The 115,343-nt window shown below is 43.2% G+C and carries 95 protein-coding genes and 1 tRNA gene (1 of these 96 only partly in view); 42 read left to right on the forward strand and 54 right to left on the reverse strand.

Annotation, left to right across the window (positions count from 1 at the left end):
• The 4 genes from VER99_RS14850 to VER99_RS14865 all read right to left on the reverse strand — a co-directional run.
• Window positions 1-250: the 5' portion of a PaaI family thioesterase gene (locus tag VER99_RS14850; RefSeq protein ID WP_020334782.1), read on the reverse strand. The gene continues 176 nt to the left of window position 1, outside the view; the window shows 250 of its 426 coding nt (coding positions 1-250); its start codon is at window positions 248-250; the stop codon falls past the left edge of the window.
• A gap of 114 nt (window positions 251-364) precedes the next feature.
• Window positions 365-640, reverse strand: coding sequence for a nitrogenase-stabilizing/protective protein NifW (locus VER99_RS14855; protein ID WP_024372936.1), 276 nt, complete (start codon window positions 638-640; stop codon window positions 365-367).
• A 198-nt stretch (window positions 641-838) separates the two neighbouring features.
• Window positions 839-3,010, reverse strand: coding sequence for a catalase/peroxidase HPI (katG, locus tag VER99_RS14860; RefSeq protein ID WP_020334780.1), 2,172 nt, complete (start codon window positions 3,008-3,010; stop codon window positions 839-841).
• A 187-nt stretch (window positions 3,011-3,197) separates the two neighbouring features.
• Complete coding sequence (locus VER99_RS14865) at window positions 3,198-4,745, reverse strand: glutamate synthase-related protein (RefSeq protein ID WP_020334779.1); 1,548 nt, start codon at window positions 4,743-4,745, stop codon at window positions 3,198-3,200.
• A 152-nt stretch (window positions 4,746-4,897) separates the two neighbouring features.
• Between VER99_RS14865 and VER99_RS14870 the strand changes: the two genes are divergently transcribed.
• A complete protein-coding gene (locus tag VER99_RS14870; protein WP_014234107.1) occupies window positions 4,898-5,377 on the forward strand; it encodes an aminoacyl-tRNA deacylase in 480 nt (159 codons plus the stop codon).
• A gap of 69 nt (window positions 5,378-5,446) precedes the next feature.
• Here the strand turns inward: VER99_RS14870 and VER99_RS14875 are convergent, their stop codons facing one another.
• Window positions 5,447-6,139 (reverse strand): response regulator, encoded by a 693-nt coding sequence (locus VER99_RS14875; RefSeq protein WP_020334777.1) that lies wholly within the window; start codon window positions 6,137-6,139, stop codon window positions 5,447-5,449.
• Window positions 6,136-7,710 carry a GHKL domain-containing protein gene (locus tag VER99_RS14880; protein ID WP_020334776.1) on the reverse strand — a complete coding sequence of 525 codons (1,575 nt, stop codon included), beginning with the start codon at window positions 7,708-7,710 and terminating at the stop codon, window positions 6,136-6,138. Before VER99_RS14880 ends, VER99_RS14875 begins: the two co-directional genes overlap by 4 nt.
• On the opposite strand from VER99_RS14880, the gene VER99_RS14885 reads away from it, so the two are divergent.
• Together VER99_RS14885 and VER99_RS14890 are read left to right on the forward strand one after the other, a co-directional pair.
• Window positions 7,711-7,992 carry a hypothetical protein gene (locus VER99_RS14885; RefSeq protein ID WP_020334775.1) on the forward strand — a complete coding sequence of 94 codons (282 nt, stop codon included), beginning with the start codon at window positions 7,711-7,713 and terminating at the stop codon, window positions 7,990-7,992. It begins immediately after the preceding gene.
• Window positions 7,985-9,388 (forward strand): anion permease, encoded by a 1,404-nt coding sequence (locus VER99_RS14890; RefSeq protein WP_020334774.1) that lies wholly within the window; start codon window positions 7,985-7,987, stop codon window positions 9,386-9,388. Before VER99_RS14885 ends, VER99_RS14890 begins: the two co-directional genes overlap by 8 nt.
• A 64-nt stretch (window positions 9,389-9,452) precedes the next feature.
• On the opposite strand, the gene VER99_RS14895 is transcribed toward VER99_RS14890, so the two are convergent.
• Window positions 9,453-10,001 (reverse strand): GNAT family N-acetyltransferase, encoded by a 549-nt coding sequence (locus VER99_RS14895; RefSeq protein ID WP_020334773.1) that lies wholly within the window; start codon window positions 9,999-10,001, stop codon window positions 9,453-9,455.
• A 9-nt stretch (window positions 10,002-10,010) separates the two neighbouring features.
• Window positions 10,011-10,466 (reverse strand): NUDIX hydrolase, encoded by a 456-nt coding sequence (locus VER99_RS14900; protein ID WP_020334772.1) that lies wholly within the window; start codon window positions 10,464-10,466, stop codon window positions 10,011-10,013.
• Between the two features lie 194 nt (window positions 10,467-10,660).
• Between VER99_RS14900 and VER99_RS14905 the strand changes: the two genes are divergently transcribed.
• Window positions 10,661-11,566 (forward strand): DMT family transporter, encoded by a 906-nt coding sequence (locus VER99_RS14905; protein ID WP_014234100.1) that lies wholly within the window; start codon window positions 10,661-10,663, stop codon window positions 11,564-11,566.
• 52 nt (window positions 11,567-11,618) lie between these two features.
• Here VER99_RS14905 and VER99_RS14910 read toward each other — a convergent pair whose 3' ends face one another.
• A complete protein-coding gene (locus VER99_RS14910; RefSeq protein WP_020334771.1) occupies window positions 11,619-12,005 on the reverse strand; it encodes an MAPEG family protein in 387 nt (128 codons plus the stop codon).
• 63 nt (window positions 12,006-12,068) lie between these two features.
• Window positions 12,069-12,791 carry a sulfite exporter TauE/SafE family protein gene (locus VER99_RS14915; protein ID WP_020334770.1) on the reverse strand — a complete coding sequence of 241 codons (723 nt, stop codon included), beginning with the start codon at window positions 12,789-12,791 and terminating at the stop codon, window positions 12,069-12,071.
• 404 nt (window positions 12,792-13,195) lie between these two features.
• Here VER99_RS14915 and VER99_RS14920 point away from each other — a divergent pair, with 404 nt between their 5' ends.
• Window positions 13,196-13,561 (forward strand): Hpt domain-containing protein, encoded by a 366-nt coding sequence (locus VER99_RS14920; protein ID WP_236614659.1) that lies wholly within the window; start codon window positions 13,196-13,198, stop codon window positions 13,559-13,561.
• A 62-nt stretch (window positions 13,562-13,623) separates the two neighbouring features.
• Window positions 13,624-15,252, forward strand: coding sequence for a response regulator (locus VER99_RS14925; RefSeq protein WP_020334768.1), 1,629 nt, complete (start codon window positions 13,624-13,626; stop codon window positions 15,250-15,252).
• A 54-nt stretch (window positions 15,253-15,306) separates the two neighbouring features.
• On the opposite strand, the gene VER99_RS14930 is transcribed toward VER99_RS14925, so the two are convergent.
• A complete protein-coding gene (locus VER99_RS14930; RefSeq protein ID WP_020334767.1) occupies window positions 15,307-15,687 on the reverse strand; it encodes a hypothetical protein in 381 nt (126 codons plus the stop codon).
• 353 nt (window positions 15,688-16,040) lie between these two features.
• On the opposite strand from VER99_RS14930, the gene VER99_RS14935 reads away from it, so the two are divergent.
• Window positions 16,041-16,649, forward strand: coding sequence for a response regulator transcription factor (locus VER99_RS14935; protein ID WP_014234094.1), 609 nt, complete (start codon window positions 16,041-16,043; stop codon window positions 16,647-16,649).
• On the opposite strand, the gene VER99_RS14940 is transcribed toward VER99_RS14935, so the two are convergent.
• From VER99_RS14940 to VER99_RS14960, 5 genes are all read right to left on the reverse strand, one after another.
• Window positions 16,646-17,533: a LysR family transcriptional regulator gene (locus tag VER99_RS14940; protein WP_020334766.1), complete on the reverse strand. Its 888-nt coding sequence runs from the start codon at window positions 17,531-17,533 to the stop codon at window positions 16,646-16,648. The genes VER99_RS14935 and VER99_RS14940 overlap by 4 nt on opposite strands.
• A 180-nt stretch (window positions 17,534-17,713) precedes the next feature.
• Window positions 17,714-19,081: a GGDEF domain-containing protein gene (locus VER99_RS14945; protein WP_020334765.1), complete on the reverse strand. Its 1,368-nt coding sequence runs from the start codon at window positions 19,079-19,081 to the stop codon at window positions 17,714-17,716.
• Window positions 19,078-19,689 carry a response regulator transcription factor gene (locus VER99_RS14950; RefSeq protein WP_014234091.1) on the reverse strand — a complete coding sequence of 204 codons (612 nt, stop codon included), beginning with the start codon at window positions 19,687-19,689 and terminating at the stop codon, window positions 19,078-19,080. The genes VER99_RS14945 and VER99_RS14950 overlap by 4 nt, the downstream gene beginning before the upstream one ends.
• Window positions 19,690-19,692: 3 nt before the next feature.
• The gene (locus VER99_RS14955; RefSeq protein WP_020334764.1) at window positions 19,693-20,847 is read right to left on the reverse strand and encodes an EAL domain-containing response regulator; all 1,155 of its coding nucleotides are present in this window, start codon (window positions 20,845-20,847) and stop codon (window positions 19,693-19,695) included.
• Window positions 20,831-24,511 carry an ATP-binding protein gene (locus VER99_RS14960; RefSeq protein ID WP_020334762.1) on the reverse strand — a complete coding sequence of 1,227 codons (3,681 nt, stop codon included), beginning with the start codon at window positions 24,509-24,511 and terminating at the stop codon, window positions 20,831-20,833. The genes VER99_RS14955 and VER99_RS14960 overlap by 17 nt, the downstream gene beginning before the upstream one ends.
• A gap of 469 nt (window positions 24,512-24,980) precedes the next feature.
• Between VER99_RS14960 and ylqF the strand changes: the two genes are divergently transcribed.
• Window positions 24,981-25,925, forward strand: a complete 945-nt coding sequence (ylqF, locus tag VER99_RS14965; RefSeq protein WP_020334760.1) for a ribosome biogenesis GTPase YlqF — start codon at window positions 24,981-24,983, stop codon at window positions 25,923-25,925.
• A gap of 214 nt (window positions 25,926-26,139) precedes the next feature.
• Here the strand turns inward: ylqF and VER99_RS14970 are convergent, their stop codons facing one another.
• Entirely contained in the window at window positions 26,140-28,194 is a 2,055-nt protein-coding gene (locus tag VER99_RS14970; RefSeq protein WP_024372938.1) for an ATP-binding response regulator, read from the reverse strand.
• A 209-nt stretch (window positions 28,195-28,403) separates the two neighbouring features.
• Entirely contained in the window at window positions 28,404-28,952 is a 549-nt protein-coding gene (locus VER99_RS14975; RefSeq protein WP_014234086.1) for a GNAT family N-acetyltransferase, read from the reverse strand.
• A 271-nt stretch (window positions 28,953-29,223) separates the two neighbouring features.
• Between VER99_RS14975 and VER99_RS14980 the strand changes: the two genes are divergently transcribed.
• The 4 genes from VER99_RS14980 to VER99_RS14995 all read left to right on the forward strand — a co-directional run bounded on the left by VER99_RS14980 (window position 29,224) and on the right by VER99_RS14995 (window position 34,773).
• Window positions 29,224-30,348 carry an acyl-CoA desaturase gene (locus tag VER99_RS14980; protein WP_020334756.1) on the forward strand — a complete coding sequence of 375 codons (1,125 nt, stop codon included), beginning with the start codon at window positions 29,224-29,226 and terminating at the stop codon, window positions 30,346-30,348.
• A gap of 358 nt (window positions 30,349-30,706) precedes the next feature.
• A complete protein-coding gene (gene dcuC, locus VER99_RS14985) occupies window positions 30,707-32,074 on the forward strand; it encodes an anaerobic C4-dicarboxylate transporter DcuC (RefSeq protein WP_020334755.1) in 1,368 nt (455 codons plus the stop codon).
• A 252-nt stretch (window positions 32,075-32,326) separates the two neighbouring features.
• On the forward strand, window positions 32,327-32,917 hold the full coding sequence (locus VER99_RS14990; RefSeq protein WP_020334754.1) for a LemA family protein: 591 nt from the start codon (window positions 32,327-32,329) through the stop codon (window positions 32,915-32,917).
• On the forward strand, window positions 32,917-34,773 hold the full coding sequence (locus tag VER99_RS14995; RefSeq protein WP_020334753.1) for a M48 family metallopeptidase: 1,857 nt from the start codon (window positions 32,917-32,919) through the stop codon (window positions 34,771-34,773). Before VER99_RS14990 ends, VER99_RS14995 begins: the two co-directional genes overlap by 1 nt.
• Before the next feature lie 83 nt (window positions 34,774-34,856).
• Here the strand turns inward: VER99_RS14995 and VER99_RS15000 are convergent, their stop codons facing one another.
• A complete protein-coding gene (locus VER99_RS15000; protein ID WP_014234081.1) occupies window positions 34,857-35,213 on the reverse strand; it encodes a hypothetical protein in 357 nt (118 codons plus the stop codon).
• A gap of 622 nt (window positions 35,214-35,835) precedes the next feature.
• On the opposite strand from VER99_RS15000, the gene VER99_RS15005 reads away from it, so the two are divergent.
• The gene (locus tag VER99_RS15005; protein WP_014234080.1) at window positions 35,836-37,068 is read left to right on the forward strand and encodes an L-lactate MFS transporter; all 1,233 of its coding nucleotides are present in this window, start codon (window positions 35,836-35,838) and stop codon (window positions 37,066-37,068) included.
• Window positions 37,069-37,149: 81 nt separating this feature from the next.
• Entirely contained in the window at window positions 37,150-38,772 is a 1,623-nt protein-coding gene (locus VER99_RS15010) for a VRR-NUC domain-containing protein (RefSeq protein WP_020334752.1), read from the forward strand.
• Between the two features lie 17 nt (window positions 38,773-38,789).
• On the opposite strand, the gene yegS is transcribed toward VER99_RS15010, so the two are convergent.
• The 10 genes from yegS to VER99_RS15060 form a co-directional block, all read right to left on the reverse strand.
• Window positions 38,790-39,695, reverse strand: a complete 906-nt coding sequence (gene yegS, locus VER99_RS15015; protein WP_031334714.1) for a lipid kinase YegS — start codon at window positions 39,693-39,695, stop codon at window positions 38,790-38,792.
• Window positions 39,696-39,804: 109 nt separating this feature from the next.
• Window positions 39,805-40,230 carry a bifunctional diaminohydroxyphosphoribosylaminopyrimidine deaminase/5-amino-6-(5-phosphoribosylamino)uracil reductase RibD gene (locus tag VER99_RS15020; protein WP_014234077.1) on the reverse strand — a complete coding sequence of 142 codons (426 nt, stop codon included), beginning with the start codon at window positions 40,228-40,230 and terminating at the stop codon, window positions 39,805-39,807.
• Between the two features lie 50 nt (window positions 40,231-40,280).
• Window positions 40,281-41,585, reverse strand: coding sequence for a BatD family protein (locus VER99_RS15025; protein WP_020334750.1), 1,305 nt, complete (start codon window positions 41,583-41,585; stop codon window positions 40,281-40,283).
• The gene (locus VER99_RS15030; protein WP_020334749.1) at window positions 41,582-43,312 is read right to left on the reverse strand and encodes a VWA domain-containing protein; all 1,731 of its coding nucleotides are present in this window, start codon (window positions 43,310-43,312) and stop codon (window positions 41,582-41,584) included. Before VER99_RS15030 ends, VER99_RS15025 begins: the two co-directional genes overlap by 4 nt.
• Window positions 43,305-44,387 carry a vWA domain-containing protein gene (locus tag VER99_RS15035; protein ID WP_020334748.1) on the reverse strand — a complete coding sequence of 361 codons (1,083 nt, stop codon included), beginning with the start codon at window positions 44,385-44,387 and terminating at the stop codon, window positions 43,305-43,307. The genes VER99_RS15030 and VER99_RS15035 overlap by 8 nt, the downstream gene beginning before the upstream one ends.
• On the reverse strand, window positions 44,380-44,922 hold the full coding sequence (locus VER99_RS15040) for a DUF4381 domain-containing protein (RefSeq protein WP_020334747.1): 543 nt from the start codon (window positions 44,920-44,922) through the stop codon (window positions 44,380-44,382). Before VER99_RS15040 ends, VER99_RS15035 begins: the two co-directional genes overlap by 8 nt.
• Entirely contained in the window at window positions 44,923-45,885 is a 963-nt protein-coding gene (locus VER99_RS15045) for a DUF58 domain-containing protein (protein ID WP_020334745.1), read from the reverse strand.
• Between the two features lie 11 nt (window positions 45,886-45,896).
• The gene (locus tag VER99_RS15050; RefSeq protein ID WP_020334744.1) at window positions 45,897-46,880 is read right to left on the reverse strand and encodes an AAA family ATPase; all 984 of its coding nucleotides are present in this window, start codon (window positions 46,878-46,880) and stop codon (window positions 45,897-45,899) included.
• A gap of 9 nt (window positions 46,881-46,889) precedes the next feature.
• Entirely contained in the window at window positions 46,890-48,182 is a 1,293-nt protein-coding gene (locus tag VER99_RS15055; RefSeq protein WP_020334743.1) for an anaerobic sulfatase maturase, read from the reverse strand.
• Between the two features lie 102 nt (window positions 48,183-48,284).
• A complete protein-coding gene (locus VER99_RS15060) occupies window positions 48,285-49,802 on the reverse strand; it encodes an arylsulfatase (RefSeq protein ID WP_014234069.1) in 1,518 nt (505 codons plus the stop codon).
• A gap of 140 nt (window positions 49,803-49,942) precedes the next feature.
• On the opposite strand from VER99_RS15060, the gene VER99_RS15065 reads away from it, so the two are divergent.
• The 3 genes from VER99_RS15065 (at window position 49,943) to VER99_RS15075 (ending at window position 53,693) form a co-directional block, all read left to right on the forward strand.
• On the forward strand, window positions 49,943-50,830 hold the full coding sequence (locus VER99_RS15065) for a LysR family transcriptional regulator (protein WP_020334742.1): 888 nt from the start codon (window positions 49,943-49,945) through the stop codon (window positions 50,828-50,830).
• A 292-nt stretch (window positions 50,831-51,122) separates the two neighbouring features.
• On the forward strand, window positions 51,123-53,483 hold the full coding sequence (locus VER99_RS15070) for a fatty acid cis/trans isomerase (protein WP_020334741.1): 2,361 nt from the start codon (window positions 51,123-51,125) through the stop codon (window positions 53,481-53,483).
• A gap of 18 nt (window positions 53,484-53,501) precedes the next feature.
• Window positions 53,502-53,693 carry a hypothetical protein gene (locus VER99_RS15075; protein ID WP_014234066.1) on the forward strand — a complete coding sequence of 64 codons (192 nt, stop codon included), beginning with the start codon at window positions 53,502-53,504 and terminating at the stop codon, window positions 53,691-53,693.
• Between the two features lie 47 nt (window positions 53,694-53,740).
• Here the strand turns inward: VER99_RS15075 and torS are convergent, their stop codons facing one another.
• A complete protein-coding gene (gene torS / locus VER99_RS15080) occupies window positions 53,741-56,692 on the reverse strand; it encodes a TMAO reductase system sensor histidine kinase/response regulator TorS (RefSeq protein WP_020334740.1) in 2,952 nt (983 codons plus the stop codon).
• A 161-nt stretch (window positions 56,693-56,853) separates the two neighbouring features.
• On the opposite strand from torS, the gene torT reads away from it, so the two are divergent.
• Window positions 56,854-57,858 (forward strand): TMAO reductase system periplasmic protein TorT, encoded by a 1,005-nt coding sequence (gene torT, locus VER99_RS15085; protein WP_020334739.1) that lies wholly within the window; start codon window positions 56,854-56,856, stop codon window positions 57,856-57,858.
• A 71-nt stretch (window positions 57,859-57,929) separates the two neighbouring features.
• Window positions 57,930-58,385: a methylglyoxal synthase gene (locus VER99_RS15090; protein ID WP_014234063.1), complete on the forward strand. Its 456-nt coding sequence runs from the start codon at window positions 57,930-57,932 to the stop codon at window positions 58,383-58,385.
• 77 nt (window positions 58,386-58,462) lie between these two features.
• Here the strand turns inward: VER99_RS15090 and helD are convergent, their stop codons facing one another.
• Window positions 58,463-60,532 carry a DNA helicase IV gene (helD, locus tag VER99_RS15095; protein WP_020334738.1) on the reverse strand — a complete coding sequence of 690 codons (2,070 nt, stop codon included), beginning with the start codon at window positions 60,530-60,532 and terminating at the stop codon, window positions 58,463-58,465.
• A 388-nt stretch (window positions 60,533-60,920) separates the two neighbouring features.
• Between helD and yccS the strand changes: the two genes are divergently transcribed.
• The 4 genes from yccS (at window position 60,921) to cueR (ending at window position 65,375) form a co-directional block, all read left to right on the forward strand.
• Window positions 60,921-63,074: a YccS family putative transporter gene (gene yccS / locus VER99_RS15100; RefSeq protein ID WP_014234061.1), complete on the forward strand. Its 2,154-nt coding sequence runs from the start codon at window positions 60,921-60,923 to the stop codon at window positions 63,072-63,074.
• A 348-nt stretch (window positions 63,075-63,422) separates the two neighbouring features.
• On the forward strand, window positions 63,423-63,584 hold the full coding sequence (locus tag VER99_RS15105) for a hypothetical protein (RefSeq protein ID WP_014234060.1): 162 nt from the start codon (window positions 63,423-63,425) through the stop codon (window positions 63,582-63,584).
• An 840-nt stretch (window positions 63,585-64,424) separates the two neighbouring features.
• Window positions 64,425-64,676 carry a YgjV family protein gene (locus VER99_RS15110; RefSeq protein ID WP_014234059.1) on the forward strand — a complete coding sequence of 84 codons (252 nt, stop codon included), beginning with the start codon at window positions 64,425-64,427 and terminating at the stop codon, window positions 64,674-64,676.
• A 312-nt stretch (window positions 64,677-64,988) separates the two neighbouring features.
• Window positions 64,989-65,375, forward strand: coding sequence for a Cu(I)-responsive transcriptional regulator (gene cueR, locus VER99_RS15115; protein WP_014234058.1), 387 nt, complete (start codon window positions 64,989-64,991; stop codon window positions 65,373-65,375).
• A gap of 513 nt (window positions 65,376-65,888) precedes the next feature.
• Here the strand turns inward: cueR and VER99_RS15120 are convergent.
• The 6 genes from VER99_RS15120 to rbsD all read right to left on the reverse strand — a co-directional run bounded on the left by VER99_RS15120 (window position 65,889) and on the right by rbsD (window position 71,908).
• Window positions 65,889-66,896 (reverse strand): substrate-binding domain-containing protein, encoded by a 1,008-nt coding sequence (locus tag VER99_RS15120; protein WP_020334737.1) that lies wholly within the window; start codon window positions 66,894-66,896, stop codon window positions 65,889-65,891.
• 12 nt (window positions 66,897-66,908) lie between these two features.
• Complete coding sequence (gene rbsK / locus VER99_RS15125; RefSeq protein WP_020334736.1) at window positions 66,909-67,832, reverse strand: ribokinase; 924 nt, start codon at window positions 67,830-67,832, stop codon at window positions 66,909-66,911.
• 189 nt (window positions 67,833-68,021) lie between these two features.
• On the reverse strand, window positions 68,022-68,900 hold the full coding sequence (gene rbsB / locus VER99_RS15130) for a ribose ABC transporter substrate-binding protein RbsB (RefSeq protein ID WP_020334735.1): 879 nt from the start codon (window positions 68,898-68,900) through the stop codon (window positions 68,022-68,024).
• Between the two features lie 79 nt (window positions 68,901-68,979).
• On the reverse strand, window positions 68,980-69,963 hold the full coding sequence (gene rbsC / locus VER99_RS15135) for a ribose ABC transporter permease (protein WP_020334734.1): 984 nt from the start codon (window positions 69,961-69,963) through the stop codon (window positions 68,980-68,982).
• Window positions 69,960-71,465: a ribose ABC transporter ATP-binding protein RbsA gene (rbsA, locus tag VER99_RS15140; RefSeq protein WP_020334733.1), complete on the reverse strand. Its 1,506-nt coding sequence runs from the start codon at window positions 71,463-71,465 to the stop codon at window positions 69,960-69,962. The genes rbsC and rbsA overlap by 4 nt, the downstream gene beginning before the upstream one ends.
• A gap of 23 nt (window positions 71,466-71,488) precedes the next feature.
• Entirely contained in the window at window positions 71,489-71,908 is a 420-nt protein-coding gene (gene rbsD / locus VER99_RS15145; protein WP_020334732.1) for a D-ribose pyranase, read from the reverse strand.
• Window positions 71,909-72,384: 476 nt separating this feature from the next.
• On the opposite strand from rbsD, the gene VER99_RS15150 reads away from it, so the two are divergent.
• A complete protein-coding gene (locus VER99_RS15150) occupies window positions 72,385-74,757 on the forward strand; it encodes an EAL domain-containing protein (RefSeq protein WP_020334731.1) in 2,373 nt (790 codons plus the stop codon).
• 453 nt (window positions 74,758-75,210) lie between these two features.
• On the opposite strand, the gene VER99_RS15155 is transcribed toward VER99_RS15150, so the two are convergent.
• Window positions 75,211-75,612 (reverse strand): NUDIX hydrolase, encoded by a 402-nt coding sequence (locus tag VER99_RS15155; RefSeq protein WP_020334729.1) that lies wholly within the window; start codon window positions 75,610-75,612, stop codon window positions 75,211-75,213.
• A 460-nt stretch (window positions 75,613-76,072) separates the two neighbouring features.
• On the opposite strand from VER99_RS15155, the gene VER99_RS15160 reads away from it, so the two are divergent.
• On the forward strand, window positions 76,073-76,720 hold the full coding sequence (locus VER99_RS15160) for a murein L,D-transpeptidase catalytic domain family protein (protein ID WP_014234049.1): 648 nt from the start codon (window positions 76,073-76,075) through the stop codon (window positions 76,718-76,720).
• A 906-nt stretch (window positions 76,721-77,626) separates the two neighbouring features.
• Entirely contained in the window at window positions 77,627-77,950 is a 324-nt protein-coding gene (locus VER99_RS15165) for a hypothetical protein (protein ID WP_014234047.1), read from the forward strand.
• Between the two features lie 70 nt (window positions 77,951-78,020).
• On the opposite strand, the gene VER99_RS15170 is transcribed toward VER99_RS15165, so the two are convergent.
• On the reverse strand, window positions 78,021-78,539 hold the full coding sequence (locus VER99_RS15170) for a DUF4136 domain-containing protein (protein WP_020334727.1): 519 nt from the start codon (window positions 78,537-78,539) through the stop codon (window positions 78,021-78,023).
• Between the two features lie 403 nt (window positions 78,540-78,942).
• Between VER99_RS15170 and VER99_RS15175 the strand changes: the two genes are divergently transcribed.
• Window positions 78,943-79,017 (forward strand) — tRNA-Gly (locus tag VER99_RS15175).
• Window positions 79,018-79,234: 217 nt separating this feature from the next.
• Here the strand turns inward: VER99_RS15175 and VER99_RS15180 are convergent.
• Window positions 79,235-79,450: a helix-turn-helix domain-containing protein gene (locus tag VER99_RS15180; protein ID WP_020334726.1), complete on the reverse strand. Its 216-nt coding sequence runs from the start codon at window positions 79,448-79,450 to the stop codon at window positions 79,235-79,237.
• 117 nt (window positions 79,451-79,567) lie between these two features.
• Here VER99_RS15180 and VER99_RS15185 point away from each other — a divergent pair, with 117 nt between their 5' ends.
• The 3 genes from VER99_RS15185 (at window position 79,568) to VER99_RS15195 (ending at window position 81,263) form a co-directional block, all read left to right on the forward strand.
• Window positions 79,568-79,780 carry a hypothetical protein gene (locus VER99_RS15185; protein ID WP_020334725.1) on the forward strand — a complete coding sequence of 71 codons (213 nt, stop codon included), beginning with the start codon at window positions 79,568-79,570 and terminating at the stop codon, window positions 79,778-79,780.
• A gap of 13 nt (window positions 79,781-79,793) precedes the next feature.
• Entirely contained in the window at window positions 79,794-80,972 is a 1,179-nt protein-coding gene (locus tag VER99_RS15190) for a site-specific integrase (RefSeq protein ID WP_024372947.1), read from the forward strand.
• A gap of 99 nt (window positions 80,973-81,071) precedes the next feature.
• Entirely contained in the window at window positions 81,072-81,263 is a 192-nt protein-coding gene (locus VER99_RS15195; RefSeq protein ID WP_155521830.1) for a hypothetical protein, read from the forward strand.
• Window positions 81,264-81,716: 453 nt separating this feature from the next.
• Here the strand turns inward: VER99_RS15195 and soxR are convergent, their stop codons facing one another.
• The gene (gene soxR, locus VER99_RS15200; RefSeq protein WP_020334723.1) at window positions 81,717-82,157 is read right to left on the reverse strand and encodes a redox-sensitive transcriptional activator SoxR; all 441 of its coding nucleotides are present in this window, start codon (window positions 82,155-82,157) and stop codon (window positions 81,717-81,719) included.
• A gap of 319 nt (window positions 82,158-82,476) precedes the next feature.
• Between soxR and VER99_RS15205 the strand changes: the two genes are divergently transcribed.
• Window positions 82,477-83,358: a DMT family transporter gene (locus VER99_RS15205; protein ID WP_020334720.1), complete on the forward strand. Its 882-nt coding sequence runs from the start codon at window positions 82,477-82,479 to the stop codon at window positions 83,356-83,358.
• 379 nt (window positions 83,359-83,737) lie between these two features.
• Here the strand turns inward: VER99_RS15205 and VER99_RS15210 are convergent, their stop codons facing one another.
• The 3 genes from VER99_RS15210 to leuA form a co-directional block, all read right to left on the reverse strand.
• A complete protein-coding gene (locus VER99_RS15210) occupies window positions 83,738-84,040 on the reverse strand; it encodes a hypothetical protein (protein ID WP_020334718.1) in 303 nt (100 codons plus the stop codon).
• Window positions 84,041-84,574: 534 nt separating this feature from the next.
• Window positions 84,575-85,339, reverse strand: coding sequence for an NAD(P)-binding domain-containing protein (locus VER99_RS15215; protein WP_020333888.1), 765 nt, complete (start codon window positions 85,337-85,339; stop codon window positions 84,575-84,577).
• 433 nt (window positions 85,340-85,772) lie between these two features.
• Entirely contained in the window at window positions 85,773-87,437 is a 1,665-nt protein-coding gene (leuA, locus tag VER99_RS15220) for a 2-isopropylmalate synthase (protein ID WP_020333887.1), read from the reverse strand.
• Between the two features lie 223 nt (window positions 87,438-87,660).
• On the opposite strand from leuA, the gene VER99_RS15225 reads away from it, so the two are divergent.
• Window positions 87,661-88,143, forward strand: a complete 483-nt coding sequence (locus VER99_RS15225) for an Lrp/AsnC family transcriptional regulator (protein WP_020333886.1) — start codon at window positions 87,661-87,663, stop codon at window positions 88,141-88,143.
• A gap of 42 nt (window positions 88,144-88,185) precedes the next feature.
• Here the strand turns inward: VER99_RS15225 and VER99_RS15230 are convergent, their stop codons facing one another.
• Window positions 88,186-88,914, reverse strand: a complete 729-nt coding sequence (locus tag VER99_RS15230) for an AraC family transcriptional regulator (protein ID WP_236614653.1) — start codon at window positions 88,912-88,914, stop codon at window positions 88,186-88,188.
• Window positions 88,915-89,074: 160 nt separating this feature from the next.
• Between VER99_RS15230 and VER99_RS15235 the strand changes: the two genes are divergently transcribed.
• A complete protein-coding gene (locus VER99_RS15235; RefSeq protein WP_020333884.1) occupies window positions 89,075-90,001 on the forward strand; it encodes a DMT family transporter in 927 nt (308 codons plus the stop codon).
• A 235-nt stretch (window positions 90,002-90,236) separates the two neighbouring features.
• On the forward strand, window positions 90,237-91,439 hold the full coding sequence (locus VER99_RS15240; RefSeq protein WP_024372949.1) for an MFS transporter: 1,203 nt from the start codon (window positions 90,237-90,239) through the stop codon (window positions 91,437-91,439).
• A 211-nt stretch (window positions 91,440-91,650) separates the two neighbouring features.
• On the opposite strand, the gene VER99_RS15245 is transcribed toward VER99_RS15240, so the two are convergent.
• The 4 genes from VER99_RS15245 to VER99_RS15260 form a co-directional block, all read right to left on the reverse strand.
• A complete protein-coding gene (locus tag VER99_RS15245; RefSeq protein ID WP_020333882.1) occupies window positions 91,651-93,147 on the reverse strand; it encodes an aldehyde dehydrogenase in 1,497 nt (498 codons plus the stop codon).
• 10 nt (window positions 93,148-93,157) lie between these two features.
• Window positions 93,158-94,033, reverse strand: a complete 876-nt coding sequence (dapA, locus tag VER99_RS15250) for a 4-hydroxy-tetrahydrodipicolinate synthase (RefSeq protein WP_020333881.1) — start codon at window positions 94,031-94,033, stop codon at window positions 93,158-93,160.
• Between the two features lie 110 nt (window positions 94,034-94,143).
• Window positions 94,144-95,589 (reverse strand): Na+/H+ antiporter NhaC, encoded by a 1,446-nt coding sequence (gene nhaC, locus VER99_RS15255; protein ID WP_020333880.1) that lies wholly within the window; start codon window positions 95,587-95,589, stop codon window positions 94,144-94,146.
• Window positions 95,590-95,750: 161 nt separating this feature from the next.
• Window positions 95,751-97,010 carry an NAD(P)/FAD-dependent oxidoreductase gene (locus tag VER99_RS15260; RefSeq protein ID WP_152490551.1) on the reverse strand — a complete coding sequence of 420 codons (1,260 nt, stop codon included), beginning with the start codon at window positions 97,008-97,010 and terminating at the stop codon, window positions 95,751-95,753.
• Window positions 97,011-97,184: 174 nt separating this feature from the next.
• Here VER99_RS15260 and VER99_RS15265 point away from each other — a divergent pair, with 174 nt between their 5' ends.
• Both VER99_RS15265 and VER99_RS15270 read left to right on the forward strand, forming a co-directional pair.
• Window positions 97,185-98,186, forward strand: a complete 1,002-nt coding sequence (locus VER99_RS15265; RefSeq protein ID WP_020333877.1) for a 4-hydroxyproline epimerase — start codon at window positions 97,185-97,187, stop codon at window positions 98,184-98,186.
• A gap of 56 nt (window positions 98,187-98,242) precedes the next feature.
• Window positions 98,243-98,905, forward strand: coding sequence for a GntR family transcriptional regulator (locus tag VER99_RS15270; RefSeq protein ID WP_024372951.1), 663 nt, complete (start codon window positions 98,243-98,245; stop codon window positions 98,903-98,905).
• A 174-nt stretch (window positions 98,906-99,079) separates the two neighbouring features.
• On the opposite strand, the gene VER99_RS15275 is transcribed toward VER99_RS15270, so the two are convergent.
• The 3 genes from VER99_RS15275 to VER99_RS15285 form a co-directional block, all read right to left on the reverse strand.
• Window positions 99,080-100,375, reverse strand: a complete 1,296-nt coding sequence (locus VER99_RS15275) for a hypothetical protein (protein WP_024372952.1) — start codon at window positions 100,373-100,375, stop codon at window positions 99,080-99,082.
• A 66-nt stretch (window positions 100,376-100,441) separates the two neighbouring features.
• Entirely contained in the window at window positions 100,442-101,959 is a 1,518-nt protein-coding gene (gene nhaC / locus VER99_RS15280; RefSeq protein WP_020333874.1) for a Na+/H+ antiporter NhaC, read from the reverse strand.
• A gap of 34 nt (window positions 101,960-101,993) precedes the next feature.
• Complete coding sequence (locus tag VER99_RS15285; protein ID WP_020333873.1) at window positions 101,994-103,334, reverse strand: NAD(P)/FAD-dependent oxidoreductase; 1,341 nt, start codon at window positions 103,332-103,334, stop codon at window positions 101,994-101,996.
• A 613-nt stretch (window positions 103,335-103,947) separates the two neighbouring features.
• Here VER99_RS15285 and VER99_RS15290 point away from each other — a divergent pair.
• The 3 genes from VER99_RS15290 to VER99_RS15300 are packed head-to-tail and all read left to right on the forward strand — an operon-like array spanning window position 103,948 to window position 107,832.
• Window positions 103,948-104,676, forward strand: a complete 729-nt coding sequence (locus tag VER99_RS15290) for a response regulator (protein ID WP_020333872.1) — start codon at window positions 103,948-103,950, stop codon at window positions 104,674-104,676.
• Between the two features lie 11 nt (window positions 104,677-104,687).
• Window positions 104,688-105,470 carry a substrate-binding periplasmic protein gene (locus VER99_RS15295; RefSeq protein ID WP_020333871.1) on the forward strand — a complete coding sequence of 261 codons (783 nt, stop codon included), beginning with the start codon at window positions 104,688-104,690 and terminating at the stop codon, window positions 105,468-105,470.
• 13 nt (window positions 105,471-105,483) lie between these two features.
• Window positions 105,484-107,832 carry an ATP-binding protein gene (locus VER99_RS15300; protein WP_020333870.1) on the forward strand — a complete coding sequence of 783 codons (2,349 nt, stop codon included), beginning with the start codon at window positions 105,484-105,486 and terminating at the stop codon, window positions 107,830-107,832.
• A 74-nt stretch (window positions 107,833-107,906) separates the two neighbouring features.
• Here the strand turns inward: VER99_RS15300 and VER99_RS15305 are convergent, their stop codons facing one another.
• Window positions 107,907-108,701: a DUF1338 domain-containing protein gene (locus tag VER99_RS15305; protein ID WP_020333869.1), complete on the reverse strand. Its 795-nt coding sequence runs from the start codon at window positions 108,699-108,701 to the stop codon at window positions 107,907-107,909.
• 182 nt (window positions 108,702-108,883) lie between these two features.
• Window positions 108,884-110,428: an L-piperidine-6-carboxylate dehydrogenase gene (amaB, locus tag VER99_RS15310; protein ID WP_020333868.1), complete on the reverse strand. Its 1,545-nt coding sequence runs from the start codon at window positions 110,426-110,428 to the stop codon at window positions 108,884-108,886.
• Window positions 110,429-110,590: 162 nt separating this feature from the next.
• Between amaB and VER99_RS15315 the strand changes: the two genes are divergently transcribed.
• The 3 genes from VER99_RS15315 (at window position 110,591) to VER99_RS15325 (ending at window position 115,073) form a co-directional block, all read left to right on the forward strand.
• Window positions 110,591-111,427, forward strand: a complete 837-nt coding sequence (locus VER99_RS15315) for a LysR family transcriptional regulator (protein ID WP_020333867.1) — start codon at window positions 110,591-110,593, stop codon at window positions 111,425-111,427.
• A 110-nt stretch (window positions 111,428-111,537) separates the two neighbouring features.
• Entirely contained in the window at window positions 111,538-112,878 is a 1,341-nt protein-coding gene (locus VER99_RS15320) for an aminotransferase class I/II-fold pyridoxal phosphate-dependent enzyme (RefSeq protein ID WP_020333866.1), read from the forward strand.
• A 473-nt stretch (window positions 112,879-113,351) separates the two neighbouring features.
• Window positions 113,352-115,073 (forward strand): tyrosine-protein phosphatase, encoded by a 1,722-nt coding sequence (locus VER99_RS15325; RefSeq protein WP_020333865.1) that lies wholly within the window; start codon window positions 113,352-113,354, stop codon window positions 115,071-115,073.
• Window positions 115,074-115,343 lie beyond the last annotated feature (270 nt).

Raw genomic sequence — 115,343 nt, forward strand, 5'->3', positions numbered from 1 at the left:
GTGCTTCAACACCCATCGACAGCAAGCAATTGGTCATCGCGCCATCGAGCAATGAACTGGCGATACCACCATGCAACAGTCCTGTGTAACCTTGATGACGGTTAAGCACATCGAATTCGCCAAAAATGGAATGATCTGATAGCTGTTGGTAATGGACGGATAAAGAGTGGGGATTGTTTTCAATTGGTGCGCACACTGCGCAATGGTCATGGGACTGATGAGGTTTATGATGTTCAGTATCTGTTAGCATAGTGGCACTTTATACGGTCTAAAAATGTGTAATTAGCATATGCCAAATACTCTGAAGGAAGTCGCGAGTAATCTATGTTTGCAGTATGTAGGCATGCAACAGCGTATAACAGACTTAGCGTCTTTGACACGACGTGCAGCCTCGACAGGCTGATCGGGTTGTTTTGTCCAGCAAGCTGCGTTGTACTTTGCAGTACGCGTTTTTGAGTGCGCGACGTGCTGAGAACCAATCATCGGGTTTGGTCAAAATTAAATAGCCGTTAAATCGCTTTACTAATTCGGTGCGATGACTCTCGATAAACCGGCTGTCGAACTCGATCTCGAAATAATTCAACGCGTCTTCTATGCGAGAGAAGCTAGCGATTTTTTCTTGAATAGCGTTTTGAGTCATAACTCTGGCACTTTGGTTGGTCATTCAATGCAGTTTAATTGCTGTTCATTCTACTTTCTTTGATTTCCAGACGCTTAATGTTCAGAACTGGTTTGATTATCAGATGGGATGCCGACAGTACCAATAACAAAACAGGCGAACATTGAGTCCGCCTGAATTTATCGTATGACAGTTAATTAAGAGAACTCGTTTGTTTCCCTATAGGTCAAAGCGATCGGCATCCATCACTTTTACCCACGCTTTGATGAAATCATGAACGAATTTTTCCTGATTATCATCTTGTGCATACACTTCTGAGTAGGAGCGTAAAATAGAGTTAGAACCGAACACAAGATCGACTCTGGTTGCCGTCCATTTCACTGCACCTGACTTGCGATCGACGATTTCGTATTGGTTTTCACCTTTCGGAACCCACTGGTATGCCATATCGGTTAAGTTAACGAAGAAGTCGTTAGACAAGGTGCCGACGCGGTCAGTAAATACGCCATCTGAGCTACCGCCATAGTTCGTGCCCATCACACGCATACCACCTACGAGCACGGTCATTTCTGGTGCAGTCAGACCCATTAACTGAGTACGATCCAACATCAATTCTTCTGGTTTGACGACATAATCTTTCATCAACCAATTTCGGTATCCGTCTGCCAAAGGTTCGAGAACCTCAAATGACTCGACGTCAGTCATATCTTGACTCGCATCACCGCGACCAGGCGAGAATGGAACCGTGACATTGTAACCTGCTGCACGTGCGGCTAGCTCAACACCAACGTTACCAGCAAGAACGATAGCATCTGCTACGCTACATCCTGATTCAGCAGCGATTTTTTCAAGAACCGGTAACACTTTACTCAAACGTTGTGGCTCATTACCTTGCCAGTCTTTTTGTGGCGCGAGACGAATTCGAGCACCGTTAGCACCACCACGGCGATCCGAGCCACGGAATGTACGTGCGCTATCCCAAGCCGTGCTGACCAGTTCACCAATGCTTAAACCACTCGCTTCAATCTTAGTTTTGACTGAATCAACATCGTAACCTGTACTGCCCGCAGGCGTTGGATCTTGCCAAATCAGATCTTCAGCCGGAACATCTGGCCCTAGGTAGCAAGATTTCGGCCCCAGATCACGGTGTGTTAGCTTAAACCAGGCGCGAGCAAACGCATCTTCGAAAGCCGATTGATCGTTTTTGAAACGCTCTGCAATTTTGCGATATTCAGGATCCATTTTCAGAGCCATATCGGCATCGGTCATAATTGGGTTATAGCGTTTCGAGCTGTCTTCAACATCAACGGGTTTATCTTGTTCGTCAATATTGACAGGCTCCCATTGATGAGCGCCAGCCGGGCTCATTTTCTGTTCCCAGTCATACTTAAACAACAAGTGGAAATAACCATTATCCCACTGGGTTGGATGCGTGGTCCATGCGCCTTCCAAACCACTAGTTACAGCGTCACGACCAATTCCACGCGTAGTGTGATTCATCCAGCCAAGGCCTTGCTCTTCAAGGTCCGCAGCCTCTGGATCGGGGCCAACATTTGCGGCATCACCATTACCGTGACATTTACCGACAGTATGGCCACCAGCGGTAAGCGCAACGGTTTCTTCATCGTTCATCGCCATACGTGCAAAGGTCACACGCATATCAGCGGCTGTTTTCAATGGGTCTGGATTGCCATCAACCCCTTCAGGGTTTACGTATATAAGTCCCATCATTACTGCTGCAAGTGGGTTTTCTAGGTCACGCTCGCCTGAGTAACGTGTCCCTTCACCACCACTCGGTGCCAACCACTCTTTTTCGGAACCCCAGTACGTGTCTTTCTCAGGGTGCCAGATATCTTCACGGCCAAATCCGAAACCGAAGGTTTTGAAGCCCATCGATTCATAAGCCATGTTCCCGGCCAGAAGGATCAAATCCGCCCAGCTTAATTTGTTACCGTATTTTCTTTTAATCGGCCAAAGGAGTCGTCTTGCTTTATCCAGGTTAGCGTTATCAGGCCATGAGTTTAGAGGAGCAAAGCGTTGGTTACCCGTTGAACCGCCACCACGACCGTCTGCAATACGGTAGCTACCTGCAGCATGCCAAGCCATTCGAATCATAAGACCACCATAGTGACCCCAGTCTGCTGGCCACCAGTCTTGGCTGTCTGTCATCAAATCTTTCAAATCTTTCTTAAGCGCATCGACGTCTAATTTTTTCAATTCTTCTTTGTAATCGAAGTCGTTTCCATAGGGATTAGTTTTGGAGTCATGCTGATGCAGGATGTCTAAATTTAACGCATTTGGCCACCAATCCATCACTGACTTGTCTGTAGATGTTTGCCCACCATGCATGACCGGACATTTACCTACTGAACCGCCGCTTGTGTCGCTCATAAAAACTCCTTTGTTAGGGGCACAGAAGCCGCTAATAAAAATCGTTACTCGATCAAATGAATAGAAATATTCATTTATAACAGCGTAGTCTATACACCAGATTGCTGATGATTTTTTGGTCAATATTTTGTTATGTCTGAAATACGTAAGTGTCACTAAACGTGTATCTATTTAGCGTTAACATCAATCAACGATAAATATCAGTGACGCCCGAATACTTCACGCCAGATAACTGCGCCATGTTTCTATCCCATGTCGCTAAATCATTTATGTTGAACTGACTCAGCGCGTCGTGCCCGCACGCCCTCGCCATTACTTGCATCAGCTCGACAGACGCGTCGAAAAAGTTTTTCAATTGTTTCGATGATTTGTCAATATCAAGACGCTGCCTTAAATCGGCGTTTTGCGTGGCAATACCTGCGGGACAGTTGTTGGTGTTGCAAATTCGCGCAGCGACGCACCCGATAGATTGCATTGCGCTGTTTGCAATAGCGACGCCATCAGCCCCTAATGCCAAAGCTTTAACAAAGTCCATTGGCACTCTCAATCCACCAGTCACAATTAACGTGACATTGTCACTAACGCCTTTTTGATCCAAATATTTACGAGCACGCGCTAAAGCAGGGATGGTTGGAACACTGATATGATCACGAAACATGGATGGTGCCGACCCCGTACCACCGCCACGACCATCAAGAATGATGTAATCCGCACTGGCATCCAGAGCGAACTGAATATCTTGCTCAATATGATTCGCGCTGAGCTTGAATCCGATGGGTATGCCTCCGGTGATGGCACGTACTCTGTCAGCAAATTTCCTGAAGTCACGTGCAGAGTGGAGGTCTTTAAACGTGGGTGGTGATATCGCGGGCTCGCCCTCAGGAATACCACGTATTTCCGATATTCTACCTACGTTTTTACTGCCCGGCAGGTGTCCTCCGGTTCCCGTTTTCGCACCCTGTCCACCTTTAAAATGAAAAGCTTGTACGCCATGCAATTTAGACTCCTCATAGCCAAATTGTGCGCTGGCAAGCTCATAAAAATACCGAGAGTTTGCGGCTTGCTCTTCAGGCAACATGCCCCCTTCACCGGAACAAATTCCTGTACCGGCTAATTCTGCCCCTTTAGAGAGCGCAATTTTTGCCTCTTCCGATAACGCGCCAAAACTCATGTCCGAGACTAACAAAGGGATCGCCAACTTGAGAGGCTTACGTGCATTCGGCCCCACAATTAACTCGGTTGCGACTGGCACATCTTCCATCAATGGCTGAGTGGCCATCTGAGCGACCATAATTTGTATCGCGTCCCAATGCGGTAACAGGTGTCTTGGTACCCCCATAGCAGCCATGGGGCCATGATGCCCGAGTTTAGATAACCCTTCTCTCGCCAGTTGATGAATAAACTCCAATGTAGGTTCTTCTTGTGTTGACGCTGCCACTGGTTTTCCGCTTTTTTCTTTCTTTGCTTCCGGCGCTTCATGCCCTACCTGCTCTGCCGTAAATTTTTTATGGGTACCATCACAAAATGGAGCGTTAGAAGTCTGTTTGCAGCGACATAAGTAAGCCTCTTCATTCTTTTCGGCGACAAAGCTCATTGGCTTCAGACCGGTCCCTGAATGCGAGCCATCACAATAAGGTTGGCTCTTGGAGCGCCCACAACGACAGAAGTAATATTCTTGCCCTTCCACCAAGTTGACTTTGATTGGCTTGTTATCGGCGATAATTGGTTTACTCATGCTGCCTCCAGTTCTGTTACCACCTGTCGTTATCGCAGGCGTTAACGTAAGCGTAGGACAGGTGCGTATAAGCGTCATTGAACATAGAGAAAATAAGCGTTTGCTTCACATCTCTCCTATACTTTTAGAGGTGTAATACACGTGGAGGCTTTATGACGATTGCAACCCGATTAGATCAATACCTGACTGATCATAATATTCACTTTCAAACAGTGAATCACAGCCACAGTCATAGCTCGCTTCAAAGTGGTGTATCTGCAGGTATACCTTTGATGAATTTGGCGAAAGCCGTGATCCTTGAAGATCATGAAGGTCATCATATGATGGCGGTATTACCAGCCAACAATAAAATCAGCTTGTCGAGACTCAACGATGAGTTCAACGCTTCTTTCCATTTGGTTAAAGAAAGCATGGTTTATCGACTTTTTACCGACTGTGAACATGGTGCCGTTCCGCCAATTGGAAGCCCTTATCACATGGCAACGGTGTGCGATGAAAGATTAGCAAATCTTGATCATGTCTATCTAGAAGCGGGTGACCATGAAACGTTGATCAAACTTGACAGAGAGTCGTTTAAAGAGTTGATGAACGACTGTAAATACCTAAGGTTCAGTAGTGAGGTTCTACATTGATGCTCCCCCAAACCTCGACAAAGGCTCTTTTCGTTCTGCGTTAAGAGCCTTTATTTTTATCTAGAAAACTTAACTTTCTGAGATGTGCTTATTGCGATAAACCCGGGTCGGACGACCTACCTTTCCATGCTCTAGAAATGCCACCAAGTCGCCCTGCTCTACCGCTTTATCTAAGTAGCGGCGAGATGTACTTTTACTGATCGGCAATTGTTCCGATACGCTGGCGGCAGTATGTTCAATATTAATGTGAGTGAACAGTTCGATAACCTGCCGATACATGAAAGGGTCTAGCCCTGCTAACTCGACGTGATTCAGTTCAACCTTATTAGACTTACCTGAATGAAACAGATCATCTAACTGCGACTGACGAAAAGAGCCCTGGCTGCTCATGTGATTTTTCACTTTCGCGAATCGTTGTAAGCTTTCGGTAAGGCGAGAATAATCCATTGGCTTAATCAAATAATCAAATGCGCCAAATCGGTGGGCCTTTTGAACCGTATCGGCATCGTTTGCCGCCGTCACCAAAATGCATTCTGGTCTGTGTTCGCTATTGAGCCACTGATACACCAAATCAACGCCCAAGCCGTCAGGAAGATAATTGTCGACGATGACCAAGTCTGGTTGCACTCTCTCCACCAATTGGCGAGCGATATGGACGCTACCAGCGATACCAACCACCTGATACTGTTCGACCTGTTCTACAAAGTGGTGATGCAGCTCAGCTATGCTGGGATCATCTTCTACAATCACAACTTTTATCATGCCATCTCCTTAGAAAAATACACCGTGAATGCCGTTTCTAACTCATCGCTATCGAGTTCCATATGGCCAAGCCCTTGCTCAACAATAGAACGTACAATGTGCATTCCTACTCCGTGTTCCGACTTGTTCTGCTTGCTAGTAAAACCCAGCTCGCACAAGGTTTCCAGTTCACTTTCAACCATCGGTCCATTGTTGACTATTTGGATAGTGTACTCGCACTCAGATTCTGAGATATGAATATCCACGCGGCCATTCTCTCTTCCTTTGACTGCGTCCAATGAATTTTGTGCCAAATTGCCGATCAGACCACACAACTGCTCTTCGGATAAACGCTTAGAGAGCCGACTCAAATCGCTTTGGCAATCAATACTAAACGCAACGCCGAGTTCATTCGCTTTACTTGCTTTAGCCAGAATCAGCGCAGACAAAGCTGGCCGGTTATGAAGGGCATGCAATGAATCCAACTGTGACTGACTGGCTTTCGCTTGAGACAAACACACTGATAGTGCTTTTTCGTAAGCCCCCATCTGGAGTAAGCCAGAAATGGTCGAGAGTTTATTTTGATATTCGTGTCGAGTGACTCTCATGTTTTCCATATACTGGTTTACCTGACTGATTTTCTCTGAGAGTACGTGCATCTCATTTTGGTCACGTAAGCTAAACACAGCACCATAAGGTTCTCCGCCAGAGGTACGCAGTGTCACTCGGTTTACCACCAAGTTTTTACCGTTCACGCGAATTAAACCATTGATGTAATCTTCCCCTTCCAGAGAAAAACAGGTCGGGTTATCAATACTCTCGATGAATTCGTCACCAGGCTCTTTGTTATAATTCAGCATCGAACGTGCGGAATCATTAATTAGGTATAACTGCCCTTGTGAATTTATCGCGACTAACCCCTCGTAAGTCGCTTGCAAAACCCCTTGATAAGTTTTTAATGCCTGCCTAAGCTGCCAGGGTTCCATCTCCTGCATCTGTTTTCTGACATAGTGTGAAAACTTCCAGGATAACCAAATACAGATGCATACAGCACCAAGTCCGAAAATAAACAAAGGTAACAGGCGTTCGCTGGTCCATAAATCCAAAGTATCAATAAGATAGCCAACTTTAATCATGCCAATCACACTGCCATCGTCAGACAAAATTGGCGAAATATAACGAATGGAAGGCCCCAAAGAACCAATACCGTACGATAGGTAAGATTCCCCACTACTTAGCGCTCTCTCAATATCGCCACCAGTAACATGAAGGCCAATACGTTCCTCAACGGGGTGTGCCAACCTGATACCGTTTTTATCGCTAACGGTAATAAAGTCGGCATCACTTACCGCCTGAACTGCGGTGATGATCTCTGACACCGCTTCGGCTTTTCCAGATGAAACAGCGGTAACGAGACTGGGTAACTGAGATAGCTGCTGAGACTGGACTTGTGCTCGCAGACTGATTTGATTTGTGAGTATTTCATCCAACTGATACGCGCTGTAGCTCCACCAGCTCAACATACCCAATAGCATTACGCCACTAAGTAAAGCGGCCAGTTGTTTAGTGAAGCTGAAAGAGGTTAAAGACACGTGAGAATTCCTAAAGGTTGCCTAGCCCAAGCTTACCGTAAGTCTGTACCGATTATTGAGGAATACGCGATAAAACTTGACCGATATCTCAATGATGAATTTTATGATTTTTATTATTTTAATGAGTTTATTCTCAATGCATTTGCAGCCCGAATCTACCTCAGCACCCAAGTTAAACAAGTGCAAAAACCACTTCCTCATGAAATTGATTTGCCTCAGTTTTCCTCACCATCCAGACCCTATTATGGAGAAAAATTAACTTGGAGATGGATGTATGAATGATTCCAAAATGAAGATGCTCCTGCTGGTGGCGATAGGCTGTATATTGTGGTTTATCCCAACCCCTGAAGGACTGTCTGATCAAGCCTGGCAAATGATGGCAATTTTTGTCACAACGGTGCTGAGTTTGATTCTCGCCCCTTTACCTCTTGGGGCAATGGCCTTAACGGGTTTAACCGTAGCGACTTTACTTGGTGTGTTACCGATTAAAACCGCTCTCACTGGCTTTGCTCACCCGACGATCTGGATGATCGCCGCTGCGTTTTTTATCTCGCGTGGCTTTATCACGACCGGATTTGGGCGACGTGTTGGTTACTGGTTTATTTCAAAATTAGGCCATAACTCGCTCGGTCTTGCTTACGGTCTTGTTTTAACCGATTTACTGTTTGCACCTGCAACACCAAGTACAACGGCACGCTGTGGCGGCATCATCTCTCCTCTATTCCGTTCTGTCGCCAGCGCATACGATTCTGATCCAGAAAAAGGGACAGAAAACCGCATCGGTGCTTTCTTGGTTCAGTGTATCTTCCAATGTAATGCGATCACTTGTGCGATGTTCCTGACTTCAATGGCAGGTAACCCTCTCGCTGCTAACTTTGCAAAAGAACAGGGCGTCGAGATCACATGGGCGGGTTGGGCGACAGCGGCAATTGTACCTGGCTTGCTGTGTTTGTTCCTGATTCCACTTGTTATGTACTTTGTTTTCCCGCCTGAGTTAAAGAAAACGCCAGAGATGCGCGAAATCGCTCGTCAGAAATTGGCAGAAATGGGCAAGATGACTCGTGATGAAGTCATGGTTGGTATCACGTTCGTTGGTATGGTTTCACTTTGGGTTCTTGGCCCAACACTAGGCATTCATGCAACCGTTACTGCACTATTGGGTTTGGTGTTCTTGCTTATGACACGCACCATTACCTGGGATGCGGTGCTGGGTGAAAAAGAAGCCTGGCATACCATTACTTGGTTCGCCGTTCTGGTAATGATGGCAGCACAACTTAACAGCCTTGGCTTTATCGGCTGGTTCAGCCAGTCTATGAGCGATTCGTTGTCTGGGTTTGGCTGGGTTACAACGGTCGTTGTACTGCTGCTGGTTTACTACTACAGCCATTACTTGATGGCGAGTGCAATGGCTCATATTAGCGCCATGTATTCAGCATTCTTGGCGATTGCAATTTCAGCAGGCGCACCACCAATGCTGGCCGCTATCGTACTGGGTATTTTCAGTAACCTTTACATGTCAACGACCCACTACTCTTCTGGCCCAGCCCCAATCTTGTTTGGCGCAGGATTCCACAGCCTGCAAAGCTGGTGGAAAATTGGCTTTATATTCTCACTCATCGTTATCCCAGTATTTATCTTCGTGGGCGGCGCATGGTGGAAATTGCTTGGTCTTTGGTAAGCATTGACGAACCCCCTTACGCAACAACAAAAAAACCGCCGATTAAGGCGGTTTTTTAAATACTTTATCTCAGTGGCAACTCATAAACTCCCAATCGCTGAGAGCGATCCAACATATCGAAATCATGGTCCAGATAGTGTTTCAATTTCGCCCCGGTACGCTCGGCAATTTTGATACTCGCTATATTTTCTTCCAAACAGTGGAATTGGACAGATTTGGCATTGCCTCTCTTTTTAAGATAAAGGATGAGAACAGAAAGAGCCTGATCAATCAATTTGTTACCTCTGCCATGATCCGCAAGCCAATAACCGATTTCGGTCACGCGCGTCTCTGGATCGACCCCTTTTGAGCCAATCACGCCGGAAAATCGGTCGTCAAAGTAAATGGCAAACCAATACGCATCGACTGCGTTGCTATCCACTCTTTGTGAAATGTAATGGCGAGCTTCACGTCTGTTGGTCACAAACTCAGGCCAGGGTAAATAAACCGTTAGCCTTTCACGATTGGCATTGACGGTTTCTAGCAGCTCTAAGGTGTGTTTCGACGCTAACGGCTCCATCGATATTCTGTCAGATATCGCAAAGCGTTGTTCTAAATCATCGGCTTGCAGCATTATCTTCCTTTAGTCTTGTTCTATGAGTGTGAAAGGCGTCAGTTTGGACTTATCAACGTAATGCATCCACACGTGTTCATAAAGTTTGTGTTGATTTGCAAAAGGCGCCAATTGTTTCGCTTCTTCTAATGTACACCAGCGATATTCAGTATGCTCGTGGTTTAGCGTAACACCTTGATTGGGCTGGCAGAACATAACAAAACAAGGGATCACCATGACACGGTTCTTTTTCGCTTCATAAAACTGCTCTAGGAAGTCGGCGGTATGCAGCTCTACATCGGTTATCTGTGTTTCTTCTTCAAGTTCTCTTAAGATGGTTTGCCATCCTAACTCCCCCTCTTCCACGCCGCCTGCAACGTGGCACCAGTAGCCGCCTTTCACGCGTTTTAAGAGCAACATTTTGATCACGCCATCAATCTCAGAAATGACGACACCTGACACGTGGGTTGCTTGTACTGGAATCATGTTATTTCCTTGTGAGTTAGGCAAATTTATACCAACCATAAAACGTAATGTATCGATGAATTGCTATTGATTGGCGAAGCGGATAGATATCAAAGTGCAATCTCATTTTATCGGCAAATTTCATTTTATCTAGTGGCTTATTTTAACCACTTAGTATGTTAAAGTGAGATCTCACGCAACAATCGAGCATTCTCATGTCTAATTCTTTAAGCGCCATGGTTCCCATTGGTGTTCGCTTTATGGTTCTTTCTGCCTTTGGCTTCGCACTGATGTCCGCGACGGTTAAACACGTCAGTTTATACGGTATCCCCGTTTTTGAGATCGTCGCAGCAAGGGCTCTGGTCTCCTTAGTGATCAGTTACTTAGACGTGAAGCGTAAACGAATTTCTATCTGGGGAAACAACAAACCTTTATTGCTCGTACGTGGTGCTGTCGGTACCGTTGCGTTGGTCTGTGTTTATTACTCTGTCACCACCTTACCTTTGGCAGAAGCGACCATATTCCAATATATTCATCCGGCATTTACCGCTTTGCTCGCGGTATTTTTCTTAAAAGAGCGGATTCAACCATCAACATTGGTTTGTATCGCGTTATGTTTGCTGGGTATCTATGTGATGGTCCGCCCCGAAACTGGTGCATCAGCGGAACATGCCCTGCCTCCATTTAGCGTCATGATGGCACTGTTAGGCGCGTTTGGTAGCTCTATCGCGTATGTAATCGTCAGAAAATTGAGCCGGACAGAAGACAGTTCAGTCATTATTTTCTATTTCCCACTTGTCGCCCTGCCAGCGTCGATAGTTTTGATGGGAGACAATTTTGTTGTGCCTGATCTTTATCTGACCATCATGTTGGTTTTAATTGGTGTTTTCACCCAAATTGGTCAACTTGGTATGACGAAAGCGATGCAGACCCAAGAAGCAGGCAAAGCATCCGCCTACTCTTATATTCAGATAGTCTTCTCTGGCCTGATAGGTATTGTCGTCTTTGGTGAGCTACCGTCAGTATGGACGTACATTGGCGCAGGGTTAATCGTCACAGGTGCGATGATTAACGCGTTTGGTCGACATATTCGATTACCCTTCGCACGCAGAAGTGCTTAAAAGCGATTAATCAAAATAACAGGCCCGGCAGAAAACATTCATGCTGGGCTTGTTACCAAATCTTGTCGTAAGGTAGATAAATCAAATTCAAAACAACCAACGCAGCCATGATTAGAAAAGTCAGCTGCATCCCTTTAACCCGACCTTTAAATCTCTCTTGCAAAATACCGCGCGCGTGAATAATACGCCCAATCACGAAGATGATTCCGGTGAGGTGTATCCAAACTGGTTGCGCGCCGTTGTACTCCAATAGCGCCATTAATATCAATGTAATGGGAATGTATTCACTCGCATTGCTTTGCGCACTTCGCGCTATTTGAAGCGCTTCGACCCCACCATCTGCATAAGCGACCTTATTCTTGCGTCTGAGTTTAATAACCTGAATTGCCAGCCAAATCAGTAGTACAGTCAAAATACAAGCGTAGAGAGCGGTAATCATATCCATTCCTTTTGATTTATCGTTCTATCACTATAGTTAATCCACGACGCGGCATCAGACAACCTACAAGTTCACTCCCTGCACAATGGCCGTAAAGCCGCTAACAAAACAGAGTGTCAGCGCACCAACTCGGATTTTTTCTTTTGGTAAAGACTGAGTCGTTTTAATCGCTAGCCAATAGCCAAGCGCCGCTGCAGGCAGCAGAGGAATAGTGATAAGTAAATGATTCCATGTAAAAAATCCAGCGGGTATCTGAACGATCAATGAAATGATAGAGCTGACGACGAAGAAAGCCGATAGGTTACCACGTAACTGATTAGCTTCTTGATGTTGCAGCAAGAGCGCCATTGGTGGTCCCCCTATCGCTGAACTTGTACCAAACAAGCCAGAAAAGAAACCCGCAAATGTCATACGAGTTGGCGTTGGTTCAATTCTAAACGGCAAAACACTCACAATCACGGCGAACAATACTAGAATACCAATCCACAGCGTAAGTGCTTCGGTTGATACAAAGAACAACATGACGCCACCAGCAATAGAGCCCGGAATACGTCCTATCAACGCCATCTTCAAGCCACCAATTTCTACGCTGCTGCGGTGTTTAACTGCATTCATCAAAGAAATAAATAAAGCGACTAAACAGATAGGCGCAGGGACATATTCTGGAGACCAAATAATAAGTAAAGGAGCAGCAACAATTGCTAAGCCAAAGCCAATAGCCGTTTGAACGTAGGATCCAAGAAAGATCAAACCTAACGCAACCAAGTTTATCGAATCGAATTCCATCGAGACCATTCTTATTTTTAATGAGACATCGAAAGCGTCACCAAGTCTCTTACGTACGTGGTTCGCTTAACCTCGTGTAGCATTCATGAAAGTAAATGAAAATACAACGTATTTATCCCAATTTACATCGAGAAACCTTACTCAGCGAAAATATCTCAATAGCTACTTATGGGTAGCCTCAAAGATATATGTCCTACAAATATTCCGCTACGAAAATCATGCCCGTAGTCAATATTGTCCTAAACTGCTGTAGGATTACTCCTACATAAAAATTAAGCAATATATATCAATAACTTATAAATTAAGACCAATACTGATAACCTTGACCTATCTGGTGAATTTGTACACGATCATAGGCGTTTTAAAACTACCGTTGACCACCAGTTACTATGAATTCTCGCGCTATGTTAAACACACAATGGTTACTCAATTTCCCTAAAGATATGAGAATTCATATGGCGGAAACCTACATCGAAACCATGAACCACGACGTCACTCAGTTAGAACAGTTGTTATTAATGGGCGCAACAAGTACTCAGGATGCATTAGCCATCTTGCACAAGATAAAAGGCAGCACGGCGCAATTAGGTTTAAGAACCATAAACCAGTCGGCTATTTATACCGAAAAACTCGGCAAGCTTGCCTCACCTGATTACCCGGTCGCCTTATCATCGCTAATGAAAGAGGTGAAACAGAGCATCGTCGATGTCAAAAATTGGAAGGCCTACAACGCACGAAAAGCCAACTCACCTAAGGTTTACTGTTATTAAAATCTCAAGTAGGACCAAAATGTTCATCTCATTCACTAAGTTTGATGCCTGAGGATAGCGCCATGCTCCCTAACCTTAACAAGCGTAAAGTGCTAATCGCCGACGACTCAAAACTGGTCACCAGCACCATAACGTCAATCCTCAAACAATCAGGAATGGATGACATTAGCTATGCGCACAAACCGGAAGAAATAATCCGTCTATGTGAGCAAACCCAGTTTGATTTGATCCTCTGCGACTATAATTTTCAGGCTTCTCTTAACGGATTCCAGATTTTAGAGGAATTGCAATATTCGAAACTGCTTCCTGCGCATACAACGTTTGTTTTCCTCAGTGGAGAAGATAACCCAAAGATCATCCGTTCCATCCAAGACAGCGACGCTGACGATTACTTTTTCAAACCTTTAAACTTTAAAATCTTTCGCAATCGAATTCTGTCGGCGATGGAAAGACGGGCTGCACTTTTACCTATTTACAAGCAGCTTCAATCGCTGAATTTTAGCGGCGCAACAGAAGCCTGTGACGCATTGCTTCCCCTCTACCCTGAGTATTCTATTGTCATCAAGCAGTATCGTGCGCTGGCGTTGGTCAACAGCAAGCAATTTTTTGCAGCCCAAGAAGAGTATCAAGGACTACTGGACGATTACGGTTTCGACTGGGTTAAGATTGCACTGGCAAACACCTTAATCAAATCCAATCAGCTAGAAAAAGCCCAGCAGGTTCTCAACTCGGTTAACGATCAAGTAGAGAACCCTTATTATCACGACGAGATGTCTAAAATCGCGGTTGAAAAAGACGATTTCACAACAGCAATAAAACACCTTAAACAATCGATCGCACTTGTAGATTCAGGGGCAGAACGTGAACTGGTGATCACTAATCTCTCCTTAGCAAACGAGTCATACGATGATGCCGTGACCTATATTAGACGCTATGAAGAAAAAAACGCTCACACCTTCAGAGACGAGATATACACGAAGCTCAATTTCACGCGGTGTTATCTATATCGTGCGCTAAATAACCCTCTGAGTAACTGTTTTGAAAGTTTGTTGTCTGGTTTAAATCCGATAATCAGTGATATACACAGTCACCCTCAATTTAAAACGCATGCTCTTCTGCTCTCAGCACATATTTCACTCATTCGCGGGGACTTAAAATCTGCAACGTCTGGTATAAAACAAGCTCTAAAAACGAATGAGTTAACACACTTTTACGACTTGTATCACCTTTGTGTCTTACTTGAGCGTTGTTCACTTTTGGAGGAAATGGAATCTGTCCTACCGCTCGCTCATTCGGCCATTTCGGATTTACAGCACCCAAGTATTCGCCGAAGTCAGATGCATATGTTAAAGAAATTGAAGGAGCGATTGCTGGAGGCTCAGTTAAGAGTCGATTCAATAAGAAAACAGCTGTCTGAGAAAAAATCTAACGCAACACTTGGAATGACTTCTCACTTTGACCACTATTTCAAATTGCATGATCTTTTTCCTCATTCAGAAAAAATTTGCTTAGCCATCGTAAAACTAGCGTCACTTCGTCCCTTTGCCTATCACGGTGAATACCGAATTTTTACTAAGCTTAATGAGTGTGATCAAGTGGTCACGACTGCATATAGCCGAGAAGAACTGAGCACCATGAGTTACTCAGCGATGTATCAGTCTGCAAAAGATAACATTAGATTAAACAGTTAGGCTGGAATGGGCAAAAGCACGTTAGGAATTAGCCGCTAACGTGCTTATAAACACTTAAGATTCTTGCTGTTCTGATTTTAACTCGTGTACCTGAGTAACGACTTTATCAAACTCAGAGCGATCGTTACTCAAGCACAGTCCCGACTCAACGACGCCGATCTCATCATTATTGTAAACGGAAACACGAAGCTCATATTTCTTAGTCAGGAGATAGCTTGAGCCAAACACAATCGTAAATACAACTACCGACAGTATTGGATGTGCTAAAGCAGCGACAAAACTAAATACAAACCCTATTAGCGCAGCGCGTTTTACCTTGCTCTTACTGTCGTGCTCTTTAACGTAAATACTTTTTACGTTGGAAATGGCTAATGGTTTTGAGCTGTTTTTACTAACAATAGCCCCACGTTCAATCCAAACTCGCTGTTTCGTCATTCTTACTCCCGCAGCACAATGTATGCTCTACAACTCAAAGACAATTACTCTGACATTTATTATGCAATCTCACCCATAATTCATCTTCATTAAATGTGAGAGTTAACTCGCAGCTTCAAGCAGTCAAATTTGTAATCTAATTACATAAATTATTTTAAAATAGCGTCTTATCGTAAAGCCTCAAATAAGAAAAACCCACCTAACTTCTGATAAATAAAATAATTTTTGTGAATTTCGTTTTTCGAAAATGTCATTTTCCTTCAAATAATCAGGAATTTTCCTACAATCATAATCAATCCGATAAGGTTGTATACGGGCAAACAATTAACTTTAATAATTAAATGAGGTCCACTGTGAAAAACGTTCTTATTATTGATGCACAACCGCTTTACAGTGACGCACTTGCGACACTTGTAAACAATGTAATGAATACTGCAGACGTAAAACAGTCTACAAGCAGCGCAGAAGTGATGGACTTAGTTCGAAATCAACGGATTGATTTAATTATCTTAGACGTGGTCGTTGGCGATAGAGACGGTATGCGTTTAGCAAAAAATATTTTAGCGACCGGGTACCAGGGTAAGATTCTGTTTATCTCTTCCAAAGACTATTCAAGCTTGTCTAAAGCGGCTTACGAGCTTGGCGCAAACGGCTTTTTGAACAAGAACGAGAGTAAACAAACTATTATGGACGCTATTGTCAGTGTTTCTCGTGGTTACTCGATGTTTAAACTGAAACACACACAGTCTTCAAACAGTGTTGCCTTGTCGAAAAGAGAAGCCATGGTGTTCCACTACTTAGCTCAGGGTTACTCAAACAAGCGAATTTCTGAGCAGTTATCACTGAGTGCAAAAACCATCAGTACTTATAAAACAAGAATTTTGAAAAAGTACCATGCGACTTCTCTAATAGAGTTACTGCATACGCTTCCGCAATCAGAAAACGCTCGGGTTTTCGGTTAAATCGCCATATGTTTTGCAATGGCACCAGTTAAAATCTGGTGCATTGCATCGTAGCGATGGCTTTGCTTCATCTGTAACACGACTTTCGGCCAACCATCCACGTAGTAAGATTCAGGAACACGTATAAAACGATAACCATCTATTGGTGATTGAAACTCGTGTAACACGGTTGCTGCGCCCATCTCTTTGACGAGCTTCAGGACCGCACTGACGTTATCCAATGTCGCAACCCTGTCGATGGTGAGACCTTTCTCTTCCATCACTCTTTTCGCTATTTGTTCGCGCTCTTTCCAGCCGACTAGCCCAAGCATGACAAAAGGTAATTCGGCGGCCTCCTCTAAAGTGGTAATACCCGATTCCTCTGACACAACAACAACCGCTGGTGCATAACCGACAAAGTGCTGGTAAATGGATTTTGGCAGTTCATCATTAAAATAATGCAGTTGAACATCCACTTTACCAAGCAATATGTCCTCAACTGTATGATCATTATTAGTTGTGATCGTGATATGAGCTTTCGGAAACACCGCCATCAATTCCATCGCGAGCAAGTGACCAAACGAGTATTGTGCCACTTGAGGCAAAGAGGTGGTGATATCTTTCTCGTAGTTTTCTGGATCAAACTCAGAGCGAAGCAAGCATGTTTCTAATTGATCAAGCGCGTCAGCAATCTGAGGCAATTGGCGTATCAGATAATCTGTGGGTTCAAAGCGATGGGGATGGCGAATAAATAATTCATCATTCAGCTGTTCACGTAAGCGGGCGAGATATTTGCTGATTGATGCTTCACTCTTCCCGAGAGCTTTAGCAACGGGTTTGAGCTGACGATGCTTTTCTAGCAAAACCAGTATTTTTAATAGATTGAGATCGAGGTCTTTATTCAAAACGAGGCACCACTTACGTCGGATGTTCTTTATCAGAAAAAGTAAGGCAGCCGACTTTTAACAAGCGGCTGCCCTAATATAAAAGACTAAAGTTCTCGTTTGGTCAAATTTATCAAATGGTTATGTCATTGCACTGTTTGTCGTTTCATATACGCACAACATTAAACCAGCCCTGCGGTGCTAATCTCGTCGCTTTTTCATCTCATACAGCTCTTCGTCCGCACGAATAATCACATCTTCAAGGACTTCGTGCTCTTCGCTTGTGGCCAAGCCGGTACAAACACTAATTTCAATATCGAGCGCTTTTAGTCGATTGTCCTTTACGACACCCTGTAATTTTTTAGCAAGTACAGACGCCTGACTTTCGCTGCAACTAGGCAAGATAGCCAAAAACTCATCTCCCCCGGTTCTTACAAGATAATCACTGTTTCTGAATACTTTTTTCATCGACTCAGCAATGATAGCGATAGCGTCGTCACCAACATGATGCCCAAAACAATCGTTAATTTTCTTAATTCGGTTGCCGTCTATCGCCATCACCGAGTAAGAGGCTTCAGCTAATCGGTTTTTAAAGGTGTTATCTTTAAATAACCTCCGATTATATAAGCCTGTAAGTTCATCTTTTGTCACATCAGTCAATGCGTTAGCAAGCTGCATTTTGTTCTGATTTGACTCATGAGCCTTGGAGAAGTAAGCGAACGCAACAATAAAAAAGATCACATACAGATAGCTATAATCCACCAGCAGTTTACTGAAAGGATATTGGTAAACGACCAAGTTATTGTTGTCTGCCATATACGACTGGGTATAGGAAAAATGCGTCCATGGATAACCCGGAAAGTAGATGATCAACTGTTTATTACCATTATTGATGATCGACTTTACCGCTTTTCCTTCTTGGTAAAGCGCAGTTAAATGCATCTGAGTCGAGAATTCACCCACCAGTTCACCATGATGATACACAGGGCTCATGACGCTCAATGCGTATTCACCTGTAGAGCTGCTCTTAAACGGCTTTGAGAACAACACACGATCTGTTAATTGACCTTTCCATGCTTCCTTTGCACAAGAAATATTCTCTTTACATACTTCTAAATCGAACGCACTTTTGTTGTTTTCCAGCCCTTCAACCGGACGCTCAACGATCAGTTTATTTCCGGTGTAAGAACGAAAGTACAGTACCGATGCAGTGTCTTTATAAACATTCGATAAATACTGTTCCGCCTCATGGAAAACTTTACGTGCGACTGCTTCAACGTAATTGAGCTTTTTACTGGAATCTAAAGAATATATCGCATCGCGAAAACTTAAGCTCGTTTGCGATTCTATACTTTCAGCGCTGCTATTCTGGTGCTGATCAAGCTGAGATTCTGTCAGCAAGCCTAACAGAATCACTTGCTGCTTTACCTTAGATAAACCCTCGACATAAGAGCGAAACTGCTTGTTCTCGTATGAGAACACTACCGCGCCAATAGTGACGACCGACGTAACAAACAGTAAAGTAGCGATGAAGAATGACAACGAGACATTTCTTAGATTCACGTTCATATCACGTCCTTTAAATCTCCCGCAACCCTTGTCAACTCAACAATATTGTCGACATTAAATTTGTCTAACACGCGGCGCTTATACGTGCTGACGGTTTTATCGCTGATAGATAATACCTCTGCGATATCGCGGTTCGATTTACCTTGTAACAGGTACTTCATTACCGAGCTCTCTCTGCTTGAAAGCTGTGGTGCCGCTCTTACCTCGCTGGCCACCTGTTTAAACTTAAAGAATGAGTACCCTTTCGATACCGCTTCGATGGCATCTTTCAGTATTTCGTGATTTTCTGATTTACATACATAGCCATCTGCGCCCGAGCGAAATGCCATCTGGCTGTACATTTGGCTTGTTTCAGCAGAGAAGAAAATCACTTTCCCAGCATAACCGTGTGATTTGATACGTTTATAGAAGTCGAAGCCGTCACAATCGGATAAATTCACATCTAGTATTAGTAATTCGATGTCGCACTCTTTAATCGCTGTCAGTGCTGCTCTCGAAGAAGTGGCTGTAATCACTTCATTGGCGACGCCTAACTCTTCAAGCAGGTATTTAATCGCAACACAAACAAGTGGATGATCGTCAAAGATTAAGCAGTTTAGTCTATTCATTTTTTAGCTCAGTATGGTTATGGCTTCTAAGGGCATAGGTTTATTGATGTAAAAACCTTGGCAAAGGTCGATTCCGTATTCACGCATCACTTTCATCGTCGCCTCGTTTTCAACACCTTCTGCGACAACGTGAATATTTAAGCTTTTTGCTAACGAGCGAATGGCAACGACAATATTTCGTTTTTTGGGATCGCTTTCGACACCGTGTACAAAAGAACGATCGATTTTGAGTTCGTTAAAAGGCAGTTGCGCTAACTTTTCAAACGTAGACGAGCCAGTGCCAAAGTCATCAATAGACACCGTGACACCGTTCATTCGTAGCTTGAGTAGGTTTTTATAAATTGAGGTACTGGCCTGGAACGTATCACGTTCAGTAATTTCTATCGTGATTTGTTCCGGCTCTATATCATTGTCATGGCACAGGGAAAGAAAACGGCTCGCAAACTGCGGATCTTCTAAGTTGGCGTGATCAACATTGATGGATACTTTTTGTGTAAAGCCACGATGTTTGATGTCGTAAATGACATTGTTAAATACCGCATCAAAAAGCGCTTTCGACAGACCACAGCGTTCAACAATTGGCAAAAAATGGTAAGGTGATAACACGCCATAAATGGGATGATACCAGCGCGCAAGAGCCTCATAACCAAGCACCTCGCCACTTTTCGTACTAACCAATGGCTGATAGTAGTTTTTTACTCGCCCCTCACCCAACGCCCAGATAAACTCATGATCATCGACTTCGATCGGTTGAATAAATGTCGCTTTCTTTTGTGTGTCTTGCTGCATTTTGTCAACAATGTCAGCGACTTCAAGTTGATCGTAAGGCTTTTGTAACTTACCAACCACCTCAAAGCTAAAGTCATTGCACATGGCTTTAACCGCTGAAATGATCGTCAAGTCCATCGCACTCACTATGACGACCTTGCCTTGATAGTTTATATCATCAAGCAACTCCATCATGTCGACCCCATCTCTTCCGGGCATCATGATATCGCAGAAGATGACATCAAATTGCGTGGTTTCCGCACACATAATTGCTTTATCTACGCAGTTAAATGGGGCAACAAAAGCACCATGCTTGCGTAAGGCATGGGTTAGCAAAGTGGTTTGAAGGGGATGATCGTCGATCACCATGGCACTAAATGTTCTGTTCATGTATTTCTGTCCAGTTCTGTACGTTCTCGATCTCCTGCTCGATATGTATAATGAGTTCCGCTGCAAATTTATCCAATTCTGTAGCACTGACCTTCTCTGCCTTGATGCAAAGATCGGTTAACACTGAAATGCCTATTGCGCCTACCGCTCCCTTAATCCCGTGAATCACTCGTTTTTTGTCATTGTCTGTGGTCGCTTTCTTCAACTTAGCCACATCCGTCGCCATCGATTGGCGGAACACTTGAGCAATTTCTCTGGCATCTTGTGAGGTAAACTTATCAATCCAGTTTATTGATGGGCTTTTTTCTTTCTGACCTAAAAAAGGAAGCAATATGGCCTTCAATTTATCCAAGTCATACGGCTTATAAAGCACATTATCCATGCCTAGCTCGTTCGCTTTCTCACTTGCCAGACGGGAATCTTCAGCCGTTACGCCGATAACTGGCAGCGTTTCAAAAACCTGTGAAGATCTCACTCTCTTAACCAACTCGAAGCCATCCATTTCTGGCATATGAAAATCCGTCAGAAGTGCAGAGACTTGTTCGTTCCGCTGCAGATATTCCCATGCTTCACGACCGTTATTGACGATCACGGGTTCAATACCAAGCTCACGCATCTGCATCAAAATAATGCTCTGGTTGATCGGGTTATCTTCCGCGATCAAAACGGTACCCTTAACCCAAGCGATAGATTCTTGGGGTAATTCCGTTGAAATCACATTCTGATGGCTTTGATCGAACAAGCTTAACAGGGTGTCTGGGTACTGAATCTCACGCAATGAAAGACAAATAGGTGCGATTTCATGCTGACTAAACAGAACGCCTTTACAGCGCCCTTGCTGATCTTTTTCAGGGATTAAATTCGCCGTTATGTCAGACGGTTCATTCGGTGTTTTCATATTCCAGATTTCACACCACTGACGAACAGACAGTGGTAATGCTTCACTGTAAGTCAGCTCTGGATAGTACTCGTAGTTGAGTTCACACAAGGTTACTGGTAGCTTCACAACCATCGTCGTTCCCAGACCATATTGAGAGTCAATCGTGAGGTCTCCGCCCATACATTGGATCAAGCGATCGACAATGCTAAGCCCTAGTCCAGTTCCACCATATTTACGCGTAATCGTGTCATCAGCCTGAACAAAAGGGTCTAAAACACCTTTTAACTGGTTTTCTGTCATTCCAATGCCAGTGTCCGCTACTTTTATGGTCAACTGCGATTCATGCAAAATGACGCTAATCGCAATTTCGCCCTCAGAGGTAAATTTGACCGCATTAGACAACAGATTAGTGATGATCTGGATGAGTCTTAATGTGTCAATTTCCACGAGACGGTGTCTGAAAGGCTTCACGGTTACCTTGTAATCCAGCCCTTTATCTAACGCTTTTGGCTCAAAGCTACGTAAAACGTCGCAAAGTGTTGATAACAAATCCGTTTGTACTGGTACGACAGTTAACTGTCCCGCTTCCAATTTGGAATAATCCAGAACTTCATCAACCAGGGTATTTAAATGATTTAGGGCAAGCATCGCCTGAGATATAAGCTCACGGTTCGAAGTATCCTCTACCTGACGCTGAAGCAAATCGAGAATGCCATGCGCCGCTGACAATGGCGTTCTCAACTCATGGCTCATGGTTGCTAAAAAGTTTTCACGAGCCCGCACAGCCGTCTGCGCCTTCTCTTGCGCATCGATAAGTGCCTGTTCACGTTCCTTCTGATGCGTAATGTCTTGTACGACAGTAAGGACGAATTTTTTCTTACCACTCGGAGAAGAGATTGATTTTCGCTCTCGGTAGACATGGTTAATGCCTAACTTACACCCCGCCGACGCAACCTCTTCGGTAATGCGTTCTCCTTCAATAACTCTGCTCAGCTCATCTTCGTTATCGACAAGGCGCAGACCCGTCGCACAACTTTGTAGGCTACAGCCTTGGCATTGACCATGTTTGTGGCGGGCGCAGTTACTCATCTCTAAGTGGTTATTCTCGTCATGGATAAATACCAGGCTGTTGATTTCCTGAATAATTTCCATAAGCCACTGCTTTTCTTTTTCTTCATTATTGGCATTCAGCTCGGCTAAATTTACCTTTAACTTCAAATGAGCTAAGACAAAATACGCCACAACTAACAGCACAATAAACGCCACGACGCCTGACACAACGATTCTTGTCATGTGTTCATCGTCATAGCCATAGACTAAATTGAAGTTTCGGTGTGAACGAAGCAGCTTTTCTATTTCGTTTGAATCAATCGTGTCGATGACACTATCGAGCATGTTTTTCAGCTGCGTATTGTGGTTAGACACCGCAAAAGCGATAGAGAATGTCAGTGCGTCATGCTCGTTAATGACTAAACCATCGACCTGGTCCTGAGCAATCAAACTATGGACAATATCATCAGGGACATACGCAATATCTAACTTACCCGATTTCAGATCCATCAATAGCTGCTTGGGATCATCGTAGCGAGAAAAGCGATCATGCTGCCATGAGTCTAAGTGCACTAACCCTTGCTTTTTCAAACTGATTAAAATGCCAAGCTTCGAGCTTTCGGTCACATCGACATTGCGCTCTTCCGTTCGGATAGACACGAAGTTGTTACGCATAAAGGGCTTTGTCACCAACCAGTCAGAAACCGGTGCATCATCAACATAAGCCACAGGGACAAGATCAGAGTTAAAAGCGGTCAAGCCACTGCTTAAGCTCGTTTTTGGCTTAACAAATTTAAATGATAAGCCAGTTCGGGATTGAATTAACTCGATGAAGTCCGGAAGAAAACCATCCAGATGATCAGAGTGAGCATTCTTAAATAAAAACGGATACGCTTCTTCGCTGCTGCTGTAAGTAATCTTGTGCTCAACACCTAAATGCTTACGATACTCAACTAATAGCTTGTCGTTGATGTGGTAAGGGTTCTGGGAAGCAACAGAGCGAATATTTTTCCCGCTCTTTTCCCAACTTAGAATCTTATTGATCTGATTAATAAGGTCCTGATTTTCAGGCGAAGTAATGAAACTCACGTTTTCATAATTCAGCCATTCTGGTATGTCTACCAAACCTTTAACGATATTGTGCTGATCAAGATATTGGTTGATCGCGACATAAGTAGAAATGAGTGCATTCGCTTGACCAGAACGGACCTTTTCAAAGGCTTCTAATCGCGTTCTGGCATAACTGATGTTGTCGAACCCCTGAGATTTAAGGTTGTGACAATATGAGCTGCCTTCAACACAAACCCAGTGAATTTCCTGATTTGATCGTTGCTTAAGGCTGGCATCTTGATACCAAACTGCAATGGTGCTTGAAAAGAATGGCTGCGAAAACAGGAAGCGACCTTCCCGTGCACTTGTTTTGCTAAACCCAACTGCGCCATCGATGACACCGCTCTCTACGTCAGCTAACAAAGGAGGAATATGTTTGTAAGGACGAAGCTCTAGCTTGAAGTTAAGCGCTTTTGAAATGTTGGTCAGGTAATCTAGGTTGATGTCATAGAAAGGACCAATACTATCAAGCATTGAGTCACCGGCGTTGTGCTGAGTAATCACGCCAACAACCACCGTGTCTTTTCGCTCTTTAATCGTTGAGTCCGCAGGTGCATTAAAAGAAACCACAACGCTAAATAACGTAACGGATAGCAAGAATAGTTTTCTTAAAATGCTGATCATAACGACTTCCTCTGATTGGGAAGTCAGATTAATCTGAGAGGCTCAAAAGTCAAATATCAACACCACAACAAAACATACATATTATATTGATATATAAAGATTATTTTAAAATTAGTAAGTACATTCCTACAGAATCTTCCACCTTTGACTACATTCTTTTTGCGCTCAATATCTCAGCAAATAATATTAACCAGATTGCATCTTACATTTGTAAAGATGAGGATGAATAACTGTAAGCTCAAATATTCGGCACTTAATACTCAGTAAACGGTTTTTCGCCATCATCTTGAGTGCTTAATGGGATTACGTGATAAACTACACGATTAACAGCAGAATGAAGCTCAACTCTGCGGTACATAGGAAAGATACTTACAACTTCCAGTATACTGGCCATATCAAAACGTTCCGCCAAGTATTCAGGTTAGTAACCGTACCCCGTATGAGCACAGAATTTAAGGTAGTAACTCAAATGGTTAATAACTCAATCCAGTGGTTTCCTGGCCACATGCACAAAGCACGTAAAGAGATCGAAGAAGCGATCCCACAAGTGGATGTGATCATCGAAGTACTGGATGCCCGTATTCCTTTTAGTAGCGAAAACCCTTTGATTTCTCAGATTCGTGGTGACAAGCCGGTCGTTAAGGTATTGAACAAACGCGATTTGGCAGACCCAGAAATGACTCAGCTCTGGATTGATCACCTTGAGCAAGAACAGAATGTGAAAGCGATGGCCATCACAACGTCTGAGCCTCAGGAAGTTCATAAAATTATGGAACTTTGCCGTAAGCTTGCACCTCACCGCGAAGAAATCGGCAAAAACATTCGTACCATGATCATGGGCATTCCAAACGTTGGTAAATCAACCATCATCAATACGCTTGCAGGTCGTACGATCGCCGTAACGGGTAACCAACCTGCGGTAACGCGTCGTCAACAACGTATCAACCTTCAAAATGGTATTGTTCTATCTGACACGCCAGGAATTTTATGGCCAAAAGTAGAAAACCCGCACAGTGGTTTTCGTCTTGCTGCAACAGGTGCCGTGAAAGATACCGCGATGGAATATGATGAAGTGGCATTTTACACCATCGAATACTTAGCCGCTCAATACCCTGATAAGCTGAAACAACGTTATCAAATTGAAGAGCTTCCAGAATCTGATATCGAAATCATGGAAGAGATTGGTCGTCGTCGAGGCGCGTTACGTGCAGGCGGCCGTGTTGATCTACACAAAGTATCTGAAATTCTGCTTCATGAGTTACGTCAGGGAACGTTAGGCCAGATCACTTTAGAGCGACCAGAAATGATTACGCAAGAGCTTATCGAAGTGGAAGTCGAAACCGCGCGTAAAGAAGAAGAAAAAGCCAAACGTAAAGAAGAACGACGTAAACGCTACTTGCGTAACAAGCGTTAATTCCACTCTTTAAACCCTATACCGAAAAGCTCAGCCTAATGCTGAGCTTTTTTATACCAATCTGGATAAGTAGATGGTCTTTTAATTGCGCTGGAAAAATCACTTAGAGCAAGGCATAGATTGCAGTAACTAGTTATTCTAATTTCAAAATCTATAACGCAGCTATCAGCGATTTTACCTAGCAAGAATGATTAAATACTTATTTAGATTGGTATTATACCCAACTCGCTATTTTATCGAGTAAGCGGCTTTTATCGGCTGGTTTCACAATGAAATCAGACATACCGGAAGAGTCAATTTTATCCAAAGTAATGCCTGTGCTATCTCCTGTATAAGCAATAATAGGGACCGACGCATAACGCTTGTTAGAGTTTCGAATCACTTTTGAGGCTTCAATCCCATCCATCACTGGCATTTCAATGTCCATGAGAATCACATCGATACTCTCTGTTTCTAACGCTTCGACCGCTTGTTGTCCGTCTTCTTTCTGAATGACATCAAACCCCTGCTTTTCCAACAATATAGCGGTAAATTTTCGTAGTGATTCGTTGTCATCGACCACCATAATTGTGTGTCTGTCCGAGTGCACCGACGGTACGGTTTCACTGTTGTTTGATGAGACCGTGGTATCCTGTGGCTCAAAAAGAATTTGGTCAATGGTATTTGCTGTATTAAGCAACCACGCTTGCGTTTCTACCCATATCGGTTCATTAACTGGCTGATATTCTTTGGGAACTGGATGACGCTCAAATAAGTAAACGATGCGTGCTTCGCTGTAGGCGAACAAGGATTCAAATTGCTGGAGCTGATCAACAGCGCTGTCTAAGCTATGTAAATCAATAAAAATCGCATCGTAATCACAATCATTTTGCTTGTGATCAAGTGCTTCATTTACTTGCATGCACTTCAGCGAAAAACCCATTTGGCTGCTCGTCTCATAACCTCTGGAGAGAAGTATGTCCTGATTCGACACAACAAGAACCCTCTTCAACATAATGAGTTCTTGTTTGATCTTGGTGACAACGTCAGAGTTTAAGCGCGGAAAGCTCAAAGTAAACTGAGACCACTCACCGAGAACGGACTTCGCCTCAATGCTACCGCCAAATGAGGACATCACCTTTTTACAGAATGGCAACCCGAGACCATAGCTTTTTGATTTGCCAGTGGTGTAAAAGTCCTGAAAAATATTGGGAATCACGTCAGACGCGATACCTGCACCATTGTCCGTCACAATGATTTTATTTACCGACTCTTCAGTTTTTAGCTCTACAAGAATATGGAAATCTTCGGAGCTACGGTGATGAAAAGAATTCTTCAAAAGGTTGTACATAATATATTGAAGCAGTGTATCACTACCTAAGAAGCAGAATTCGTCCCGCACATCCAGAGAAATAACGCGTTTGTCTGTCGAACGCTCATAGCTGAAACTGTCTATCGCCTGCTCTACAACATCACGAGAGGAATACTTTTTGAAAGTGGAGCGCGAAATACGATTTTCATCAATAGAAGTAAGCAATAAATCAATCGTCTCATTCGCTGAATGAATAATACTCTTGGCGTCTTGACTGACTTCATTTAGCAGCGCGATATCTTTACCCGTCATAAGATATTGATCGCTATCGGCCATTTGCTTACCTGGCAATATAGAACGAATCAGTTCAATAGACGTCGAAAGACCACTAAGAGGGTTGCGCATTTCATGAGCGATGCCTGCACCAAAATATTTGGCTAATGACACTCTTGATTCGTGTTCAACTTGGTTTCGCACATAGAACATATTGCCAAAAACATAGATAAACAAAAAGATCGGAACATGTGCCCAATCCATTGCAATGTCAATTTGGAAACCTTTTGATACCCAGGCAAAAAACGTCGCTAGCGCAACTCCAGTAAAGGTCTGTGCAAACATGACTCTGGTGACATGTACTAACAAAATGTGCAGGAAGATCGCACACATGAACGACATCACCCAAACTTCGGACCAGTCATTCATCAACAACATATAGAAGAAGAAAAATGGCAAGCAGAGTGTGATGGTAACCTGGTAATAAATGGGAATGTAACGGTGCCAAGCCGAAGGAAATCGATTTCTGAAGATAATGCCTAAGAATAATAGTGAGCAGAACAAACGCAGCGGTAAGTTTTCATAAGTTTGTGGAAACATCATTTCCCAAACCACGTAATATAGAGGGAAACCAATAAAACCTAGCCAGCCAACAAGTGTGAGGTTGGGCTCTGCGTACTGATAGACTTTACGCATCGCATCCATATAACCCAACTTACCTGCTTTACTCTGATGTTCCATATCTGTCACTGATTATCATTGTTATTATCTTTTTGGGCTGGTGATTATATAGGACTCAACCACGATATACAGTATGGAATGGTATAAATATTAAACAATCTTGCTCTTGCCCAACAAAAAGAGCAGCGACCTGCTGCTCTTTATACATATAACATCATAAGCTAACGCGATGGCTACGAATAGACAACATGGTCCTCAATGCCATTTACCAAAGCTTGCGCACTCGGCCAACTAAACACTTTTTCCATCACTTCCGTGCCTCCCGGTGCGCGCCAAATACGCTCCTGGCACTCTCGCCCACCGATATGGCGATAAAATTCAATTGCTGAAGTATTTTGTGAAACGACTTCCAGATATAAGCCACTGTCTTTGAAGAATTGTTGCTGCCATTCAGCGGCGGCAAGTAAGAGTTGTTTTCCGATACCACGGCTACGAAACGCGTCATCGACATGCAATGCATCAATAAAAGTTCCACGCTCAAAATCATGGTTACCAAAGATGCAAACAAAGCCAATTAAAAGACCACCCTCTTCTGCAAGTACGATGTGCTGATTAAACGGAGGATTGGTAAGACGGGTCTGCCAAATCAGCATTTTATCATCCAAAGCATCTTTGTCTAAATAACTGCTACTGAGGATACCTTGATAGTGACGTTTCCAACTCTCCGCATGCAGATGCGCGATGCGCTCGTAGTCCTTATATTCCGCTAGTCGTAAATCCATTACGTATTCCTATATTCTTATAAATCCTGCTCTTCTGCCATAATTTGGTCTTTTTCACTAATTTAGACCTTATTTACTGGTAGATTTTCCATAGCTTAAGCCAAAGCTCATTTTTTAATACTACTCATTATTTAATTAAAAGCAAAATATGCCGACAAGTTTATGGAGAATACACTACAAGAATCATCACATTTGTATAACTTCAATTTGACTTACACGTGTACGCTGATATTCTAGCGCACAGTTGTTAGCTCAAAGTCAGGAAAACACTGTGACTCAAAACAGACCACCTATTATCTGGTTGAATATATTAATATTTTCGGCCAGCTTCGTTCTTACTTTCATTGTTGCACCTTGGTATGCCTACCGCTTTGGGTTGGGCTGGGAACATTTGATTTGGGGCATTATTGCGTTCAGTTTTACCAACTTGTCGATTACTGCGGGATATCATCGCCTTTGGAGCCACAAAACGTATGAGGCTCATCCAATTTTACGTTTCGTATTTGCTATAGGCGGTGCGTTTTCTCTACAAAACAGTGCATTACATTGGTCGTCCGATCACCGTGTCCATCACAAACACGTGGATAACAACGATAAAGATCCCTATTCAGCCAAGCGTGGCTTCTGGTACTCACACATTGGCTGGATGCTACGTGATTACAATAAGTCCAAGCAAAATGAATACACTAACTGTCGTGATCTGAAACGCGACAAGATTGTGATGTGGCAACACGACTACTATGTCCCACTTGCGCTAGTGACAAATATCGGTTTTCCCGTTGCCTTGGGACTTCTTTATGGTGATGTATGGGGAATGCTACTGGTTGTGGGCGCAGTTCGCTTATTTATGAGCCACCACACGACCTTTTTTATCAATTCATTGGCTCATGTTTGGGGTAAACAGACGTTTACTGACAAAAATACAGCGCGTGATAATGGAATCCTGGCCTTTTTTACCTTTGGCGAGGGTTACCATAATTTTCATCACATCTTTGAGAATGACTACCGTAACGGCGTATATTGGTGGCATTACGACCCAACCAAATGGCTGATTAAATCTTGCTCTTGGTTAGGGTTAACCTCGAAATTACGTACAACGCCGACTTTCAGAATAGAAAAAGCGCGGGCTACCCAATTGTTGAAGACAACTAAAGAAAAGCTAGAATCAAGGCCTAATACACAACCGATTCTCGACCAACTTCAGCAAGAGTTTGATTCTCTTGTTCATCATATGCAGGAGTACTATGAAGTTCGAAAAGAGCTGTTCAGTCAAAAGACCGCAGACGTCGTGAAAAAGTATGAATACTCACTCTGCAAATTGAAGTATCAGCAGATCAAAGCCGAGTTTGAAAGACAACAGCAGAGCTGGAATCTAATGATTCGTCAATACGCGTAACCTTATCCCGACCTCCTGTTAAAAAGCTCCGAGTTATCGGGGCTTTTGCTTCTTATATCCCTCTTAATTCACAATCCGCTTTCAACTGCCTTTTTTGAAAATTTTCTGGACACCAAGTCGTTTTAATTGCAAATCAACCTCAGTATTTTGTTTCTTTCCTAACCATACAATTCAGCATATAACACCTATTAATCCATAATTAAACAAAATAATAAATCGTCGTTAGTTATTAAATTATAATTTGTTTTAGATCATGTAAGTCCCAGATTCAACTCGTGCCACAGACAAGAATTCTGTACATTCTCTGTCATAAATTGACACAGTTTCATCCTTTTTTTCATTACATCTGGAGACACTTATGCTAGAGCTCTTAATTGGCTTAATAGTGACCATTGCCGTGGGCTACTTTATTGTCAAAGGCTATAAAGCAGCCGGCGTGCTTTTAACTGCAGGTATTAGTTTACTTCTCATGACTGGCTTTTTAGGCCACCAAGTTCTGCCATCAAGCATCACTTCAACAGGAAACATGGTAACGGACTCATTAGAATACGTTAAATACATGCTTCAATACCGTGGTGGTGGCTTAGGCATGCAGATTATGCTGCTTTGTGGTTTTGCGTCTTACATGACACACATCGGCGCCAACAACGTAGTAGTAAAACAGTTCTCGAAACCACTTTCTGTCATTAAGTCTCCTTATGTTCTTTTAGTTGCAGCGTACATCGTGGCTTGTTTGATGTCTCTAGCAGTAAGCTCAGCGACTGGTTTAGGTGTACTTTTGATGGCAACGCTATTCCCGATGATGGTAGCGATGGGTATCTCGCGCCCAGCAGCCGTTGCAGTCTGTGCGTCACCAGCCGCGATCATTCTTTCTCCGACTTCAGGCGATGTGGTTATCGCTGCAGAGAAATCAGGACTGGCTCTTGATGTATTTGCTGTGCAAACCGTTCTACCTGTATCGATTTGCGCCATCATCGTCATGGCTGCGGCTGCTTTCTTTTGGAACAAGTATCTGGATAAGAAAGAAAATACGCCAATGGAAAAAATTGACGTATCAGAAATCAAAGCTGATGCACCGGCGTTTTACGCAGCACTGCCGTTTTTGCCAATCTTCGGTGTCTTTCTCTTCAATGGCCGTACCATCCCAGGCTTAAGTCTGGATATCTATACCATCGTGGTTGGCTCTATTTTCTTGGGTGCGATTATTCATTACGTTGTAAATAAGTTTGACGGCAAAAAGTCTCTGGAAGATCTGGATTCTTGTTACGAAGGTATGGCCGACGCGTTTAAAGGCGTAGTAATGCTGTTGGTTGCTGCTGGTGTATTTGCACAAGGTCTGATGTCTATTGGCGCAATTGATAACCTACTTCACCTAGCGGATCAGGCTGGTGCTGGCGGCATTGCTCTTATGCTGATTTTGACAGCCCTAACTGTTGCGGCAGCAATCGCTACAGGCTCTGGTAACGCACCATTCTATGCTTTCGTTGAGCTTGCTCCTTCACTGGCAGCGAAAATGGGCCTGAACCCTGCGTTCTTAATCATCCCAATGCTGCAAGCATCGAATCTAGGTCGCACGATTTCTCCGGTATCAGGCGTCATCGTAGCCACATCTGGCATGGCGAAAATAAGCCCATTCGAAGTGGTTAAACGTACCTCTGTACCTGTACTGGCAGGCTTGGTAACAGTAATCATAGGCACAATGGTACTGGTACCAATGAGTGCTTAGTAGGTCTGGTGACAACATCTAGTTTCAAAAATCACAAAGGCCCGATGCAACGTCGGGCCTTTTCATTTATAGCAGTGCTACTCCAGTCTTCTATTACCTCTTCCCTGTCTTTCCAATCACTCTCACAACCTATTAACATTATTCAACACGTGACATATTTCGCGTATGTGCAACGGTATTCGCGTTAGAGTTTGCTTACTGTGTCAGCAGCTTATATAAAAAACCTAACTTACTCGAAACCTGGAACTGATTATGACTGCACTGATCGTCTTTATTGTTATTGTTCTCCTTATCGCGGCATACGCCATTAGCATCTACAACAAACTGGTGACTCTGCGAAACCGATTCAAAAACAGCTTTGCTCAAATCGAAGTTCAACTCAAACGCCGCTACGACCTAATTCCAAATTTAGTCAACACCGCAAAAGGCTATATGGAGCATGAGAAAGAGACATTCGAACGTGTAATTCAAGCACGAAACCAAGCATTATCTGGTCTTAAGGCAGCGAGTGAAGCGCCAGACAGCGATGCTGCGATAAGCCAACTTAGCCAAGCGGAAGGCATGTTACAAAGCGCTCTAGGTAAACTTAATGTTGTAGTTGAAGCTTACCCAGAGCTAAAAGCCAATGAGACAATGAGCCAATTGCAAGAAGAGTTGACCAGTACAGAAAATAAAGTCGCGTTTGCGCGTCAGGCATTTAATGATTCAGTAACCAGCTATAACATCTACAAACAAACTTTCCCTCCCGTCATTTTTGCCAACATGTTTGGATTTCAGGACGGTAAATTGCTCGAGTTTGCTGATAGCGAAGCCATCCAAGAAGCGCCGAAGGTTGAGTTTTAATGGATTTTTTTCACCATCAAGATACTGCACGTCAGCGAACCGGGCTTTTAGTCATGCTGTTTGTGTTGGCAATATTAGCCATCACCAGTCTGGTTAGTATTGCATCGATTGGTATCTATTTTGGCACCACTGGTAAGCCATTTGATACCCAAAACGTCATAACTTATGGTTTGTTAAGCTTTGCCGGAGTAACGTTAGTTGTCTTCGTTAGTTCATTCATTCGGCTTAGCGAGCTAAGTTCAAATGGTGGACGCGGAGTGGCAGAAAGTATTGGAGGCAAACTTATTTCGCCAGATACGTTAGATTCGAAGCACAGGCAACTGCTTAATGTCGTTGAAGAGATGGCAATTGCTTCGGGCATTCCTGTTCCTTCTGTCTACTTGATGGCAGAAGAACAAGGAATTAACGCTTTTGCCGCAGGTATGAGTATCGACGACGCTGTCATTGGCGTAACCCAGGGAGCCCTTGATAGCTTTAATCGTGATGAACTTCAGGGCGTCATCGCGCATGAATTTAGCCATATCCTGAATGGCGACATGCGCCTCAACACTCGACTGATTGGTGTCTTATTCGGCATTACGTGTATCGCTCATTTTGGCCACTTAGTACTGGATAATTCTCACCGTACATCTCGGGGACTTTCACGTAGCTCTTCAGATTCCAGCAAAGGTTATGCCGCCATTCTACTGATCGCTATCGTCTGTCTGATACTGGGTTGGTTAGGCACACTGTTTGGTTCTATGATAAAAGCCGCGATCTCTCGTCAGCGTGAATTTTTAGCCGACGCGAGTGCCGTTCAGTTTACGCGTAACGATCAGGGAATAGCAGGCGCACTCAAAAAAATTGGCAGCAATTCTCACGGCTCGACACTTGATACCAAAGCAAGTGACGAAATGAGTCATATGATGTTTGGACAAAGTAAGCTCTCCGGATTTTCTGGTTTGTTTGCAACTCACCCACCGCTTGATGAAAGAATTCGCCGTATTGAGCCTAACTGGGATGGAAACTATTCGCACCTGACTGACAATAGCAGTGCCTCTTTTACTGGTGATCAAATAAGCGGATTTGCGGAAAACGCACCACTAACTCCCAACAAGCCAGATACAGCGCCTGTTCAGTTCAATGACGCAGGCCAGCGGTTAATTGAACAACTACCTTCAGAACTTGTGGACCTTGCGCGTGAGCCCTACAGTGCGCGCTTCATTACTTTCCTAATCATCTTCGATGGCAGTGATATTCAACGAGAGATGATAAAATGTCACATACCACCTTCCTCTCAAACGAAGCTACTCCTTTGGCTCGATTACGAAATACCGCTTCATCTCCGCTTTCCTTTGCTTGAATTAGCAATACCCGCTCTTAAATCCCTTAGCGAAGGTCAGCGGAATAGACTTTGTGAAGTGCTGCGTGATCTTTCTCAAACTGATAATGATTACTCGCTGGCAGAATGGTGCGTGATCAACTTGCTGGAAAAACAGTTACTTGTTTCTTTTGGGAATACGAAGCAGAAAAAAACATTAAAACAGCTAAAAGAAAGTGTGTTTTGGTTGCTCAGGGAACTGGCTTGGGTTAGCCACTCCCAACAGGATCATGCACAACGCGCGTACCACTCTGCGCTCGCTTGTTTGGGGTTTCCTAAACATGATTTAGAAAAAGCAAATGACAACTGGAGTTTGAGCCGTGCTGCGCTGGAACTGCTACTGCAGTTAAAACCAAAAGAACGAGAAAGGTTTGTTAAGGCATGCCGACTCGCAATCGAGTCTGATGGTGAAGTTACGGTCGCAGAAGGAGAGCTTTATCGCGTTGTGGCTTGCTTCCTTGAAGTACCAGAACCGCCACTAACAATATCTGGTTAGAAACGTATCTTTGTTTTTCGCCTTTAATACAAAAAGCAAAACGCCAGCGAATTATCGCTGGCGTTTTTCTAACATTATCTTTTTTACGCGGCTTTAAAGCGCTCTGGAACTCGTGTAACGCTTTGGCGGTAACTAAACCACAGATACGTTACTGCCAGAGAGAAGAAGAAGTAAGACAACGCAAACACTATAGGCGAAGTAATCAGTTCCGCAGACATACCCCACATTACACCAGTAACGGTAATTGCCAATTTAGACAGCATGCCACAGATTAACAAGAACAGCGCAAGTTGCGGGAAGCGAGAGCTACGAAAAGCGAAAAAGTAGCAGCTACCAACAGCCAAGGAAGCGATAGAAAGACCTAACATAAATGAATGGAAATGCTCTGCCGATGCCACACCTGCAGAAACAGAAGCGAAAAGCACTAGGAACAGTTTCATAAGTTACCTCACAATAAATCGAAAAAAGCATCCCTTCATAAATGAAAACTCATTTTTCGCTATATTCTGCTCATTTTGCATGCTATTACAAGCACATTTTTTGCTCGCTTTATGTACAACCCACCCAACCAAATAACCTTATTACAAAAGGTTAACAACTTAATCCTTATAAATCCTTTGTATCCAATACTTAGCTTTAGAAGCTCTCATTTTAGGCAATCTTGTCACAAAGTGTTAACACAGAAATATTTCGTAACTTTTCTCTAAAAATGTGAACTAAATATCTAAGTTCAACATGTTCACCTAATTTCTTTACAGCATCAAACAAGACAACGACACCACCCAACCCCATTAACGAGTTATTTACATCTATCGCCGTATAGGTGCACATGGTTTTATAGATTCAAATAAATTTTAAAACTAACCTCAAAAAGAGATTCCAATCACATATTTATTGGTTATAATCCGCGCCAATTGCGTCAAATGTTGAAAAACGCAAACTTATTTTTATAAAAAACACCTTTAAACCCACCACTCTTTAATGCTGGAGAGAAGGAATTCCAAATGCTGATTGTCAGCGATTGGTTCCATACTCCCGACAAAGAGTTAACCGAGAGAAAAAATGAGTAAGATTGATAAAGCGATGCGTATCCTGCTAGCAGGTTTCTGCATCAACCTTTGTCTTGGCATCCTGTATGCTTGGAGTGTATTCAATAAGGCACTGGTAACTGAATCCGGTTGGACAGCTGCAGAAGCTTCTGCACCGTACGCGACTGCAACCATCACTTTCTCTATCTGTCTTCTTGTTGCAGGCATCCTACAAGACCGCATGGGTCCACGTTTGATCCTTATTCTTGGTACGGTTCTAACAGGTTTGGGCATGATCGCATCTGGCTTTGTTGACTCACCATTGATGCTGAACATCACTTTCGGTGTGATCACTGGTGCTGGTATCGGCTTTGGTTACGCATGTTTGTCACCTTCTGCAATGAAATGGTTCCACGCCTCTAAGAAAGGTATGGTTAACGGAATCATCGCAGCAGGTTTTGGTCTGGCAGCTATTTACCTAGCGCCTGTAACGTCTGCATTGATCGAAAGCCTGGGCATCCAAACCAGCTTTATGATTCTTGGTGTTGGTGTCCTGGCGATTGCCGTTCCACTTGCAGCAACCATTAACAACCCACCAGCCGATTACACGCCAGCAGAGCCTAAAGTAAAAGAAGGCCAAGCACCTAAAGCGCTTAAAAAGTCTGACGATTTAACCTGGAAAGCGATGCTGAAAACGCCACAGTTCTACTCACTATGGATCATGTATGCGTTTGCAGCTTCTGTTGGTCTTATGATCATCGGTAACATCACGACAATTGCAAGTGTTCAAGCTAACCTGCCTAACGCGGTTTACCTGGCGTCTATTCTTGCAGTATTCAACTCAGGTGGTCGTGTTGTTGCTGGTATGCTTGCAGACAAAATTGGCGGCGTTCGCACGCTTCTGCTTGCTTTCATCCTGCAAGGCGTCAACATGGCGTTGTTCGCAACGTTCGATTCAGAGTTTACCCTAATCATTGGTACCGCTATCGCAGCAGTTGGTTACGGCACACTTCTGGCTGTATTCCCTACTCTTACAGCAGAATTCTACGGTCTGAAAAACTACGGAACTAACTATGGTGTGCTATACACAGCATGGGGTATTGGTGGCGCTATTGGTGCAGCTGTAGTTGGTTACTCAATGACGAATGGCGAAGGTTACACTCTGGCTTACACCGTTTCTGCAGCAATGATGGCAGTATGTATCGTATTAGCATTCATCACTAAGCCACTAACTGAAGCAAAAGTTGCGAAGCTTAAAATCGCATAATTGTGGATTGATTTGATGTTGAAAAGGCTTAACCTATTGGTTAAGCCTTTTTTGTTATCGGTATAAAAATCCTGTCGAATTATGCAAAAACCTGTCGAACTTGCACCAGATTACTATTTAGATAATTTCCTCAAACTAACCCAACATGCTGCGCATTGGTACAGTGACTTATTACTAGAGGAAGAGCACCATTGGCTCACAACATTCGAGCAACTGGACAAACCATCACAATGCCTGTTAGTGCGACTGTATAGCCGTAAAGGGTGTTGGTTTCGCAGTGATAAACTCAATTATCAGGAAATTCCCTCTCTTCACCAAGCCCTGTCAGAGCTCGAACAATCGGGACTTATTGAGCTATCCCCTGCGCTTTCCCACCAAGAGTTAGCGACTCACTTACTGACCAAGTCAGAAATCTCTGCGCTTTACCCTGAGCTACCTAAATCACTGAAAAAAGACAATCTCGTTGAGTGTTTGAGCAATACTGAGTTCGACCAGTTTGATTTACTAGAATTTTCTGTGATCCGGCTGAATGCCGCTCATATGATTGATGTCTTGCTCACGTTATTCTTCGCCAATACTCATCAGGATTTAAGCCAGTTCGTACTCGATGATCTTGGCTTGCATCAGTTCGAACACTATCAGTTAAGCAAAGAGCGCCGATTTTTTGATTCGCGAGAGCAAATTGATAGATTGATTGAACTCAGTCAACTCTCAAACCTGTACTGGCAATTTGATCGTAAAGATAAGACCAACCTTGATCTGCTCATTGAAGCCATGCCAGACGCAGTCAAGCACGACTACGTGGATAGAAAGCGTGAACACATGCTTAACGACATAGCAAGAGACTACGAGCGTATCAATGAACTTGAAATCGCACTGGCGCTTTTTGAGCAAACCCAACTCCCACCGAGTAGAGAACGCCGCGCACGCATTTATGATAAATTGGAGCAAAACACGCGATTGAGTGACATTGTCACAAGTATGTTAGAAGCACCTATCAATGCCTCCGAGTTTGAAGTGGCACAAAAGCTAGAACAACGCGTAAAGCGAAAACTTGGACAAAAGGTACCAAGAACACCCAAGCCACAGTGCGATGAACATCGTCTTGAACTGGATTTATCACAACAACGAGTCGAACTTGTCACCAAGGAACACTTTGAAAAATTGGGCTGGCAAGTATTTTATGCAGAGAATACGTTGCTCAATGCATTATTTGGTTTAACCTTCTGGGACGCCATTTTTGCTCCCGTAGAAGGCGCTTTTATAAACGCCTACCAACATCGCCCACTCGATTTGTATCACAGTGACTTTGCTTCTAAACGCGAAAAGTTAATCACATCCGCGTTCAATAGCCTCGAAACTGGAAATACAAAACAGTTAATAGAAAGATACGATGCCAAGATTGGGATAAGCAATCCGTTCGTTCATTGGGGCGCGGTAAGTAAAGCGCTTATCGAACATGCACTCACAACCATTCCGACGTCAATGCTAGTCGATCTATTCAGCGTCCAACTCCGTGATCTCAAGCTCTACCGTAATGGTATGCCGGACCTAATTGCATTTAAGGGAGATCAATTTGAATGGATAGAAGTGAAAGGCCCTGGTGATAAACTGCAAGACAATCAATGGCGCTGGAATAAAGAGTTTAACCGACTTAAGGTACCGTTTTCAGTCTGTTACGTGACTGCCAAAACAACCACATAATGAGGATAACAAGGGGATTATCCAGATGTACCAACACACGGACAGTCACTCGGTAGAATTAACTGAATGCTTTGAGGTAACACTTCGAAACGTATTTTACGCGAGCGATATGGCTCCCCATCTAAATTCAGAGGTAATGGATTTGGGAAGTCAATTTCCAACCAGCTTGTCCGTGTGTGCTTAACGAACTCGCCTGTAATCCTTGGGTTATTGATCTCTTCGATCACTTTAGGCAAGTCATGAGGTAAGAATGGACAAACCAGCGTTAAATCCATTAAACCATCATCGATCATCGCGTTTGGAGCCAACGACTGGCCACCGCCCGCCAAACGGCCATTGCAGAATGCACCGAGTAATATCCCACCTTCGTAGCTTCCGTCATCGACTGTGATGGTTCCATCGTACGGTTTAAAGCCCAAAGCTTTTACCACACCTGTCAGAGTATAAGCTCCGCCACCTAAAAAATTCTTCAATTCGACTGGTGTTTCAGTGGTAATTTCGGCACCAAACCCTGCCGTAGCGACATTGATAAAGTAACGATCATTCGCTTTTACACAATCAACAGAAACGGATTGTCCATTCACAGCCAAAGACAAGGCGTCAGAAATAGAAACAGGAATACGATTGGCAGTAGCAAAGTCATTGGCGGTGCCAAGTGGAATTATCGCCAGTTCAGGCCGCTGGTCGTCTTCAATTTGAGCAATCGCCGAAACTGCTTCATTGATCGTCCCATCGCCGCCTGCAACAACAATACGCGTAATCCCTTCATTTACGGCTTCCTTAACTAAACGTGGCATGTCTAGGGATTCCCAAGTCACACGAACTTGCACGTCGACGCCTTGCTCACGCGTCTCCATAATCGCGTTTCTTAGCTCGGGTATGCCAGCCTTTTTGCCGTTTAGTATCGCTCGTATTGTTTTCATTGAAATCCGTCTCTGTGGCTTAGTAGCGTTTCTTACTGCTCGGTACTTTCGAGAGTGTAGACAAAAACTCCCTACTTAAAACGGTTAAAGTGGTCTGTTTGATAAATAACTAAGATTTACCCAAATACGGCGTCAAAAACGCACTCACTTCCTCACCGCAAACTCCGACTTCTACTTCAACACCAGCTTGCTCTAAGATAGCGATACCACGGCCGCTGTTGCGAGGATCGGGATCGAGCATGGCAACGACAACCTTTTTGATGCCAGTATTTACCAATGTCACCGCACAGGCAGGCGTTCTTCCAACAAACGAACAAGGCTCAAGTGTCACATAAGCGGTGACCTGCTCTAACGTTCCCTTGTATCCATTCAACGCTTCCACTTCGGCATGATTTCCACCGATAGCCTGAGTGTAGCCCTCGGAGACGATCTGACCGTCTTTAACTAAAACACAGCCTACTGGTGGATTAGGTTGACACGCTGGTAGTGCATTTCGAGAAATCTCCAACGCACGGCGCATAAATTCTTGGCTCATGTAACATCTATTCTTTAATGAAAAACAAAGGACTATAGTAGCGCTCAGCTTTATTCAATACCATCTCTTTGCTTTAACTTATCCAATTGAGGTAAAGCTTTTGGTATGCGAAGTTTAAGATGACTTTGTTTCGTCTGAATTTTACGCCACATCGACTTGATCAGGCTAGAACTGCGTTCTCCACTTTGCATTCGAGATGCGCTTTTCTGCCATGAGTCACTGGAATCTGCATGGCGCATCTCCAATTCATAAGTGTTCACTCGTAACTGCCTGTAAAGGGCGGCTCTCGCCTCTCCCCAGCGATTTTCTTTGAGTAATCGATGCAAGTTCAGCCATGGTGGAATTGGCCTTGAACGGTAATAACGCTTGATGGCTAGAAGGAAAACAAACCCCAAAACCAAAGTGCTCACCAGACCGATAATCCAGACGAAATAGGCTTTAACAAACGACTTTAACGTATGTTTTGCTTGAAATGATTGTCCTTCAATCACGATGCTTTCGAGCTGCTGCGTTTCGCTGTTCCACCATTGGAATTCATAAGCAGGTAACGAGAACTCTCCTCCCTGCTGAATCACATACACACTTTCTTCAGTTCGGGTAGATTGATAGTCTCCACGCGTTTGTGTATCGGTAAGCTGATGAGGCTGTAAGTAAGTTTGATAACTATCGTTAGACTCACCTTTTAGCAGGTCAGGTAGTAACACCGACAAGCTGTCCTGTGCGGTTATCGTTACTTTTCGCGTGATCGCATCGCCAACTTTTAGCGGTTCAGAAGACGTTTCCCACTCTTGATTTACGTCGACATGTGTCGCAGTAAACCACTGGGTATTGTCGCTCAATAAGCCAGACGGTAACGATGCTGAAAACCGAATTGGCTGCGTGTAAAGAGTTCCTGAGACGTTTTTTCCATCAGGCGCTGAAACTTGAACCCACACTGCAATGGGAGGAACGACAAAATCACCCGATACTTGAGGATACAACGTCACTTCCCAACGTTGGCGCGACCAGGTTTGCCCACCTTTTCTCTCAGTGAAATTGGTTGCCAGTTGGTTACGTTGTTTGGCAATCACATCCGGAATTTCCACAGAGCCCACTCGCGTTCCGCCAGTAAACCAGCGCGGCGTCGCCACCTCTATAGTCAGAATGACTTGCTCGTTGACACTGAAGTTGGGTGAGTTACGATTTTCCTCGTTACTTGTCGCTTTTCCAACCCACGCTTTTATCTCCACATCATGATTGCGCTGTAACTGATTGATATCTTGTGCACTCACCAAACCACTTGTACAGAAACTGGTCAATACTATGAAAAAGCAAGGCAGGTAGCGGCTCATAACGCGTCGAAATAGCTCTATCATTGCGTTATCTCCTCGTTATCATTACCACGTTCATCAGTAGTACCACTCGCTGCCGGCGAGTTGAGTTGAATTTGAAATTTTGCACGTAGAAAGTCCCTTGGATCTGACTCGACACGTTTTAGCCACTTATCTGCCACCTCTTGATTGCCTAATATTTCTGCGGCACTCAGTGTCTCTTTGATCATCATTTCTTGCGACGTTTGCTCTTCCGCCCCTTCTGCTGTTTGCGGATTATCACCAAGCTCAGTCGACATCTCTTGTTCCGTTCCGGCCTGACTTTCACTCATCTGATTGATGTCCTCAACAATGCCGCCGATGACTTTCAAATTATGCTCAACATCAGGGCGTAACGCTTGGCTTAGTGTTGGTTTGTTAGCCAATGATTGAAGCAAGTCTCTCGCTGCCAAGTATTCACGTTGACGTGCCAATGCGCTGGCCGCATTGTATAAACCAAAGTCTCTAACTTCTTCCGAAGGATCATTCTGCATTTCTAAAAACGCGCTATGGGCTAGCTCAAATTCACTGGCATAGTAATAAGCGGTTCCTTTTCGTAACGGATCTGAGAAATGCTTTGCCGCATCCAAATACGCTTGTTTGTTGAACAACCGCTGTCCTTGTTGATCAGGTGTCAACCACAAGTCCCACCACCACTGGGCGGCTTTGTCGAACGTCGTCACTTTTTGTACAACTTGAGGCTCTTCAGCTTTTAGCGATACATTTTCAGCCATTACCTCGCCGGGCATCATCACGCTTCCAGATACCATTGCGATCAAGCACCATTGAACTAACCAACCTTTTCGGAACCAGATCAGCATAATCAACGCAATAGGAAACAAAAGCACATAGCCCATGTCTTTCCATGGCATAGAAGACTCACCATTTAGCTGCATATTACGCTCTACATACCGGCTCAATTGCTGAATGTCTGTGTTATCAACACTTACTTCAATAAGTCTTCCATCAGTTTTACTTGCAAGTGTTTGCAACGAATCGAGATCGATCGGGTTATTACTGACAATATCAGGGTTGCCAGCGGCCAATATCAACAGCTGATAGGGTTTATCGGCAAAATAATCTTCATACTTACTGATGGTGGCAGGGTTAACACCATCTGTCACTAAGAGCACCGTTGAGCCGGCTAATCCTTGTAATTGCTGGTCAATAAGAGGTAATGCCTGCTCCGCGAGTTTACCTTTAACCGGCATAATTTCGGGATCAATTGCCGCGAGGAATGGGTCAAAAACAGCGCTGTCTTGTGTGATCGGCATAGCGACGTGTGCCGTTCCCGCAAACACCACCAACCCCGTTTTACCACCTTTTCTTGCAGCGAGTAGATCACGGATTTTTTGTTTAGAACGTTCTAAGCGACTTGGCGGCAGATCTTTTTGCAACATAGAGTCGCTATTATCCAAAACCACCAGCATTGACGCTTTGTCCTCACCAAATGGTGACGCCTCTCGCTGCCAACTTGGGCCCGCACAAATCAAAATAGCGATGAATACATTGACCATCAGGAGTTTTAGTGGCAATTGTTTCCGCCAGCCATGCTCACCTATTGTCAGTACCTCACGTAAATGATCGGGCAGGATGTCTTTCCAGCTTGGTTTGCTCTCCTCATGCCAGCGTAGCCAAATCAGGAAAACCATCGGGATCAGCGCCAATAGCCACAAAGGACGAATGAAATGAAACTGAGTAAAAAATTGCGTTAAGCTGAGAGAATCAAACATCGTGCTCTCCTACCGATACTTTCCCCGTCGAAAAGCGCGCTTTGGTTCTTCGTCTGAGTGTCGCCACACTGAACGCGAGCAAATGCATCAATACCACCAAGACCATCAGGTAATGGTGCAAACTTTGTTTAGGCCGATAGGTCGTACTTTCATACAACTCTGGCTCAAGCAGGCTGATTTCTTCATAGGCCTTTGCCAACTCGTCCCGGTTGAGCGCTTCAAATGCCTCGCCTCCTGATTCAGCCGCGATTCGTGTAATCGTGTCCATATCAAGCGCCGTTTCACCAATGGTTTGGGGATCGCCCATCGCGATAACGTGCACGCGAACCCCCTTCGCTTTTGCCACTTTTGCCGCGTCTATTGGTTCAACAAAACTGCCAGTGTCGTTGCCATCAGTTAATACAATCGCAACTTTTTCACGCTCTGTCGCTTGCGTTAACTCACTACGAGTCTTATCGCTCTGCTCAAACACTTTTATCGCTAACCCAATCGCATCTCCAAGGTGCGTACTCTGCCCAGCCATCGCAACGTCAGTTTGATTAAGCAGTTCTAACCACACGCTTTGATCAGCAGTAAACGGGGTTTGCACAAATGCAGCGTCACCAAACAGCACCAAACCAAGCCGATCGCCTTTACGTGACTGCACGAAATCTGCCAATACTTCTTTGGCGGCTTCTAAGCGAGAGATTTTTTCACCCGTACGCGAGGTAAAATCAGCCTCAGCCATTGAGCCCGAAAGATCAACCACAACCATGACATCTCGACCAAGGCTTTCTCGAACTTGCGGCTCACCCAGAATCGTGGGCTTAGCCATCGCACAAACAACCAATATCCAAGAGAGAATTAACGTCGCGCGCTGCCACCAACTTGGCGTTAGCTGGCTTGCACCCTCTGACGGAGTTTCACCAATGGCTTCAACCAGTTGGGAAAAAAACGGTACTTTAATCGCTGTCTGTTTAGTTCGGTAAGCAGGAACCAGATAATAAACCACGAGTGGCAGGGGTAAAATAATCAGCCATAAAGGGTGCGCAAGCTCAAAGCCAGACAGCCCCATGAAAGAGAGGAGATCAATCATTCTGACCACCTTGCTTCGGCTCTGTTCCTTGCGTTGATATATTTGAGACAGACGTATGCGAATGCTCTTTGACCCAAAAGTTTGCTTTCTCGATCAAAAGCACTCGCTGTTGATACGTAAGATCGATCTTGGGGTTAACGATACTCTTGAGCCACAATGTGGAAACTTCATCATTGAAAGCCTGTTTTTTCGGTTCCAGCTCGTCAAGTTTAGAAAGAAAAGCACCATCAAACAGTCTGGCATTGCGGCTGTTTATATGAATCAAAACAATTTTTAGAATCGAGAATAGCGTTTTCGGCATGTCACTATCGCTTGGATTAATCTGACTGATCATATCCAATGCTTCCTTGCGATAGCGGTTTATCCACCATTTACTCAGAATGCGATAAGCCATGTACACTAAAGCCAGCACGAATATCACAGCTAGAATTTTCCAGCCGACAGTTTGCGGATACCAGCTGACACTGGGCGGTACGGGTACGTCATGTAGCTCACTCAGAATGTAAGAGCCAGGGGGTTGCGGAAGATCACTCATCTAGCGCCCTCCTACCAATTTTTGAAACTCTTTGACATGCTGGCCAGTGGTATCAAGCTCAATGTAAGGCAGATGCTTAATTGCCATCAGTTGCGCTAAAGATTGACGCTGCACATCTGTTTTCGCTTCCAGTTTTGCGCTTGCAGCTTCCACTTTTGCTTTACTATCCAAATTGAGCTGATATTGACCATCACCAACCACCCATTTTGATGTTGCTAAGTCATCTGGCAGTGTTTGTTCAAGTGGATCGCTGACCATCACGGCGAGAATGTCGTTGTGCTGTTGAAGCTGTTTCAGGTGGTCGAGGTGCTGCTCGTCACAGTCACTCCAGTCGCTAATAAAAATCAGCGTGGATTGTTTGAGCTTCATTCGCTTTATCAGTTCAACCCAGCGACTAAACGTTACTTTTTCGGAATCGACCGAATCAACGCTAAGGGATTGGTTCGCCCGTGATAAGTGTTTTAGCTGTGTTAAAAGATCGTTTTGCGAACTCTGTGGCTTTGAATGACACAGGGCTTGATGGGAAGCAATAACAAATCCTACTCGGTCACCATCTTTTAATACTCGCCACCCACACATTGCTGCAACTTCTGCAGCAACCACCGACTTCATCACCTCTGTGGAAGCAAAAAACATCGCACTGCGTTGATCAACACAGACGATGACATTGCGATCTTTTTCTTCGGTATAACTACGCACATGAGGCTTGCCCGTGCGCATCGTCACTTTCCAATCGAGATTACGAATATCATCCCCTAACTGGTAATGACGCAACTCTTCAAAATTCAGTCCGCGACCGCGAAAAAGAGAGTTGTGTCGGCCAGATAACACACTGCCAGCTTTCAGGTGAGGGAGTAAACTAAACGACTCAGCTTGCGCTTGTAATCGCACCAGCCTTGCGTAATCACAATATAAACGGTGATCTATCTCTTCAGGTTTAGGAGCAAGTGTCGGCTTTGCCATATTGCCACCACTTATCCGATTTCAACGTAATCGAGTAATTCCTCAACGACTCGTTGATGATCCACACCGTCAGCTAGCGCGTCATAGGTGAGTGAGAATCGGTGTCCTAATACTGATGGGACCATAGCACGGACATCATCAGGTGTGACATGGTCACGTCCTTGAAGCCAAGCATAGGCGCGAGCACACTTATCCAACGAAATTGAAGCGCGAGGACTGGAGCCAATTTCAATCCATTTAGATAATTGCGACTCTGCATAACGCTCTGGCTTACGAGTCGCCATCACCAACGCGACAATATAGTCTTCAACTAATTCAGAAACCGCGACATCGGGCAATTGACGGCGTGCTTCTAAAACCAAATCGGGCTCAATATGCTGCGGCGTAACCAACTCGGAACTGGTTTCCGCCCCGAGCTCTTCGCTACGAACCAAACGAATAATCTCGCGCTCAGCAGCATCTTCCGGGTAGTCCACCGTAACCTTCATAATAAAGCGGTCCATTTGCGCTTCAGGCAGAGGGTACGTCCCTTCTTGCTCGATCGGGTTTTGCGTCGCTAGAACCATAAATAGATCGGGTAACACATGCGTTTTATCGCCAACAGTTATTGTGCCTTCAGCCATGGCTTCTAGCAGCGCGGCCTGCACTTTGGCAGGAGCACGGTTAACCTCATCGGCAAGGACAATGCTGTTAAAAATGGGACCCGGCTGAAAATGTAGCTGCGGTTTGCCATCTAACTCCTGATAAACCTCGGTACCCGTGACGTCCGAAGGTAGAAGATCAGGCGTGAACTGAATACGACCGAAACTAGTGTTCAGAAGATTGGCTAATGATTTTACTGAACGCGTTTTTGCGGTACCCGGTAAACCTTCCAACAGAATATGTCCATTAGTCAATAAACCAATCACCAACGCTTGCACCACGTGGCTTTGACCAATGACGCTTCTCTCTGTCTCTTCAATCAGCTTATTAATTGCTTGCTGCGCGTTGTTCATTCGTCTTCCTTACTTAGAATTCTGTTGTTGTAAAATCTGAGATAGACCCACCAGCATAGGTAAGGTGTCATCGAAGAAACGGCGAATACCAGAACAAAGGTAATTCAGCCCTTCTTCACCATCCGGCGTCTTAATAAGGCGATTTTTAGGACATTCGCCCCAACAGTATTTAAGGTAAGGACATTTCTTACAGTAGTCCGGCAATGAATCTCGCTTTGCCATACCAAAGCTAAACTGACGCGTAGAGAATGCCATCTCGTTCAACGAATGTTCGTGAATATTGGAAAGTTTGTATTCAGGATAAACGTAGTGGTCACAACTGTACACATCACCGTTGTGCTCTATCGCTAAGCCCTTTCCGCAGAACTCTGAGGTAATGCAGAGTTGCGCTGGTTTACCCATCACCTGAGCAACCGCCGTTTCAAACAGGTTGACCAACACACGGCCGAGATCATTGTTCACCCACTCAACAAACATTTCACTAAGGAACTTGCCCCAATCATCAGGGTCCACCGACCAATCCGTCACCACTGACATTGGATGTCCAGGCTTGGCTAACTCGCTCCCCATGACAGGGATCATCTGTTCGTTCCAGAACTGAGGCGCGGTAGTGTGAAAGTCATTCGCTTCAACCACGGGCGCAAGCTGAATATAAGTCACGCCCAACTCGCGAGTGAGGAATCGATAAATTTCCACAGGGTACTTAACGTTGTGGCGGTTAACCGTCACCAGCGCATTAAACCGTACCCCGTGACGCTGAAGTTTTTCTACCGCCTTCATAACTAGATGAAAAGTCGGTTTACCACTTCGCGTTTTACGGTATTTGTCGTGCAGCTCTTCTGGACCATCAATAGATAAGCCGACCAGGAAGTTATTCGCTAATAAAAATTCACACCACTCATCATTGAGTAAGATACCATTCGTTTGTAAATCGTTTTCAATACGAATTCCGCTAGGTTTGTATTTCTTTTGCAGTTCAACCACTTTACGAAAGTAATCTAACCCAAGCAGTGTCGGTTCACCGCCCTGCCACGAAAATACGATTTGTTCGCCATCTTGACTCTCAATATAACTCTTAACAAACGCCTCTAAGGTTTCATCATCCATCTTGGGTTGTTTTGGTTGATGAAGCAGGTTTTCTTTGTGTAAGTAAAAGCAATATTGGCAGTCAATGTTGCACTTTGCGCCGCCGGGTTTCGCCATCACATGAAAGCGGCGTTCATTTCCATGCTCGGATTTAAATGCAGTTTTCATCGGAACAATTGGCATAGCCGTAGAATGACGTGGTGAAGTTTTGCTCATGCAGCCTCTCTTTTGAATGTTGGCTTTTCTACTTTCTTTTTTAAGTATGGCGCTCCTGAGAGCGCCATTCATTTTTATTCTAGTCTTAGCTTAAGTGCAAGGTTACTTAGGAACAAATGAACCTGCTTCCATACGTGGTGGGAACTCTTTAAAGGTATCCATCACTTGTTTTACTTCTTCCATCGCTGGTGCCATTAAGTATGAACGCTCATACATCCAAGTGTTGTAGCCCATGCCCGTATCACCACGTTCAAATGGGTCAATGCTCAAGTCAAAGATCTTCGGTACACGAAGTTTAGTAAATGGTTTCTGCCAAATTTCTAGTCCCGTTTCATTTTCTTGGATCATAAAGTGGAACTTGAACTTACCTTGACGCAGTGCCAGCAGGTCACCATCATCACTCCAGTAAACAAACTCATTTCGAGCTGATTCCTCTGATTTGCCAGTAATGTATGGTAATTGGTTGTAGCCATCTAAATGAACTTTGTAGTTCATATCGCCAACTTTCTTACCTTTGAGCAATTCGTCCGTTACTTTATCGTTACCTGCCGCGGCAACCAATGTCGGGAAGAAGTCTTCCAGTGACATCATACCGTTAAACGTCTTACCGGCTTCGATTTGCCCTGGCCATTTAATCAGCATAGGAACGCGGAATGCACCTTCCCAGCCCGTATTTTTCTCAGAACGGAATGGAGTCATACCAGCGTCTGGCCACAAGTTGATCATTGGTCCGTTATCTGTTGTGTAGACGATGATAGTGTTGTCATCAATGCCTAGCTCTTTAATCTTATTAAGCAGGTGACCGATTTGATCGTCATGCTGTTTCACACCGTCAGCGTAGAATCCAGCGCCTGTTTTGCCCTGATATTCTTCTGGAACATGAGTGAAGTTGTGCATACGAGTGGTGTTGAACCAAGTAAAGAATGGTTTGTCCGCTTTTACTTGTTTCTCGATGAAACTTTCTGCCGCATCAAGGAATTCACCATCGACGGTTTCCATGCGTTTACGGGTCAGAGGACCGGTATCTTCAATCTTACCGTCTGCATACGAGTGAATCACGCCTCGAGGGCCGAACTTTTTCTTGAATTCTGGATCTTTAGGGTAATCAACATTCTCTGGTTCTTCTTCCGCATTTAAGTGGTAAAGGTTACCGAAGAACTCATCGAAGCCATGGTTTGTTGGCAAGTGCTCGTCTCGGTCACCCAAATGGTTTTTACCAAACTGACCCGTTGCGTAACCAAGCTCTTTAAGCATGGTTGCAATCGTTGGGTCCTCTTTGGAAATACCTTCAGGTGCGCCAGGCAAGCCTACTTTAGACAAGCCTGTACGTTTAGGCATCTGACCGGTAATAAATGCTGAACGGCCTGCTGTGGAACTTTGCTGGGCGTAAAAATTAGTAAACTTCGCACCTTCTTGAGCAATCGTGTCAATATTCGGTGTGTTGTAAGCCATCATCCCTTGGTTATAGGTACTGAGGTTCCAGTAACCAACGTCATCACCAAAGATAACAAGGATGTTCGGTTTGTCAGCTGCGTATGCGGTTGCAGAAGCAGCACCTAGCGCTAAAGTACATGCGTTAAGTACGAGTTTTTTACTGCTCGTTTTGGTCGCATTTTTCATATTTTCTCCAAAAGTTCGCTGATGCATTAAAATGGCATTCGCATTCCAATACCATTACTGTTATAAGATAAAGCACTAATTTCAGACGATAAATACCGTCAGGATTAGTTGATCTATAAATCTAATTTATGAGTAGCGTTATGGACTTAAACCTTATCCAAACTTTTCTGGTCGTCGCCGAGTTCCAATCCTACACAAAGGCAGCGGAGCAACTTGGGTTGACGCAACCTGCAGTAAGCGCAGCGATAAAGCGTTTAGAACAAGTCGTAGATAAACAGTTATTCGTTAAAAAAGGCCGCGGAATAGCTCTTACTTCCACCGCACATCAATTGCTTCCTCAATTTCAGCAAGCGGTAAGTATCATTGATAGTGCAATATCTGATAAAAACCATTTTGAAGTATGCTGCTCAGAGATTTTGCTACATAGCATGCCTCCTATTGAAAACGTGGTGTTTTATGAATCTCCACCGGAAAAATACATTCTGTTTGAGCTCATAAGGCAACAAAAAGTCGACTTAGCTATCGATACTGTCATAACAAAAGACTCTGCATTTGTTATTGAAGATGCATACTCAGAAGAAGCGGTAGTCATTTGCCGAGAAGACCATCCCAGAATCCAAGGAACACTTTCAAAACAACAGTTTTATGAAGAAAGACACTGTCTATTTTCTGGAAAATGGGAAAACATGACTGGGTTTGAGCAACTTGCTAAAGAAAAGATACAGGAACGAAAAGTCGATTTAGTGACATCTTCGCTAGCAGGCATGGCTTTATATGTTGCCGACCGAGATTGCTTGGGCGTCGTCTCTAAATCGTTTGCAAATAAATGGAGTAAGGCGCTAAACCTGCAAGTGCTCCCTTGCCCTATTTCGATTCACTCCATCCCTTACAAGTTTGTCTATCACAAGCGTGAAATTGACAATCCTGCTCATCTTGCCCTGCGCCAAAAAATTAAAGAGCTACTTGTCGCCGCCCATGGCAAGCCATTCAGCAATAAAGCCATCATTCAACTAAACGCCGATCTTTGACTTTTGTCCGTTAATACAACTTTTCAAAATACATGCATCGGCTCTACTACTGTATTGACTATGTAGTAACAAATTCTGAACAAACCAAACGCAATGCAACAAAGTTTATAGTATATAAATTAACTATTTGCAACAAATTGTATATGGAGTACCAACCTGTTTATGGAACTAGGATCGGTTTATCTTTTGGGTTGATTTAGGCTCCTTACTCTAAACACCTTGCTGTAATCTTTGGTATTTAATCTGTTATTTTGCTTTAATGAGTTTAAACTTCATTTAACCAAGTAACTCCATGAATTTGCGCCTCATTCTTTTACTCTGCATTGTTAGTCTCTTTGCTGGCTGTGCCACTTATGCTGGTCTGAATTACGACGTGCTTTTTGGCCCTCAATTAGTACGAGAGCGTACCGCGAGTGCTGAAACACAGCATGCAAACTTTTTCCAAAACAAAGTAAAGCCGATCGTGGATAATCGTTGCGTGGTTTGTCACGCGTGCTACGACGCACCTTGTCAGTTGAAACTCTCATCGGTTGAGGGCATCGATAGAGGTGCGACGAAAAAGCTGGTTTACGAAGGTACACGTCTTACTGCGGTCGCACCCACCCGTCTTTTTGAAGACGCAGAAACCACTCAAGAATGGCGTGATGCCGGCTTTCACCCGGTCTTAAATGAACGTGAGCAAAGCATGGCTGCGAACTTGGATGCAGGCTTAATCGCAAGACTGTTAGTGCAAAAAGAGCGTCATCCTCTGCCCGATCAAGTTCAGTTGGAAGGGTTTGATTTTTCGATAGACAGAGAACAAACCTGCCCGACCATCGAAGAATATGAGCAGTATGAGAAAGACAACCCGACTTGGGGGATGCCTTTTGGCATGCCAAACCTGACAGACTCTGAGTATCTTACATTGATGACCTGGCTGGAAAATGGCGCAGTCATGAATAGCCACACGCCGATTAGCAGGCATGAACAAGCCGAGATTACTAAGTACGAATCGTTACTGAATCAGGATGACTTCAAGAACCAGCTCATGGCGCGCTACATCTATGAGCACCTGTTCTTATCTCATTTGTATTTCTCTGAGCTAAGCGATAAGCCGACACGTCGCTTTTTCTCTCTGGTTCGCTCCCAGACCCCTCCGGGTCAGCCTGTAAAACGTATTTCAACCCGTCGTCCATATGATGATCCAAACACGGAACGTGTTTACTACCGAATCATTCCAGAGCAAGGCACTATTGTAGACAAAACACATATGCCATATGCGTTAAATAAACAGCGCATCGACAATTGGAAGAACTGGTTTATTCAACCTGACTATACGGTCAATGAGCTACCTAGCTATGAACCAGAAGTTGCCGCGAACCCAATGACTTCATTTACTGACATTCCAGTGAAGTCGCGTTTTAAGTTCATGCTCGACAATGCGCAAAATACCATTATGGCGTTTATTAAAGGTCCGGTTTGCCGTGGTCAGTTGGCACTCAACGTCATTAACGATCGTTTCTGGGTATTCTTCCTCGATCCAGATAAAAGCGATATTCCTGAAGTGAACGAGTTTTATCGCTCACAAGCAGAAAACTTAAAGCTGCCAAGCGAGTTAGAAAGCAACACTCTGCCTGTGGCGAACTGGGTTAAATACTCTCGCCAACAAGCTCGCTACCTTGAAGCGAAGTCGGACTTTGCAAACCATTGGTTCAAACATGGCGAGCACCTGTCTACAGACGTTATCTGGGATGGTGATGGAACCAACGCTAATGCTGCTCTGACCGTTTTCCGCCATTTTGACAGTGCTTCGGTTGTGCAAGGTTTGGTGGGCGACCAGCCTAAAACGGTCTGGGTCATGGATTACGTGTTGCTTGAACGAGTCCATTACCTGCTCGTAGCCGGGTTTGATGTCTACGGCAACTTTGGCCACCAATTGATTACGCGTATGTTTATGGACTTTCTGCGTATGGAAGGCGAAAGTAACTTTATCTCATTATTACCGGCAGACATGCGTCACCAGTTGCAATCCAGCTGGTATCAAGACCAAAGCCCTCAATTATCGGATTTCTTATTGAGAAATGTTAAGCCGTTTAATCAGCCGACAAGCATTGTTTACCAAACGGATGATCCGAAGTCTGAATTGCTTAACAAGCTGAAAGAAGATCTGTCTCCGATTCTGCATCCTCGTTATGAAATCACCAATACAGCACTCTCCGATAAGAATGAAAAGCAGATAAAACGTATCGGACAGGTAAGTGGTGAAGGGTTAAAACCAGTGCCTCAAATAACAATGTTGATGGTGCGCAGCAAGTCTGGAAAAGATGAACTCTTTACCCTGCTCCACAATAATGCGCATACAAATATCTCCAGCTTGTTCGATGAAGAGAGTAATCGCAACTTCTCAGAAGATGATATGACCATCGTCCGTGGTGTGGTTGGAAGTTATCCCGCTGCGTTTTTTTCGATAGAAGAAGCGCAAGTAAAAGATTTTGTCGATCAATTCAGCAATATTCAAAATGAAGAGGATTACGTTAAGTTATTGGATCGTTTTGCGATTCGCCGTAGCTCACAAAAGTTCTGGCCGTTCAGCGATCGACTCCATCATTGGTACCGTACAAATCAACCGATCGAATTTGGATTACTTGACTATAATCGTTTTGAGAATCGATGACGATTTAAGGGGGTTCTCATGGGTATCCGAGATAACATTGCCGCTCTGGAGCAACAGATATACGTTGCCTGTTCAGAGGGAGACTACGATACGGTCAATATGCTTGAGCATCAACTCGAATACTTGCGAGGCAGAGTGGATCATCCTTTTGACGATGACCCTTATGCTCTAGACACTCGGTTCGAGTGGGAAGATGACATGAGCGAATAGAAAAAACCTCCGGCACCTTCCGGAGGTTTTTGTTTTTATCAAAGTCACTAATCCGCTATCAGTTCATCAAGCGCGGTTATCGATGCGGTTACTTGATCAGCAAGCACCCTTTTCTTTTGCTTGTAAGCTTCTAGCGGGTTCTCAGCGGCTTCGATGCTCTGCAACGTTCTCATTAGCGTGTTTAAGCCTAAACTACCCGAACTTCCTTTGAGTTTATGGCTTAAGGACCTCACCTCACGTGTGTCATCTTTCTCTGCGGCTATCTCTAATTGATTGAGAGCATCCAGGCTGCTGGTTCGGAATAAATCAATAATGTGCAGCATTCTTTCTCTGCCCAAAATCTTCATATCAGAAAGCACAACGTGTGGTGAAATAATATCTTCAGCAGCAAGCGGGTTATTATCTACAGATATCAAAACATCGTCTGTGGAAACGGGTTCTTTATGCGATGAACCCTGCTCTCTTTGGCCCAATAACAACGGTTTGCCGTCTAACTGCTCTTGAATCATGACTTCAAGAGATTCTTTCACTAATGGCTTGGGTAAGTAACCATCAAACCCTGCCTCCAGATAGCGTTCCACTTCCTCTTCAAATACATGAGCAGAAACTGCAACCATCGGTGTTGGCGAGTTCGCTTGTCGTTGAGGCTTATTCTGTTCAATGCACTTAAGACGCTGAATTAAATCGGCGCCGTTGCAATCAGGTAAATTGATGTCGACTAACGCTATATCGAAATCCTGCTTTTCTAATATTTTTTCTGCCTGAAGTCCGTTTTCAGCCATGACGACTTCGTGCCCCATGCTCTGCAGAAAGCCTTCCGCAACCACTCGGTTTACTTCGTTATCTTCAACCAGCAATACTTTGGCTTTCACTTCACATGGCGTATTTACAACCGCATTTGTTTTTACTTCGTCGCTCTTTTCGAGTGGCAACGAGAACCAAAAACGACTGCCTTGGCCTTTTTCTGATTCAAACGCCAACGTGCCATCCATTGCTTCAATAATGCGTTTACTGATCGCAAGGCCAAGCCCCGTTCCACCAGTTTGACTCAATCCACCTTCGGCTTGAGTAAAGGCATCAAACAGCGATGTTTGCTCTTTATCCGCGATACCAATACCAGTGTCGGAAATTTCGAACAGAACTTGCGTTTCGTCTTCAGGATTGAGGCTCACATAGATATCAATTTCCCCTTCTTGGGTGAATTTTATCGCATTACCAACCAGATTATTCAGCACCTGATTGATCCGTGTTGCGTCACCTTTCCAGTACTTATTCACATCGCTTTCAATATGGTAAGAGAACAACAAGTTCTTTTCTTTGGCACGACTTTCCATTAGCTGGTAAGTGTCTTGCACCAGTTGATGCAAGTCGAAGTCTGAATGACGTATTTCGAGATGGCCGGCTTCTATTTTTGAGTAATCCAGAACGTCATTGATGATGGCAAGTAACGTTTTACCACTTCGATTAATGATGTCGGCATAGTGTTTTTGCAGTGGATTCAAGCCTGAATCCATGAGCAAACGTGCGGTTCCTAGCACCCCATTCAAAGGTGTACGTATTTCATGGCTCATCGTAGAAAGGAAGGCAGACTTAGCCCGGCTAGCTTGTTCTGCCTGCTTACGTGCTTTAGCGTGGTTTAATACCTCTTCATTCAAGCGGTAATTGGCTTGCTTTAGCTGAGAAGTACGTTGCTCTACCAATTCTTCAAGGTGTTCTTTATGCTCTTCGAGTTCTTTCTTTGCCTTCGCCTCACCTTCTGCAACAACTTTTAACGCCTGAGCGGTGTCTCTTGCGGTAATAATAGCTCGCCCCATATGCGCGAGTTCATCTTTTCCTTTGACTGTCAGATCCACTGCTAAGTTGCCTTGCGCCACCGACAGCAACGCTGATGAATACTCCCCAAGTCGCTTGAGCACCGACACATAAACAACACGCCAAACAATTAAAATAGCCACTATGAGGCCAACCACCGAAATAATCGCCAATGACCACTGTGCAAATGTGAGTGAACTGGTCATTTCATCTATCGCAACCGACGTGGCAGTGTTGGAATCATCAACCAACTTATTAACAGTACTGTTAAGTTCAGCAAATAGCTCCAGTGTTCTTTGCATTAATTGTTGAGACTGCTCATTATTTTCATATTGATGCATTAAGATGCTAAAGACGACCTGACGTTCACCAAGATCCGTAAGCAGCTGCCCCATTCGCGTCGACAACGTCGGATCTTCCACCGCCTGCACGCGCCTCTTCATAATTCGAAGGTTATTAGCGAAGTCCGCCTGAACTTGTTGGATACGATCTAGATTGGTCAGTGTACGCGCTTCTTCAATTTGGTTGAGAACCTGAAACGCCAGCAGATGAAACTCATGCAACCGTTCGGTCAGATCCAAATCGACTTCTACCAACGCATCCAGAGCTTGGTAAGCCTGTTCTTTTTTGTTTGCTTCCAGCAGACCATAAATGTGAGTCACATTCGCGACAGCGACAGTGCTGGTGTTTTGCACTTGAGTTCGGGTCAGTTGTTCCAGTTCCTCACTGAGCAAACGCATTTCTTCGACCCGAGTTTCTATCTCTTTAGCGAGATAGAGCTTACGTTCAACCGATGTGCCCAAATCACCCAGGTTATTAATAACCTGTTGAACATGGCTTTCTAACGTATCGAGTAGCTGGGAATCAAACGCGTCTCTTCCAAGCTTTTTGATATGAGAAAGCAACACTTCTAGCTGGTCAAAAAGCGCTCGCCCCGCAGCTTGTCGCTCGAACTCATTTTTGGCGTTAGACAGCGTCTGAACAGAAGAAATAATACGAGAACTTAGTTCAGAGACCTGTCGGGCTTCTATCATGGCAGGAATCGCAGAATCAACCACGTTCCTTTCCGTTTTCGACACCATCGAAAAGCCAGACATGCCGATCAATGCAGACAACATGACCAACATTGCCATCGCAATAAAAGAGAGCAAAAGCTTACGACCGATACTTGCGGTTGCTAGCAGCATATTTTAATGACCTTACTATTCGTGTTTGGCGAAATATACTCAAATAATTTCAATATGAAAGCTTCACAGTGATATTGCTAAAATAAATATCCTGAGGATATTTGGGTATAATACGTTATATTTTGCATTGTTCACTCAATCTAAGCTAACGAACTTCATCCATGGTTATTAATCAAAGCTTGCTTCGCTCAATTATCAAACACTTCGTCCTCGCCGGAGCATTATTCGCATCCCTACCGTCGCTAGCTGAAGAAAAAATTTGTGCCATTTACCCACATCTAAAAGATTCGTATTGGTTGTCTGTCAATTACGGCATGGTTTCCGAAGCAGAAAAACAAGGGGTTCACCTTCGCGTATTGGAAGCCGGTGGATATCCGGTTAAACACCGTCAGGAACAACAACTCAAGCTGTGTCATCGATGGGGTGCCGACGCCATCATTTTGGGTACGGTCGACCCTCATGCCTATGAACACAACTTAACCAATTTAGTGGGTAACACCCCCGTATTCGCAACAGTCAACCAGCTCATTCTAGATAAAAAACAGAGTCCTCTGCTAAAAGGTGAAGTCGGAGTGGATTGGTATTGGATGGGACATGAAGCAGGAAAGTATTTAGCCGAACGTCATCCCAAAGGTTCTGGCAATACCAATATCGCTTTGTTGCTTGGCCCGCGTACTCGCGGTGGAACAAAACCGGTAGCGACGGGCTTTTACGACGCCATAAAAGACAGCGATATCCACGTTGTTACGACTTTGTGGGCGGATAACGACAAAGAGTTACAGCGTAACCTAGTACAACGCATCATTGACCAAGGCAATATTGACTTCATCGTTGGAAGCGCTGTGGCCATTGAGGCAGCGATCAGTGAGCTGCGCAGTGCCGATAAAGCGAGTGAGATTGGCTTGGTTTCCGTCTATTTAAGTCACGGCGTTTATCGTGGCTTACTGCGTAATAAGGTACTCTTTGCAGCAACGGATAAAATGGTTGAGCAAGGTCGTCTATCCCTCATTCAGGCAACACGCTACTTGAGAGACTTACCTTATGAAAAACATGCGTCACCGAGCATCATACCACTGACACCAACAACGCTTGACGAAGATACAATTCAGGAATCGTTATCCCCATCCGAATATAGGCCAACATTCAGTGTCAAGCCTATTGATTGATCGATTAAAAAAGTGTTTCATTAACCAATACACCAAAAATAACTTTATCATTTTGAATCGGAAATAACTTGATGCAAAAAACAACTCGTACCATGCCTGCACACAAGCACGTGGCTTTAGTTGCGCACGATAACTGCAAACCTGAACTGCTTCGCTGGGTACAAGAAAACAAAGAACAACTTCAACGCCATTTCCTGTATGCGACAGGGACAACAGGGCATATGTTAAGCAAAGAAACAGGCTTGGCGATTAAAAATATGATCAGCGGCCCTATGGGTGGTGACCAACAGATTGGTGCTTTGATTTCGGAAGGTAAAATCGACGTACTGGTGTTTTTCTGGGATCCATTGAATGCCGTACCACATGATCCAGATGTAAAAGCGCTTCTTCGTATTGCCAGCGTTTGGAATATTCCAGTTGCGACCAACCGTGCAACTGCAAAATTCATTTTCAACTCTCCGCTTATCGAACAAGAAGTCGATATCGAAGTACCAGACTATGAAGCCTATCTGAGCGAGCGCACATAATCTGTGCCCGATATTTTAGATAAAACAAAGGCGATACCGAGTATCGCCTTTGTTATTTCAAACGGTGTCTATTTTATTTAGCGCGAAGTAATGATTGGGTAGTCCCCTGCAACCAGCTCCTGAATGAACGCAGAACCAGCGCCTGTATGGGTAATCCACACTTTTTCTTTCGCTCGGGTAATCGCAACATAGAATAATCGGCGCTCTTCGGCATGCGGAAACTTATCGTTAGATTCCGTCAAGGCACCATCAATATGGACTTGCTTTTTCTTCGCTGGGAATTGCCCTTCATCTACCGACAGGATAATAACGAAGTCCGCTTCACGCCCTTTACTCGCGTGACATGTCATAAAGCGAATATCAAGGTTCGGGAACCGTCTTAGCCAGTCATCATATAAATCTGGTTTATGATAATGATTACGTCCAAGCAGCAACACCGATTTAGTTTGCTTCGCCTGCTGGTTTAACTGGTCGAGGATTTTCTCCACTTGGTTACTTGGCGCGGTGTGGACACTTTTTTGCTTACGTTGTTTGTGGCTATTTAGAGTCTTAGGTAACTGCGCTGGGTTTTGCTGTACAAACGCATTGGCCACATTACCAATCTGATTGTTAAAGCGATAAGTTGTGTCAAGATGATGAACCGTCGAATACGCAAATCTGTCTTTAAAGCCAGTAATCAGATCGACATCAGCTCCGGCAAACTGATAAATGGATTGCCAGTCATCCCCTACTGCAAATAATGTTGCACCCGCTTGTTTCTCACTGGATTCGCACAGCGCTTCTATTAACGCTAAACGATCAGGAGAGATATCTTGATACTCATCGACCATAACAAAGCGCCAAGGAGCGACAAACTTACCTTTTTTCACATACTCAGTCGCTCGACTGATCATCGTTGGGAAATCAACCTGATTCGTCTCTTTGAGCATTTTTTGCCAGGCAGTAAAACATGGCCAACACAGCGCGAGCTCACTATTTAATCGAGTGTACTCTTGATGATCGACCAGTTTTTCTTGAACCTGCTTTTTGGTTAATCCAACCGCCGCCAGATGTGACAGTTGTGAGTCCAACCACGCAATCAGTTTAGGGTTCTCAGAATGGCTACCCAGCTCGTCATCCCCTTTCAAATAGGCAATAGGCCACTTGTCCAAATGCTTTTGCCAGCGCTTGAAGTTTGTAGGAGTCATCCAATGCTTTTTAAGCCAATCAATACACCACGCCGTACGTTGGTTATCGTCCAACGCTAATGGGCTGATCTCTACGGGCTGTGGTTCGACTTGATTCAGTATGAACAACCCTAATTGATGGAAGGTGTTTACACGAGTGCCCTCTGCCGCCATACCTACTTTTTCAACCAAGCGCTCTTTCATCTCTGTCGCGGCGTCTCGCCCGAAAGCAAGCATTAGCAGTTCTTCAGATTGTGCCTGATGGCTTTGAAGTAAGTATGCAACCCGTGCAGTAAGGACGCTGGTTTTACCAGAACCGGCACCTGCGAGCACCAGATTGTGATCATCGTTGAGCAGTACGGCATATTGCTGAGACAGGTTCAATGGTGAAGACTCAATACGGCTGAACAGCACCTCCCAGTTTGGACGTTCACTCTCCAACCACTCTCGATTTCGCTCTTCTAACGTCTCAGAAGTATCAACAAGCCAAGGTTCAATTTCTGCCATGCGGTTCGGCATGCGTAATTTTGCTTCTTCCAAAGTCGTTTTAATTTCCACGAGATCTTGGTTTAAACGCTCAACCCAGGACGTAACCTGGGAGTGTGAAAGATAAGCAGGCAGGTGTTTTAACTTATAGAGTTCCTCTTCCCATACAGGAAGGTATTCGGCTAACTTTTTACACTGATTGTTGTGCCAGTCCTGATACTGGCGCACCGCATCAAGCGCGAATTTTCTGCATTGTGGCCATGGTAATCCCTGAACCAGCCAGCTTCGCTGCTTACCATCTTGTTCGTGAGAAAAGAATTGTAGCGAGCTCCACAGCAAACCACGCTTGACGTTAACTTTGCCATTCCACACGGTAAACGGAATATGCTCTTCACTGCCTATGGAACTTAATAAAACACTGTTCTCTTTTATTTCGACATGATAATACTCATTTTGAATAAAAAACTGTGCTTTGCTGGTGGCAGTAAGCTGCATGAAATGTGCGCCTTTTCGAGTGATAAGTTTTCGATTTATATCATTTTAGAACATCAAATTGTAGCAATGCGACGCACTGAAATAAGCATCTGGTTTACATTCTTAAATAAATTTCACATTACTGCTGATTTTGTGAACATTACTAACACTAATCAACCCAAAAACATCATGCTTACGTAAAGAAATTATCAACTCAGGAAGCCCTAAAGATTAAGCGTTTAACTAGTCACGCTAATATCGAGGCTCTTTCTGGTCATTTCATAAGCAAGCTATCTTTTTTCTTAAATTAAATCATAAAAACGCTATAGTGGAGTTGGTATGATATCCAAACAACCTCGGGATATACGGGTATAACTGTCCGTTTTTTATCGGAAATCTAAGGCGCAACGTGCAAGCAACTTCTAAATTTCGCCTCTATTGGGCTAACAAAACCGTTAACTACAGTATTCTTATACTGATAACCTTATTAGGTGTTGTCATACCTGCCTGGTATTTCGGTCAAAATACATTGATTACGCCGCTGATATTGGGAATTATCGCCGCAGCGCTGGCGGAAAGTGACGACAGTTTTACCGGACGAATAAAAGCGCTAATCTTAACGTTCATCTGTTTTGCTGTTGCCGCGTTTTCAATTGAAATTCTGTTCAACACTCCGTTGTTGTTTGCCATCGGACTATTTATCTCTACGTTCGGATTCATCATGCTTGGTGCAATTGGCCCTAAGTACGCCAGTATTGCGTTTGGATCCTTACTTATCGCCATCTATACCATGCTTGGCGCCCATGAAAGCCCAAATTTATGGTTCCAACCACTGCTACTGTTAACTGGTGCGGCATGGTATTACTTCATGTCGATGATATGGCAGATTTTTTGGCCGCTGCAGCCCGTACAACAAAATCTGGCGAACGTTTTTTTCCAAATGGCGAATTATCTGGATGCAAAAGCAAAACTTTTCCATCCGGTGATTAACCTTGAACCGCAGCCTATGCGAATTGAAGCAGCACGCCTCAACGCAGCGACAGTGACGGCTCTCAATGCTTGTAAAGCCACGCTGCTTAACCGCTCGAAACGCGGTCATATCGATGGTCCAAGTGACCGATTTTTAAATATCTATTTTATCGCCCAAGACATTCACGAGCGCGTGAGTTCCAGTCATTATCGTTATCAAGATCTGGCAACTGAGTTTGAACGTTCGGATGTCCTATTTCGTTTTAAGTACCTGCTGGAATCTCAAGCGCGAGCGTGCCGGGATATAGCTCAGGCGATTCAACTTGGTAACGAGTACACTCACACCAATGAATCCATTCTCGCTTTAGCTGAGGTTCAAAACTCCCTTAACTATCTCGAAGAACAAAAGCAGAGTCACTGGAAACGACTATTAGGTCAGCTTACTTACCTATTCAATAACTTAGCTACTGTTGAAAAACAGCTGAGTAATATCAACAACCCTGATGCAGAAAGACTTGAAGAAGATATGCTGGACGACACCAATCCACATACTTTAAAAGCGATGTGGCAACGGATTTCAGCGAACCTCCATCGAGACTCCCTGCTGTTTCGCCATGCATTACGTATGTCGATTGCATTAACGCTTGGTTATGGAATTATTCAGGCGTTTGATTTTGACCGCGGATATTGGATTCTTTTAACGACCTTGTTTGTATGTCAGCCTAACTACAGTGCAACGCGCCAGAAGCTTACTGCCCGAGTAATTGGGACGTTGGCTGGCTTATTAGTTGGCGTGATGCTGCTCACCGCTTTTCCTTCTCAAGAAAGCCAATTGGTGTTCGTTGTCGTCTCCGGAGTGATGTTTTTCGCTTTTAGAATGAACAATTATGGCTATGCAACTGGCTTTATCACCCTGCTCGTATTGTTCCTTTTCAACCAGCTAGGCGAAGGCTACGCAGTTGTACTGCCTCGACTGGCCGATACAATTATTGGTTGTATGCTAGCGGTAGGAGCGGTCATGTTTATTCTTCCTGACTGGCAGTCCCGACGACTTCATAAAGTCATGTCAGATGCGATTGATGCAAACAAGCAATACCTTGGACAGATCATTGGTCAATACCGAGTCGGTAAAAAAGACAGCTTAAGTTATCGTATCGCACGTCGTCAGGCACATAATAGTGACGCAACGCTCACCTCCGCTATCAGTACCATGCTTGCTGAGCCAGGGAAATACAGAACCGCAGTTGATGAAAGTTTCCGTTTTCTCACTCTCAATCACGCTATGCTGAACTATATCTCTGCATTGGGTGCACATCGTACACGTATCGACGATAACTCAATTCATAAATTAGTGTTAGACGCCCACCGTTGTATTCATCAGCATTTGGATGTTCTTCATCAGCAGCTTCACCAGCACTGTGAAACATGTGATCTCTCGGATATTGAAGACGCTGGTCTGGAACAACGTTTAAATGAATGGCGGGACGAAGATGACAGCTCGGCTCGAATGGTGTTGCAACAACTCCACCTTATTTATCGCATGTTGCCGGAGTTACATTCACTGGCAAGTAAATTCGCTGTCCGCGTGAACTGATTGTATTCGCGACTCACTGATCTGCTCTTTAACTCGGGAAGCTTGTTAGCTTCCCTTTTTTTATCGAATAAATACATCAATCAAAGCGAGCGTTCTTGAATTCAACATGTGCTAAAGCCATGCTGGTAACCATTCCTACATATTTACACACCTTCCTACAAGCCAGTTTTTTCACCTTACAATTTCGTCACATTTTGACCCTTCACTTGACACACCCTGACAATATTCGGACAAAAATAATGCGATTGAGCTCTAATCTAGCCTTGTGTGAATAAGTTTGTTGTATGGCCATGGAGGCCCTAAAAATAGGTAATGAAGGACAAACCTGTGTACAACGAGGAATGTGATATGAACAAACAGCAATTTAACGAGCTAAAACAAAAATTGAGTGATTTAACGGACTCTCAGCTTAAGTCTCTTCAGGGTGAAATTAGCAAGACCCTAGACAAAAAACGTTCTCCACTGCTTTCTTCGGAAGAGCGTGAGATGATTTCACAACTGTTTTCTTGATCTTGTTTCCTCGATCTCACTGATCACGAATTCAATTCGCGTAGTGCCCTGCCGTACTTTACCCTCGTTGTAGCACGTACAAAGTAACGCCTTTTAATACTTAGAGCAGAAGAGACAGTCCTAACCTGCACCTCCGTTAACTCCCCCCCTCCAAATGAATACTCGTTAAGCCTCACTGATTTATTGTCGTATCAAACTCACTTTGTCACCAAATACCGTATTGAAGCTTTGGCTTTCAGGGCAACCCTTTAGACGTGCTTTCTTCAGGTGAAAACAAAACTTCCCGATGCAACCAGTAGTGGCAAAAAGCCAAATATAACGCTGTAGAAACTCGTACGTTTAGACAGTTTTATCAGCAAAGGGGACGAGTAAAACGTAACCATAAGATAGGGAATAATATAAATCGGTTGTAGAAACAATGCGCAAATCAGATGCGACAGAATATGCAACTCAGCACTCCAAGAACTTGGGTGTGTTCTACGGATTAATGCAAAAGAAAGAATAAGGCTAATAGCAAGGTTCAACATAACACTACAAATGTAAATAATTATCATTTTCTATTTTAGTGAACCATTCAAGCATCTTCAAATACGTTTTAACTATTGATCTCATCAGCACAATCAATCAAACAAATGAATAATGCTATCAATAATTTTCTTATTAAACGTTTGCGTAATCGCTAACCTTCACTTTCCCCAATTTTGAGGCTTTTATCACGTTATGTACGTTGTTATAGTACGCCCAACATAAAGACCATTCGAGGCACGGAGCTTCCTCAATAATCTCAAGAAGAGAAGAATTGGTACCGACATATTCGGCAGATTTAAAGAGGGTCAAAAAATGGAAATGAATATGGTTGAAATTCTAGGTTATGCGGCTTCTATCATGGTTGCTATCTCGCTTACTATGAAAGACATCGTTAAACTTCGTATCCTTAACTTTATCGGTTGTGGTCTATTTACCGCTTACGGCCTTATGATTGATTCATGGCCAGTTGTACTAACCAACGGCTTTATTGCATGTGTTAACGTGTACTTCCTAGCTAAAATGCATCAGGAAAAGAGCAACCTAGAGCCTGAAAAAGCTCAATAGACACCGATGTCTTAAAAATACAGTATTTAAAAAGCCCGCTAACCTCTGTTAGCGGGCTTTTTTGCGTTTTATCATTTCATCCATTGAAGCTCTATGGTCTCTCGACGTGAGAACACACCGACATGAGAAGCATATAGATCATCAAAAACGTTATTAATACCAAAGGGGACAGGCAGGCCATCTTTCGAAAAGCTTTAAATAACTCATTAATTTACCGGAACTTACCCCAAAGACCTCACTCTAACTCCTGCATATTGAATCTATTTGGGTATATAATCGCGTTAAGCGCTATCTTGAATGAAGAGGTGAATTATGAATATTGGTGCTGTAGCCAAACTGACCGGCCTTTCCTCTAAGTCTATCCGTCTGTATGAGGATAAAGGGATTATTTCACCACCGGCTCGCAGTGATTCTGGATATCGAGAGTATTCTGACAACCACATCCAAGAGCTCAATCTGGTTTCACGCGCAAAACATGCAGGATTCTCACTGCAAGAGTGCAAAGAGTTTGTTCAACTCGCACACAACCCAAATCGAAAAAGCAGTGAAGTTAAAGCTCGTACGATGGATAAATTAAAAGAAGTTGAAGAGAAAATAGCGCACCTGCTAGAGATGAAGCAACAGCTAGAAAGCTGGGTATCTTCCTGCCCTGGTGACGCAAAAAGTCGTTGTCCTATCATTGACGAACTGACCAAATAAGTTCATTTGCCCAAATAAACTAAAAGGAGGACACGAGCCCTCCTTTAATAATTAAAACTAGTCGTGCACTTAAGCTACGATTTTGAAATTGGGTATCTTTTCTTAAACGCCGATGCGGATGCAAACAGCCCGGTCGCTGCAAAAGTAACAAAAATCCCTAGCAAGTATGATAGTTCCTCGTGCGCCAGAAGACCGTAACTACTAAACAAAAAGACAAAAAAGACGAGTGCTACACTAATACGATGACACCATGGTCGTTTTACAGAATACTGAGCGTATTTTTGAACTAGAGCGAAACCCATCCAATTACCCCATTAATTACAATATTATTATTTATAGGCGGTAATAATAGATATTTTATCAACTTATGAAAATGTACATATTCATTTTCTGGCAAAAAATCACATTTATTGTAAAAATTGTCAGTTAACGGACAAAATTAAACCATAAATTTTAAAAATTGATATATATCAAAGATATAAAAAACGTACTCATACAGTTAGAGAAATGGAGCTAAAAAAGCATTTTTACGCTCTTTCGCTCGACTAACGCAGGCTCTAACTGGACAACTTCTGCTTCCGCTGATTTGTCGTTTAGCCGTCTGACCAAGGTTTCAACCGCGGCCTGTCCCAATCGATACTTAGGCTGGTGAATGGTTGTCAGTGATGGAGACATAAATTTGGCGATATGTATGTCATCGTAACCAATGAGAGAAAGATCCTCTGGCACGTTGATACCAAGCTCGTTGGCCGCATTGATCACCCCCATCGCCATCATGTCGTTGGAAACGAAGATAGCAGTCGGTAGTGCTCCCCTTTCAGACATCTTTTTCAGAGCCTGATAGCCACCTTCACATTCAAAATCCGATTCGATGATCCAGTTGGGATTAAACGTCAAGCCTGCTTCAAGCATGGCACGTTTGTAACCTTCATATCGCATTTGGGCCTGATGCTTGATCAGAGGGCCAGTGATACAGCCAACCTGCTTATGCCCACAATCTATCAGGTGCTTCACTGCAAGATATCCGCCACGCAGCGAGTTATCTTGAATCTTATCGCTGGTAAAAAGCATTGGTCCCCAGTCCATAACCACAACCGGGATATCAGGGTATCGCTCGAACACATCAATACGCTCCCCTTCCAATGAATCACACATCAGAATCAAACCATCAACACGCTTTTGAAGCAGCGTACTAATGGATTGACGCATACGTTCGTTATCCCCTTCGGTGTTACATAGGATAAGGCTATAACCTTTTTGGTAACAACTGCGTTCGACACCCTTTACGACTTCACCGAAGAACGGGTTGGTAGAGGTTGTTACCAACATACCAATAGTTTGAGTTCGATTGACCTTGAGGCTGCGCGCTAACGCTGATGGAGCATAATAATTGAGTTCTTTTGCGGCGTTATTAACTCGCTCTGAGATCTCTTCACTAACAAAGCGAGTTTTGTTAATAACATGGCTCACCGTAGAAGTGGATACCCCTGCCAGTTTCGCGATGTCTTTCATCGTTGCCATGTTATAAATTCCTTACTTATTGGTTTCAGCTAAGAATGCGTCCACCTCTTCACGAGTTGGGATAGACGTCTGTGCACCAAAGCGCGTAACTGAAATGGCTGCCGCTGCGTGTGCAAACTTAATTGCTGATTCTAAAGACAAACCTTCCAATAAACCAGTGACGAATGCCCCATTAAAGGTATCACCTGCTGCCGTGGTATCGGTAGCGTCAACGCGGAAACCAGGGATAATCTCGCCACGACCATTCTGACTTAACCAAACGCCTTTCGCCCCTAGGGTAATCATCACGATTTCAATGCCTTTGCTATGCAGGATGTTGGCCGCTTCCTGAGCACTATCGTTATCCGTCACTGTCACGTCAGTCAAGACTTCTGCTTCGGTTTCGTTTGGAGTGATGACATCGATACACGCTAATAGTTCGTCCGATAATTCACGCGCAGGTGCCGGGTTAAGAATCACGTTCGTTTTTGCATCTTTTGCTACACGCGCCGCTTTCTCGATGGCACATATCGGTGTCTCAAGTTGCATCAACAAGTATTCAGCGCGGCGTATGCGCTCCAGATCTGGCTCAATAGCCTCAGCGGTCAGCTTAGCGTTCGCTTCTGCCGAAATACAAATACTGTTCTCACCACTATCTGCTACCTGAATCATCGCAATACCAGTTGGACAATTTGGCTGCATCTTCACCGCGCTAATGTCGATGCCGTCCATCTTAAAATTCTCGCGAATATTGATCCCGAATGAATCATCACCAACACAAGCAATAAAACCAATATCAGAATTCAGGCGTGCTGCGGCAACGGCTTGATTTGCTCCTTTACCGCCAGGAATAACTTGGTAGTTGCGACCATGAAGCGTCTCGCCTGGGCGAGGAAAAGAAGGCACTTGAAGAACATGGTCAGCGTTTACACTACCTAACACTACTAACTTATTCATACGGTTATCCTCGGTTCTGAATGAACCCTATTTGAAAAACTGTTTTCTGAAAAATACATTAGATGACTTTAACTTCTCGTCTGATCCGTAATAAAAAGTCAAAGGCATCTATTCTTGCCCTCTCCCCCTAACGACAGGTAAAACGGAGGAGAGAGCGAAGAAACTAGGATTATTTATCCAAAGCCGTGATTATTTGGTTACCACTTTTAGAGGAACCGGGATGTAAGCTTCGACTTTTTCGCCTTTAAGGACTTTGTCCGCTGTTTCTACACCCAACGCACCGATAAGGTCAGGTTGCTGTGCGATGGTTGCAGCAAGCTTGCCACGGTTAACAGCAGCGATGCCGTCTTCAGTACCATCAAAGCCTATGATAACCACATCTTTGCCTGATGCCTGTACCGCACGTAGCGCACCAAGTGCCATCTCATCGTTTTGTGCAAACACGGCTTGTACATCTGGATTCGCAGCCAATAGGTTTTCCATAACGTTCAAACCTTTAGTACGGTCGAAATCAGCAGGCTGGCTTGCAAGAAGTTCCATGTTGCTGCCTTTTACTGACGTCATGAAACCTTCGCCACGCTCACGTGCCGCTGATGTGCCCGCAATACCTTCTAGCTGGATGACTTTCGCTTTCTCGCCAACCTTCTCCATAATGTATTTGCCAGCCATTTCACCGCCAATCACGTTATCTGAAGCAATGTGGCTAACCACGTCGCCACGGCTTGCGCCACGGTCAAGAGTCAATACTGGTACATTAGAGCGGTTTGCCATGCGAATCGCATTAGATACTGCGTCTGAATCTGTCGGGTTAATCAGAATCGCTTTAACGCCTCGGATAGTCAGGTCTTCGATGTTTGATAGTTCTTTACTCGGGTCATTTTGCGAATCAAGAACAATCAGATCGTATCCCAGCTCTTTCGCTTTCGCTTCAGCACCGTCTTTCATCGTTACGAAGAACGGGTTGTTCAGAGTTGAAACCACAATCGCCATCGTATCCTGAGCTTGTGCAGCCACAGATACAGTTGAGGAAAGGAGTGCAGCAGAGATAAGAGTTGCGAGTTTTTTCATCGTTATAGTCCTTTGTGTAGGGTGAGCCAGCACACGTCGACTGGCTCAGTGTTATTCACATCGTTTGGGTTGTTATGAATTACTTATTTTTGTTGTCTACCAGTACTGCTAGCAAGATAACCACTGCTTTTGCAATCATTTGGTAGTAGGAGGAAACATCAAGCAGGTTCAGTGCGTTATTCAAAAAACCGATGATAAGCGCACCAATTAGTGTACCCATGATGCGGCCTTTACCACCCATCAGACTGGTACCACCCAGAACTACTGCTGCAATCGCATCTAGCTCGTAACCCATACCTGCTGTAGGTTGTGCAGAAGAAAGACGAGAAGTCACGATGATGCCAGCAAGCGCCGCTAACATACCGCAGATGGCGTAAACACCAATCTTCACTCGGTCAACATTGATACCTGACAAGCGAGTAGCAGATTCATTACCACCAAGTGCGTAAACGTAACGACCAAAGCGAGTGTGGTTAAGTAGGTACCACGCGGCAGCAAACACAATTACCATCAGCCATACAGGAACCGGTATACCCAGCGCATAACCCGTACCGAACCATGCAAATGCATCAGCGGTATCGGTAAAACCAGTAGAAATTGGTCGACCGTCTGTGTAAACCATGGTTACACCGCGTAATAAAGTCATGGTAACCAGTGTTGCGATGAACGCTTGAACCTTACCCTTAGCGATAATGATACCGCTTATCGCACCAAGCGCAGCACCAGCAAAAAGAGCGGTAGGCACAGCAACCAGCACGGGAACTTCCATTGCAATCAGGCTTGCAGCAAATGCCCCACATAACGCCAGCACAGAGCCTACACTTAAATCGATACCTGCGGTCAGGATAACAAGTGTCATACCTACAGCGATGATCGCATTCACCGAGGTTTGACGAAGAATGTTAAGAATGTTGTCTACCGTGAAGAAATTCGGGTTCAGGAATGATACGACAACAATCAAAAATATAAGTGCAATCAGTGATTTTTGTTCAATCAGCCACTCTTTAGTGAACAGCTTTTTGCTGCTAGCTTCGTTCGGTTTGCTCATGGTATTGGTACTCATGCTGCTTCCTCATTAATCTTTTTGCCTACGGCACAGGCGAGTAATTTTTCTTGGTCGGCGTCTTTCGCATCGAATTCGCCACTAATACGACCTTCATGCATAACAAGAATGCGGTCACTCATGCCCAGCACTTCTGGCATCTCAGAAGAAACCAAGATGATGCTCATGCCGTCGGCTTTGAATTTATTGATTAGCTGATAAATCTCTTTCTTGGCGCCAACATCAACGCCGCGTGTTGGTTCATCCAAAATCAGAACTTTAGGTTTGGTCATCAATCCTTTCGCGATAGCCACCTTCTGTTGATTACCACCAGAGAGGTTGCCAATAATTTGGTCACGCGTCGGTGTTTTGATATTGAACAGTTTGATGAAGTCTTCTACTGCAACCACTTCTTCACCGTGTTGGATTTGGACACCTTTGGTCAACTTATCCAGAGCACACAAAGACATGTTTTCTTTGACTGACAAACCGAGTACCAAACCATCGCCTTTACGGTCTTCAGAGATGTAGGCGATACCATTTGCCAGACCATCTTGCGGACTAACTGGGTTAATGGTTTTGCTGTCTAGGTTGATAACACCATGCTCACTCGGTAAAGCACCGTAAATCACCTTCATCAATTCAGTACGACCCGCGCCCATCAACCCTGAAATACCAAGGATTTCACCACGCTTAAGCGTGAAACTAACATCGTGAACACCAGAGCCGGTTAAACCGATCACTTCAAGACACGTCTCTCCATGTTTTACATCAATGCGTGGGTACTGTTCTTCAAGCTTTCGGCCTACCATCATTTCGATAAGACCGTCTTCATCGGTATCCGAAACCTGACACTCACCAATGAACTTACCATCACGAAGTACGGTAATGTCATCACAAATTTCGAAAATCTCTTTCAAGCGGTGTGAGATGTAAACAATGCCGCAACCTGCATCACGAAGCTCATTGATCACTTTAAATAGCGATTCGGTTTCCGTATCCGTCAGTGCGTCGGTTGGCTCATCCATGATGATGACTTTCGATTCAAAAGAGATCGCTTTGGCAATTTCGACCATCTGCTGTTCGCCGAGGCTTAAATCGCCAAGCAGAGTTTTAGAGCTGTGTTTTACGTTCAAACGCTTCAAAAGCCTGTCAGCTTCATCGTACATTTTGCTCCACTGAATACGTCCCATCGCACCAGTAAATTCACGTCCTAGATAAATGTTCTCCGCAATGGTCAACTCAGGGATTAAGTTCAGCTCTTGGTGAATAATGCTGATACCCGCTTCTTGAGAATCTCTTGGACCTTTAAATGCAGCGGGCTGACCCTGGTACTGAATGCTACCTGAGTCCATGTGGTAAATGCCGGTTAGCACTTTCATCAAGGTTGACTTACCTGCTCCGTTTTCACCCATAAGCGCCATTACCCGCCCTGGATACACATGAAGGCTCGCCTTATCTAGCGCCTTTACGCCCGGAAACGCTTTTTCAATCTCACTCAGTTGTAGAATGGCTTGAGTCATAATCTGTCCTCACATTCCCTGGCTTAAAAAACCACGCCAGCTTGGAAGATAACGTTCGCATACGGTGTACATTCACCCGTGCGAATCACTGCTCTGCTTTGTTCAGTGCGAGCTTTAAACGCTTCGTGCGATACATAACTAATTTCAATAGGCTTGCCTGTGCGCTTGCTTTCTTTGCTTAACTCTTCGACCAGTGCGTTATGCAGGTCTGGGTTAACGTCACAAAACTCTTCTGCAAGGATAGCGCCTTCAATCTGTGATTCAGACAAAATCACTCGAACGGTATCAATAAAGCTTGGTACCCCGTGAGTGAGCGCTAAGTCGATTCGTTGCACATGCTCAGGAATTGGCAAGCCAGCATCACAAATGGTGATTTCATCGGTATGACCCAACGTTGCCACCAAGTAAGAAATATCTGAGTTTATAAGGGTACTTTTTTTCATCTCATAGACCTTTCGGTTACACGTTCATAAAACGATAAGCTTCTGCATTAGGATGTTTTGGTTATTTACAGAAAACTCATCGAAACGTTTCGATGCAATAATAGTTCGCAGGAAAAATTTGAAAAGGGAGCGATTTATAAGGTGTGAGAATGATCTGCAATTAAAGCTTCGTCATACATAAAAAGACAACTTTCATCACAACTCCGACATCGAAACGTTTCGATATCGGAGCAATTTCACTTAATTGCATATCTTTAAAAGAGTCAATTGTTGGCAACAAACACGTCTAATTACTGAGAAACAACCCAATTAGGCCATTGAAAAGGATATGCAGCTTCACAATTCTCAGAGAGCTGACAGATTTTCAAGCTCAGTAAACTCAAAATCTAGTTACACTTTGAGAACTTACGTCATCCGTTAACTACCGAATCGGTATGCAACGTTTGTAAGGACACAAACGGAACTGAAGAAAAAGAATGAAATTAAGCAGCAGGGTAATTTTGCTTGTAACGCCAGTGATTTTGTTAAGTGCGGTGGTATCGAGTTACATAATCTATAGCATTCAAAAAGTCACACTCATCAAGCGAGAAGATAGCTATATTCAATTGCAAATGGAGAAACTTGCGGGGCAATTCCGACAAGCGAATGTTTTCCTTCATAGCTACGCTTATACTTTGGGTAAAAGTGACGTTCTACAAGATTATTTAATTAATCACGATAACCCTTACCGTGAGCGAGTTTTGTTTAATCGCTTGGATGAAACAGCGGATGTATTAAGCCATGGCTATCATGGTGATACCAACATGGCTATCCTCAATGGTAAACAAAAACTCCTCTACTACACAGAAAATCAATTTTTTGAATCTTCCGGGTCGATTGATCCTAAAGTAACGGAGTACATTTCAGACAACTTTGCAAAACACGGCGATTATAGCCGTACAGGTTTTATTTATAATTCCAGTGGCCAAAGTATCCTACTTCAATACGATTTGATCGATAAACGCACGGGAGAACACCCGTTAAGTTTCGATCCAAGCAATGCATTTTTTGTTATTGTGACCGTCTCTCTGGAAGCCTTTAGTGATATTAAACACGATATCGAGTTTGACACCCATAGCGTCATTACCTTTTCTGATAAGCCGATTTATCTCGATATTCCTCTTGCTCAAACGATAGAACTGCTGCCGCATTTTTTTGCCATACTCTCTCCAGCAGAATATCTGATGTGGAATAAAGTCGACAAAGTGTGGCTCGAGCTGGCACTTTCATTTGGTATTGCCGCGTTTTGTACCATTACATTGATCGTCCTGGTTTTATATCGAAATGTATTACGTCCTGTTTCTCGACTCGACAGGCAACTTAAGGAACTCGAAGCAAATAAGCGAGATAACATTGAGAAGTTAGAGACTAACGACGAGATAGGCAGGCTTTCATCACGCTTCTTCGATATGTATGAAGAGCTAAGTATCATCTACAAGAAAACGAAACGTCTCGCAGAAACAGACCAATTAACGCAACTTGCTAACCGTCATCGATTCAATCAACTGGTTACTCAAGAGCTCGCCTCTCCTTCTGATTATTTATGGGTCATTTATGTTGATCTGGATAACTTCAAATATGTAAATGACAAATATGGCCATGAGTTGGGGGATTCGTTATTAAAAGTGTTTTCAACCCATATCAAGAATGTGTGTCAAAAGTTCTCTCATCAATATAACAGCCCTTGTTTTGGTGCGCGCCTTTCCGGAGATGAGTTCGCCATTCTACTTAGCTCTAACGAATACGTAGAAAATCTCCCAGATTTACTCGCGACAGAACTGCTAAAACCTATCAATACGCTTAGCCACTCTTGGCCAAATACCTTCCCTGTCACCGCCAGTGTTGGCGTGGCTCGTTTCCCGGAAGACGGTGCAGACATTACAAAACTTCTGTCTAATGCCGATGCCGCAATGTACCAAGCTAAGCGCGCGGGTAAAAACCAATACGCCTATTACTCTGCCGACTTGAATATAGAAGCACAAAGACGAAGCCAAATTGAACGAGCGTTAAGAAAAACCGATGTAGAAAAAGAATTCCGATTAGTTTTTCAACCCTACTTAAGCCGTTACGACAATGAAATTGAAGGCTTAGAAGTATTGCTTCGTTGGGATGCGGAAGGTATCGGGCCAATACCTCCTGCTGAGTTTATCCCTATTGCTGAGCAAACGGGTCTATTCGATAAAGTTGACCGTTGGGTGTTCTCTACTGCAGCAGCCCAATACCATCAATTGAGAAAAATATTTGATAAAGACATTATTTTATCCATCAACCTATCCTCTGCAGAGCTCAACTCCTTAGAAATGGCGGAGTATATCCACACATATACAACTAAGTACGACGTTGATCCTAAGTTTATTGAACTCGAAATTACGGAGACTTTTGCCTCTGACCAACGAGGGACCGCCCTATTAGACGAGCTTTCTAACCTAGGCTATCGACTGGCAATTGATGACTTTGGTTCAGGATATACATCCCTGACCCAGCTTGTTCAGTTCCCGGTGCAAAAAATTAAGTTTGACCGCGAGTTTCTACTCACACTGATGAGAACCAATAATGGGCATGTAATCAAGCCAATTATAGACTTGTGCCACGCCCAGAATAAAACCGTCACCGCCGAGGGAATTGAGCATGACGTGATGCGCCAATGGCTATCTGAATACCAATGCGATTTTATGCAAGGCTATCTTTTTGGTAAGCCAATGAGTATCGAGGAATTGGAAATATGGTGGGAATCATCCAACCACATGATCTTCAATCGACAGAATCATACTCAGACCTTTGCTGGCGGGCTTTCCAAACTAGCCAAATAAGACACTGTAGAATTAGCTCTGTTTCGCATCTAGGGCTTTAGTAACGCGGTTTTTTGACGAAATGGTGGGCATAAAAAATTCACAGGCAAACCTTGTCGCTATGGTTGGCTGCCCCCAGGCACCGCATATATCTTTATTGTTTGCCTTTTCTCTCGTAAATTGCCGACACTGTCCACATTTATTAATCACTTTATCTTCCTACTAGCAAATATCAATGTATTGACGAATATTACTAATCCCCTAACTGAAGTTACCTTCCGCCAGAAAAACTGCACAAGAGAATTAGCTCATAAAAGTCTAGATGGAAAGTAGCACAAGATAAAAAGCGACAGTTTGATATTTCACAACGTTTGTATTCAAAACTAAATTTTGAACACAAACATTTCTGATATAACTCTCTTCCCATGAGCTTATTTGAAAATAAACATTTAACTAAATCTAATATATTTAATTTTACATTGAACTTAATGTATCTTTTAGTCGTCTAAACTCTTTCAACGCAATAGTATCAACCTCTGTTCCTACAGGAGGATTATTCGGCGTATACCAATCAACAGATTCCGCTTCATAACATTCTAAATTACCTTCCCACTCACTAACGATATAGTAATGTATTAGTTGTAATTCAATTGTGGGATGATAAAGAGAACATAGATATACAAATGATTGAGGTGTCACATTCAACTCTTCTTTGAGTTCTCTAAATAATGTTTGCTTCTGGTCCTCACCTGGATCCATATGCCCGCCTGGAATAGCAATAGTTCCAGGATCAGTTTCTTTGTCTTTGGCTCGTGTTTCCAACAATACTTTAGAGTCTTTCACTAATATAAAGGAAACACATTCATGCACTCTCATTTGAACCTCATACTTGTCATCATTTATTCCAATCTATACTGTGCAAGTGTTTGCATTCAAGATTAAACTCATGTTTTGTTACGACTCGGATCACAGAGTGGGATTTTTATTAGCGTTAGATTATTAAAAATAAACGCATTGAAATTTCAGGGATTTTTTAAAATGCGCAATAATTATACATTGTTTTTAATCTGAAGAATTTCATAAACGTCACTACTCACCATTTTATTAGTTAGCAATTTAAGTTATTATTAAATCTGAAGTTTCTCTTGGTAAAAGAAAAACTTTTTAATATCAAAAAGTTAGCATTAAAAGCTAAACATTAATAACATCCCAATGAGTAAGTGCTTAATGTATAACGCTTAATATTGGGAAAGAATATAATTGATGTGCATGTAGTATTACTGAACGCATGAAGCATTCGGCAAATTTGTAACACCTAGAGTTTTATTTGATCAAAATGAAAAAATCATTTTTATTGTTGATATGGACGTTTTTCTCTGTTTCTCCTTTTGCTTTCGCCAAAGATTCGGACGGCAAAGCTCAAGTAGAGAATCAGATTTCTCAACAACAAGTTAGAAAAACATATAAAGACGCTAAGCTAGAAGGCGTTATCGACTTTAAGCTATTTAACGACGCCTATTTAGCTTACAAGAAAACCAAAAAGCGAAAGAAGCCACTACTTACCATCATCGACTACAGCAAACCTTCAACGGATAAGCGATTTTATGTCGTTGATTTAAACAAGAAGCAGCTGATCTACAACACGTATGTTTCTCATGGTGTAAATAGTGGAAAGAAGACCGCGACGAAGTTTTCCAATATCGTGAATTCACGTAAAACTTCTTTGGGTACGTTTTTAACTGATACCACCTATTACGGATCCAATGGCTATTCCCTTCGCTTAGATGGCCTTACTTCTGGACTGAACGACAAGGCTCGTGAACGCTACATCGTCGTACACGGTGCTAAATATGCGAATCCTTCTTTTATTAAAAAGAACGGGTATTTAGGACGCAGTTGGGGTTGTCCGGCTCTGCCAGAGAATCTGTCTCGAGAAATCATCGACACAATTAAAGGCGGCAGTGTCATCTACGCAAGCGCATAATATACGAAAGGGAGCAGTAGCTCCCTTTTATCTTTCTAGTCAGAATACTCTTCCCTGTTTCAATACTGACGCCATTCCTTCAACGTCCCCCCTTAAGATTGTATCGATACTAATCCATTGTTCTGACTAGTTGTCGCTGAGTTTGTATTTTGAAACAATTCAAGTTTAAAATTCCGCTTAGGCAGTGAGAAAAGCCTGTTCATCTATCTTTCCTATCGTTACTATACGAAATCATTCAGATACTGATTAAGCATCAAAGCCCCGAGACAAGTTGCTCGCCGGTGATGAATAAGTATGTAAAATCGGCAACGAATCTTTGATGTATTAGGGTTAATTTTTGCGTTATCTAATTTGTACGTTTTGGCTAATAGCTCTGTCTCTGATCCCAGATTGTATGCCGTCTGCCTATGCGCATGAATATAACAATCACCAAACGAACAATTCGTCCGTTCATTTATCAAAGTGGGCTCAACAATCACTTTTAACGCCAGACTTTGCTTTACCCCAATGGTCTTTAGAAAATAATTCGCCTTCGGTTTCTCATAAGTACTCGCAGCATCATAAACGAGACATATTGGCTCTGGTTTCATGCCGTCGTACTTCTCTGCATGATGATGTACAGAGTTTACGCTTCGAACCCGATTATCAGTTGCTCATCGCTTTTTTATCGCCTCCGTTACTTTCTCTCGCTTGGGTGACACCCCCATTACCTAGAGATAGCTACGGTAAACTTAAAAACCAACGCTCGCTTTATCATCTCCTCGGAACAAGGGAAGCAAATTTACTTTATGTGTTTAAACATGGCCGTGAATACTTGACGAAAGAAAAACAGAGAAATCAAGAAAACGTGTCAACAAGTGACATGGGTACATTTATATTTACCTGAATCCATTCGAGGCCCAAATTATGACCAGATTCGCAATTCCAACTATCTTAACTTTATTACTCACTGCATTCTCCAATGTCGTTTACGCCGACGTAAATCTTGAACAAATGAGCAACGAAGCCCTTTTGGAATGCGCCAATGTTTCGAACGTACAGAATGCCGTACCAGAGCATAGAGCCTCTTTTAGAAACTATTTAATGTCCGTAAGACATTTTAGTTTTAGCACGCTTTCTTCTGCAGAACTGGAGTTTAAAGCAGCAAACAAAAACACAACAGATGTGTTAAAAGTGTATCAGAGCAAGTGTCGTGACCTAGGCGAGCAGCTCTATAGCATCGGGTACTAATTGAAGTTATCGTCCCAAAACGAAAAGGCGCATTCACTGCGCCTTTTTCGATATTAACATTTAAATCTCGCTACTTAGCGCCGTAAGGAAAGTGTTCAAACATCTTCGCAATTTCTTCTGCAATTAGCTCTTCCCTTTTCTCACTGTCCATTGACGTCGTTAATTTACGGCTAGATATCCCTTTCCAAACGACTTGGTTTGCCTTCATATCAACTAATTCGATAACCAAATTACCGTATTTTCGCTCTCTATATCGCTCTGGACTGGAAGTAATCACGCCAAATCGATTCCATCCGTAACCAAAACTGATGTTCGACCCAGAAGAAACAAACTCTGTGTTCTCAACAATGTCATGATGGACATAGATATCACCATCACTCGAAACTTGTGAAAGTCCATTAGCTCCTAATTGAGAGGCAATACTTTGTTCAATACGCCTCGCATCGATGCTTGCGGGCGCACCATTCTGATCTCCAAAATCGAACGTTCTATACGATGAAAAGTCAGCCTGTTTGTCGACATCCGTTGTTACCGTAGTGCATGCGACCATAAACAGCCCCAATGCGCCTAACAAGAACCCTTTCCACATAGATATTCTCCTCTGATTTATCGACAGTATCAGCGTCGCCTTCTTTGTTGTCATTTATACGGCTGAAAACAAAAATGAATCATTATGCTACGACAAGATGTCCAACTCAGTACATTTCCAAATTCGTAAGCAATCTCTCTTTTACTGAATCACGCACTTTAAAATAATTAGATAGACATTATTGAGTCTTAACTAAGAACGCCAAGTGTTCAATATCTGAGGTCTTGTTTCACAAAGTCGTAGCCAATTGGGTGCTGATTTTCTTAAGAGAATTACCCACCAGCACTAGAATTGAGTACCTTCGCATCATCTTGAGTGATTTTTACGCAATCGACAAACAATTGAAGAGAAAAGACTTTTCTTTTCGAATTAATGTGGCATATTAGATGAGTCCTTTCGATGCGCGGGCATCGTATAATGGCTATTACCTCAGCCTTCCAAGCTGATGATGCGGGTTCGATTCCCGCTGCCCGCTCCAATGTATTCCCTTTGTATCGTATTTTCCAACATATTGAAAACATAGCGCTCTACTGCGTAATCGTGTGTATCCGCTTGTTATTTACAGCCCTATTTCTTAGCTCATCAAATTCAGTTGAGACCAAATTGAGACCATGTTGAGACCAGACCGAATTTCTGAACTTGATTTTAACATGACCACAATTTGTTAACTCTTCATCAGCTCAATATTAAGAATACTAATCTGAATTCTTGTCTTCTTGAACTTCGAGAAGATCACCCACACTACAATTCAAATAAAGACATATTTTTTCGAGTGTATCGAAATCAATCCGATTATTTGTTTCGTGAAATAGTCGATTTACTGTACTTCTATTGATCCCAGTATCCCTCACTACATCTGCAATTTTTAGCTTCTTGGCTCCAAGTAAAGTTGATAGATGACACTTAATCATTTCCTATAAGACCTTAAATGTTTCGCTAAAGATACAAAATGGTGTTGACAAGCTTCTTTTATCATCATATTGTATCCCTAGAGCTACAAAACGTAGCGTATAAGATAGGAAATGATTATGACATACACATACCTCACAACTGAAGAGTTATCTTCAGTTATCAAGTACGACAAGCGTGTTATTCGTGAACAACTTAAAGATTCAGTTCTGTTCGAAGGAATTCATTATATTCGCCCGTTTGGTGGAAGGAAGATTTTCTTTATCTGGGAACGTGTTGAAGAAGAAATGCTGAATGGAGTTTCCAGTGAATCAATCTTACTAGGACACTAAGAGGAGATTAAATATGGGTAGTATCAATTCACGAAGTGGACGTCTCTTTCTGGACTTCCGATACAAAGGGCATCGCTGTAGAGAATATACAAAGTTGCCTGACACAAAAGCAAACCGGAGACGAGTGTCTCGTTTGCTCAAAATCATCGAAGCAGAAATCATGATTGGTAATTTCGAATATGCAAAGTATTTCCCTGAAAGCAAACTTGTAGCGAAATTTGCTAATACTGAAGAACGGAAACGTCAGGCAAAAGCCTACTTTGAAGCAATAGACTCACCAAAGCTCCATGAATTTGCTGATATCTGGATGTCTGAGAAAAAAGTCGAATGGCGTAAAGGCCATTACCAAGATGTAGAAGGCATTCTAAATAAGTACATCATTCCCATGTTCGGGAATAAGAAGATCAGCGCCATCAATAAACAGCAAATCTTAAGCTTTCGATCTACACTCGCCAAAGTCCCAGGTCGAAAAGGTAAAGAGCTAAGCCCTTCCCGCATCAATCATATTATGACGCCACTAAGAGTCATGTTGAATGAAGCCGCTGATCGTTATGAGTTTACTTCCCCATGGAGAAATATTAAAGCATTAAAAGTCGGACGTACTGAAGTTGACCCATTTAACCTTCAAGAAGTTGAGCAAGTTATTACTCACGCTCCTGAAGAATATAAAACGTATTACATCATGCGCTTTTTTACTGGACTGCGTACCGGTGAGATTGACGGCCTGATGTGGAAAGATGTCGACCTAAACAACAAGACTATTACTGTTAATCAGAGTCTAGTGCGTGGCGAACTGTCAGATTTAAAAACGGATGGATCATATCGAGTAGTCATGCTCACAGATAGAGTAGTCGAAGCCCTCAAGGAGCATAAGAAAACAGCTCACCTAAAGGATAAGTTTGTTTTTACCAATAATAAACGGCAGCCTTTGAACTACCAAAGTGTATCCAAGTCGGTATGGTACCCGACCCTTCGTCAGGCGAAGCTAAGGCCAAGAAACCCATATCAGACACGACACACTTACGCGACATTGCTGTTGGCTTCTGGGGAGGCTCCTGAATGGATTGCAAACCAAATGGGACACACTACTACAACCATGTTGTTTCGAGTTTACTCTCGTTATGTGCCAAACCTAACCCGGCGTGATGGTAGTGCTTTTACTAACTTTTTGTTAAATGGTGGTGAGCTATGAAGTATTCTCTTCTCGCTGTTCACTGTACCAGTCTCTGTTTCGATGTAATTCAGCAGACGTCATTTAAGACTTTAAACCACGATGATATTGATGGGTTCCATGATGACATTTATTTACTTATACGGGAAAGAACATCGCTACAGCCCAGAAGTTACCAGCATGAACATCAGTTTTTATGTTGTGTCACACGAGGCGTTCTTAGTGTGCTTCATCAATGCCTTAATAACCCAGAAGCCCGTGATTCAGTCTGGATTTTATCAGCATTGGAATCTCGTATTGGCCTGTCAGTAAAAACGATTCTGCACTAAACCTATTCACCATAATTTTGTGCGCACAAAACGTCTTTTAACTGTGCGCACAGACTTTTCAAAACGGTTCCAACAGGTGTGTAAACATGCAAAAATAATCACTTGGTCATCGATTGAGATTTTGAATCCATGTAGAACATCCTTAGCACCCTCTAAAGCTGATTTAATTACTTTAAAAGGTACGCTAATGAGTTCCGTCAATTTCCCTCGGTAATTATTGTAATGACAAAGTCGCTTGGTAATTAAGGTACGACAGATTCGCTTGGTGATCACAGTGAACACTTACCTCATCTCAACTCGTTTTTGGACAAAACCTTGTCAGTGACTTTCCTAAATTAGCATTTAACGGATTACCTTAGATATTGCAATCTCTAACCGACTAGCCGAATTCAGTTATCCACTACAGACTGTGTTGAATATAGAATAGCCGAAAACATCATCTAATAATTCGTTGCGCCCCTTGCCCTCGCTCATATAGTCCATCCTCTGGGTTAAATAGTTGACACTTCTTCATACTCAAACAACCACATCCGATACACCCAGAGAGGTTATCTTTTAGTGACTGGATCTTTACCATTTTTTTGTCAAGATCTTGCTGCCACTTCTTCGCAACTCTATCCCAATCTTGTTTAGTAGCTGTTTTGTTCATAGGTAAGGTACTTAACTCATGCGTTATTTCTTCTAGGGTAAACCCTACTGACTGTGCCACTTGAATAAGTGCGACTCTACGTAGCATAGAAGGTAAGTAACGACGTTGATTACCATTGGTTCGAAAAGATGTGATCAACTGTTTGGTCTCATAAAAACGTAAAGCCGATGTCGCTACACCACTGCGTTCTGATAACTGCCCAACGGTAAGGTAATCATTTCTAATCATAATTATTCTAACTTTTGTTAATTTATCGCTTTACTTAAAGTTAACTTTAACTTTTATACTCCCTCCAAATATGAAATTCAACACATAAAGGAATATGATCATGCTGAAATCCCCCCCCATGAGTGAAGAGAGGCAAAAACGCTGGTCGGCAGATACGCTACCAACGAGCATCTCAATTCCTGTACCTAAAAACTAGCGCTAGATGGTATGAAAATTGATGTTGATGCCGTTGCTTTTAAATCGGCTTAGCCAGTACGCCATAATCCGTTCCAACTTTTCATACAGCTCAACCTATTGAGCTACATTTGGATTTTTTACTATGCTTAAAAACTATTTCACTTTGATCGCAATTGGGCTGATTTGGGGATCACAATTTATTTTTCAGGAAACTGCACTAGAAACATTCACGCCTATATGGATAGGCACATTACGTGCGGTATTCGGTGCAACAACCCTGTTTTTTATATGTCGTATCATGGGAATTTGCAGTAATAGTAAACAGTGGAAACTCTATACTGTAATCGGTTTTCTTGAAGCAACTGTTCCTTTCGTTCTCGTACCTTTTGCTCAAAAAGAGTTGAGTAGTTCAGTGACTGCAATTTTAATGGGAACATTACCCTTTTACGCACTTCTTCTTGCGCCACTATTTATTAGGAATACAAAGATTACCAAAGGAAACCTGTTCAGTATAACCATCGGTTTTTTTGGTTTAGTTGTACTTTTCTACCCTGACCTAATTTCAACATCTCAAAGGATTGATCCTGTCAGCGTGCTAGCTGTCTTACTTGCCGCAGTATGCTTTGCAATTGCTTTGCTATTGCTAAACCGTGTTCAAAAAGAGCATCCTCTGATAGTCGCAAGAAATGTTCTGACCATGGCGAGCATTCAACTGATCATTGTCGCTCTCATAACAACGACGACAATGACATATAAGGCACCATCGCCGAGCACTTTTATAGCTGTAATCTATCTTGGTGTCATGTGCGCGGGAGTTGTCTATTACTTATATATGACTAGTGTCAAGAATGCAGGTGCTGTTTTTACGTCAATGACTAACTACCTCGTGCCTGCTGTAGGTGTATTAATCGCTGCGCTGGTCACCAATGAAAGCATTCAGGCTACAACTTGGCTGGCTCTTGGTATTATTTTATCAGCTCTTCTATTGAATCAAATGGTCGCAAAGTATGAACAGAGAACTTAGTGGGAATGTTTAGGCTATTATTGCCACTTTTTAGTAAAACAAAACGCTCGATGTACTTCATCGGGCGTGTGTAGCTTAAAGCCTTATCTAATCTTACTTGATTATAGATTTCTCTATCCATCAATCTAACTTGTTCCAAATGGCTTAGGTTCAAATAATAAAACTGAAAGCGTTCCACCTCAAAAGTGATACTTATTAGTTTTGGTAATATTTGTAGTGAATTCCGAAACAAACTTTGGGGCATTTTTGATTCAGACTGATTTGTGCAGCAGGCTGCTGCACAATTAGGCCAGATGGAAGTTGTTGCAAATTATGCAACAGTCCAACTTCCGAGACTTTCTCGGTAGTTGATTGATAAGCAATGTGCACATTTTGCACACTAGTGAGTGCTATTAGAGCAATCTACACCAAAGTTTTCATCTGGAAGGTCTTGCTCATCATCGAACATTACAATGCTTCGACGATGCTCCTTTAGAGCAGATAACGCAACTTGAAAACAACTTTCACACATATCAAGGTGGTGAGTAATACCGTCCCTTTTTGACCCAAATCCCCAGTTAGCAGTCAGTTCACCAACCTCTTCTAACTGAACGCCATTTGAATCGACCATCACGCTAGCACCACATATATCACAATGTCGATCAACAACGACCTCTATCATTTTTTGTCCATAAACTTTCATTGTGAACTCCTGTCGCTAATAAGATTAATCATTACTTGGATGTTAGCCAGTACTAAATAACGACTAAGTAGTAGCTGAAAATTATAGCTGCCCTATAGGCAACTGAACAATTACCAAAGTCACTGACATTATCATCGTGACTCAGCAAAGTATCCGCTTATGTAGCCACGTTAAACGTATTAGCAAAACTAAGTCATGTGACTGAGCATCAGAGAACAGGCTCAATTGACGCTGGCACACAATGGTGCAGAGATTTGCCAGCAAGGATCGTGCTGAAAAGCCCCTGAACAAAATATTATCATCAGATAAAGGGTATCAATTTCAATAGATATACGCTGATTTGTATTTTATTTTTCAATGACAATCGGCCTAATCATACCTGTATATGAGATGAAATAAAATTTGACACCTTTTTCTTTCGACAAGCAATTTATATTGGACTATTACAATGCGTTATCAAAAGCAAGTAAATACAACATTCTTCTCTTACTAGAACAGGTTTTTCATGGAAGAAAAACCATAATGAATTATATGTTATTCGCTAAACTGGCTTTTAATTTCATCACATGCCTTCAGCCACGCCTCAAAGCCACCTTTTTCTTTAATAATATCTTGGGCAGTACGGGTAAATGTATCAGGTGTTGCAATAGTACGATTAATATCTATGAGCCTTTGATCAAGTTTATAGCCAGCTAACCCTGTTGCACCTCGTAATGTATGAGTTACAAGTTCTCTCGACTGCTCATCTGTCATTCCTTTGCTCTGAAACCACCCACTTAATTCCGCCATAAAAGCAAACAAAACACCATTTATAACAGCAGCAACACCAGCAAGATCATAGTCTGATTCAGAATCAAACACCATTAGCTTGCCTATTGGGTTAAGTATAGATTGCGCTGTTGAATTTTGAGGAAACAAAGGCACTACGCCTTCACCAACTTCTACAGATGCTAGAGGTTGTGTCCTAACTATGGTTGTATTGGGAAGTAGTGTTTGTAAACGTTTCAGTGAAATTCCTGCTATACATGAAATAAGCAAATGGTCTGAAGTCGGGGCTATTTCAGTTACTAAATCTTTCAACTTGTCAGGCCTAACCGCTAGTAAAACAGCCGTACATTCATCAATAACAGCCTGATTATTAGCCGCAATATCACAGCCATAAGATGATTTAAGAAAAGCTGCTTGCTCCTGGTTACGAGGTGATAATATAATTTTCCGATTGTCCCCAGATCGACGAAGTGCTGCAACTACATAACCTGCTAGATGCCCTACCCCTAAGATCCCTATAGGTTCAGCCATTACCCCTCCATCAATTTTCTATTATTAAAGCCATTTTTATTACTCAAACACTACAGTAATTATATAGAGACTTAAAGTTTTTATAGGGGTAGCTCTAATAAATCACTCGCTCCTAGCTTGCTATCAATATCTAGGTTTAGCAGGTACTCCAAACTGTCGAATTAGCGTTCGCCGTCAGTCATAGTCTCGTTTTGGTGGTACGGATGTTGGTTCGTTTTTACTTAAATTAGGCCGGAGAGTATTTAATTCTTAGAGAAACTATACTTAGTTGTAATCAGGTGTTGTGTTTAGTGTTGCAAACCTAAAAGTGAACTATAGTGAGGCTTTGTAAGGCAATACGGATATGTAAACACTCGCCTGAAACATGTTGGCTACAAGGCGTATATGAATGGGATATCCCGCCTTGTAACCGACACATAGATAAAGAATTACATTATGCAACTGCTACCTGAGGGAGTTCACTACGAGAAAATGCTGTAAGCACACCTTGTAATACAGCTGCAGATGTATCTTCACCTATAGTTACGCTACAGTATTTTTCCCCATTGATAACTAGAGCGATACAAGCTTGAGCCTGAGCATTTGTACCTTCAGATAGAGCACATTCATCTAAGTGTGATACACGAATATCGAATCCAAATTGCGCTTCCAATGCATTGACTAAAGCTTCAACGATGCCTTTTCCTTCACCAAATAGTGCAGAAGCAATAGCTGGAATACAAAACTCTCCTGATACCTTGCCATCGCGTGTATGCACATCATAACCATCTAGAATCCATTGTGAATTTCGGTCTGTAAAGTATTTGTCAAAGATAGATTTGATTTCCAATGAAGTTATTTCTGCACCACTTTTTTCAGTACTTTCTTGAACCACTTTGCTGACTTCAGAATGCATCCATTTTGGCAAACTAATGTTGTAGTCACGCTCTAAGATAAGAGCCACTCCCCCCTTGCCACTTTGACTGTTAATTCGAACTACGGCTTCATAATCTCGACCTATATCGCGTGGGTCAATCGGCAGATAGGCAACTTGCCAATGAGGTAGCTGATGTTTCTCATGATATTGCATAGACTTACGAATCGCATCTTGATGACTTCCCGAAAAAGCCGTGTACACTAATTCACCAACCCACGGATGTCGAGGAGATACATGCAATTCAGTGCAATACTCTACCGTTTCAATAATCTCTTTAACGTTAGAAAAATCAAGTTCGGGATTAACACCTTGAGAATATAGATTCATGGCCATGGTAACGATATCCATATTACCAGTGCGTTCTCCGTTACCTAACAAAGTACCTTCAATTCTATCTGCTCCGGCCATAACACCAAGTTCTGCGGCAGCCACACCACAACCTCGGTCATTATGGGTATGAAGGCTAATCTCTACTAAATCACGATCGTTTACTTTACGGCAAAAATACTCAACTTGGTCAGCAAATATATTTGGTGTCGACATTTCTACCGTAGCCGGCAGATTAAGAATCACGCGGCGGCCACTTTTTGGTTGCCATTCTTGGATAACAGCATTACATACCTCAACCGCATAGTCCATTTCTGTGCCTGTAAAGCTTTCAGGTGAGTATTGAAATGCCCAAGATGTTTCCGGGTACTGTTCCGAGTATTCGCGAACCCAACGTGCACCCTGTATCGCTATATCTTTGATCCCAGCTTTATCTTTACCAAATACTTGCTCGCGTTGTACCTGCGATGTTGAATTGTATACGTGAACAATTGCATTTTTTGCTCCTTTCAATGCTTTATATGAACGGGCAATAAGCTCTTCACGCGCTTGAGTCAATATTTGGATCGTAACATCATCAGGAATCAAGTTATTGTCAATTAGTGAACGTACAAAGTCGAAATCGGGCTGAGACGCCGAAGGAAAGCCAACCTCAATTTCTTTAAAGCCCAGTTTAACTAATAACTTAAACAGACGTGTTTTTTTCTCTACATCCATTGGATTAATAAGTGCTTGGTTCCCATCTCTCAGATCAACACTGCACCAGTTCGGTGCTTGAGTGATAACTTGATCTGGCCATGTGCGATCAGTTAAACAAATCGGCTGAAAAGGGCGGTATTTGTTGTAGTTAAACATGCTGTGGATTCCTGAATAAAGTTTAGATGGAGCTAGATACGAACAGTCAATCTTCTTATAACGCTGACATCAAGGTTATTGCCATAGAAAACAGTCTAATAAAGATGGAGCACAATAGGTTTGCGTAGTTAAGTGAGAAAAGAACATTTTTAGCAAAAATAGCTAACAAAATAACAATATTGTTTGTATTATATTGCTACTATACCTTTTATAAGGAAATAAAATGCAACTTGACCGTTATGACATAAAGATTTTGTCTGAATTACAGAAAGATGGCTCTCTCTCAAATCAAGAGCTGGCTGATCGTATCGGTTTGACGGCTGCTCCATGCTCGCGCCGAGTGCATCAGCTTCAGGATAATGGTGTTATCGAAGGCTATTCCGCTCGCGTGAATGAAAGACAAGTGGGACTGAATCTTATAGCTCTTCTTTACATTAGTATGGATAAGCATATTCCAGAACGTTTTGCTACTTTCGAACAAGCAATAGCTGAAATACCTGAAGTAACTGAGTGTAATTTAATCACAGGCCACGATGCCGATTATCAGCTAAAAGTTGCGGTTGCAGATATGGATAGTTATCACGATATTCTTTTGGGGAAAATCACCCGTATTCAAGGTGTTTCGGGCGTAAACTCGTCTTTTATCATGCGAAAAGTTATCGACTCAACCGCCTTACCACTGCACTATGTAAAGAAAGAAAAGTAAGATTGAATAGCCTCCGAGTCAGTAGTCACTAATTAGTCCACATTACACATTCATCTTAACGTATTCTTTTGGAGTTACCCCCATGATTCTTTTAAACATAGATATAAACGCCGACGAACTGGAATAGCCAAGCTCGAGGGCAATGGTTTCGATGCTATCCCCCAGTTCTAATCGATCCATGGCTTGAAGCACTTTAAGTTTTTGCTTCCACTCTGTTAGCGACATTCCCAACTCTTTGTTGCTCTTACGCATTAAAGTACGCTCGGTAACGTAAACATGGGCTGCCAACGTTTTAATGGGGATGTCTTGATCTAGATTATTTTCGATGTAATTGAGGACTCTAGATAACATTGCATCTTCTGTCGAAGGTAAAAAGCTCTCAATGGAATTAGACAGCTTAAGTTGATCGTAGATAACTCGGATTAAGCGGGTTTGCTCTTCTGAGTAGGGCGATGAAGGTACAAATTTTTTTAAATGCTCAAGTGCCGAGCGAACCAATGGTGTGACTTGCAGAGCACATACTCTGTTTGGTAATACGCTGGCATAACTCTTCTCGATATATAAAGAGCAGTGAGTTGCCTCATATTGGTTGGAACCTTGGTGCTCTATTCCAGGGGGAAGCCAAATCCCATACTGTGATGGCGCTAAGTAGGTCCGTCGACCAATTCTCACTTCCATAACGCCATTGTAAGAATAGACAAACTCCCCCCAAGGATGGCTGTGGTTTGGATAACTTGAGTTAGCAGGCACTTGTGCAACACGAAAATACATCGGCTCTGGGGTGTGGCTTTGAAAAGGGGCCAAACTGCAATTTTTTATCATAGGCCAAAGTGTCACTTCTGCGCGGTTACATGTCAGTTTTGAACTATATGTTTTGAATGCGTCATGGGCAATATAAATATTAACAACTGTCGGGAGAAGACAAACAATCATGCAACAACGAAAACCTATCGATGCCACCTCTTTCTCACTTATGGTCATCTTTTGTATGATCATGGGAGGCCAGCAAGTCGCAATTAAAACCGTAAGTTCAGATATGGCCCCCATCGTCCAACTTGCCTTGCGCTCTTTGTTCGCAGCCGTTTTGATCCTGACGTACATGCGTTTTAAAAAAGAACGTTTTGTCTCTGAATCCGGCGCAATAAAATATGGAGTGCTTGCGGGAGTGTTTTTTGCATTAGAATTTTTCTTATTGGGAGAAGCACTAACCCGAACAACCGCTGCTCACGCCGTCGTGTTTTTATATAGCTCGCCGATTTTCACCGCTTTAATTCTTCATCTATTTATTCCATCAGAAAGGATGTCTTTGGTTCAGTGGGTGGGGATTCTGGTTGCTTTTTCCGGAATAGGTGTCGTTTTCTGGGTACCGAGTTCAACGATTACCGAAAGCACTTTCATCGGAGATATTCTTGCTTTCCTTGCTGCCTTAGCTTGGTCATTGACGACAGTGATTGTTCGAAGCACTTCACTCGCAAAAGTACCTGTGAAGCAAGTGGTCTTTTATCAGCTCATTGTTGGCTTCGTTCTATTAGCGGTGGCTGCTACCGTAACCCAACAGTGGCATTTCAATTCGACACCTATGGTGTGGGGTAACTTGTTGTTCCAATCGGTGGTCGTGTCATTTGTCGCCTTTTTAATGTGGTTTTGGCTACTAAGTCGCTATCAAGCATCACAAATTGGGATTCTCTCATTTATGACCCCTTTGTTTGGTGTGGTCTTTGGCTACATCTTGCTTGGAGAGCTGTTAGATAGACAATTCCTGATAGGATCGACATTAATTCTTTCTGGTATCTTTGTTGTCAATAGCACTAGCTGGGCATTAAGAAGAATTCATCATTTGCAACAAGCTAAAGGATGATACTTCTTCGAGAGTTCTAGGTAAGTTCGCTAGTATGCTTGAATTTATTTAGACAGTCGGAGAGTAATTAAGAGCTTTTCACAAATTCATAATAGATTTTCACAACTTTTTATCATTCCCATAGATAAACTTTAAGGGTGAAGTTTGGAATGGATAATCAACGGTTCTTAGCAATCTTTCTACAGAATTCTGGTAACACATTCTTTTTTTATTATTAACTATATTGTAGAAAACAGTGAAAAAAATACCCTACCCTAGCAGATTTATAATTTCAGTATGCCTTTGTTCTATAGTGACGTTTTCTAACATTTACTGGTTACAACCATTATTACCAGTATTACAGCAGGAGTTTCAGATAAGTTCATTATCAGCAAACCTAGCAATGTCAGCACCTCTGCTTGGTATGGGGTTAGGGTTACTTATTTTTGCTAGTTGGTCTGATTCTGTTGGTCGCTGTAAAATTTTACTTGGGGGAACCGCCATCGGGTTAGTCATTTCTTTGGCCTTACCTCTCATCCACAATTATCCACTGTTTTTATCTTTTCGTTTTCTACAGGGTATGTTTTTATCGGTATGCCCGGCATTAGCAGTGCCGTTACTAGGGGAAGAGTTAAGAAAAAGCTGGTTACCTAGTGCTGTTGGTTACTATGTTGCGTCCAATACTATTGGTGGAATAAGCAGTCGTTTACTGGGAGGCATAAGCTCTGAATACCTTAATGGTTGGGCTAATGCTGGTTACGTTATCGCTGGTATTAGTCTGATTCTCTTTGTCATTATTTATTTACTACTGCCTCCACAAAAGCATTTTAAAGCTCAGCCTTTCAAACTTAAGCATTGTATTAAAGCTTATGGTCAACATATGAAAAAACCTCAGTTAGTGATGCTCTATTTATTGATTGGCTTAGCATTCGGTACTTTTGTTAACCTCTCTAGCTATTTGATGATTGTTCTGGGTGATTTCCCGTACAACCTTCCAAGTGATATTCGTAGCTTGATGTTTTTAACATTGCTAGGTGGAACAACAAGTTCATTACTTGCCGGTAAGTTTGCAAAAAAACACAGTCAAATATCCGGCGTTGTAATGGGCATTAGTATTATGCTCGTGGCTAACTTTATAATGAGTTGGTCAAATATGTACACTATGATAGTTGGTATGATCATGGTATCGATTGGCTTCTTTTTCGTTCACGCTCAGGCCAGTACATTAATTGGGAAAAGTGTTACCAAAGCTAAAGGGAGTGCACAGGGTCTATACAGCCTCTTTTATTACTCTGGGGCCAGCCTGGGAGTTTTCTATCTCGAGCCTTTTTATCAGTACTGGGGATGGCAAGGTATATTAGGTGCAACAAGAGTAGCATTAGGTGCCTGCATTCTTCTTACAGTGCTTTATCAGTGGGTTGGTTCTTATTCAAACCACCGCTCACATGCGCTTTCATAAGGGCTTTGTGAGAGTTATACATTGAAGTCACTTCAGCGCTGGCAAAAACTAGAAACGGTAAGGTTAAAAAGAAAAGCTGAAAACGACTCAAGAGCAACGACGAATGCAGCTTTGTTTTGAGGGAATTAACTTAAACCACTACTTTATAGATCATGGTTACTTATGAATAAACGGTTTGATATCGATCGATATCAAACCGTCTAATACCACTCTAGTTCTGGAACCAAACAGTCTTGGTTTGCAGGTACTGGTCAAAAGCTTCTAGACCGTTGTCTCGTCCACCGAAGCCGGACTGCTTATAACCACCGAATGGGGTTGCGATATTACCTTCACTAAAACAGTTCACCGAAACAGTTCCTGCTTTCAACTGACGCGACACTCGGTGGGCACGGCGAATATCCGCAGTATATAGCGAGGCCGCCAATCCATATTGACTATCATTGGCCAATTGGATTGCCTCTTCCTCAGTATCAAAAGTAGTGACCGCAAGAATTGGGCCAAAGACTTCTTCTTGAAATAGTGCCATTTCTGGAGTGATGTTATCAAAAATGGTCGGTTCCACGAATATCCCTGCACCGATATCCGGTGTTCCACCACCATGTAACAGTGTTGCTCCTTCAGCAATAGATTGCGTCAAAAATCCCCGCACTTTTTCAAAGTGTGCCAGTTCAATCATAGGTCCAATTTTGACTTCTGGGTCTTTAGGGTCACCCAATTTCCAGCTATTTAAGCCAGCTTTAAGTTTACCGACAAACGCTTCTTTAATACTGCTATGAATCAGGAGACGCGAACCGCAACTACAGTTTTCACTCATGTTCCAGAAAGCTGCATTGAGCACGTCATCAATGATCTCATCCAGATTGTAAACATCAGGGAAAATGATCTGAGGACTCTTTCCACCGCACTCCAGCACAATCTCTTTAAGGTTACTTTGTGCCGAGTATTGCAGGAACAATCTCCCCACTTCCGTGCTACCGGTAAACGACACCACATCAACGTCGGGGTGCAGACCTAGCGGCTGGCCAACAGCTTCCCCTAGGCCCGTGACCAACGTCAATGTTCCTTCTGGTACACCAGCTTCATATGCCAATTGCACCATGCGATAAGCACTTAGACTTGTTTGTTCAGCTGGTTTCACAATTACTGCATTTCCTGCCGCCAGTGCAGGGGCTACTTTCCAAGCAAACATCTGCGCAGGAAAATTCCATGGTAACACAGCGCCAACGACACCAATGGGCTCTTTAACTATCAGACCCAATGTATCGCAATCTGTCGGTGCAATACGGCCAAAGACTTTGTCAATGGCTTCGGTGTACCAAGAGAATGTATGGATAGTCTCCGGAATATCTGTATTCAGGCACTCACTGATAGGTTTTCCGGCATCAACACAATCCAGTGCCGCAAGCTCTTCGCTATGCTCGGTCATCAGACCCACCCAGCGTTGCAGAATAGCCTTACGTTCGCCCAATGGCAGCGCAGACCATTCACCGGATTCAAAGCTAATACGGGCCGCAGCCACTGCAGCGTTGACCTCCTGCTCACTGCCCGCTTCGATCTTTCCTATATTTTGACCATCATACGGACTCTGGGTCGCAATTGTTGTACGAGTACCTGACAAGTTAGGCACTAAACATCCAGCAAATAACTCACCACACTCTGCAGCAGCATAGACCTGCTCTTTTGTTAATGGAAAACTAGTTAATGACATCCCTGAACTCCTATCGTAACGCTGCATCGAGCAGTTGAACGAAATCAGTTTGATCGTCATCGCTGATAGGCAACAAAGGTGGGCGGATTGCACCAACTTCCTGACCACGATGGATCAACGCAAGCTTAGCTTTTTGGTTATAATCGGCCGATTCCTGATTTTGAATAACCGGTAGTAGCTTGGACATTATGGTACGTAAAGTTTTGTAATCACCAATACGCGCACATTCCAGCATCTGAACGTGTGCTTCTGGTAGATAGTTTGCCGCACCTCCAATCCATGAACGTACACCCCAGAACAGGTAATCAGCCCCCTGATCATCAGAACCACAGACCACGGAGAAGTTCTCGAGGTTGGCATTGATCAGAGATAAAGCACGGGTGAAGTCTCCGCTGCTTTCTTTAATACCAACAATATATTCGTCTTGGCTGAGTTCAATTACAGTCTCAACTTCAATTTCGACACCGGAGCGCGCTGGGAAATTATACATGATGATTGGCAAGCCCACTTGCTGACTCACCGTCTGATAGTGTTTGATGATTTCACTTTGCTGCGGCAAGCAGTAAATTGGTGGAGCCAGCATCAGAGCTTGATAACCCAAAGCTTTAGCTTGCTCAGCCTTTTGTACAGAGCCTTTAGTATGTGTATCATTCACCCCAGCGATCAGAAGGGCGCGGTCCCCAACATGTTCGGCTATAAAGGAAAGTACTTCCATACGTTCCGTATCACTGAAGGTGTAGTATTCACCAGTGGTACCACACGCGACAATTCCAGCAACACCGGCCTCAATCTGCCAGTCCAGCAATTTCCCTAAAGCTTCAAAATTAACTTTGTTATCTTCAGTAAATGGGGTAACAACAGGTACAAAAATACCGTCGAGCTTCATAACTTTCTCCTTGATATGTTAGGTCGGTCTACTAGCCGACCTCAGTAAAATGATGTAATAAGTCAGTAAAGTTGTGTTGAATTTAAAACTTGTCTCAGTTAACCATTGCATCAGGATGCTGTTTCAGCATTGGTCGGTTCGTCAGCAGTATTTTCTGTCGCACCAGCTGTATCAGTTCGCCAAATCGCAATATTGGCGTACCCATAAAAAATAGATATTGCGAGTACCAGGAAGTGATACCAAAGGAATGGTAGGTAACTGAGTGTCGATACGCCTAAAGTCGTTGCCATGAATACTCCGCCGTCTGACCATGGCACCATGGGAGTGGTTACAGTCCCGCCTGCTTCGGTATTACGTGACAGTACGCGACGGTCTATGCCCTGCTGATCATAGTTTGTCTCTGTGATGGTACTAGCGGTAATAAGTGACACATACGCAGCTCCCCCAAAGAAATTTCCGAAGAATCCTCCCAACAAAGTCGATAATGTCAGACGGCCAGCATTATTTGCCCAGGTCAGGAATTTGTTACATATCACCTGGAGAACACCAATTTGCTCCATCAACCCTCCCAACCCAAGTGCAAATAAGATCAGTACGATAACTTCCAACATCGATACAATCCCGCCACGATTTAGCAGTGTATTCAGAAAGTCGACTTCAGAATGCATCGCATTGCCTATATACATCGTACGAACGGCGTCCAACGTTGGCATTCCCTGCGCAACAATGGCACAAACAACTCCTAATACAGCGCCAAAGGTAATTACCGGAATAGATGGCATCCGACGTGACAGCAATATGATTACCATCACGGCTGGCAGTAGTAGCCAAGGGGAAATTGTAAAGTGCTGATCCAGTGCCAACATCGCCGCCTCAGCTCGACTGGTGTCCACATTGCCATCAACATAAAAGAAGCCAACCAACAGGAAGAACGTAAAAGTGATCAAACACGCAGGCCCACTGACATATGTCATCGATTTTATATGATCGATTAAATCTACTTTACATAAAGAAGCGGTCATCACTGTCGTATCAGAAAGCGGTGACATTTTATCGCCTACGTAAGCACCACTAATCACAGCCCCGGCCACCAATGGCAAAGGAATCCCAAAGCTGTGACCAATGCCGATCATCGCGATCCCTGCAGTACCGACCGTGCCAAAGGAAGTACCAGTCGAAAGTGATGTCATTGCACAAATCACAAATGCCGCCGCCAGAAAGATATTCGGGCTCATAACATTCAACCCGTAATAAATGATACTGGGAACGACACCACCTGCTATCCACGAACCAATTAACGCCCCAACAGTGATCAGAACCAGTACGGCTTCCATACCGTTATGAATACCTTTGATCAATCCGGTCTGCATAGCATGGTAGGTTTGCCCAAGCCTAAGGCCGAGTCCTATAACCAAAAACCAGGTCGAAAACAACGCAAGCTGTATTGGTAGCGACAGGACATTGAGAAACAGGAACATGACGGCAATAAATCCCGCCATCAGACCCACTACCTCCATACTGGTCGGTAGTCGGATAACACTAGAGTTAGAACACATAACATTCTCCCTTTGTATGTTGTTTAGTGTTTACATAGGAAACTGCTGTTTCTTAACCTGTTTATATTTCTGGCGGCCAAGATTCAGGAGTTTTTATTGTGCTGTGATAAGCGTGTATTTAAGCCCTCACCCTGAAGGCTTATGCTTGTAAAACTGTCGGTTCAGCCACCAAAAAACCTACTTAATCGGTATGGGCTGAGATCCAAAGACGAAGACTTATTCATTGCTAGTTCCACGATTGACTGCGCGGTGACTGCCGCCTGTGTCAGGCCAAGATGATGATGCCCCAATGCCAGCATGACCTGTTGATTCGATCCCACCACATCAATGATAGGGAGTGAGTCTGGCAATGAAGGGCGAAAGCCCATCCAAGGAGTCGAGCCAGCCAGATCCAACGGGTGCTCAAACAAACTGTCCCCCAATTTAGCAAGACGATGAGCACGATCCATGTTGGCTGGACGCTCCAGCCCTGCAAACTCAACAGTTCCCGCAAGGCGCAGTCCTCCTGCCATTGGAGTCATAATAAAGCGACGCTCCGCCGAGGTAACGGCCACAGGAATACGGTTTGTTTCATTAGGTAGCATCAGGTGATAACCGCGCTCCGTATCGAGTGGAATATCCGTGTCGGTCAGTTGATAAACTAGAGATCGGCTGTGCGCGCCTGCGGCAACCAATACCTTCGGAAAAGTCACCGTTCCGATAGAAGTATGAAGTTCAACCCCTCCCTCGGTTACGCAACCGCCCTTTACATAAGCCTGTTTAAATTTAGCCCCGAGTTCCTTAGCTGAATTTACCAATGACTCCACTACCTTCAGAGGGTCAATTACGTGACTGGTTTCAGGAAACTCCAATGCCCCTAGTACTGATGACTTCAATCCTGGGATTCTCCGATGCACTACTTCCTTAGAAAGAAACGTCACCGCAACATCGTTTTGCTCTAGCTTCTTCGCAAACTGCTTTAATTCCTGACCAGTTTGCTCGTGTTCAAAAACCAGCAGCGAGCCCTGATGCAGCATCAAGTCCGTGGCATTAATGTCATTCAACAACGCTTTCCAAGCGTCTAGGCTGGTCTGGTTGAGCTGTTTCAGTCCGTTCTGGCTACGAGCCTGAGCCCCAGAGCGCATATTGCTAACTAATTGAAACATCCAGGGAAGCAGACGAGGCAGATACCGCCAGTCGATCCTGAGTGGGCCGACTGGGTCAAGTAACATACTTGGGATCTGCTTCAGAATTGTCGGATTGGCCAGCGGCATAATTTGTTCAGTCGCGATATGTCCAGCATTCCCGTAAGAGGCCCCGTGTCCAGGTGCCTCTTTATCTAGCACTAACACTTTTAACCCAGCCTGTTGAAGACGGTATGCGCAGGCACATCCGATGACACCAGCACCGACAATCGCAATATCGTGATCCATCTTTTCCATTTGTGATCTCATCCCATAAAATCTTCGTGATTGCATATTGTATAAAATATACAATATTCATGTGTTCATATTTCAGCCAGAACTTTGAGCCTTTTTTGTGAACAAGATCAAACCAGCAATAGATCACAAACAGTGGAAAACAAAAAATTACGTTTAATTTCAAGGAGATATATAATGCGTGAAGGAACTTTTTTTTGTATCGACGCACATACCTGTGGTAACCCAGTCCGCTTGGTGGCTGGTGGATACCCAAACCTAAACGGGAGAACCATGAGCGAAAAACGTCAGGATTTCCTAGAACATCATGACTGGATCCGTCGAGCGTTGATGTTTGAGCCGCGAGGCCATTCAATGATGTCTGGTTCGATTCTCTTCCCGCCCTGCAGCGAAAATGCCGACGCATCTATCTTGTTTATTGAAACCAGCGGATGTCTACCGATGTGTGGACATGGCACGATCGGCACCGTCACCAGTGCGATCGAGCATGGAATCATTCAACCTAAAACTCCAGGTACCTTGATCCTCGACGTGCCAGCTGGACAAATCAGAATTGAGTACCAGAAAAACGGTGATAGAGTTGAAAACGTGCGGATCTTCAATATCGCGAGTTATCTCGCCCATCGAGACGTATCCATTGAAGTAGAAGGACTGGGTGAGCTAACGGTTGATGTTTCATACGGCGGCAACTACTACACAATTATTGAGCCGCAGAAAAATTTTGCAGGTCTTGAACACTTCAGTGCAGATCAGGTTCTGCACTACTCCCCCAAAGTACGTGATGCCATTAATCAAGTCGTAGATTGTGTTCACCCAGATGACCCTACTGTACGCGGTGCCAGCCACGTTTTATGGACCGGTGCACCGACTCAGCAAGGCGCTCACGCCCGCAATGCAGTATTTTACGGTGATCGCGCAATTGACCGTTCACCTTGTGGTACGGGAACTAGCGCTCGAATGGCGCAATGGGTCGCACGTGGACGTCTCAGTGTCGGAGAGGAGTTCGTGCATGAGAGCATAATTGGCAGCCTGTTTAAAGGTCGGGTAGAATCCCTTACTAAAGTAGGCAATTACGATGCCATCATGCCAAGCATTCAAGGTTGGGCAAAAGTGACAGGCCATAACACCATTTGGGTCGACAGCGAAGATCCCTATGCATACGGCTTTGAAGTAAAGTAAAATAAACCGGCCGCTATATAGCATAGCGGCCGGTCTGAATAATAAAAGGAGTTACCTTGCAGCCAAAAACACGTACCCAATATGTTGCTGATGCTATTCGGGGCAAGATCCTTCGAGGTGAAATTAAAGGGGGTGACCCCCTTCCTCAGGACGCACTGGCAAAAGAATTTGATGTAAGCCGTATTCCTGTACGTGAAGCCCTACTTACTCTGGAATCTGAAGGCCTTCTTGAGTTTCGAGCCCACAAGGGAGCTTTCGCGACAGAGTTGTCGGTAAACAAGATTCGCGAACTGTTTGAACTTCGGGTGCTACTGGAATGCCATATACTCGCTCACGCGATCCCTCATATGACTGAAGCAGATCTCGACGCTGCTGCGGCGATCCTTCATGAGTATGAAGAGATCTTAAATACCGGAAGCAGAGTCGATCACTGGAGCAACTATAATTTGGCGTTCCATAAAGCTCTGTACGCCCCAGCAAACCGCCCGGAAACCCTACAGTTTATAACCCAACTCAATACCCAATCTGACCGTTATATCAGGATACAGCTACTGCACACCGCCGGTATCGCTAAAGCTGAATCAGAACACCGTGACTTGCTGAACTTGTGCCGTACACACAATATTCCAGCCGCCTGCGATCTACTCAAGCGCCATATTGAAGTATCTGCCGAGGACATCATCGGTTTACTGTCTAAGCAAAAAAGCCCTGATAATTAACCCTGCAGGTTAGCTATATTAGCAATATCGCTCAAGTCACCGCCTTAAACGGTGGTGATTAGAAGTGGAGCTGTCTCTCAAATAGCTGCTTATACCAGAAATTATTATCTTACTGCCTACAAGTAAGAAGAAATTCACAACATGGACGACTACTGACTTTCTTGTATTTCAAAGTTATTGATTGGTAACAGTGTAAAGCCAAAGGACAGCGAAGCAGATAAGGATCATTGTAATTGCATACTGCCAATTTAGTTTTAATAATGCTCTAGCTCTGATGTCATAACGGGATTGGATACTAATTTGCACACCCGAAAATGGTGATAATCCAATCCCTAGCGACCATCCCATTAGCATAGCTAACCCCAACAAATTTGGATCACTTACGTGTGTCGCAAGGATACTCCCTGCTAATGTCACCCCAGTCACGGGGTGCATCCCCGTCATAGCGAGTACCACCAACACAATAACTGTAAAGCCCGCTTCAAGGTAACCGAAATGTTGTGGTGCAAGGTTCAGATTTAAAGAACTCAGTAACGCGGCAATTCCCGAGGCAAGCATGGCCGCTGCAGCAAAAAGGACTATTTCGTTTTTCGAATTACTAATTCCACTTTTAATATGCTGAACCAGCTCAAAGCGAGCCTGATTTATTCCTGTTCTGAAACATAAAAATAAAGCCGTAAACATTACGGTTGTGGTTGAAACCAAGGTGAGTACATTGATTGATGGGTAGAACTCATGAAAAGTAATAACTACGATCGCTAAGGTACAAGGTAGCCACAATGAATTCACAGCCATTGGGAAACCATGCAAAGATTTTGATTGAGGTCGCTTATAGAGCTCCCAAGTAGTGATGCTTATAGCAGCAATAGTTAGTGGAATACCATATATAATCAGGGTTGTCAGTTGGGCTCCAGGAGCAACAGTTAAAGTCAGTCCCATGGCTGCAAAAAAAGGAGACCAAAAAGCACAAATACAAAATGCTCGCAGTAAAATTAACCCTTGCATAGGAGCGACTTGTCCCTGTCGCGCTAATCGGTCACCGACAATGATAACTGATGACATATTTAGCACTGAACCGAATAAATGGGTTCCAACTAAAGTTCTGAATAAGGCGAATCTTCCGGTCGGCAACGGTCTCACATCAGCGCTTCTATCCGTTAATACCTTTAAAAAGCCTACAGCAACAAGCAAATTAATAACTTTTTGGTTAGCTTCTAAAGCGATAAGTATATATTGGAGTGATGCGTTGTGGAACAAAGCGAAAATCAAGGAAAACAACCCCATTAGAAAGAGTACTATCACCTGATTTCGTTGATGTTTTTTTATATTCGGCAATAAGAAAAAAGCAGCAATCCATATTGGAATACCCGCCCAAAATGAAGAGATTGTTTGAGTAAATGAAGAGATTAATGAGAGTACGAAACTGATCATTAACAGCCAGCCACAACTCTTATTTGTTGATATTTTCATGAGTGAATTTATGAAGTGGTAGTAAGATTAAAGCCCTCTCTTAATTAAAGAGAGGGCTTTAGAGTATTAACGAGTAACAGGAGAGCCAAAATCGGTGTTACCTTCCAATTTTAGAACAGCTTCTCCATTGTCTTTCCACTGTTTACGTTCTTCATCGGTAGCTTTCGGAACAAATTTGCCCATAGCAGCGTAGATAATACCGAGTAAAGGTGATACCCAACATGCAACAGCACATACAATGTAGAGTAAGTTTTCGGTATGACCAGCTGCGATACCTAAACCTAAAGCATGAATGACAAATGCACCACCAGCATTCCAAGGAATAAGCGGAGACATTAATGTGCCACCTTCTTCAACTGAACGTGATAAACATAGTGTCGAATATCCCATGCCTCTATATGCCTGACCATACATACGACCAGGTAGAGCAATAGATAAATAAGGGTCACCCGCCACTAAGTTGGTACCGAGAGCAGTACACGTTGACGCAACTTGTAAACCAAAAATTGAACGAACTCTGCTTAGAATAGTCAGGACAATCGTTTCTAAACAACGTGTTTTTTCTAATACACCACCTAAGCCCAAAGTAATCAGTACCAGTGTCAATACCCATGTCATCGATTGAATACCGCCACGATTAAGCAGTGCATCGGCATTACTATTACCTGTATCTACGCTAAATCCGCTTTGTAGATAAGTCAGGGCATCATGGAAACTTGCTCCTTGCACAAAGATTGCGATAAGCATACTTAGCAAAACGGATAGCATAAGCGTAGGAATTGCCGGCATTTTCTTAAGTGCGAGAACTAGAACAACGACAACGGGTAGTAACACCAACGGGCTGAAGTTAAAATGATTTTCTAATGCGTCACTGAGAGCATTAATTTTCACCAGATCAACATTTTGAACATCAATAACATTGAAACCAACAAAAAGATAGACAGATAGCGCAATGATCATCGACGGGACTGTTGTTGGTATCATATTGCGAATATGATCAAAAAGATTCGTACCTGTCACTGCAGGTGCTAAATTAGTCGTGTCTGATAGTGGGGACATTTTGTCACCAAAGAAAGCACCAGAAATGACAGCTCCCGCAGTCCAATACATAGGGATACCAAAACCATCCCCTACTCCCATCAGTGCAAGCCCGACAGTGCCGACAGTAGTCCAGGAAGTGCCTAATGATAGAGAAATCACTGAGCAGAGAATCATTGCAGCAGCTAAAAAGGTTTGTGGTGTCAACACCTTAAATCCGTAGTAAATCATCATAGGTACCGTGCCACTAGCGATCCAAATACCAATGATCATACCGATGATTAATAGAATTGATGTTGCAGGGGTTGCCACTTTGATAACGTGGAAAAGCCCATGTTCAAGATGTTTCCAGCGATATCCTCTGAACCAAGCAACCGTACAGGTAAACACCAAACCGATGGCAAGTGGTGTATGTGGGGTAAAATCATCAAAATGAAATAACTGAATGGCTAATAGTCCAATCGTAAATAGGATTGGTAAAATAGCGAGGAATAAACTGGGGCGCTCTATCGACGCTCCCTTTGTATCTTTACTCTTAGTAGACATAATGCCTCCTTGCAATATATGCTGTTATCTTCTTTTAGAGAATCTGTTCAAACAGATGGAACGCATTAGAACCAAACTGATAGTAAGAGTCCTTTACATTGCGCAATGGTACTGGCTGACATTTTGATACTGGTACAGGAAGTGCCTTAGGGTCGTCTTCAAGCATATATTGAGCAAGGACTTTACCCATCAAAGTGCCAGGTGCAATGCCTCGGCCGCTATAGCCTAAGCATGTGATGAGGTTCGGAGCAAGTTCATGAATGTGTGGAATATGATCGTCCGAGTAAGCGATATTGCCTACCCATCCAAATTCCCAGAAATCAGAGCTATTCATAGATTTAGCCAATGACGGGAACATTTTACGCAATTCGCTTCGGCCCCAATGTTCGAGAAACCTTGATCCTTTCTCTGGTAACTTACCAACACTTCCCAGAATGACTCGGCCGGCTTCGTCCCTGCGAATTGAAGTCATTACTAGCTTCGTATCCCAACATCCTTGTTTCTCGGGAAGGATGTTTTCTAGTAAGTCAGGTGAAAGTGGTTTGGTGGCAAGCTGGAAGAAATTAACTGGGATGAAGCTGTTTTTTAATCCTGGCCATAAGTCACCTGTGTAACCGTTTGTAGCGAGAATTACTTTTTCCGCAGTTACTGAGCCATGAGAGCATTGAGCTTCCCACTCACCATTCGCTTTTGGTGACAGACTGTTCACTGAGCTTTGAGTGAAAATTTTAACGCCGGCACTTTGAGCGGCTTTAGCCAAACCACGAGCATAACTCAGTGGTTGTATGGTCCCCGCATCCGGGTGAAAAATAGCACCGTGATAGCTTTGAATTCCACTCCGTTTAATACATTCATCTTTTGAAATTAGCTCGACTCGTTCACCTCTTTTTGTCAGCATGTCTGCTCGACTTTGTAAGCTCTTAAAGCCAAGTCTAGAGCTAGCCATATGGAAAGTACCATTACGGGTAGCTTCACAATTGATTTGATGTTTTTTGATTAAGGAAAAAACGTATTCAGGTCCCTCAACAAGGGTGTTAAATAATTGCAACCCTTTATCTTTACCAATACAAGATTCAACTTTGTCAGGGTTTAACCATAGACTCGCGTTTACATAGCCAACATTACGACCTGAGCCACCAAAACCAATGTCTGTAGCTTCCAGAACAATGACACTTTTTCCCTGTTCAGCTAGGTGCAGAGCACTGGAAAGCCCTGTGTACCCACCACCAATAATTAAGTATTCAGCCTGAAGTGACTGAGAAAGCTGAGTTGTTAACGGCGGCGTATCAGCAGTGTTTGCCCATAATGAATTTGGCAAAAGGTGATCACTTGTGATCGCATGATCGTTAGATAAAATTCGATTGCTAATAGTCACGCTATTCCCTCCCTGGGGTGAATCCATTTTAGTTTTTTGTTAATGCACTCAGATTGGCAGAAAATAAAACGGAAGTCTCAAATAGGTCGTAACAGTATGTTTTGTACATGTAACACCATTAGGGCTTGAAATGACCTTTCTAATATTCTGGTTTTTATAAATAAAACAGAATTATCGCCCACCCTGAATGACGTGATAATAGAAGGCTCAATTTGTGATGCACTAAAGTAGCGCATTTGTTAAATAAAGGTTAGAGCACCGAAATATCTAACATCTCACTGAACCATGACCATTAAAAAAGTTGATATTCACGTATGCGTGCATTGCTTGAACCATTTCGGTGAATGCTGAAAAACAGGATGTTAACTCCGAGTAAATTCCTCTCAAAGATTTAACTAACTGTATGATTATGTAAACCAAGCATCTATTTTTGTATATTAGTAACAACTAAATGTGAAATTATGTAAACAAGAGCAGTAACAACTTACAAACATCTTTGGGCTTGGTAATACTTGAGATATAAATAGAGTTACTAAAAAGAGCGTATTCACAAAAGAACGACGCTAGGAACGTGTCTTGCATCGCTTAGCAGACTCAATCACAGGACTTTCCGATGAACAGTTTTGACTTGCACCATGGCAGCATATTAGTTGTTGATGATTCTGATGTAACCAGAGAAACATTAGTTAGCTATTTTAAAGAGGAAGGATACAAGGTCTTTTCGAGCGAGACAGCGGAGGAGGCTGAACTGATTCTACTTGATAATGATATCGATCTTGTCCTGCTTGATATACGTTTACCAGGTAAAGACGGCTTAACCCTGACTCGAGAACTTAGAGTAAAATCAGAAATTGGGATTATATTAGTGACAGGTCGTCTTGATGAAATCGATAGAATAATCGGGCTTGAATGCGGAGCGGATGAATACGTCACAAAACCATTTAATCCTAGAGAGATTCTCGCCCGTTCGAAAAACTTAGTGCGAAGAGTTAAAAAGTTAAGAACTCAAGAGGAAGAAGAATCAACGGTAAACTCCTCATTGCTTCCCGTTGGAAATTGCTCGCTGGATCAACATCGTCGTATTCTGACAAAAGCTGACGGGGAGGTAGTTCAGCTCACTGAAGGAGAATTTCAACTGCTTATTACTTTGGTCGAGCATGCAGGAAAACCGATGTCGCGAGATCAATTACTGGAACGATTACGTAATCGCTCATGGACTGCGACAGATCGTACCATAGATGTTTTAATTGGTCGCATTCGCAAAAAAATCGAAGATGATATATGCCAACCTAAATGGTTAATTACAGTACACGGCGTGGGTTACCTTTTCACTCCTCATTGAGCAAACCACATATGATGCGAATAGGAATACTCTGTTATTTACTGCTAATTCCCCTTTCTTTTCCGGTTTATAGTGCCCAACTGGATACACAACGTACTTATCGCGCGTGCGGTCACCCAGCCTATCCGCCTATAAGTTGGGTTTCAAATCAAACTGTAACTGGTGTTGGCCCTTATCTAATTGGAAAAACGCTGTCTCACTTTGATATCAAGATCTCCTTTCATCAAGAGTCAAATTGGGAACGTTGTTTAAAAGAATTAGAGAAAGGTAATATAGATGTGGCTGTCGCGCTATATAAAACTAAAAATCGGGAGCGTTATTACGATTACTTTTCATCTCCAATAGTAAAAGAAGAAATCATGTTGTTTTACAACACCCAGTTTCCGCAGCAATTTAATAGCTTTGACGACTTAAAAAATAAGAAAATTGGCATTTTATTTGGTGATTCATATGGTGACCAAATGGATAAATGGCTTAGCGAAAATATGAAAATAGAAAATGTTTCTAACGATATTCAAAATTTTGGCAAACTTCTCAGAGGTCGCATTGATTTCATGCCATTAGGTAGATATGGCGGAACACTTCAAAACAAAAAGTTAGGACATAGTGATACTATAAAAGTTCTTGATAGACCACTTGCTACAGACTATTGGTACATGGCCATTTCAAAAAAATCACCACTAGCAGAGCATATGAAGGAACTTGATCAAGAATTAACTCGAGTCAGAAGCAACATTGATATTGGTGAACTCATGGCAACATACAGTCGTCAATATATTTCTCAACCTCGGTAAGGTGCTTCCTACCATGTCAAAAATCAGCTCACTAATGGAATCAATATTGCAAAAAAAGCGCTTAAATGAGCATCGTTTAGCCTATCGCATACTCGTTTTATTTCTGCTAATTAGCGCACTTTTAGTGGTCATTTCAACATCTTTACGAGTATTTTCTGACTACAGAGCTGAGCAGAACAATATCATCACTCGCTTGAAGCTTATCGAGTCGTCTCAAATAGACGGTATTACCAAAAGTCTATGGAATTTGGATAAAGAACAGGTACGTCTTCAGCTTCAGGGCATTATGAATTTTCCTGATATACAGGCAGTCGTATTAGACTCCGTTGATTGGCGCGGAGAGATTAGTTTTGGTCACGTTCCGGCTAATGCAAAGGCATCTGCTGGATTAACCTTGTTTCCTATTTACTACAAAGAACGAGGGGCGCAGCCTCGACAGCTTGGAACTCTGAAGGTTTATCAGGACTTAGAAGCAGTTAAAGTAAGATTGTTTCATGAAGCGATATGGAGCCTCGCCATTCAGGCTTTCTTAATTATAGCCATTGGCTTAGTTCTACTGGTTATTGTACATATCAATATTACAAGACACTTAGAACGTATGGCCGTCTTTGCTCAGGAAATAGGTAAAGGTAATTTATCCAAACCTTTAAAACTCAGTCGAAGTAATCACCTTCATCACACGGATGAATTAGATGAAGTCGCAAATTCAATTAATGACATGCGACTAGCCATCATTAAAGATATTCAGCGTCGGGAGCAGGAAGAACAAGAGCTTCGTTATAGTCGGGATCAGCTTCAGGAGCAAGTTGAGCGCAGAACTCGGAATTTATTGGAAGCAAAAGAAGCAGCAGAAAGTGCAAGCCAGGCTAAGAGTAAGTTTCTCGCAACAATGAGTCATGAGATACGGACACCGTTAAACGGCATATTAGGTATGGTACAACTCATGTCCCAATCGCCAATGTCCGAAGAGCAAAAACATCAGCTAGAAACTATTTATTACTCAGGAGACGCGCTTTTAGAAATATTAAATGGTTTGCTCGATTACGCCCGGTTAGAAGAAGGGGCATATATACTTGAGCAGCAACCTTTCTCCCTGAATCACCTTATTCAGACCAGTTGTCATTTGTTCTCAGCAAGGGCTTCGGAAAAAGGGCTGAATCTGTCCTATAAAGAAGACGATTCTGTTACTGATGCATATATCGGAGCGGTCGGTGCACTTCGCCAAGTTCTCACTAACCTCATTTCGAATGCTGTAAAATTTACTGGCCATGGTTCAATTGAGGTCAAAGCAAAACTTATTGCCCCACCTGACTCTTCAACTGAACAGCAGATAATAACTGAGCAATGGCTACATATTTCAGTGACTGACAGTGGGATTGGTATATCCCGAGATGACTGCGCCAAGATATTTGAACGGTTCAGCCAGGCAGATGATAGTATCGCAAGAAAATTCGGCGGGACTGGCTTAGGTTTGTCAATATCACAAAAACTGATTGAGAACATGGGTGGCGAAATCGGTGTCGAAAGTCAGTTAGGCAATGGCAGCTGCTTTTGGTTTACCGTACCATTGAAAATTGCTCATGGGCAGCCTGAAAAATTAACTTTTACTACAACCGCGTCCCTAGAACAGAGGCTAAGTATTTTACTGGTAGAGGACATGCCAATTAATCAGGAAGTGACAAAGTCGCTGTTAGCGCGTGATGGCCATCAAGTCACAATCGCGTCAGATGGTTTTCAAGCACTTAGCATACTCAGTCAGCAAGCATTCGATGTGGTATTACTGGATGTCCAACTTCCCGGAATGAGTGGTATTGAAGTTGCCCGGGAACTAAAAATAAGCGGTGGTCTAAACGACAATACCCCTCTTATTGCATTAACGGCTAACGTCCAGCCAGCAAACATCATTGAGTATCATAATGTCGGCATTTCCTCAGTTGTCTCAAAACCAGTGAAGATTGATAAACTTTATCAGGCCATCGCGGAAGCGGTTAATTGTGAAATAGACGAAACATCGGCCCAAAGCACTTCGATGATTGACGAGGCTATATTTAACAGCCATGTCAAGCTTTTGGGCCAGGACAGAGTCAATAACCTCTGTACTATCTTTGCAAAAAGCATCACTAAAATAATCCCGAAAATTTCACAAGGAATTCAAAGTCGCGATTATTACGAAGTAAATCAACAAGCTCACAGGTTGGCGGCTGATGCCGAATCGATTGGAGCAACTCAGTTTGCTAAAGCGTTAAGGGCAATTGAATCATTAGCGGATAGTCGAGGCGATTGGCCGACGCTAGACACTAAATTTGAAGAGATTGAAAGTCTGGCTAAGCTGACGGTAGAGGAATTGGGAATAAACGTTTAGTTTTCATACACACAAAAGCCCTTAGTTATCAAGGGCCTTTGTTTGGTAAAACGATGATATCGAATTAATAAACTTTACTTAGCGTCAGTGCTTTCAAAAATCTTATCCGCGGAAGCGGCGACAAAGCCAGAATACAGTTCACCGTTCGCCATAACATAACGTTTCGCGAACTCATAAAAGCCGCCAGGAACAATTTCCGCACCTTCAATAAATTTCACAGGCACCTTATCGGCCATCGTTGAAGACTGCTCAAGTAACACTTCAGGAGACCCTTTAACTTCACCGCCAGATTCGTTAATGACAAAACCCGCATTTATCAAATAGTTATTCACATCAATAACTTGTGTGTGAGATTGGAGTTGATTGACGCTAACCGTAAAATGGTTGGCACCGTATCCATGTGCAGCAAGCCAGGATGCATATTCGCTTTCTTTTGCTAAAGTCAGGTAGTCCTCGTAACTTAGGTCCCAGAGTCGGCCACCATATAAGAAAGTTTCAGTTTCTAATTTTAAACTGTCGACTTGCGCGACTAGTTTTTCAACTATTCGTTGTAGCTCCGTCGAACACTCTTCTACTTTTAGTTCACTAATAAAGACTTTGGGTTGTAAAGTATCCGGATGCTCATAGTGCTTGGCGACCAACTTTTTGCTTTCGAACACATAGTCATTACATTCTTTGTAACCCAACGCTAAAAATGGTTTAGCAAGGGTGGATATACCTAAAGGCTCAACATTGAATGTACGTAAAGCAATGTGATCGTTAATCAAAGCTTCATCTTCCTGAAGCAGTTTTTGTACTTTCTCTGCAGATGGGCAGAGACGCTGAATGTAGTCATTCCACAGAGATTCAAAAAGAGTATCTGGCGTCATAACGCCTCCTTGTGTTAGATACTTATAGTATCGAGTTATTGGATTGAATGCTCCGCGCAATGTTTGGAGCTGATTGGCTTTCTGGTACAAAAAAGGCTACCTGATTCATCGCAATACGTATGGGCAGGCAGCCTTTGAGTTACTGATTTAATTATTTTTACCGGTATGTACTGCCGAATTGATTACTCAAAAACAATACCCTGAGCCAGTGGTAAATCACCACCATAGTTGATTGTATTCGTTGAACGGCGCATGTAGTTTTTCCATGCATCCGAACCAGATTCACGACCGCCACCCGTTTCTTTTTCGCCACCAAACGCGCCACCAATCTCTGCGCCCGATGTCCCGATATTGACGTTAGCAATACCACAGTCAGAACCTTCTGGAGACATAAACATCTCAGCTTCACGCATATTTTCAGTAAAGATTGCAGAAGACAGACCTTGAGGTACTTCATTCTGAATTTCTAGTGCTTCTTCAATTTCTTCATAAGTCATGACATAAAGAATCGGCGCGAAGGTTTCATGATGAACAACCGGCGCATCATGCTGAATTTCAACAATAGCAGGGTTCACATAATAGCCATTCTCAGGCACATCTGATGTAACACGGTCACCGCCGTAACAAATTGTCCCGCCCTGCTCTTTCGCATCGTTAAGCGCTTGCTGCATATTTTCGTAGCTCTGAGCATCCACCAGCGGGCCGATCAATGTTGAACTTGCACGAGGATTACCAATACGTAGTGATGAGTAAGCCTGAATCAAACGTTCAACAAGTTGCTGTTTAACGGAAGAATGAACAATTAAGCGACGTAGTGTTGTACATCGTTGACCCGCTGTACCTACCGCAGCAAACACAATGGCACGTAACGCTAGCTCGATGTCTGCATCTTTAGATACGATCATGGCGTTGTTGCCACCGAGCTCCAGTAGAGAACGTCCCAGACGACCAGCAACGACTTGCGCTACATTTCGTCCCATAGCGGTAGAACCTGTTGCAGATACAAGTGGGTAACGTTTATCAGCACTCATTACTTTACCGATTTCCGCGTCACCGATGACTACGCTACATACGTCTTTTGGTACTTCAGGCATTTGCTCTAGTGCTTTATTAACAATGGCCTGAATAGCAAGCGCACAAAGCGGGGTCTTTTCTGAAGGTTTCCACACAATACTGTCACCAGCAACTAGACCTAGCATCGCATTCCAGGACCAGACTGCCATAGGGAAGTTAAATGCAGAAATTACCGCGACTGGGCCAAGTGGAAGCCATTGTTCCATCATTCTGTGCCCTGGGCGTTCACTGGCAATAGTTAAACCATGAAGCTGACGAGATAAACCAACAGCAAAGTCACAGACGTCAATCCATTCCTGAACTTCGCCCAATGCTTCTGGGAAAATTTTACCTGATTCTAGTGTAATAACTTCAGCCAGTTCATTTTTATATTCGCGAGCCAGATTACCGATAATACGTACAAATTCACCGCGCTTAGGTGCAGGGACAGTTCGCCACTGTTTAAAAGCGTCAGTCGCTCGCTCTGTTAATGAGTCAAATTGTTCTGCAGTTGCAAGTAGGAAGGAAGATGAAGCTTCACCATCTACCGGACTATATGCTGTGTATGATTTGCCATTTCCCTGCTCTGTTACTGTGCCTGAAATGATACTGGCATATTGATTGTTTTCAATAAATGCGTTTAGTCCAAGCGTTTCTAGATAAGATTTAGTCATGTTGATTCTTCCTTGAGGCTGAGTACGATTTAGAGATTAAACAGACACTGGCTATTGGTAAAATATCGATTTTTTACATTAGGTATAGATCTTTCCTATAGCTTAGAATTTCTCTATAGTCTGAGTTCGAATTTGAACCCGTATTAGAAGAGGGAGCTTCTTATGATGTTTCGGTCGTTACGATATTTTGTCGCTGTCTATGAAGAATTAAGTTTCAGTGCTGCTTCAAAACGTTGTTTTGTTGCCCAACCTTCCATCTCTGCAGCCGTTAATCAACTTGAAACAGAATTGGGATGCACGTTGTTCGTAAGACATGCCAAAGGGGTTACTCCAACGCCTTCCGGGAGTGCTTTATATCCAAAAGCACTGAAAGTACTGGCAGATATTGGTGAAATAAAAGGTCTGTTTAAAGAAGGGGAAGAGAGAATTCCCCTCAAGCTTGCGTTGAGTCCTTTTCTCGGCAGTGAACGGGTAAGTATGATTGTCAAAGCACTGATTGACTCTGTGATGGGACTAGAACTGGAATTGGTTGATGTCAGTGAACCCTGCGATGCAAGGATTATCTCAGCCACACAAGTCACGGACCAGGAAGTATTTCAAAAGTTGTGGGCCGATAATTATGTCCTCGCCTTATCGAAAGGACACCCACTAACCGCCTTAAAAGAGATTCCGTTTGAATCGCTCGACAACGTTTCATTTATTAGTCGTCAGCCCTGCGATATAGACGATGCGTGGCGGTTTGCTGTGCAAAACAAAGGAGTTACCCTCGCAACTAGAGCAACCGTCAAAACAGAAGAGTATGCACTGGATTTAGTTGCCGCAGGGCTTGGGGTATCTATCGTTCCTTCGTATACGACCTCAAAAAGAGACGACATTATAACGCGTCCGTTAGCAGACATAGAGCTGGAGCGAGTCATTGGTTTTGCTTACCCCAAAAAGCATGCACTTTCTCCAGATATTCTAAAAGCGATACACCAGGCTAAATTGATAATGGATTAACTCTGAATGAGCTAAATGTTTTTTCTATAGCAGTTAAAGAAAAATACTATTTTTTCAACATACGGTGTGAGCGTAGCCTAAGCAAAAATAACTGCTTACAAGGAAGTCTCATGCCGTTTGATTTTAGTCTTATAAAGACACCAATACCTTATGCTTCAGTAAACCGAGTTCTTGATTCGGCTCAAATACCGTCCCTAGCTCATGCCTCAATTCGCCGTTTAGCTGGTTTAATCGGACAGATTGAAAACGACAGTGGTGAAAAATTTATCCGTATGGAATTGGGCGTACCCGGTATTGATACACCGCAAATCGGTATCGATGCAGAAATTGCAGCGCTTAAAAGTGGTGTCACTTCTATTTACCCTCCGCTAGACGGTATTCCAGTACTTAAAAAAGAAATCTCGCGCTTTTGCAAACTGTTTTTAGATGTCGACGTTAACCCTGCCTACTGTTATCCAACCGTAGGCTCCGGACAGGGCGCAATGGCAGCGTTTCTGGTTGCCAACAGAGTTCGCCAGGATGGTGCAACCCTGTTTATCGATCCTGGCTTTCCTAACCAGAAAATTCAGGTGACGGCTTTAGGACAAACCTGGGACAGCTTTGATGTTTATGAACATCGTGGCGAAGCATTACGCTCTATTTTAGAAGAAAAACTCTCCACTGGTATTTTTACTACCCTGCTCTACTCCAACCCAAATAATCCGTCATGGATTTGTTTTAATGAGCAAGAACTAAAAATTATCGCTGAAGTAGCAGCAAACTACGATGTAATTGTCATTGAAGATTTAGCTTACATTGGAATGGACTATCGCAATGACTACTCTGTCCCGGGTGAAGCACCGTTTCAGCCAAGCATCGCTAAATATGCCAAAGATTATATTTTGATGATTTCAGGCTCAAAAGTGTTCAGTTATGCAGGCCAGCGAATAGCCAGTTTGGTTATCTCCGACCATTTGGCAGAACGCTGCTTTGAACAACTAAAACCTGTATTAGGATTTGAACAATTTCATCAGGCTATGGTGTTTGGTGCTTTTGCATCTTTATCTTCAGGCGTGACTCATTCGACTCAGTACGGTTTTAGCGCACTTCTGGAAGCAACGAATAATGGGAATGTTCCGTTTTTGCTCGATACTAAAGTCTATGAAAATAGAGCAAAAACCATGAAAAAGATGTTTACTGATAATGGCTTTTATATTGTTTACGACAAAGATATTAATCAAGATATCGGCGATGGATTTTACTTTACATTTGCCTACCCCGGTTTGAGTTCCAGCGAGTTGATGGAGGCTCTACTGTATTTTGGTATCAGTGCTATATCATTGATGAATACAGGGTCAATGCGAAATGATGGGTTACGTGCTTGTGTTTCAAAAGTCCATGAGTCAGATTTAGTTACTCTTGAATCTAGGTTGAAGTTATTTAATCGGTCGATGTCGACTAATAGCAATTAGTTCCACCATTAAGATGGCATAACTAGCAGCTTTCTAGTTATGCCATCCAACATGTTCGATTTTCATTTACTATTGTTATAAGTAATGAATGTACGTCCTATAACAAACTCTCTAGCCTAAGCAATAGATTACTACCCATCTGAATTGTTCCTTGCGTTGTATCCAAAATTCACATGCCTCTCCTTGGCGTTTACAACTTCAAAAATAACGTATCATTCACTTTTTAGAGTGGTCACATTGCTTACCGATCTATTTTCTCAGCCTTAAAGCCAATTTTCCTATTTAGGAATATTCCAAACACTTGATCGTATCTCGAAAGGAATTATTTAACTAATTGATAATTAGTACTTATTTTTTTGGAATGTTCCTTTTCCCCTTGCAACTGAACGATGTAACTAAAACGAAACATTTCTATTCAAAAATTACTCGCAACTCAATAAACCAGAGTAAAAAACCAATAAGCAAGGTAATGTATGAATATCAAAACAACATTTAAGTTAGTGTCCATCTCAGCAATGATCGCGATGCTTACGGCATGTAATGGTGAAACCGGCACAACACAAACTGACGTAGCTGCTGCTAGCGCTACTTATTCCGATGAACACCATGTTGTATTAACTGGTGAAGATAACTTCCGTGATTTAGGTGGCTACGTAGGCGCCGACAATAAGCGTGTTGCTTCTGGCAAACTATTCCGCTCTGGTGAGCTTTCGGCACTGACTGATGAAGACCGTCAAAAACTAGAAGCTCTTGGTCTGGTTCGTATCTTCGACTTACGCCGTCCTTCTGAAGCAGCAAGTAATCCAGATGCCATATCTCAAGAAATTGAATATACCAACTTCTCTCTTATTAATGAGCTACCATCAGATCTTACTGACACAGATGAAGATGAAAAAGAGGACCTTACAGATCCTAAGGTACTTGCTAAATACGCTCAAATTGCGATTGACTTCAACTACGATCTATCATCTTGGATATATCCATCATACGAACCTAGCGAGCATATGATCTCTCAATGGAGAGCGATCTTTGACTTACTTGAAGATAGCGATACTCCTGCTCTATGGCACTGTACTGCTGGTCAAGATCGTACTGGTATGACTGCGGCATTAATCCTGTATTCACTAGGCGTGTCTATGGATGACATTTTTTCTGACTACTTGATGTCCAATGAGTACACTTACGCGGATAAATACGCACAATCAGAGTCAATCTTGCCATATCTACCAGAGCTAGACGTCGATGCTTATACTGAATCTATGCTAGTTAAGCGTGGGTATCTTGAACACTTCTTTACTGACATTGAAACTAAATACGGTAGTATTGATGAGTTCTTAAGTAACGAACTCGATGTCGATATTGACGCAATGCGTGAACACTACTTAGTTGGCGAAGGATTACCTAGTAGCGTTGTTTACACCGATGAACACCACATTGAGCTAATAGGCGAAGATAACTTCCGTGATTTAGGTGGTTATGTAGGTGCTGACAACAAGCGAGTATTGGAAGGTAAACTGTTCCGCTCCGGTGAGCTTTCAGGATTGACTGAAGGCGACAAGCAGATTTTAACGGATTTGGGTATCGAACAATTAGTTGACTTACGCACAAAGGGGGAGATGTTAGACAAGCCAGATAATATTCCAGACACTATCGATGTTTATCATTTACCTTTAGTCCCAGAAGCGGAGAACGATAATTCTTCCGCAGTACAAGTGAATCTAGTTGACCAATGGGTCAATAATTTAAGAGATCCTAATTTCGATAACGAAGCCGAAATGATTTCTGCTTACAACTATATAGATGAGCAAAGAATAGCAAACTGGACGGAAATCTTCGATTTACTGGAATCAAATAAAACCACGTTATGGCACTGTACAGGGGGACAAGATAGAGTCGGTATGACAACTGCGTTAGTCTTATCATCTTTAGGTGTATCACGAGATGTAATCATTAAAGATTACCTAGCAACAAACGAATACTTAGCTGAATATGGTGAACAAATGGCTCGTTATATGGCGACAATGTATAACGATGAGACACTATACCAAACTATTCTTGATAACATGGGCGCGAGAGAGACCTACATCAATGCATTCTTTGATGTGGTTGAAAGTGAATACGGCGATATGGACACTTTCCTACAAGTACTCGGTGTAGATATTGAGTTAATGCAACAAAACTATTTAATTAAATAAATTCTCTTTGTCGTACTACAGTCCTTCAAAACCGCTCCGCATATCGGGGCGGTTTTTCAAAATTATCATCCTGCCTCTAACTTTTATAACAATTACACTGCATGTAATAAATATGTAACCGGGGTGCTTTAGGGTGTCGTGACCTTACTGAATCTACTTTGTTATGTCTGACTTCATACTACGCTTGTGGAACAACGCCTTAACACCATGGGTGTACTCAACGACTATTTTTATTTTAGTGGTAATTCTACTGATAAAAACGCAAGTGCC

The sequence above is a fragment of the Vibrio natriegens NBRC 15636 = ATCC 14048 = DSM 759 genome (assembly GCF_035621455.1).
GTDB classification, from domain to species: domain Bacteria; phylum Pseudomonadota; class Gammaproteobacteria; order Enterobacterales; family Vibrionaceae; genus Vibrio; species Vibrio natriegens.

What these genes read in the sequence shown, in the direction of transcription:
- VER99_RS15060 (WP_014234069.1), bottom strand. Translation starts at nt 49,802, where the DNA reads ATGAAAAATGCGACCAAAACGAGCAGTAAAAAACTCGTACTTAACGCA.
- VER99_RS15155 (WP_020334729.1), bottom strand. Translation starts at nt 75,612, where the DNA reads ATGAGAGTGCATGAATGTGTTTCCTTTATATTAGTGAAAGACTCTAAA.
- VER99_RS14970 (WP_024372938.1), bottom strand. Translation starts at nt 28,194, where the DNA reads ATGGATGCGATGCGTAAAGTCTATCAGTACGCAGAGCCCAACCTCACA.
- VER99_RS14875 (WP_020334777.1), bottom strand. Translation starts at nt 6,139, where the DNA reads ATGATAAAAGTTGTGATTGTAGAAGATGATCCCAGCATAGCTGAGCTG.
- VER99_RS15190 (WP_024372947.1), top strand. Translation starts at nt 79,794, where the DNA reads ATGGGTAGTATCAATTCACGAAGTGGACGTCTCTTTCTGGACTTCCGA.
- VER99_RS14955 (WP_020334764.1), bottom strand. Translation starts at nt 20,847, where the DNA reads ATGAACAGAACATTTAGTGCCATGGTGATCGACGATCATCCCCTTCAA.
- VER99_RS15025 (WP_020334750.1), bottom strand. Translation starts at nt 41,585, where the DNA reads ATGATAGAGCTATTTCGACGCGTTATGAGCCGCTACCTGCCTTGCTTT.
- VER99_RS15000 (WP_014234081.1), bottom strand. Translation starts at nt 35,213, where the DNA reads ATGAAACTGTTCCTAGTGCTTTTCGCTTCTGTTTCTGCAGGTGTGGCA.
- VER99_RS15090 (WP_014234063.1), top strand. Translation starts at nt 57,930, where the DNA reads ATGCAAAAAACAACTCGTACCATGCCTGCACACAAGCACGTGGCTTTA.
- helD (WP_020334738.1), bottom strand. Translation starts at nt 60,532, where the DNA reads ATGCAGCTTACTGCCACCAGCAAAGCACAGTTTTTTATTCAAAATGAG.
- VER99_RS14915 (WP_020334770.1), bottom strand. Translation starts at nt 12,791, where the DNA reads ATGGAATTCGATTCGATAAACTTGGTTGCGTTAGGTTTGATCTTTCTT.
- cueR (WP_014234058.1), top strand. Translation starts at nt 64,989, where the DNA reads ATGAATATTGGTGCTGTAGCCAAACTGACCGGCCTTTCCTCTAAGTCT.
- VER99_RS14960 (WP_020334762.1), bottom strand. Translation starts at nt 24,511, where the DNA reads ATGATCAGCATTTTAAGAAAACTATTCTTGCTATCCGTTACGTTATTT.
- VER99_RS14975 (WP_014234086.1), bottom strand. Translation starts at nt 28,952, where the DNA reads ATGGATTTACGACTAGCGGAATATAAGGACTACGAGCGCATCGCGCAT.
- VER99_RS15070 (WP_020334741.1), top strand. Translation starts at nt 51,123, where the DNA reads ATGAATTTGCGCCTCATTCTTTTACTCTGCATTGTTAGTCTCTTTGCT.
- rbsK (WP_020334736.1), bottom strand. Translation starts at nt 67,832, where the DNA reads ATGAATAAGTTAGTAGTGTTAGGTAGTGTAAACGCTGACCATGTTCTT.
- VER99_RS15150 (WP_020334731.1), top strand. Translation starts at nt 72,385, where the DNA reads ATGAAATTAAGCAGCAGGGTAATTTTGCTTGTAACGCCAGTGATTTTG.
- VER99_RS15260 (WP_152490551.1), bottom strand. Translation starts at nt 97,010, where the DNA reads ATGGAAAAGATGGATCACGATATTGCGATTGTCGGTGCTGGTGTCATC.
- VER99_RS15055 (WP_020334743.1), bottom strand. Translation starts at nt 48,182, where the DNA reads ATGAGCAAAACTTCACCACGTCATTCTACGGCTATGCCAATTGTTCCG.
- VER99_RS15215 (WP_020333888.1), bottom strand. Translation starts at nt 85,339, where the DNA reads ATGGCTGAACCTATAGGGATCTTAGGGGTAGGGCATCTAGCAGGTTAT.
- nhaC (WP_020333874.1), bottom strand. Translation starts at nt 101,959, where the DNA reads ATGTCTACTAAGAGTAAAGATACAAAGGGAGCGTCGATAGAGCGCCCC.
- VER99_RS15165 (WP_014234047.1), top strand. Translation starts at nt 77,627, where the DNA reads ATGACCAGATTCGCAATTCCAACTATCTTAACTTTATTACTCACTGCA.
- VER99_RS14865 (WP_020334779.1), bottom strand. Translation starts at nt 4,745, where the DNA reads ATGAGTAAACCAATTATCGCCGATAACAAGCCAATCAAAGTCAACTTG.
- VER99_RS15185 (WP_020334725.1), top strand. Translation starts at nt 79,568, where the DNA reads ATGACATACACATACCTCACAACTGAAGAGTTATCTTCAGTTATCAAG.
- VER99_RS14945 (WP_020334765.1), bottom strand. Translation starts at nt 19,081, where the DNA reads ATGAACGTGAATCTAAGAAATGTCTCGTTGTCATTCTTCATCGCTACT.
- VER99_RS15020 (WP_014234077.1), bottom strand. Translation starts at nt 40,230, where the DNA reads ATGAGCCAAGAATTTATGCGCCGTGCGTTGGAGATTTCTCGAAATGCA.
- ylqF (WP_020334760.1), top strand. Translation starts at nt 24,981, where the DNA reads ATGGTTAATAACTCAATCCAGTGGTTTCCTGGCCACATGCACAAAGCA.
- VER99_RS15225 (WP_020333886.1), top strand. Translation starts at nt 87,661, where the DNA reads ATGCAACTTGACCGTTATGACATAAAGATTTTGTCTGAATTACAGAAA.
- VER99_RS14870 (WP_014234107.1), top strand. Translation starts at nt 4,898, where the DNA reads ATGACGATTGCAACCCGATTAGATCAATACCTGACTGATCATAATATT.
- torT (WP_020334739.1), top strand. Translation starts at nt 56,854, where the DNA reads ATGGTTATTAATCAAAGCTTGCTTCGCTCAATTATCAAACACTTCGTC.
- VER99_RS15065 (WP_020334742.1), top strand. Translation starts at nt 49,943, where the DNA reads ATGGACTTAAACCTTATCCAAACTTTTCTGGTCGTCGCCGAGTTCCAA.
- VER99_RS15290 (WP_020333872.1), top strand. Translation starts at nt 103,948, where the DNA reads ATGAACAGTTTTGACTTGCACCATGGCAGCATATTAGTTGTTGATGAT.
- VER99_RS14890 (WP_020334774.1), top strand. Translation starts at nt 7,985, where the DNA reads ATGAATGATTCCAAAATGAAGATGCTCCTGCTGGTGGCGATAGGCTGT.
- VER99_RS14990 (WP_020334754.1), top strand. Translation starts at nt 32,327, where the DNA reads ATGACTGCACTGATCGTCTTTATTGTTATTGTTCTCCTTATCGCGGCA.
- VER99_RS15105 (WP_014234060.1), top strand. Translation starts at nt 63,423, where the DNA reads ATGAACAAACAGCAATTTAACGAGCTAAAACAAAAATTGAGTGATTTA.
- VER99_RS15205 (WP_020334720.1), top strand. Translation starts at nt 82,477, where the DNA reads ATGCTTAAAAACTATTTCACTTTGATCGCAATTGGGCTGATTTGGGGA.
- torS (WP_020334740.1), bottom strand. Translation starts at nt 56,692, where the DNA reads ATGCTGCTAGCAACCGCAAGTATCGGTCGTAAGCTTTTGCTCTCTTTT.
- VER99_RS15110 (WP_014234059.1), top strand. Translation starts at nt 64,425, where the DNA reads ATGGAAATGAATATGGTTGAAATTCTAGGTTATGCGGCTTCTATCATG.
- VER99_RS15160 (WP_014234049.1), top strand. Translation starts at nt 76,073, where the DNA reads ATGAAAAAATCATTTTTATTGTTGATATGGACGTTTTTCTCTGTTTCT.
- rbsB (WP_020334735.1), bottom strand. Translation starts at nt 68,900, where the DNA reads ATGAAAAAACTCGCAACTCTTATCTCTGCTGCACTCCTTTCCTCAACT.
- VER99_RS15320 (WP_020333866.1), top strand. Translation starts at nt 111,538, where the DNA reads ATGCCGTTTGATTTTAGTCTTATAAAGACACCAATACCTTATGCTTCA.
- leuA (WP_020333887.1), bottom strand. Translation starts at nt 87,437, where the DNA reads ATGTTTAACTACAACAAATACCGCCCTTTTCAGCCGATTTGTTTAACT.
- VER99_RS15180 (WP_020334726.1), bottom strand. Translation starts at nt 79,450, where the DNA reads ATGATTAAGTGTCATCTATCAACTTTACTTGGAGCCAAGAAGCTAAAA.
- VER99_RS15295 (WP_020333871.1), top strand. Translation starts at nt 104,688, where the DNA reads ATGATGCGAATAGGAATACTCTGTTATTTACTGCTAATTCCCCTTTCT.
- VER99_RS15325 (WP_020333865.1), top strand. Translation starts at nt 113,352, where the DNA reads ATGAATATCAAAACAACATTTAAGTTAGTGTCCATCTCAGCAATGATC.
- VER99_RS15245 (WP_020333882.1), bottom strand. Translation starts at nt 93,147, where the DNA reads ATGTCATTAACTAGTTTTCCATTAACAAAAGAGCAGGTCTATGCTGCT.
- VER99_RS15305 (WP_020333869.1), bottom strand. Translation starts at nt 108,701, where the DNA reads ATGACGCCAGATACTCTTTTTGAATCTCTGTGGAATGACTACATTCAG.
- VER99_RS14950 (WP_014234091.1), bottom strand. Translation starts at nt 19,689, where the DNA reads ATGAATAGACTAAACTGCTTAATCTTTGACGATCATCCACTTGTTTGT.
- VER99_RS15195 (WP_155521830.1), top strand. Translation starts at nt 81,072, where the DNA reads ATGATGACATTTATTTACTTATACGGGAAAGAACATCGCTACAGCCCA.
- amaB (WP_020333868.1), bottom strand. Translation starts at nt 110,428, where the DNA reads ATGACTAAATCTTATCTAGAAACGCTTGGACTAAACGCATTTATTGAA.
- VER99_RS15035 (WP_020334748.1), bottom strand. Translation starts at nt 44,387, where the DNA reads ATGATTGATCTCCTCTCTTTCATGGGGCTGTCTGGCTTTGAGCTTGCG.
- dcuC (WP_020334755.1), top strand. Translation starts at nt 30,707, where the DNA reads ATGCTAGAGCTCTTAATTGGCTTAATAGTGACCATTGCCGTGGGCTAC.
- VER99_RS14920 (WP_236614659.1), top strand. Translation starts at nt 13,196, where the DNA reads ATGTTAAACACACAATGGTTACTCAATTTCCCTAAAGATATGAGAATT.
- VER99_RS15045 (WP_020334745.1), bottom strand. Translation starts at nt 45,885, where the DNA reads ATGGCAAAGCCGACACTTGCTCCTAAACCTGAAGAGATAGATCACCGT.
- VER99_RS14900 (WP_020334772.1), bottom strand. Translation starts at nt 10,466, where the DNA reads ATGATTCCAGTACAAGCAACCCACGTGTCAGGTGTCGTCATTTCTGAG.
- VER99_RS15050 (WP_020334744.1), bottom strand. Translation starts at nt 46,880, where the DNA reads ATGAACAACGCGCAGCAAGCAATTAATAAGCTGATTGAAGAGACAGAG.
- VER99_RS15315 (WP_020333867.1), top strand. Translation starts at nt 110,591, where the DNA reads ATGATGTTTCGGTCGTTACGATATTTTGTCGCTGTCTATGAAGAATTA.
- rbsC (WP_020334734.1), bottom strand. Translation starts at nt 69,963, where the DNA reads ATGAGTACCAATACCATGAGCAAACCGAACGAAGCTAGCAGCAAAAAG.
- VER99_RS14855 (WP_024372936.1), bottom strand. Translation starts at nt 640, where the DNA reads ATGACTCAAAACGCTATTCAAGAAAAAATCGCTAGCTTCTCTCGCATA.
- VER99_RS15300 (WP_020333870.1), top strand. Translation starts at nt 105,484, where the DNA reads ATGTCAAAAATCAGCTCACTAATGGAATCAATATTGCAAAAAAAGCGC.
- rbsD (WP_020334732.1), bottom strand. Translation starts at nt 71,908, where the DNA reads ATGAAAAAAAGTACCCTTATAAACTCAGATATTTCTTACTTGGTGGCA.
- VER99_RS15040 (WP_020334747.1), bottom strand. Translation starts at nt 44,922, where the DNA reads ATGAGTGATCTTCCGCAACCCCCTGGCTCTTACATTCTGAGTGAGCTA.
- yegS (WP_031334714.1), bottom strand. Translation starts at nt 39,695, where the DNA reads ATGAAAACAATACGAGCGATACTAAACGGCAAAAAGGCTGGCATACCC.
- dapA (WP_020333881.1), bottom strand. Translation starts at nt 94,033, where the DNA reads ATGAAGCTCGACGGTATTTTTGTACCTGTTGTTACCCCATTTACTGAA.
- nhaC (WP_020333880.1), bottom strand. Translation starts at nt 95,589, where the DNA reads ATGTGTTCTAACTCTAGTGTTATCCGACTACCGACCAGTATGGAGGTA.
- VER99_RS15265 (WP_020333877.1), top strand. Translation starts at nt 97,185, where the DNA reads ATGCGTGAAGGAACTTTTTTTTGTATCGACGCACATACCTGTGGTAAC.
- VER99_RS15010 (WP_020334752.1), top strand. Translation starts at nt 37,150, where the DNA reads ATGCAAAAACCTGTCGAACTTGCACCAGATTACTATTTAGATAATTTC.
- VER99_RS15030 (WP_020334749.1), bottom strand. Translation starts at nt 43,312, where the DNA reads ATGTTTGATTCTCTCAGCTTAACGCAATTTTTTACTCAGTTTCATTTC.
- VER99_RS15230 (WP_236614653.1), bottom strand. Translation starts at nt 88,914, where the DNA reads ATGTATTTTCGTGTTGCACAAGTGCCTGCTAACTCAAGTTATCCAAAC.
- VER99_RS15210 (WP_020334718.1), bottom strand. Translation starts at nt 84,040, where the DNA reads ATGAAAGTTTATGGACAAAAAATGATAGAGGTCGTTGTTGATCGACAT.
- VER99_RS14930 (WP_020334767.1), bottom strand. Translation starts at nt 15,687, where the DNA reads ATGACGAAACAGCGAGTTTGGATTGAACGTGGGGCTATTGTTAGTAAA.
- VER99_RS14925 (WP_020334768.1), top strand. Translation starts at nt 13,624, where the DNA reads ATGCTCCCTAACCTTAACAAGCGTAAAGTGCTAATCGCCGACGACTCA.
- rbsA (WP_020334733.1), bottom strand. Translation starts at nt 71,465, where the DNA reads ATGACTCAAGCCATTCTACAACTGAGTGAGATTGAAAAAGCGTTTCCG.
- VER99_RS14910 (WP_020334771.1), bottom strand. Translation starts at nt 12,005, where the DNA reads ATGATTACCGCTCTCTACGCTTGTATTTTGACTGTACTACTGATTTGG.
- VER99_RS15275 (WP_024372952.1), bottom strand. Translation starts at nt 100,375, where the DNA reads ATGAAAATATCAACAAATAAGAGTTGTGGCTGGCTGTTAATGATCAGT.
- VER99_RS14995 (WP_020334753.1), top strand. Translation starts at nt 32,917, where the DNA reads ATGGATTTTTTTCACCATCAAGATACTGCACGTCAGCGAACCGGGCTT.
- katG (WP_020334780.1), bottom strand. Translation starts at nt 3,010, where the DNA reads ATGAGCGACACAAGCGGCGGTTCAGTAGGTAAATGTCCGGTCATGCAT.
- VER99_RS15075 (WP_014234066.1), top strand. Translation starts at nt 53,502, where the DNA reads ATGGGTATCCGAGATAACATTGCCGCTCTGGAGCAACAGATATACGTT.
- VER99_RS15235 (WP_020333884.1), top strand. Translation starts at nt 89,075, where the DNA reads ATGCAACAACGAAAACCTATCGATGCCACCTCTTTCTCACTTATGGTC.
- VER99_RS15120 (WP_020334737.1), bottom strand. Translation starts at nt 66,896, where the DNA reads ATGGCAACGATGAAAGACATCGCGAAACTGGCAGGGGTATCCACTTCT.
- VER99_RS15005 (WP_014234080.1), top strand. Translation starts at nt 35,836, where the DNA reads ATGAGTAAGATTGATAAAGCGATGCGTATCCTGCTAGCAGGTTTCTGC.
- soxR (WP_020334723.1), bottom strand. Translation starts at nt 82,157, where the DNA reads ATGATTAGAAATGATTACCTTACCGTTGGGCAGTTATCAGAACGCAGT.
- VER99_RS15170 (WP_020334727.1), bottom strand. Translation starts at nt 78,539, where the DNA reads ATGTGGAAAGGGTTCTTGTTAGGCGCATTGGGGCTGTTTATGGTCGCA.
- VER99_RS14905 (WP_014234100.1), top strand. Translation starts at nt 10,661, where the DNA reads ATGTCTAATTCTTTAAGCGCCATGGTTCCCATTGGTGTTCGCTTTATG.
- VER99_RS14895 (WP_020334773.1), bottom strand. Translation starts at nt 10,001, where the DNA reads ATGCTGCAAGCCGATGATTTAGAACAACGCTTTGCGATATCTGACAGA.